This window comes from Chitinophaga dinghuensis (genome assembly GCF_003259435.1).
GTDB classification, from domain to species: domain Bacteria; phylum Bacteroidota; class Bacteroidia; order Chitinophagales; family Chitinophagaceae; genus Chitinophaga; species Chitinophaga dinghuensis.
Genome location: NZ_QLMA01000006.1, coordinates 1 through 115343, shown reverse-complemented (window position 1 = coordinate 115343; position 115343 = coordinate 1). Strand labels below are relative to the sequence as shown.

56 protein-coding genes and 1 tRNA gene (1 of these 57 running past the window's edge) are annotated in these 115343 nt (G+C 44.0%); 23 read left to right on the top strand and 34 right to left on the bottom strand.

Translation table 11 applies throughout. The features are described 5' to 3' along the window. Positions 1–869, top strand: partial view of an NADP-dependent oxidoreductase gene (locus CLV59_RS18060; protein ID WP_111593481.1) — the 3' portion only. The gene continues 94 nt to the left of window position 1, outside the view; only the last 869 of its 963 coding nucleotides appear in the window; the start codon falls outside the window, past its left edge; it ends in the stop codon at positions 867–869. 299 nt (positions 870–1168) lie between these two features. After that, a complete protein-coding gene (locus tag CLV59_RS18055) occupies positions 1169–2755 on the top strand; it encodes a right-handed parallel beta-helix repeat-containing protein (protein ID WP_111593480.1) in 1587 nt (528 codons plus the stop codon). A gap of 75 nt (positions 2756–2830) precedes the next feature. Here CLV59_RS18055 and CLV59_RS18050 read toward each other — a convergent pair whose 3' ends face one another. Continuing rightward, a complete protein-coding gene (locus CLV59_RS18050; RefSeq protein WP_111593479.1) occupies positions 2831–3478 on the bottom strand; it encodes a sigma-70 family RNA polymerase sigma factor in 648 nt (215 codons plus the stop codon). Positions 3479–3566: 88 nt separating this feature from the next. Between CLV59_RS18050 and CLV59_RS18045 the strand changes: the two genes are divergently transcribed. The 4 genes from CLV59_RS18045 (at position 3567) to CLV59_RS18030 (ending at position 6554) form a co-directional block, all read left to right on the top strand. Then, on the top strand, positions 3567–3974 hold the full coding sequence (locus CLV59_RS18045; RefSeq protein WP_111593478.1) for a hypothetical protein: 408 nt from the start codon (positions 3567–3569) through the stop codon (positions 3972–3974). A 329-nt stretch (positions 3975–4303) separates the two neighbouring features. Further along, entirely contained in the window at positions 4304–4858 is a 555-nt protein-coding gene (locus tag CLV59_RS18040) for a dihydrofolate reductase family protein (protein ID WP_111593477.1), read from the top strand. A 61-nt stretch (positions 4859–4919) separates the two neighbouring features. Continuing rightward, positions 4920–5654, top strand: coding sequence for a class I SAM-dependent methyltransferase (locus CLV59_RS18035; RefSeq protein ID WP_111593476.1), 735 nt, complete (start codon positions 4920–4922; stop codon positions 5652–5654). A gap of 93 nt (positions 5655–5747) precedes the next feature. Continuing rightward, the gene (locus CLV59_RS18030) at positions 5748–6554 is read left to right on the top strand and encodes a pseudouridylate synthase (protein WP_211323947.1); all 807 of its coding nucleotides are present in this window, start codon (positions 5748–5750) and stop codon (positions 6552–6554) included. A gap of 125 nt (positions 6555–6679) precedes the next feature. On the opposite strand, the gene CLV59_RS18025 is transcribed toward CLV59_RS18030, so the two are convergent. The 5 genes from CLV59_RS18025 to CLV59_RS18005 all read right to left on the bottom strand — a co-directional run bounded on the left by CLV59_RS18025 (position 6680) and on the right by CLV59_RS18005 (position 13427). Further along, complete coding sequence (locus tag CLV59_RS18025; protein WP_170137800.1) at positions 6680–8293, bottom strand: RagB/SusD family nutrient uptake outer membrane protein; 1614 nt, start codon at positions 8291–8293, stop codon at positions 6680–6682. A gap of 20 nt (positions 8294–8313) precedes the next feature. Then, positions 8314–11322 carry a SusC/RagA family TonB-linked outer membrane protein gene (locus tag CLV59_RS18020; protein ID WP_111593474.1) on the bottom strand — a complete coding sequence of 1003 codons (3009 nt, stop codon included), beginning with the start codon at positions 11320–11322 and terminating at the stop codon, positions 8314–8316. A 283-nt stretch (positions 11323–11605) separates the two neighbouring features. Beyond that, complete coding sequence (locus CLV59_RS18015) at positions 11606–12391, bottom strand: S1/P1 nuclease (protein WP_111593473.1); 786 nt, start codon at positions 12389–12391, stop codon at positions 11606–11608. Positions 12392–12573: 182 nt separating this feature from the next. Next, the gene (locus CLV59_RS29125; protein ID WP_211323945.1) at positions 12574–13176 is read right to left on the bottom strand and encodes a hypothetical protein; all 603 of its coding nucleotides are present in this window, start codon (positions 13174–13176) and stop codon (positions 12574–12576) included. 56 nt (positions 13177–13232) lie between these two features. Continuing rightward, entirely contained in the window at positions 13233–13427 is a 195-nt protein-coding gene (locus CLV59_RS18005; protein WP_111593472.1) for a hypothetical protein, read from the bottom strand. Positions 13428–13661: 234 nt separating this feature from the next. On the opposite strand from CLV59_RS18005, the gene CLV59_RS18000 reads away from it, so the two are divergent. Next, entirely contained in the window at positions 13662–15089 is a 1428-nt protein-coding gene (locus CLV59_RS18000) for a Gfo/Idh/MocA family oxidoreductase (RefSeq protein ID WP_111593471.1), read from the top strand. Positions 15090–15161: 72 nt separating this feature from the next. Here CLV59_RS18000 and CLV59_RS17995 read toward each other — a convergent pair whose 3' ends face one another. The 3 genes from CLV59_RS17995 to CLV59_RS17985 form a co-directional block, all read right to left on the bottom strand. Next, complete coding sequence (locus CLV59_RS17995; RefSeq protein WP_146616233.1) at positions 15162–16244, bottom strand: PQQ-binding-like beta-propeller repeat protein; 1083 nt, start codon at positions 16242–16244, stop codon at positions 15162–15164. A gap of 271 nt (positions 16245–16515) precedes the next feature. Then, positions 16516–17964 (bottom strand): apolipoprotein N-acyltransferase, encoded by a 1449-nt coding sequence (locus CLV59_RS17990; protein ID WP_111593469.1) that lies wholly within the window; start codon positions 17962–17964, stop codon positions 16516–16518. Between the two features lie 60 nt (positions 17965–18024). Continuing rightward, entirely contained in the window at positions 18025–18849 is an 825-nt protein-coding gene (locus tag CLV59_RS17985) for a helix-turn-helix domain-containing protein (RefSeq protein ID WP_111593468.1), read from the bottom strand. A gap of 225 nt (positions 18850–19074) precedes the next feature. Here CLV59_RS17985 and CLV59_RS17980 point away from each other — a divergent pair, with 225 nt between their 5' ends. From CLV59_RS17980 to CLV59_RS17965, 4 genes are all read left to right on the top strand, one after another. After that, the gene (locus tag CLV59_RS17980) at positions 19075–19911 is read left to right on the top strand and encodes an ABC transporter ATP-binding protein (RefSeq protein WP_111593467.1); all 837 of its coding nucleotides are present in this window, start codon (positions 19075–19077) and stop codon (positions 19909–19911) included. Between the two features lie 147 nt (positions 19912–20058). Further along, positions 20059–20718, top strand: a complete 660-nt coding sequence (locus CLV59_RS17975) for a hypothetical protein (protein WP_146616232.1) — start codon at positions 20059–20061, stop codon at positions 20716–20718. A 9-nt stretch (positions 20719–20727) separates the two neighbouring features. Beyond that, positions 20728–21108 (top strand): GntR family transcriptional regulator, encoded by a 381-nt coding sequence (locus tag CLV59_RS17970; protein ID WP_111593465.1) that lies wholly within the window; start codon positions 20728–20730, stop codon positions 21106–21108. Continuing rightward, positions 21108–21893: a GIN domain-containing protein gene (locus tag CLV59_RS17965; RefSeq protein ID WP_146616231.1), complete on the top strand. Its 786-nt coding sequence runs from the start codon at positions 21108–21110 to the stop codon at positions 21891–21893. Before CLV59_RS17970 ends, CLV59_RS17965 begins: the two co-directional genes overlap by 1 nt. Positions 21894–22063: 170 nt before the next feature. Here CLV59_RS17965 and CLV59_RS17960 read toward each other — a convergent pair whose 3' ends face one another. From CLV59_RS17960 to CLV59_RS17945, 4 genes are read right to left on the bottom strand one after another with little or no spacing between them, the layout of a single operon-like run. Next, positions 22064–22840, bottom strand: coding sequence for a metallophosphoesterase family protein (locus CLV59_RS17960; protein ID WP_111593463.1), 777 nt, complete (start codon positions 22838–22840; stop codon positions 22064–22066). Positions 22841–22868: 28 nt separating this feature from the next. Further along, a complete protein-coding gene (gene arsB, locus CLV59_RS17955; protein WP_111593462.1) occupies positions 22869–23960 on the bottom strand; it encodes an ACR3 family arsenite efflux transporter in 1092 nt (363 codons plus the stop codon). A 9-nt stretch (positions 23961–23969) separates the two neighbouring features. Beyond that, on the bottom strand, positions 23970–24809 hold the full coding sequence (locus tag CLV59_RS17950; RefSeq protein WP_111593461.1) for an arsenite methyltransferase: 840 nt from the start codon (positions 24807–24809) through the stop codon (positions 23970–23972). A 51-nt stretch (positions 24810–24860) separates the two neighbouring features. Continuing rightward, complete coding sequence (locus CLV59_RS17945) at positions 24861–25190, bottom strand: ArsR/SmtB family transcription factor (protein WP_111593460.1); 330 nt, start codon at positions 25188–25190, stop codon at positions 24861–24863. 274 nt (positions 25191–25464) lie between these two features. Between CLV59_RS17945 and CLV59_RS17940 the strand changes: the two genes are divergently transcribed. Next, positions 25465–26367, top strand: coding sequence for a helix-turn-helix domain-containing protein (locus CLV59_RS17940; RefSeq protein ID WP_111593459.1), 903 nt, complete (start codon positions 25465–25467; stop codon positions 26365–26367). An 83-nt stretch (positions 26368–26450) separates the two neighbouring features. After that, entirely contained in the window at positions 26451–27299 is an 849-nt protein-coding gene (locus CLV59_RS17935; RefSeq protein WP_111593458.1) for an oxidoreductase, read from the top strand. 150 nt (positions 27300–27449) lie between these two features. Here CLV59_RS17935 and CLV59_RS17930 read toward each other — a convergent pair whose 3' ends face one another. From CLV59_RS17930 to CLV59_RS17915, 4 genes are read right to left on the bottom strand one after another with little or no spacing between them, the layout of a single operon-like run. Then, positions 27450–27941 carry a VOC family protein gene (locus CLV59_RS17930; RefSeq protein WP_111593457.1) on the bottom strand — a complete coding sequence of 164 codons (492 nt, stop codon included), beginning with the start codon at positions 27939–27941 and terminating at the stop codon, positions 27450–27452. Between the two features lie 26 nt (positions 27942–27967). Beyond that, on the bottom strand, positions 27968–28936 hold the full coding sequence (locus CLV59_RS17925) for a cyclase family protein (RefSeq protein ID WP_111593456.1): 969 nt from the start codon (positions 28934–28936) through the stop codon (positions 27968–27970). A gap of 4 nt (positions 28937–28940) precedes the next feature. Beyond that, positions 28941–29924 (bottom strand): aldo/keto reductase, encoded by a 984-nt coding sequence (locus tag CLV59_RS17920; RefSeq protein ID WP_111593455.1) that lies wholly within the window; start codon positions 29922–29924, stop codon positions 28941–28943. Between the two features lie 25 nt (positions 29925–29949). Continuing rightward, the gene (locus CLV59_RS17915; RefSeq protein ID WP_111593454.1) at positions 29950–30561 is read right to left on the bottom strand and encodes an NAD(P)H-dependent oxidoreductase; all 612 of its coding nucleotides are present in this window, start codon (positions 30559–30561) and stop codon (positions 29950–29952) included. Between the two features lie 97 nt (positions 30562–30658). Between CLV59_RS17915 and CLV59_RS17910 the strand changes: the two genes are divergently transcribed. Continuing rightward, a complete protein-coding gene (locus CLV59_RS17910) occupies positions 30659–31573 on the top strand; it encodes a LysR family transcriptional regulator (RefSeq protein ID WP_111593453.1) in 915 nt (304 codons plus the stop codon). A 1052-nt stretch (positions 31574–32625) separates the two neighbouring features. On the opposite strand, the gene CLV59_RS17900 is transcribed toward CLV59_RS17910, so the two are convergent. Next, entirely contained in the window at positions 32626–33249 is a 624-nt protein-coding gene (locus CLV59_RS17900; RefSeq protein ID WP_170137799.1) for an outer membrane beta-barrel protein, read from the bottom strand. 82 nt (positions 33250–33331) lie between these two features. Between CLV59_RS17900 and CLV59_RS29330 the strand changes: the two genes are divergently transcribed. Further along, on the top strand, positions 33332–33460 hold the full coding sequence (locus tag CLV59_RS29330) for a hypothetical protein (RefSeq protein WP_262511903.1): 129 nt from the start codon (positions 33332–33334) through the stop codon (positions 33458–33460). A gap of 266 nt (positions 33461–33726) precedes the next feature. On the opposite strand, the gene CLV59_RS17895 is transcribed toward CLV59_RS29330, so the two are convergent. Beyond that, complete coding sequence (locus CLV59_RS17895; protein WP_111593450.1) at positions 33727–34698, bottom strand: hypothetical protein; 972 nt, start codon at positions 34696–34698, stop codon at positions 33727–33729. Between the two features lie 1291 nt (positions 34699–35989). On the opposite strand from CLV59_RS17895, the gene CLV59_RS17890 reads away from it, so the two are divergent. Together CLV59_RS17890 and CLV59_RS17885 are read left to right on the top strand one after the other, a co-directional pair. Continuing rightward, a complete protein-coding gene (locus CLV59_RS17890) occupies positions 35990–37000 on the top strand; it encodes a PDDEXK nuclease domain-containing protein (RefSeq protein WP_111593449.1) in 1011 nt (336 codons plus the stop codon). A 284-nt stretch (positions 37001–37284) separates the two neighbouring features. Continuing rightward, positions 37285–38640, top strand: a complete 1356-nt coding sequence (locus CLV59_RS17885) for a tyrosine-type recombinase/integrase (protein ID WP_111593448.1) — start codon at positions 37285–37287, stop codon at positions 38638–38640. Between the two features lie 73 nt (positions 38641–38713). On the opposite strand, the gene CLV59_RS17880 is transcribed toward CLV59_RS17885, so the two are convergent. Further along, on the bottom strand, positions 38714–39142 hold the full coding sequence (locus CLV59_RS17880; RefSeq protein ID WP_111593447.1) for a helix-turn-helix transcriptional regulator: 429 nt from the start codon (positions 39140–39142) through the stop codon (positions 38714–38716). 197 nt (positions 39143–39339) lie between these two features. Here CLV59_RS17880 and CLV59_RS17875 point away from each other — a divergent pair, with 197 nt between their 5' ends. Beyond that, on the top strand, positions 39340–39789 hold the full coding sequence (locus CLV59_RS17875) for a hypothetical protein (RefSeq protein ID WP_111593446.1): 450 nt from the start codon (positions 39340–39342) through the stop codon (positions 39787–39789). Positions 39790–40728: 939 nt separating this feature from the next. On the opposite strand, the gene CLV59_RS17865 is transcribed toward CLV59_RS17875, so the two are convergent. The 5 genes from CLV59_RS17865 to CLV59_RS17845 all read right to left on the bottom strand — a co-directional run bounded on the left by CLV59_RS17865 (position 40729) and on the right by CLV59_RS17845 (position 43976). Continuing rightward, positions 40729–41328, bottom strand: a complete 600-nt coding sequence (locus tag CLV59_RS17865; protein ID WP_111593444.1) for a hypothetical protein — start codon at positions 41326–41328, stop codon at positions 40729–40731. Between the two features lie 30 nt (positions 41329–41358). Then, positions 41359–42132 (bottom strand): relaxase/mobilization nuclease domain-containing protein, encoded by a 774-nt coding sequence (locus tag CLV59_RS17860; protein ID WP_111593443.1) that lies wholly within the window; start codon positions 42130–42132, stop codon positions 41359–41361. Continuing rightward, positions 42122–42484 (bottom strand): plasmid mobilization protein, encoded by a 363-nt coding sequence (locus CLV59_RS17855; RefSeq protein WP_111593442.1) that lies wholly within the window; start codon positions 42482–42484, stop codon positions 42122–42124. The genes CLV59_RS17860 and CLV59_RS17855 overlap by 11 nt, the downstream gene beginning before the upstream one ends. Positions 42485–42849: 365 nt before the next feature. Further along, complete coding sequence (locus CLV59_RS17850) at positions 42850–43110, bottom strand: helix-turn-helix domain-containing protein (protein WP_245950908.1); 261 nt, start codon at positions 43108–43110, stop codon at positions 42850–42852. Between the two features lie 149 nt (positions 43111–43259). After that, positions 43260–43976, bottom strand: a complete 717-nt coding sequence (locus CLV59_RS17845; RefSeq protein ID WP_111593440.1) for a hypothetical protein — start codon at positions 43974–43976, stop codon at positions 43260–43262. Between the two features lie 194 nt (positions 43977–44170). Between CLV59_RS17845 and CLV59_RS17840 the strand changes: the two genes are divergently transcribed. From CLV59_RS17840 to CLV59_RS17830, 3 genes are all read left to right on the top strand, one after another. Further along, on the top strand, positions 44171–46459 hold the full coding sequence (locus CLV59_RS17840) for an argonaute/piwi family protein (protein WP_111593439.1): 2289 nt from the start codon (positions 44171–44173) through the stop codon (positions 46457–46459). Beyond that, entirely contained in the window at positions 46447–47703 is a 1257-nt protein-coding gene (locus CLV59_RS17835; protein ID WP_111593438.1) for a PD-(D/E)XK nuclease domain-containing protein, read from the top strand. Before CLV59_RS17840 ends, CLV59_RS17835 begins: the two co-directional genes overlap by 13 nt. Positions 47704–47793: 90 nt before the next feature. Continuing rightward, a complete protein-coding gene (locus tag CLV59_RS17830) occupies positions 47794–49854 on the top strand; it encodes an AIPR family protein (protein WP_111593437.1) in 2061 nt (686 codons plus the stop codon). A gap of 279 nt (positions 49855–50133) precedes the next feature. Here the strand turns inward: CLV59_RS17830 and CLV59_RS17825 are convergent. The 3 genes from CLV59_RS17825 to CLV59_RS17815 all read right to left on the bottom strand — a co-directional run bounded on the left by CLV59_RS17825 (position 50134) and on the right by CLV59_RS17815 (position 53670). Continuing rightward, positions 50134–50206, bottom strand: a tRNA-Lys gene (locus CLV59_RS17825). Between the two features lie 164 nt (positions 50207–50370). Continuing rightward, entirely contained in the window at positions 50371–51723 is a 1353-nt protein-coding gene (locus tag CLV59_RS17820) for a carbohydrate porin (RefSeq protein ID WP_111593436.1), read from the bottom strand. Between the two features lie 261 nt (positions 51724–51984). Next, positions 51985–53670 carry a hypothetical protein gene (locus CLV59_RS17815; RefSeq protein WP_146616230.1) on the bottom strand — a complete coding sequence of 562 codons (1686 nt, stop codon included), beginning with the start codon at positions 53668–53670 and terminating at the stop codon, positions 51985–51987. A gap of 243 nt (positions 53671–53913) precedes the next feature. On the opposite strand from CLV59_RS17815, the gene CLV59_RS17810 reads away from it, so the two are divergent. Beyond that, complete coding sequence (locus tag CLV59_RS17810; RefSeq protein WP_111593819.1) at positions 53914–55926, top strand: serine hydrolase; 2013 nt, start codon at positions 53914–53916, stop codon at positions 55924–55926. A gap of 74 nt (positions 55927–56000) precedes the next feature. Here CLV59_RS17810 and CLV59_RS17805 read toward each other — a convergent pair whose 3' ends face one another. The 6 genes from CLV59_RS17805 to CLV59_RS17775 form a co-directional block, all read right to left on the bottom strand. After that, positions 56001–62042 (bottom strand): FG-GAP-like repeat-containing protein, encoded by a 6042-nt coding sequence (locus CLV59_RS17805; RefSeq protein WP_111593434.1) that lies wholly within the window; start codon positions 62040–62042, stop codon positions 56001–56003. 23 nt (positions 62043–62065) lie between these two features. Continuing rightward, entirely contained in the window at positions 62066–62479 is a 414-nt protein-coding gene (locus CLV59_RS17800) for a hypothetical protein (RefSeq protein ID WP_111593433.1), read from the bottom strand. A gap of 15 nt (positions 62480–62494) precedes the next feature. Beyond that, on the bottom strand, positions 62495–62920 hold the full coding sequence (locus CLV59_RS17795; RefSeq protein WP_111593432.1) for a hypothetical protein: 426 nt from the start codon (positions 62918–62920) through the stop codon (positions 62495–62497). A gap of 312 nt (positions 62921–63232) precedes the next feature. Continuing rightward, positions 63233–111337: a non-ribosomal peptide synthase/polyketide synthase gene (locus CLV59_RS17790; RefSeq protein ID WP_111593431.1), complete on the bottom strand. Its 48105-nt coding sequence runs from the start codon at positions 111335–111337 to the stop codon at positions 63233–63235. 830 nt (positions 111338–112167) lie between these two features. Then, positions 112168–113289, bottom strand: a complete 1122-nt coding sequence (locus CLV59_RS17780) for an agmatine deiminase family protein (RefSeq protein ID WP_211323943.1) — start codon at positions 113287–113289, stop codon at positions 112168–112170. Positions 113290–113380: 91 nt separating this feature from the next. Further along, complete coding sequence (locus tag CLV59_RS17775; RefSeq protein ID WP_111593428.1) at positions 113381–114217, bottom strand: AraC family transcriptional regulator; 837 nt, start codon at positions 114215–114217, stop codon at positions 113381–113383. Between the two features lie 274 nt (positions 114218–114491). Here CLV59_RS17775 and CLV59_RS17770 point away from each other — a divergent pair, with 274 nt between their 5' ends. Then, positions 114492–115121: a hypothetical protein gene (locus CLV59_RS17770; protein WP_111593427.1), complete on the top strand. Its 630-nt coding sequence runs from the start codon at positions 114492–114494 to the stop codon at positions 115119–115121. The last annotated feature ends 222 nt before the right edge of the window (positions 115122–115343 follow it).

The window sequence follows — 115343 nt, the reverse complement described above, 5'->3', positions numbered from 1 at the left end:
TGCAGGTAAGGGCGATCAGTATTAATCCCGTTGATACCAAGGTGCGCAGGCGGCAGGCACTGATCCAGCTCGTTTTGCAATTAGAGGACCACGACTCTCCAAAGATCCTGGGTTGGGATATTGCTGGTATAGTGGTGGCAACAGGGGCGGCAGTTACTGCGTTTAAAAAAGGAGATGCCGTATTTGGAATGGTCAATTTCCCGGGGCACGGTAAAGCCTATACGGAGTATGTTGCCGCACCCGCCAACCATCTGGCACCTAAGCCAACCAATATTTCTTATGAAGAGGCTGCAGCCGCTACCCTGGCAGCATTAACCGCCTGGCAGGCACTGGTCTCCTATGGCGGCACAAAAGCTGGCGATAAAGTACTGATACATGCAGCGGCTGGAGGCGTGGGACATTATGCAGTGCAGATCGCCCGACAACTAGGCGCACATGTAATAGGCACTTCTTCCGCCAAACACAAAGATCTTGTATTGCAACTAGGCGCACATGAGCATATCGATTATCAACAGACACGTTTTGAATCGTTGGTTGCCGATGCCGACCTGGTGGTAGATAGTATAGAAACAACCGGTCATCTGGAACGCTCCCTGCAAGCAGTGAAACCGGGGGGCGCCCTGATAAGCTTAAATCTATTGTTCGACAAAAACTTAGACATTGCAATGAAAGCCAGGACCAAAGGGGTGTTCACACATCGTATGGAGGTACGGTCTGATGGATCAGCCATGCAACAAATAGCCGCATGGCTGGAACAAGGGAAGTTACGCTCTCATATTGCCTATCGCTTTCCCTTTGAAGAAATGGCGGCGGCACATCTGCAATTGGAAAGTGGCCGTACTGCAGGAAAAATAGTGCTTACATTATAAGGAGCACAGGGTCGGTTTTACCAGGTAAAACCGACCCTGCTTTAATAGAAATATTAGTAAAACATATAGCCTTCACCGTTATAATGGAATAGCCAGGGAGACACCATCCATTCTGGCCGCCATCATCTCTTTGTTTAACAAACTGAATATTAGCCCGTTAAAATTTTGATCGCACTTTGTTGCCCCTTTGTATTCACTTTATAGGCATTTCAACTTGGAGCGGCCTTCCTACTCTTCTAGATTTGACCCCATAGACTGAGCCGGCTCACGATAACCATTCCACATTAAAAATTCCACATATGAAAAGAACCAAGAAAATCCCCTTTCTGCTGGGAGTATTATTCCTGCAAGCGATCTTAGGTACCTCTTGTTACAAGGGTATGATGGACCCGCCTTTCCATGCTGCTGGCGCTACTGTTGTCAGTACTACCAAGTACTATATTGACAACAACGGATCGGACACCAGCGATGGGAAATCCCCTGCCACCGCCTGGAAAACGCTGAGCAAAGTGAATGCGGTCACTTTCCAGCCCGGCGACTCTATCCTATTTAAAAGAGGCGGCTCCTGGACGGGTACGCTGATCATCAAAAGCTCCGGTACCAGTGACGCCAGGATCACCTTTGGCGCTTATGGGTCAGGTGATAAACCACAGATCATTGGCAATAATGCCACCTTATCTGCGGTATTGATCCAGGATGCTAAATACCTAACATTCGAAAACTTTGATGTCAGTCACCCAAGAGCGGTGCGGCCACCGGACATTTCTTTGTGCGGGATTTATGTAGCCCTGGCTACCAACGGCGTTTACCCGGGAATAACGGTTAAGAACAACAATATACATGATGTGGAGGGCATGCCTATCACGAACCGCCATTTGCAGGCGGGCATTTTCGTGCGTTCTAATGCTACACAGGCTTATTTCGATAGTTTGCTCATCGAAGGTAATAACCTGGATCGTTGCTCATCCAGAGGCATAATGATGGGCGACGGCAGCAATAAAGACACTGCTTTTTACAACAACCATGTGGTCATCCGTCAGAATGTAGTTAACAATACGGCATTGGAGGGTATTATCATTTACACGGCTAAAAATGTACTGATAGAAAAGAACCGGGTGCTAAATGCAGGCGCCTATACGCTGGGGGTGAACATGAATATTGTACTGGCGGGTTTATGGGGCAGAGGAAAAGACATGACCATTCAGTATAACGAGGTCGCCTATACGCGGCTCACCAATCCTGTACCATATGCCTCTATGGATTCAGAAGCATTCGACATTGATTTGAGTACACCGGGATATACGATTATCCAGTACAATTATTCTCATGATAATGAGGGCGGATTTTTCCTGCATATGGGAGATCCAGGACCAGACTTCACCTATGGGATTGTCCGGTATAATATCAGTCAAAATGATGGGAACGGCTTCCAGAACAGGGTATTTGAATTACATGAGCATCCTAATGGGAAAGTGGTTCCCATCTATATTTATAACAATACCTTTTACAATGATCAGAAGATTGGGGTATTGGATCGGGCGGGAGGAACAGGCGTACATCCTGGGCTGGAGTTCCGGAATAACATCTTCTACTCTGCTGCAATGCAATTTGATGATCAGGCCAATATCGTCTATGATCACAATCTGTATTATCCAGGCCCACAGGCTGCCAGCGACAACAATGGTCTTATTTCCAATCCGTTACTGGCAGCGCCAGGAACCGGAGGAAGCGGTATCAATACTGTTGATGGATATAAGATTGCCGCCACTTCTCCCGCAATCGGAGCCGGGCTGCTCATCAGTAACAACGGAGGGAAAGATTTCTTTGGGCGACTGTTGTCTGCAACACTGAATCCCACAATCGGGGCAGCTGAAAAGGGGAATTAATCTACGCAGTATTGCTACAAATAAAAGACCGGCACACCAAGTGTGGCCGGTCTTCTTATAGAAAGTAGGTTGTCCTTATCGGATGTCCAATTTATCCAATACGCTGAATACAATCCTGTCGCAGCGGATAAGATGGAATGGAAATACCACATCGTTTTTGTAAAAATTGGTGATGTGTTCGCGGAGCATCATCCTGGCTCGAATTTGTCTCACTTTTACATTCACCCTGGAAATATCCAGGGCCTTGCTGGTTTCGGCCACATTCATCTGCTCCATTTCCCGGAGGATAAATACTGCCCGGTATTTTTCGGGAATACTTAGTAATGCCTGCTCCAGTACTTTACCCAGTTCCCTGTTTATTACAGCATCCACCGGAGTTTCTTTGCTTTTATCCTGGTGGTCTTCCAGTGTGGAGATGTCTTCGCTGGCAAGCTTTTTTCCTTTTTTCAGGTGCTGATGGCACTCATTGATCAGGATTCTTTTGAGCCAGGTCCCGAAGGCGGCTTCCTGGCGGAACTGAGCCAGATGCTGATAAGCATTGATATAGGTGAGCTGCATTACATCCTCCACATCCATATCATTGTTCAGATAAGACATCCCAAGTCGGAAAAGACTGGTATTGTGGCGGCGCATCAGTTGTTCGTACAACCGCTTCTCTCCTGCCAGTACTCTGGCGATTAGTTCGTTATCAGTAAGTGTTTCGATAGGTTGAATAATACTCATTCAATCGGGTATTTGAAGGTTAAGGAGAAAATAAGTTACAAAAAATGGTAACAAGTTGTAACCTTTTCCAAAATCTGTACTCTAATTCATGAAAGAGGCCGTCAAGCGCCTGCGTATTAACCTGAATGACCTAAAGCACAGTAGAAAAATGATCAAAGACCCAAACTCCAGACCAACCGGCATTAGCTTGCCCCCTTTAACCCATCAAAGGGTACAGGAGTTAAAGCAAACTCCTAAGGGTCAGCGCATTATGCAAGAAGCATTCCATGCTTTTCCGGAGTTGGTGAAGTCGCTCACCAGTGCCTTACAGGAGAAACTCAACAGTTTTACCAAGGCCCGCACTACGCAAACCGCATCACTGGAAGGACTCTCTCTGGATGCCTTAGTGGAGGACTACCAGTTTCTGGAATTTGTGCAGTTCATTATGTTCATCAAATGGAAAGAGGAGAAGAATAAGCATAACGGCTATCTTCCCGGGAACCTTCAGGCATACTGAATGTTTCCCATTAAAACAGGCATCTTATGCCATAGCGCAAATTGAAGAGGCAGCATTAACTGTAGCAAAAGAATTCTACCAAGAAAGCTGTAGCAAAGAATGGATGAACGTCTGTAACGTTCATCCATTCTTTTTGGGGCGGCAGAACAAATCCACTCTTTTGTTGGACCTCCCCCAAACTTATCTAGTAAACTTTCCATTGGTGACGAATCACCGCAAATACTCCCTGAAATTGTCGCATATAGCCACTGCCGGATTGGGCTTTTCTTTTCATCTTTGGAATGTCAAAAACAATCAGACAACCCCGTGTCTCTCTAAATTATACTCATATGCGTCAGTTAAAATTACAAGTGCAGATCAGTATTGATGGATTTGTGGCTGGTCCTAATGGAGAACTGGACTGGATATTTAATGGTTCCAGTCAAGATCCTATCATCCAAATCGCCGATACCTGCGACACTATTTTAATGGGCAGGAAAATGGCTTCCGGATTTACGGAATACTGGGAAGGCGTAGTAGATAACCTGCCGGAGAGTGCTGAATATGCCCTTGCCCGCCGGATGGTAGATATGCGTAAAATTGTGTTCAGTCATACTCTTACCAGCATTGGCGGCAGGAATGTGGAATTAGCCAATGGAGACCTGGCGGCCACTGTCCAGGCTTTAAAGCAGGAACCAGGTAAAGACATCATCGTTTATGGAGGTGCATCTTTTGTTAGCAGCCTCATTGAGCAGGATTTGATTGATGTGTATCATATGTTTACTATTCCAGTGGCGCTTGGCGACGGGCTAAGGATCTTCAAGGCCAGAAAAAATCTGCAGTTGACCTCTTCCATTTCTGATAACAACCAGGAGATTATCAATACGTTTATCCCTGTACGTTAATCGCCCTGGAGCTGCCTATTCTCAGGAATCATTACATTCGTTATTGATCAATCCTGGAAAGATGAAAGAAAACAAATATGATGACAAAAGATTTTTCGAGCAGTACAGCGGTATGCATCGTTCACAGAAAGGACTGGCGGGCGCTGGCGAGTGGCACGCATTGAAGGCAATGTTGCCTTCTTTCAGTGGCAAGAAAGTCCTGGATCTGGGTTGCGGTTTCGGATGGCATTGTAGATACGCCATGGAGCAGGGCGCGATAGCAGTTACAGGAGTTGATATCTCTGCAAAAATGCTGGCCCGAGCAAAAGAGCTGAATGCAATGCCGGGCATCACTTATATCCAGCAACCTATTGAGGATATTGATTTTCCGGAGAACAGTTTTGACATTGTTCTCAGCTCCCTCACTTTCCATTATATCGCATCTTTTGAAGATATCTGCAAAAAAGTGGCACATTGTCTTGCTGCCAATGGTCATTTTATCTTTTCTGTGGAACATCCCATCTTTACTGCTGCAGGGAAACAGGACTGGTGTTATGATGCCGACGGCAATATTCTGCATTGGCCGGTAGATCAATATTTCCACGAAGGAAAAAGACAAACGCAGTTCCTGGGAGAACAGGTCACCAAATATCATCATACATTGACCACTTACCTGAATGGTTTGTTACATCAAGGTTTCACTATTACGCAAATCGTAGAACCCACCCCTGATCCGGCTATGCTACGGGAATTTGAAGGCATGAAAAATGAATTCAGAAGACCTATGATGCTATTAGTGAGTGCATGCAGGAAATGAATTGAATACGTTATAAAATGGTTCCTGATGGCGGAACAGCTATAATTTTCACGTAACTTTGCGCCTTCTTAAGCCGATGCCACAAACGAGTACATGATTACCGAAGAAGCTGAATGCCAACATATTATAACAAATAAAGCCCAAGCGGATGCTGCCTTCTGCCGGTTTAACGACCAGCAGGTTGCTCATGCGATGGCTACGGGTCTCACTTTAAACTTGCAGGATAATACGCATCCTTTGTGTGAAATTGCGGCAGCGGAGTTGCAGGAACACCTCTCATTACAGCAAGAGTGGCAGCATAATTTCGGCTTGGGAAGTCAGGGCACAGGCGCAGTCATTGGAAAGATGTTTGGCGTACTGGTGGTAAGAAATAACGCAGGCGAAATAGGATATCTCTGTGCTTTTTCCGGTAAACTGGCCAATGGCAATCATCATAGCAAATTTGTAGCTCCCATTTTCGACGGACTACAAGTTGGCGGTTTTGTAAATGTTGGAATGCTTCATTTGTCGGCCATCAATCAGGAAATTGCTATGCTAGCGCAGACAGACGCAATTGGCAATGCATCTGCCATTGAGCATTTAAAGCATTTACGGAAAACGCATTCCAATGCATTGCAGCGTAGGATTTTAGAGCAATATAACTTCAGGAATAAGGCAGGTGTATTTAAGAATATGGTGGAGATATTCACGGAATATGGCTATAAGCAACCGCCTGCAGGCGCCGGAGAATGCGCCGGTCCAAAATTATTACAATATGCCTTTCAGCATCAAATGGAGCCTTTGGCTTTAGCTGAATTCTGGTGGGGATTATCTCCTAAATCGGATACCTGGAAACATGGGGCCTATTACAAACCCTGTCAAGAGAAATGTGCGCCTATTCTGGCGTTTATGTTGAGCTAGCGCGATTATCCTTCCTTCAACCTATTGTAACGTACGAACTTTTATATGGAGATCAAGACTCTATAAAACTTAATAGCGCCTGATGAATTGATACATCGGGCGCTATTAACTTTTATGGTAAAATATCAATAGCCGGTATTCTGGGCGAATCCATTCACAGATCTGTCGATCTGGTCCTGAGGGATAGGGCGCAGCACATGAGTGGGCTTGATATTCGCGCGGGCTTCGTTGTTATGCAATCGTACTCTTTCGAGTAGTTTATGGGTTCGCACCAGATCAAACCAGCGCAACTGCTCTCCTACCAGTTCCCGGCCTCTTTCATCCAGGAGGAAATCGATGCTCATATCAGTAGGACCTACTTTCATGGCCGTGCGGTTTGCTTGTGTTTCTGTATCGGTGGCGCCTATACGCGCTGCCCTTAAACGTACCACGTTTACCAGATCGGCGGCTGTCTGGGCATCGCCTTGCATTAGCATGGCTTCTGCCTCAATGAGATAGGTTTCTGCCAGGCGGAAAGAGATAAAGGGTCTTACACCGGAGGCCTGGTTATCGGGGCGTAAGGCGTCTGCAAATTTATTCAGCGAAGGATATAGCTTTTCTGTATATAACCGTGGTGGCACCATCATATACTTTTTACTGGCGATCACCGCAGCGGATACATCATAACCAGGTAGATACACTGCCGTATCGCCCATGTTCAGTGTGGCAGTAGGCGCATTGGTAAACCATACTGTGGTGAAGAATTTTTCATAACGGGTATCGTGGATGCGGTCTTTGTACAACGTATCCAGGAGGAAGCTGGTAGGTCTGAAACGCTTCCAGGGCGTACCATTGGGAAGATCGCGCTTCATACCTGCGAGTACGTCATATTGCATCAGAAAAAAACGACAGGCGTTATTATCGCTGTAATTGTAGAGTGGATCGGTGGTAAACTGGGCAGCCCAGATGGTTTCGCTGTTATTCTCTTTGCCTTGTGCCCATATCTGGCCTGGATCATCTAGTAGTCTGAAACCATAATTTTTTATGACGATGTCCGCATATTTGGCTGCATTCGCATAGTCGGTAGGCTTTGCCTGTGGCGAAGATGCCCTGGTGAGATAGACTCTTGCCAAGAGGTGTTCCACCGCAGGTTTGGTGGCGCGTCCCCATTCCGTTTGTGCATCAGGCAGATCTTTTTCTGCATCGAGCAGGTCGTTGATAACAGCATCATAAACCGCCGAAACGGAGTCGCGGTGCGCTTCCCGGAGGATGGCGGTATTCTCCTTCAGGCTTAATGGAATAGGGCCAAACATCTCCATTAGTAAGAAATGGTATTGTGCGCGGCAGAATTTAGCTTCTGCAATACCTTTCTTTTTGGAAGCATCATCGAGGTCAGTGATTTTATCCGCCCGGGTGATCACCACATTACAGGTATTGAGTGTCTGGTAAAAACTGTTCCAGACTTCTCTCACATGGTCGTACCTTGAATCCAGCTGGGAGGTATATTGACTGGTAAATTTATAGTTGCCATCAGAACCGTTGGTGATGATATCCGTACCGGTTTCTGTCAGTGTCATTCCTCTCTCCGAACTATAGAAGTTACGCATAGACACGTAGGAACCATTTACAGCAGTGAGGAAGCCAGCTTTGGAATTATAAAAATCATCTGTTGCATTCGTCACTACTTTTTCATCCAGCATTTTATTACAGGAGGCTGTACCTAGCGACAGTAGCAACATAGCGGGGATTATATATCTCATAATAATTTTCTTTTTGTGCATTAAAACTTAGCATTAATACCAAATTGCAGCATCCAGGTAGCGGGTGCATCTATACCGATTACGGTTACATCTTCCGGATCAATACCTTTCCATTTCTGACGATAAGGCGCCAGGATCAACGGTTGTTTTACACTGACAGTAAAACGCAGATCCGACATAGACCAATTGCGGATCACTTTATCCGGCATGGCATAAGCCAGGCTGATGTTACGTATCTTGAAGAACGAACCGTCAAAGTAGCTGAGCGACTGGAAGTTGCTGGGTCTTTCCTGATTGGCATTGGGCCGTGGGAAATCGTTAGAAGGATTCGCAGGCGTGTTATAGTTTACATTCAGGTTGTTATAACGTCCGAATAACGTATTATAGTTAGCGTAGAAATCACTTTTGATCATGCTCCCCCAGCGTGCAAAAGCTACGACCGACAATTCAAACCCTTTATAGGAGAAACGTTGCGTAGTACCTGCCTGCCATTTCGCTTCCGGAGTCCCGAGAATTACGCGGTCATTTTTGGCATCAATGACGGTGTCTTTGTTCACGTCTTCCAATCTTATTTCCCCTGGTTTTACGCCATATCTGGCTGCTAATGCCGCATCCTTATCCTGCCAGATGCCTATCTTTTTAAAATCGTAGTATACGGTAGTCGGTTGTCCTACAAACCAGCCATTACCAATATCAGCGGATCTGCCGTCGCCGAGCGAAAGAATTCTGGATCTGTTGCGGAAATAGTTCACATCCATTTTCCAGGAGAAACCATTCGGATGATCGATAACGGTGGCGGATATACCGATTTCCAGGCCTCTGTTTCTACTTGTACCCAGGTTCATCAACACCTGGTTGAAACCATTGCTGAATGGGAGTGTTTGCGGCATGAGGAGGTCGGTTGTATGTTGATTATACCATTCGATTACACCGCTGATACGGCCATTGAAGAAGCCAAAATCGAGTCCTATATCTGTGGAAGTTGTGGTTTCCCAGGTAAGCGAAGGATTACGCAGATCTAAAGGCACATAGCCCAGCGCGCCTTTATTTCCGAAGGAGTAAGGAATCCTTTGCAGGGAGCCTTGAGTAGCATATGGAATAATACCGGTATTGCCTATACGACCATAGCTGGCACGGAGTTTCAGGTTATCCATGAAATGTTGCCGTCTGAAAGGCGCTTCATTCATGATGTTCCAGCCCACTGCTACAGAGGGGAAGTAACCCCACTTCTGACCGGGTGCAAAGCGGGAAGAGCCATCTGCGCGTAAAGTCAACGTTACCAGGTAACGATCGTCGTAACCGTAGTTGACACGACCCATATAAGACAGGATGGTCCATGTGCTCAGACTGCTGCCCATTCCAGTTACACTCAGGGCTTGTCCGAGGTTAAAATATTGCTGCGACTCCACCGGAATACCTCTTACATTAGTACCTAATGCGTCTGTAGTCTGACGTTGTACACTATACAGGCCAGTTACGCCGATATTATGTTTCTTTATCAGTTTGTTGTAGGTAAGAAGGTTTTCGATGGTATATGCTACCACTAATGCACTGTTCTTAGTCGCTGTAGCATCGCCACCGCCAATTAGCAGATTAGTGTTATTCTTTCCCTGGAAAAGGCCATAGTTATAGGATTGAATATCTGGTCCTACGTTGAGACGATACTTCAGGCCATTCATTATTTCCACTTCGCCGTATAAACTGGTGAATATGCGGAGTCGTTTCATCAGTTCCACCCGGTTATCATTTACATAATCGAGCAATGGATTGGGTTGCTGGCTGTCGCCGGTTGGATAGATGATCAGTTTTCCTTTATCATCATAAGGTGCAGCGATGGGTAGCATTTTCAGTGCATTGTCGATCCCGTTGTAGGTTTCCCCGTTACGGAGACTGTATGCGCCCAGTAAAGAAGCGCCTACTGTAACCCTTTTGCCTATACGTTGATCGAGGGCGATATTGAAATTGTAACGTTCGTAGCGCTGTAGTTTCAGTACGCCCTGGTCTTTGAAATAGCCCAGACCAACATTATACCTGGTATTTTCCGTACCGCCGGCAACGTTGACACTGTGGTTCGTTTGGTTTCCTTGCGACACCATGAGTTTTTGCCAGTCGACATCCACCCCTTTCTTAATATTGGCATATTCCACAGCGTTAAAGATCTTTTGATCAGAAGCGTCGGGGTTGGTGTCATCATATTTTCCGATGGTTCGATTTGCTTCCCTGCGCATGTTGATGAAGTGAGCTGCGTCCATCATGTCTGTTTCGCCCAGCTGATGGACAATGCCATAGGAGCCGCTGTAGGATACCACTGGTTTTGTTTGCTTCCCTCGTTGGGTGGTTACGAGGATTACGCCGTTGGCGCCTCTGGAGCCATATATCGCTGTTGCGGAAGCGTCTTTTAAGATATCCATGGACTGAATAACGCCGGTGCCAATATCATTCAGGCTACCGGAGTAAGGAATTCCATCTACGACATACAGCGGATCATTTCCGGCGTTGAGGGAACGGCTTCCGCGGATGCGTACCTGTGGTTCATCTCCAGGCTTGGAGCTGTTATTGATTACTTCCACTCCTGGCGCGCGGCCCTGGAGGGCTTGTTGTGGGTTGGTGACAGGAACGTCCTGAATGGACTTAGCTGATACCGTGGAAATAGCACCGGTAACATCTTTCTTCTTCTGTTGTCCATAGCCGACTACCACAATTTCTTCGAGTTTTTTCCGGTCTTCTGCCAATATCACGGACACGGCTGTACGATTATTCAACGGTTCTTCCCGGGTAGAATATCCGATAAAAGTAAATACCAGTACAGCATTGGCAGGATCGGCTACCTGTAGCTTGTAATGTCCGTTGGGATCAGACTGGGTACCTGTGTTCTTCCCTTTTACCGCGATGGTCACACCTACCAAAGGCGTTTTCTGGTCGTCGAGCACATTTCCCTCTACAGTGACGGGCCTTTTCTGTGCCAGGGAAAATTGATATAATAGCAGACATGCTATCAGACATAGTAAACGTGGAAATCCTTTTTTCATAACGATAGTTTTGGAATTGTGGAATATTGGGCTGGGTTCAAATCAGATTTTGGCGGTTCACTACAGGTTCTTCGAATAACAAAATAATCAATTTTTCGAATTTTGCAATCGTTTGCAATAATGTTTTATTCTCTTATTTTAAAGTACAATTGCTTCAGGACTGATAAAATAGCGGCAACTATTCAGATGGGGGATTAGATAAGTTGGGGAATAGCTATTCATAAAAATGCCCCCAAAAAGTTAGGATACTTTCTGAGGGCATTAGATTTAGGGATATGAAATATTATTTAAACGTGTCGTTCAACACACCGGCCAGACGAATGCCAGCTTGTTGGATACGTTCATTGATAACCGGGATATGTTGTTCGTAGTATTCTTTGCCAATGCTGCGGCCTTTCATGGCATCTACTTCTGCATATAGCTGACTGCTGATCTGGTAGCTTTCCCAGAGCCATTGCATCATGGGATCGCGTTGCCATTTTTTGATTTTAGCAGGTCGAACACGTTCTAATTTCGAAGCAAATTGTTCATAGTTCAATCCTTGTGTAGCGATCAGTTTAGAATCCCAGAGGCTGTGCAAATTGGTTCCTTTGCCTTCATAATTGAGCTGGATGGTGTTACCGCCTTTGTCTTCTTTTCTGCTGATATGCATTGGTTGATGCAGGTCGCCTACAAAGTGAACGATGAATTTCAGGGCAGCAATTTTTTTCTCTCTTGGTGTTGCGGGATCTGTCAGTTCCTTTTCCAGTTGAGTAAGTGCGCTGAAAACATTTTGTTCAGCTAATGACTGCACTTGCGTGTCAAATGTCTGGCGATCGAGTCCCAGCGGGAGGTTCAAGAAATGCCAGGGGGCGGTTTCTTTGAATTCGTCCTGGTTGCGGACATCATCCGCCCAGGAGGCTACATCTGCGAGCGACTTATCTCCTAAAAGATCTTGCACAGCAGCTTTTGCTTTCTTTGACAAATGTGCTTCGGCGATTTTCCCGACGGTCTGGTGGCCCACATTTCCCCAGGAAGTTAATAATACGGACAATACGGCCAAAAGGCTTACTAAAATTGGCTTTTTCATCCCGCCAAATTACTACTCTATAAGAAGTAGAGGATTAACTTAACGTTGTATTTTCTGCTGCATGTTAGATAATAACATTAATAACAGAAAAGCCGCTTAAATCATTTGATTTAAGCGGCTTTTCTGTATAAGGCATATCAGGTTTAGCCCTTATTACAGTGAGCCCCTGAAACAGCAGATGGTTATTTGTCTTCCACTACATAATAATTTACTTCCAGGAATTTTTCTTTGCTATCATTCAATTCTGTCAGAATGCCGCCTACTTTTACTTTCTGCTCCGGAAGTTTCTTTTTCTCTTTTGAATTAGCAATAATGAAGGTATCCCCGGTATTTGCATCTTTGATTTCATAAACATCATAGGATTCAGCAATAGGTACGGGGATCAATGTATTCACCACCAAGATAATATTGTATCCTTTGAACACGGTTTTTGCATCCACCAGTTGGGGAATGCCTTCGATGATAATACTGGCCCCGAGGGTACCTTTGCTTCCTACTTCTGAAGGCAGCAGTTGCACCGGTTTATATTGCGTATAATTGTGTTGTAGTTCCTGATCAAATTTGGAGAAGATATCTTTTCTTGCACTTTCGCTCAATTCACTTGTAGCCAGTTCCAGGAAGAGAATGCCCTGTTGTTTACCAATAAATACGCCGGCAGCTTTACCTACTTCGGCCTGACTGATGATCTGATCATCAGCATGATTAAAGAGGTTATAAAAACGGCCACCATTATCCAACGTAGCCATGGCATCTTCATAATTCTTAAAGGGGACAACTAGTTCCATTCGGTTGATTGTTTATGATTCAAGGTTGAATATAGCGTAATAAGGTAGCATTCCCTCTAATTGGTTTTCTTGGCATTCTTGTCGTCCCATCTCTTTTTATTAAAAATGATGACTAAGGATAAGCAAAATGTCAGCAAATAAAGGATTCCCAGGCCGGTATGTCTGAAAGCCAGGTTACGAAAATCTATTTCCTTAAAAGCTGCTACTCCTAATATGATGGTTATCATCCACATCGGTATTGACTTACTCATGCTATAGTTTGTTTCCTGTAAAAGTAAAACCAAGCCTATTTTTATCTCCTACACCTGCGTGTAAAATCCGTGGATGGCGCCTCGGTTCCAAAAAGGCGAGCCTCGAAGGTCCTGTTTGTTGCAAATCAATGGATTCCGTTCACCATTCATGTAAAATTCTCCTCTTTTTTAAGTTTATGCTTTCGATTGCAAAGACTATTTTATATTTTGGAGATGCAATCAATAATCCACGCGATGAATCACAATAACTCGAGAAGGAACTTCCTGAAGCAAGCGGCGCTGGCCACGCTGGCCACCGCTACACCAGGCTTGCTGATGGCTGCTGCAAAGCCATATACCCGTAAGATCGGGCCTAACGAAAAAGTAAACATTGCCTTCATTGGTATTGGTAACAGAGGTGGCGAGATCGCCCAAGCGCTCTACAAAACTGGACTGGCAAATGTAGTCGCTCTTTGCGACGTAGACATGGGGGCGCCACATACCCTGGAAGTAATGAAAATGTTTCCGAACGTGCCACGATTCCAGGATTTCCGCCAAATGTTCGATAAAATGGGGAACCAGATTGATGCCGTTTCCATTGGGGTGCCCGACTTCTCCCATTTCCCGATTACGATGATGGCGATAGGTCTGGGCAAGCATGTATATGTAGAAAAGCCTATGGCACGCACTTTCAACGAGGTGGAACTGATGATGAAGGCAGCCAAAAAGCATCCAAAAGTGGTGACACAAATGGGTAACCAGGGGCATTCTGAAGCCAACTACTTCCAGTTTAAGGCCTGGACAGAAGCGGGTATCATTAAAGATGTTACCGCTATCACGGCTCATATGAACTCTCCCAGACGCTGGCATGGCTGGAATCCGAATATCACTTCGTTCCCGCCAGCAGAACAGGCGCCAGCTACGCTCGACTGGGATATATGGCAGATGGCCACACAAGGGCATTCTTACAACAAAGATTTCGTAAATGGTCAGTGGCGTTGTTGGTTCGACTTCGGCATGGGTGCGTTGGGCGACTGGGGCGCACATATCATAGACACGGCCCATCAGTTCCTCGATCTGGGATTACCGTATGAAGTAAATCCAATCAAGCTTACAGGGCATAATAATTTCTTCTACCCTATGTCTTCCACCCTGGCCTTCAAATTCCCTAAAAGAGGAAATATGCCGGCACTGGATATCACCTGGTATGATGGCGTAGATAATTTGCCTCCAATTCCTGCCGGATATGGCGTCTCTGGTCTCGATCCAAATATTCCGCCTCCAAGCAATGGGGCTATTGCACCTTCCAAACTGAATCCTGGTAAGATCATTTACAGCAAGGAGCTTACCTTTAAAGGAGGTTCACACGGCAGTACATTGTCTATTATTCCGGAAGAGAAAGCAAAAGCAATGGCAGACAAACTTCCGGTAGTGCCACAAAGTCCTTCTAACCACTTTAAGAACTTCCTGTTGGCATGTAAAGGAGAAGAACAGACACGCTCTCCATTTGCCATTGCGGGCCCACTCAGTCAGGTGTTCTGTCTTGGCGTACTGGCGCAATGGACAGGTGAGAAATTACAATTTGATCGGGAGAAGAAAATTATTACGAATAATAAACACGCAAATGAATTGCTGATTGGACCGCCGCCAAGGAAAGGCTGGGAACAATATTACAAGGTATAATGAGAAAGGGGACTATGGTCCCCTTTTTTTATGCGCGAGTAGTTCCAGCTTTTAGAAACATATCCAGTTCGATCAATCCCCCGTAAAGAAAGACATTAAACTGTTCTTTTTAGGAGATCCTTCTTTATCAAAAATGTGCAGGGTATCATCTGAAGCGTGGGCAAATATTCTCCCATCATACACATGGAGCTTGCCAATACATTTACCCGCATTGTCAGTGGTTTTTATTTTGCACTCCCAAATAATCTGACCTGTTGCTATATTCAAAATTGCCAGGCGATCCTTAGGTCTTCCCGCCCCATCTACAAAATATAAATATTCATCTTGCACCACACATCTGCGGCCATTAATGTTAAGATTAGCAGCCTTAAGGACCTCATTAAATTCCAATGTCTCTGTTTTTCCGGTGGCTAAATCGAGTATGCTTAGCGTTTTCCAACTTGGAGCATATATCTTGTTTTGATATAATTGTAAATAGCCACCAAACCTATCAAATTTCTCCAGTACATTTCCTGTCTTTGCATCTATACAAAAGGTAGCTTTAAAATCTATTTTATCATGATCATACAAATAAAAATACAGCTTGCCATTCAAAGGAATAATATCCCAAACAATGCTCGGATTATCGGAACCTAGTAATTTGACGGTATCTATACGCCAAATTTCGGAGCCATCCTGTAAGGAAAACAAGCCAAATTCATTTTCACCGGTAGAAATAAAAGTATCGTTGTCTACCATCATAAGAATACCAGTTATACCCATGGGAAGGGGTAGAAATCGGCGAAACTCAAAGTTATTGTTTAGCTCCACATACCCTTTATTACCCTCCTCGTTCGTTAGAAAATACCAATTGTTCTCAGATTTGTCTCCGGGAATTGATAGATTATGTTTCAATGAATGGATAGTATACTTTGAAGAATGAACATCTGTATGAGATTGAATTAAGAAAGTATTATCATTTGCTGCAACAATAATTTTATCATTTGCACCAAATAAAAAATCATATGCATTTTTTACCTGTTCTTTTAAGATGACGGAAAAGCGATGATCGTACAATATCATTTTCCCATTCCTTTTCAGCACTCCTAATTGCTGTTGTTCCGGTAAGTAACCATAGTGTCTTACATCTTTTATTTTTGCAACCAATTCCATCATTTGATAATCCGATTAATGGTAATGTATATTGAAAAATAAGTGATTTATGTATACAAAACAATAAACATTCGATTTAGGGGTCAATATTTACGTATATCCGTAAGGGGTAGTTGATCTGAATAATGGATTGGGCAATCAAAGTATGATTAATTACTATTGAGTAAAGACAGGAATTAAAGTTATCCAGCGATTAACCTTTAATATTAGGAAGGTTCAATTAGTGGGATTATTTAGGGATGATGCTACTTGTATATCTGTATACTTATTCCTTTCAATGGCGCCGGGCTATTGCTAAAAGTACAAGACATACTAGTGCAGCAATAGCATTTAATATACTGAACCAATCGCCCCATTTGTTGTAAACAGTAGGATGGCGCTGTATATCAAGGCTACCTGTTAGTACCATGGGGGTTCCATCATCGCTATTGGCTTCGTACAACACCCTGCCCCTATAGTCGTTGATCGTCAGTCTGCCCATTCTGGCATTCCTTATCATTCCGAAGCCGCCTTCCACGCATCGCATGATTGCCATCCGGCTATGCAGCCAACCATCTCGCTCAAAGTCCCAGGCAGGCACATATAGAACATTCGCACCTGCATTGCCATATTGGTGGATGTATTGCTGAAAATCCATGTCTTTACAAATAGCCACCCCTTCTGTTCTACCTTTCCGAAGAAATACACCGGGTGTAGTTCCTGGTTTCACGCTATCCAGCAATTCGCCGGGGAACAAATGTACTTTCTGGTAATCTGCCAGGAGCGTACCATCCGCTCCTAGTACCCAGGCTCTGTTTTCGTAATAGGCTCCATTTTGCTGCGACATGCAGGCAACTATGCTGACATGATTTGCCAGGGCAGTTTCTTTAAACTGTTGCAGGAAATGCTGACGGCGATTATTGCTTATCGTAAACATTTTTTCTGGAAACACTATTATCTCCGCACCTTGTTTTGCCAACGCTGCAACATGCTGCAGGTAAAGGTTTGCCAGGTATATTTGCTTCTCCTCCCCTGTCATTTTTTGCTGGTGGTAAGCCTCTTTATCAATGGCTACTAGCCCTACTTTTAATGCTTGTGGATTTGTAGTGGTTTGATTTAGACGCACTGTCCCCCAAATAATAGCAGCTGCCAAAACACCGAACGTTAGCACCGAGAGTGTTCGGATGGATTGTTTTTGTTGATAGCGATAGACGATGCAGGCTATAGCTGTAGGGATAAGAGTGACCAGGAAGGTAATACCCTGTATGCCTGTCAGCGCGGCCACCTGCACAATGGGTAAAAAATCGCATTGCGTATAGGCAATGCTGCCTGCCGTACCATCCGGGGTAGTCAGAAAAGAAATATATTCAACTGCAGTCACCAATATAGGGAACGCAAAAACAGTGGACCAATGGGAATAGGTAAGCATCAGTTTTCGCGCAGCAAGGACCTGTAATGCGAAAATCAGGGGCATCAGCAGCGTAAAAATAAACACTAGTGGCAAAGGCATGATACTTAATAAATAAGGTACCCAGCTAAGCCGTCCTATTAAATAAGCCGTAAATGCTATTAAAAATGTCTGTTTGCCAGAAAGCCGTAAAGAGAAATAGAGTATGGGAACAGGCGCCACCCAAAGCAGCCACCAGATATGTGCTGATAAACTAAAAGAAAAGTACCAGCAAATGCCTGCCAGAAGTACTCCTGCGGCCAATAATGCTTTGGAGACCGGTTTATATTCCGACATGATATTGGTTTAGTATTATCATCAAAGCTATAGGGTTTTTACGAGGCATCATTGTATATTTTAGACAGGCTGATGTTTGATGAGGATATCTGCTATTTTGTTATCCTCTTTTTTAAACTGACTCGGGGTGGTGCCGGTAAACAACCGAAAATCACGGATAAAATGTGCCTGGTCAAAGTAGTTGCATGTATGACTGACATCTGTTAAAGTAGTTCTGGTTCTCATACACCTGACCGCCTTATTGAAGCGAAGTATTTTATGGTAATACTTGGGGGTGTATCCGATATTTTTCAGGAAAACCCTTTCCAGCTTTTTATAGTACCAACCTGTTTGCCGGCAGATGGTATCAATGGATAAATCTTCCTGATTATTGCGTAGTATTTCAATCGTTTGGCTAACCACTAACTGATCTGCAGGGAAGTCTCTCCATGCTTTCTTTAACAGTGTGTCCAGCACATGTATTCTCTTATCATCCTCCGGATAATCTGATAATTGCATTTCCCAGCTTTTTGCAGCCTTTCCTAAAATCAGTTCCGCGGGCAAGAGGGAATTTAATAAATCAGATATGGGCACATTGGTAAATGCCGCCAGACCACCAGGTTTAAATCGCAAACCCAGCATCCTGGTTTTACCAGTACTTTTTACATAAAAGATCTGGTTGCGCTGTCCCATGATCACTGGCCCACTCAAACAAACGCCATGAAGGTTATCAGCTGTAATTAACCAATCTGCCGGGTCTCCAAAATTAAAGATCAGCTCTACCCTGCCTCCTGGTATCAGTCGGTCAGGAACATCCATAAATCCATGTGGCGCATGTAATACCCAATAGCATTCTATCAGGTCTGCTAGTTGTGTAGATGGATAATATTGCTGGTAATAGAGCATGTAATGATTAGCATCAGGTGATTCTATATTTCTCTATCAGCTGAGCTTACCCGCTGATCGCTAAGGTAATATACAAAAATCGGTCAATTAACTGCTATGGCACGTTCTGCATTAGTAATCGGCTGAAATACAAGTTCATAATCCATTTCTACTTTAATCAGGAAAGTAAAATTTGTTGGATTGATAAAAATTTCTAATTTTGGTGTACAACATATCTAATACACTATGATACGCTTTGAAAACTTCTGTTTTGGCTATAAGCCGGGTGCATTGCTGTATCGGAACCTGCAACTTTCTTTAGAGTCGGGCAAGATCTATGGTTTACTTGGAAAAAACGGCGCAGGCAAATCCACCCTGCTAAAAAACTTGACAGGACTACTTTATCCATCGTCGGGCCAGGTGTCTGTAAATGGTTTTAATCCATCTGGTCGTAAACCGTCTTTTCTGCAAACTATTTATTTTATACCTGAAGAAGTACATGTGCCGGCATTGACTATCAATAGTTACGTTGCGCTATGGGCGCCGTTTTACCCTGGTTTCAGCCGTGAGATGCTGGATAATTATCTGGACAAACTGGATGTAAAAACGGATCATAAATTGAACAAACTTTCATTTGGGCAGCAAAAGAAATTCATCATTGCGTTTGCACTGGCTTGTAATACCAATGTGCTAATCATGGATGAACCTACGAATGGGCTTGATATTCCTTCTAAGAAAAGATTCCGCAAGTTGATCTCTTCGTCTATGCATGAAGACCGTCTCATTTTTATATCTACTCACCAAACCCGTGATCTTGAGAACCTGATTGACCAGGTGATCATCGTGGATAATGGCGAACTGCTGTTAAATGCACCAGTTGACATCATCGGGCAAAAGCTGTCGTTTAAAATAGTGGAAGAGTCGTATGCAGCGCAGGCAGTTTTGTACGAGGAGGAGAACATGTATGGCCGTGCTGTTGTTACTGCCAATATTGCGGGCGGCGAAAGTCGTATTAACCTGGAGCAACTGTTCAATGCAGCAACAGAAAATCCGGAAATGGTAAAAGCAATTTTTAAAAATTAATGCGCTAATAGTATGAACGACGTATTTAGTGCCCGCCGTTTTGGATGGCTGATGAGGAAGGTTTTCCTGGATAAAACCACGCCTGTCTTAGGGACTATCCTGCTATGTTTTACGGTTACCTTAATATTCTATGGATTAACGCGGCTGTTGCAGGGTATTCCGACTGCCCAAAATGGGGCTTTCACGATCGGGCTTCCATTGGGCGGCACGCTGGTGGCCTCTGTGGTCTTTGGTTACTTTAACAATAATGCAGTAGGCACCTCTTTTTTAACGCTTCCTGTTTCAGTATTTGAAAAATGGTTATCGGGCGTGTTAATAGTTGGTGTGTTATACTTTTTTCTGTTCCTTCTCTTTTTCCGGTTAATAGATACAGCCTTTGTGGCGCAATACCATAGCGGTCTAAATCCACATTCCCCTTATTATAAAGAACAGTATGAATATGTGCAGTTGTTTTCCTTGACCGGCTTTACAGCACGTGTAAATTATATGATGTTCTTCAATTTTGCCGGTATGATGATGCTTGGTTCACTTTTCTTTAATAAAGCGCCTTTTGTAAAAACGGCATTGGCAATATGTGTTTTGATCATTGCTACTTTTTTACTGAACTTGCTGGTCATAAACCTACTGATAAAAAATGTGCAAATAGCCTTTCCTTTCTCCGTAGTATGGATATGGGTAGGTACAGACCGCGCTGCGCTGAATCTTTCTCCCGAAAATGAATCGAGGATAAGATTTATTTTCTGTTTCGTATTGCCCTCCATATTTTGGGGTCTTTCACTACTCAGATTAAAAGAAAAAGAATTTTAAAATATTTCGATGGTTTTTAACGACAGGACGGCTTTATATCTTCAGATCGCACTGTATATGTGTGAGCAAATTCTGCTAAAAAAATGGAAGCCGGAAGAGAAGGTGATGAGTATCCGCGATCTTGGCGAATTGATTGAAATCAGTCCCAATACCGTTCAGCGCGCCTATGATTTTCTGCAGCAACGAAATATCATCATTAATAAACGCGGTATCGGTTTCTTTGTGGCACAGGATGCGGAAGAACACATCCTTTCTTTTCGCCGGGAACAGTTTATGGAAAACGAACTACCGGACATGCTGCGCAATCTGTACCTGCTTAAAATTGATATGAAACAGGTGAATGCGCTGTACGATGAGTTCATAAAAAATAACTTTTCAAACAACGAGTGATGAAACTTACTTCAAAAATACTCATTGGTCTACTGCTATTGCTATGCTGTGGTATAATGCTTTCTGCCTCCATGTTCAAAAATGAATATGAAAGAAATGATAAAGGTGAATTATATTTTTTATATGGGACCATTCAGGATCAACCATTCAGTCATCTTGTGATCATCGGTGGTAACGCTTCAAATATCGTTTATGAACCCAGCGCTAAACCTTCCGTGAGAGTATTCAAACGTTGGAATGGTTATCATGATAAACGCATAACAACGATTGTTCGCAATGATACCTTGTACCTGGATTTTCCAGGTACATATGCTGATCTGAATGAGAAGATGCAGATGAAAAATACGGCTATCGTGCGTATTTTTTCACCCGAGTTAAAATCAGTAACCGCCGCCAATACCAATCTACAGTTATTAAAGCTGAAGCAGAAAACGCTGGCAGTCTCTGTTTCCGGCAATTCAAACTTTGAAGTGGAAAGCCTGATAGCCGATTTTGAAGATGTTTCCATTAAAGCAACTGATACAACAGGTATTGTATTTGAAATGTCGCCGGACCTGAAAAAATCAGGCAGCGCCCTATCGCGGCAGGGTGAAATGGAAATTGCTGCCGATAAAAAAGGTTGGGATGCTTTTCATATAAAAAACTTGCATGCGACAGTATCAGGTCATTCTTTTGTGGATGTAGGCCATGCACAGATCGATTCAGTTGATTTACATGTATCTGACTCATCTGCCGTTGTATTGTCGGGAGGCACGATGCATAAGCGTTTGCTTGTTAACAGGTAGCCTTTATCATTTTATAATGCAATTTTTCAGATGTGTATAGAGACGAAATTTCGGCTGACTGAAGGGATAAAAAAAGGATTCGTCTTGCCTTTGTGACAAGACGAATCCTTAAAGAATTAATATCAGGCAGATGAACATGCATCTTCCTGAAACCTGCTACTGCTTATTTCTTATACTCCTTTTCTCAGACTTTCAGCATAAGCATCCGGCAATGGGCTGTCCTCTACTGCCTTTGCGGCTTTCTCCACATCGTATTCAAAGCGGATAAATTCGACCTGTATACTATCTTTGTCATGTATGTTGCTATTTTCATTGATGTGCAGGATTACATAACCGCCACGAGGATCTCCGTCTTTAGGTTTACCTACTGATCCGATGTTGATGGCATGGCGATAGGATGCGGCGCTGTCTATTGGCGTATCGGCCAGTATTCTATGATATGGTTTATGGGTATGCCCGAAACACATGATATCCGCATCGGCATCGCTCATGATACGTAGCATGCTTTTTTCCTCCCGATCTTCAAACAGGTATTCATTTATTTTACGTGGACTACCATGCACCAATAGTAAATTCAGTTTATCATTATTCAGCTGAAATTCTACTTTTATATGTGCAGGCAGGGTACGCAAATACGCTCGTTCTTCTTCGTTCACGATACTGTTAGTAAATGAAATAGAAACGCTACCATTGGCCTTTTCAGCGTCCGTTTTATAGGCGCAACCGCAATCGTTGCTACTGCGGCCAATACCAAAATCATAGTTTCCCGCGATGGTAGGAATACCACGTTTGCGTACTTCATTGATCACTTCGTTGGGCCAAATATTATAGCCAACCAGGTCACCCAGACAGTATATAGCATCCGGCTTCCGCTGCGCTACATCTTTAAAAAAAGATTCCAAGGCGGGCAAATTGGCGTGAACATCACTGAATAAGGCGATTTTCATAATTAAATTTCAGTTGAGATGAATTATTTTATAGCGTAGTTGTTGTTGCGGTTGTCTTTATCTCGCGCTCCCTGTACCATTTCTTTTTAAACCAGAATGCTACGTTCACCAGGGCAATCAATGCCGGCACTTCTACGAGTGGGCCGATTACTCCCACGAATGCCTGTCCCGAATTGATACCAAAAACGCCGATGGCTACAGCAATAGCTAATTCAAAGTTATTACCAGCAGCGGTAAATGCAACAGAAGCGGTTTTGGAATAGTCTGCCCCCTGGGCTTTACCCAGGATAAAGCTGACCACAAACATAATGGCAAAATAAATGACCAGAGGTATAGCGATTCTGATGACATCTAATGGAATTTGGACGATAAGTCCACCTTTAAGACTGAACATCACTATGATCGTAAACAGCAGCGCTATTAATGTAACAGGTGAAATGAAGCGTACAAATTTCTCCTGAAACCATTGCTCTCCTTTTATTGCTATCAGGTTATATCGACTAATAACACCAGCAGCGAAAGGAATACCCAGGTAAATGCCAACACTTTTGGCAATTTCTCCGATGGAGATTGCCACTGTGATTCCTTTCATGCCAAATACCGTAGGCAGCCAGGTGATGAACACGTAAGCATATACGCTATATAGCAATACCTGGAAAATACTGTTCAGCGCCACTAATCCGGCGGCGTATTCCCGGTTGCCGTCAGCCAGTTCGTTCCAAACAATGACCATCGCGATACATCTAGCCAGTCCTATCAAAATCAGGCCGGTCATATATTCCGGGTACCCATGTAAAAAGAGTACCGCAAGCATGAACATCAGTATTGGTCCGATTATCCAGTTTAACAGTAACGATACGGATAATATTTTCATATTCCTGAATACTTCCCCCATATGCTCGTACTTTACCTTTGCCAGTGGAGGATACATCATTAGAATGAGTCCTGTCGCCAATGGTATGTTGGTGGTTCCCGAAGAAAAGGAATTGATAAAAGTAGAGGAAGACGGAATTAAATATCCAATGCTGACGCCAATCGCCATTGCAAGAAAGATCCATAAGGTAAGGTATCGGTCCAGGAACCCTAATTTCTTGCGTTGTGCAGGATTACAATTTTGCATATATAGTATTTAGCAGCATCCCGGAGGGCAGCAGGCAGTTGTGATCGATTTTTCAGCATACACAGTCACGCTGTAGATGCCAGTATTTCCGGAACGGAATTCCGCTATTTCTTCTGTGTTTAGATAGTTAGCAAGAATATCGTCAGGAATGGTAATGGTTTTTTCTTTCTGTATGGAGATGTTGGTAAAGCCTGCGTCGGCAATCATACCAAGATAGTCTTGTTTTTGGATGGCGCCAGACACGCATCCGGCGTACATTTCAGCCGCTTGTTGGATGCTTGGAGGTAATTCTCCTTTCAGGACGATGTCGGAAATGCTGAAGTGTCCACCTGGTTTCAGTACCCGGAAGATCTCTTTTATCACAGCAGGTTTGTTTGGTACCAGGTTCAGTACGCAGTTGCTTACTACAACGTCTGCAACATTGGAGGTTACAGGCATTTTTTCAATGTCGCCCTGGCGGAACTCAACGTTATTGAAATGTAGTTTTTCAGCGTTGGCACGGGCTTTCTCAATCATTGCCGGTGTGAAATCAATGCCGATAACCTTACCCATATCTCCCGTTTCCTGTCTGGCTACAAAGCAATCATTACCCGCGCCGGAACCCAGGTCGATCACCGTATCTCCTTTCTTGATTTTAGCGAATTGTGTAGGTAAGCCGCAGCCCAGGCCTAAATCAGCGTCCGGGTTATATCCTTCGAGAGCGGCATAATCATCACTCATGATATTATATACCTCCGTAGAGCAGCCCCCAGCCCCACAGCAGGAAGCAGTATTTGTTGCTTTATCCTGCAATGCAATTTCACTGTATTTCTGCTTTACCAGTGCTTTCATTTGTTCTTCCGTAGCCATAATCCTTTTATTGTATTATTGCAATATTGCGATATAATAGAGAAAAAATTTTTAGCAGCAGTTGGTGTTAATGTCCACGTCTTTAAAGAAGGCGTTGAAGAGGTCGCGGTATTGTTTCCAGACTTTAGGATTGATGCAATAGCATACGCTGGCTCCTTCAATGGAGCCCTGGATAATACCTGCAATTTTCAGTTCCTTCAGGTGTTGGGAGGTGGTAGCCTGGGCAAGTCCAAGTTCATCCACCAGGTCACCGCAGACGCAGGCGTTCTTTTTTACCAGGTATTGCAGGATTGCAATACGGGCCGGATGCGCCAGGGCTTTTGCCATAGCGGCGATGTCATTCTGCTGTTTTGTGAATAAATCTGTTTTTGTTGCGCCCATATTCCAATTGTATTATTGCAATATTACGATAAGATTATAAAAAGACAAAACTTTTTTTGTTTTTATAATCCCAATAAGCCACCAGCTCCACTGTATTATTAATATACCACGCCTAGTCGTACATGGTTAATGTTGAACCGTTGATAATAATTAAACCTTGGTTATTTCAGACTGATTTGATCCATCCGAAAAGCCAATTTCCAGGGTAGCTAAGAATATCCGGTAAAATCCTATCATATGTTATCTGACTGCTTGAATTTTGTAACTTTGACAAATGAATAAAACAGAAACCTTAGCAGAATTTTATCAGCATAAGTTAAATGTGGCTCCGGCAAATTTGCAGCAGGACATTGGTCACTTTAATGTATTCCGGATGGAGGACTGTATTGTGAATGGGCAGATGACAATAGCCTACAGCAGACGGGATTTCTATAAAATCAGCCTGGTGAAAGGGCATATATTGTATCATTATGCGGATAAAACCGTGGAGGTAAAGGGGCCGGCGTTAGTGTTTTTCAATCCGCAGGTACCTTATTCCTGGGAAGCGCTGGACGATAACAATACTGGCTATTTCTGCATCTTTAAAGAAGCGTTTTATAATGCCGCCGGCAGGAGTCAGTTACATGAACTGCCCATGCTGATGCCTGGCGGAGTGCCTACGTACCTGTTAAATAAGACACAGGAAAAGGAAGTGGCGCAGTTGTTTAAGAAAATGTTCGAAGAGATCAATTCAGCCTATGTATATAAATATGACCTGCTGCGCAGTTACCTGACAGAATTGATTCATTATGCGTTGAAAATGCAGCCATCGGAAGTTTTATATCGCCATGCAGATGCCAATGCGCGTATTACGGCGGTATTTACAGATCTCTTGGAGCGACAGTTTCCTATTGAGTCTCCGGCCCAACGTTTTATACTGAGGTCTGCCAACGACTATGCACAGCAGCTGTCGGTACATGTGAACCACCTGAACCGCGCTCTTCGGGAAACCACCGGAAAAACCACTACCGCCCATATTACAGAGCGGTTAGCTACGGAAGCGAAAGCGCTCCTGAAACATACGAGCTGGAGTGTGGCGGAAATCAGTTATGCCCTCGGGTTTGAAGAGCCCGCTCATTTCAGTAACTTTTTTAAGAAGCAAACCCAATTTACACCCGGTGCTTTCCGGAATGTTTGAATTTTGCAATAAACTGTTTGATAGCTATAATGATCGTCCTGTACAACTGGTCTACTTTTGTACCAACAAAAACAGATTAGTATATGGACAACAAAAAAATATGGTTAGTAACCGGCGCTTCTAAAGGATTAGGTCGCACTCTTGTACTGCAGCTCCTACAGGAAGGATATAAAGTGGCAGCCACCAGTCGTAGCCTATCAGGGCTCAGCGACATACAATCGCCCGATTTTCTGCCACTGGAAACGGACCTTGAAAATGAAACCAGCGTACACCAGGCTATAGCTAAGACTATTGCCACATTTGGCCGCATTGATATATTGGTAAACAATGCCGGCTATGGCCAGAGCGGCAGTATTGAAGAACTCTCTGACGCAGAAGCAAGAGCCAATTTCAATGTAAACGTTTTTGGTTTACTGAATGTGACCCGGCAGGTATTGCCATTCATGCGTGCACAGCAATCCGGACATATCTTCAATATCTCTTCTATTGCCGGCTTTACAGGCACTTTCCCAGGGTTTGGTATCTATTGTGCTACTAAATTTGCGGTAGATGGTTTGTCTGAATCACTGGCCGCAGAGGTAAAACCCTTCGGTATCCGCGTAACGATTGTATCACCGGGTTATTTCAGAACAGACTTTCTCAATACCGGCTCGCTGACCCTGCCTGCACATCCGCTGGCTGTTTACAAAGAAGTAAGAGAATCTGAAGAACTCCACAAGGAGCAGATCAACGGTAATCAGCCCGGAGATCCTCAAAAAGCGGCAGTGGCAATGATAAAGGTAGCCGATGCGCCTAACGCCCCACTTCATTTATTCCTGGGCTCAGATGCTTTCCAGTTAGCACTGGATAAAATAGCACTGGTAAAAACAGATATGGAACAGTGGAAAGCGGTTAGTGTGAGTACAAATATCGAGGAAGTGGCGACGGCCTAGTATCAGGAGGATAGAGAACGCTTGATTCAGGTGAGTGTTTTTCGGAACAGCATTTTCGGCTGTTACCACTAAAAGAGTAGCCATATTCCATTCTTATAAAAAGGTTGGAAGACATCATCTTCCAACCTTTTTATAAGAATATCTGCAAGATTAACTGTTCTTGCGTTTAAAGGGTCCCTGGGGAGCGATGATCTCCAGGTTGGTACCATCGGGATCTCGGAAATAAGCCACAGCTGTACCAAATCCTGCTTTTAATCCATCTTCCGGCTGGAATACGATTGGTTCCCCTTCAGGCTCCACTCCTATTTCTTTCAGACGTTCCATAGCGGCTGCAATATCGTCTACTTCAAAACAAAGGTGCATAGCGCTGATCTGGTTATTCTGATAGGACGTTTTTTCAGGAGTAGGAAGTACATATTCTAAAATATCGATGTTCAGATTATCCAGGTGAATATTCGCGTATTTGATGCGCGTATCTTCTAATCCCTGCGTCTTAGCCATTCTTGGCCCACCAATTTCATCTTTATTGGATATTTTGGTGCCAGTTAAAGCCTCGTAAAAAGCGATGGATTTTTCCAAATTACTGACCGTAATTCCGACATGATTAGCACGTGAGAATCCGGAGACTTTTGTGTTTGCCATAAGATCTGGTTTTTATATTAAAAGATTTAGTAGATAGCAACAGGATTGACATTCACCTGTGTGGAACCAACGTATAATGGTTGTCCGAGTACAAATAAAAACTCCCATACTTTCTCCTTCACTAAAGGTCTGGTATCTATTAGCTCCAGGTTGTAAATACCTTTCTTTGCCAATAAAAACTGGTTGATGGGAAACTCTTCATTGCTTTTAGGATTAGGATATACTTCCGATGCCCACGTGTCTCCCCCAAACGCAACAATTTGCTGATCGGCCAGCCATTGGGCAGCTTCCATTCCTATACCGGGCTCTGTTTCCAGGAAACGGTTGTTGTCTTTCCCAATTAATTCCAGCCAACCTGTGTTAAACAATACCACATCACCCTTTTTTAAGGTAATGCCTTCCTTTTTCAGGACAGCCTGAATATCAGCGACTGTAAATTCCGTTCCGCCTGGTACTATTGCTTTACCATAATGGGCTGTCATATCCAGCAATACTGCGCGGGTAACGATGGGTGGTACTTTTTCTATACCCAGTTTTTTCACGCCTTCTACTGTCACAAAATCCACCGCTTTGTTGCCGTTATAGTATACGTTATCGATACCGATATGACCGATGCCATTCAGCTGTGTACCCACGCCAGTCCAGCCATTGACCAGTTCATCATTAAAGCTGAATTTATTAGGTCCTAACGTTTTTCCACCTTGTTCTCCGGGCTGGATATTATACAGGTGAAAGCTGCGATGGCGGAAGGCTGGCAGATTTTTATCTATTGGAACTGCCAGTGGCAATGTTTTCCCTTTTTTAACCAGTTTAACAGATTGTAATACCAGTTCTGGGTTGATTAAATTAGCTGCGCCGATTTCATCACCTTTCCCATAGGGCCCGTTGAACCAGGTGGTGTCTTTGGGATCTATATTGATCGTTTTCTGTTGGGCATCTGCGTAAACAGTGCCCAATAAAAGTATACCTGATAAGAGGATCTTATTAAATTTCATTTTCTTAAATTTTTGCAAGTGCATTGTTGATAAAGTTCATTTCTTCAGCGGTGAGCCGGATATCCATTGCCTTCGCATTTGCCATGGCCTGTTCTGCATTTCTTGCACCGGCCAGCACCACTGTGATGGCGGGTTGTAGGCTGGTCCAGCGTAATACCAGCTGAGACAATGTTGCATTTTTAGCTTCCGCTATCGGGGCAATAGTGTCCAGGAATGTTTTCACCTTCGGTAAATCAAACTGCTGGAAATAACCATTTCTATGATCGTTATCTTTCAGCTTACCTTCCTTGAAATATTTACCAGTTAGTAATCCTCTTTCCATTGGGCTATACACGATAATGCCCACATCATTTTTCAGGGCGTAAGGCACCAGCTCTTCTTCAATACCCCTGTTCAGCATACTATAACCTACCTGGTTGCTGGCAATGTTCACGGTATTCCGGGCTTCTGCCAGCTGGTCAACGCTATAGTTACTAACCCCTGCCGCGCGAATTTTTCCTTGTTGTAATAACATTTCCAGTGCTTCCATAGTTTCAGCAATGGGGGTGGTACTGTCTGGCCAATGAATCTGCAACAGATCAATATAATCTGTCTGCAAGCGTTGGAGACTTTCTTCCACTTCCTTTACTACATTGGCTTTGGAGGCGTATTTATAAACTGGCATCTTTTTGCCGGCTTCTTCCGCATCAAAGAAAAATTCGCCTTTTCCCTGGTTGCTGTTGTCCCATACCAGGCCGAATTTTGTTAGAAGCTGAATTTTAGTTCTGTCATATCCTTTGATGGCCTCGCCAATCATTTCTTCACTCAGCCCGAAACCGTAGAACGGCGCGGTATCCAGCGTAGTAACGCCATTATCAATGGAGGCTTTTACGGATGCGATAGAGTCTTTTTTCTCGTTACCCCCCCACATGTTACCGCCGATAGCGAATGCACCGTAAGTGATGGCAGATAATTCCAATGTTGTATTTCCAAGTTTTCTATATTCCATTTTGATTTTTTTATTGATATGCGTGTTAAGACAATTGTTTTTCCTGCTTCAGTACTTGCTCCAGGTGTCGGAGGTAGTCCTGATGATAATTACTGATCCGTTCCGGCGTACCGTTTTTTTCCAGGTCATGAAAATGGAATCCTGCTGTTCTGTCCATGCCTATAAACTGGTTCATTTTATGAAAACCGAACAGTACCCCATCATCTACGGATCTTTGATCCATAAATTCGCCTGGGAGGGTAAAGGCAGTATCCGGGGCATTCCAGGTAGTGGTCACCATATATTTTGTGCCCTGCATCAGTCCGCCAGTTCCATAATTAATGGCCGGATTCTTCCGACTTCTGCCGTCGCTGGCGTACATACCATTTTGATGGCCCGCCGTGAATACCTCGTCTATATACTTTTTTAAACGATTAGGGACCTGGAACCACCAAATGGGGGTGTGATAGATCACCAGGTCAGCCCATTTATAGTTTTCTACTTCGTTCATCGCATCAAAATCATCATTGATATTGACTATTCGATGCTCGATCCCATTTTCAGCCAGGAATGCTGCTGTCCAGCTCGTCAGAAGGTTGTTAAACCGGCCACCGGAGTGAGCGAAGACCTGTCCTGCATTGATAATGAATACCTTCATTTCTATAATTTTAATTATTGATACTGCAAATTTCTATCACTTTTATATATCACACAAATAACTTAAATTGCAGTATAGTATCATAAAAATTATAGTTATGCCATGGAATCTCGAATGGCTTCGAACATTTAAGGCCATATATGAAGCCGGAACACTATCTGCTGCGGCGCAGGAACTTTCTGTTTCCCAACCAGGCGTAAGCCTTCATTTAAACTCGCTGGAGGCATTTACGGGGTATAAACTGTTTGACCGGTCTGCCAGAAAGATGGTACCAACTGAAAAAGGAAAGATCCTGTACAATTACATATTGACCCCTTTAAAAAAACTGGAAATAGGGGAACAACATTTTCACAAGCGTTCGAAAGAAGAGCGTGCAACGATTAGCGTGGGAATGTGTTTTGAAACGTTTCAGTACACATTGGAAGAACATATTGCCACATTGCCATTCAATTTGATCATCAAATTCGGCGAATATCCGCAGATGCACCAGGATCTTGATAATGGTCTGTTAGACCTGATCATTACACCACAGAAGGGGCAACAGCAGAATTTGCAATACCAGCCATTTTCCAAAGAAAGGATTGTGTTGATTGCCGGCAATAAAACAGAAACAGCCCAGTTGGAGGATTTGTTGGAAAAAGGGAAAATGAAAGAAGCGATCCGCTTCTTAAAGCAGCAACTTTGGTATAGCACGGCGGCAGACATGGAACATCTGAAAAATTTCTGGGCCAGGCATTTTGGGGAACATCCGGATTTCAGTCCGAATTTCATAGTTCCCAATATCAGTTCCATCATCCGCTGTCTCAGTGATGGCAAAGGATTTTCAATCGTGCCCGATTTTCTATGCACAGAAGCCATTGCTGATGGGAAAATAAAGGTGGCCTGGGAAGGCACTAATCCGCTGGAGAATACGCTGTATTTCGGCACAAGAAAGAAGACTATGTACCAGAAAGAGATCGGGCAACTGGAACAGTTACTGAAAGAAAAATGGGATGTAAAAGCTGAAGAATAGGCTGGCGGATTTTCTTTCGTTGGGGATACAAATCTATCCAGTCAATATAAGAGATATATTTTAGTGCTTATGAGATGATGAAAGAGGATGGCTATTTCTCGGCTTACTTTATAGTCTATAAAGTTTCAGCTCCAATTTTTTGATTAGTTTCACATTGTCTTATAAGTCCCCAAACTTTTTTACTGATAAGCCTTTACCGGGACAAAGGATACACTAAAAGTAAATCTGTTTTGTGTATCCTTTTGTATCCTTTCAGAATTGTTTTGTATGATTTAGCATTTATCCCCCTAAATACTGTTATGTATGTAGCCTTAACAACCTTTTGATTTTAGGGTTGTGGACCCGCTGGATGTATAGGCCAAATGAGATTAAAGTGAAATGCTCAGCTATCAATTTTTTAAGTCAAAAAAATTAAGCACCATCAAAGGTACCCAAATGAGCAATAAAACTATTATCGGAACCAGGGCTCTCCTCTTTTTGTAGAAATAGGTCCCTTTCAAAAGTATATTCCAAACAGGGAATGCAAGCAAAATAGCTCCTAAGCATAATGGTAAGAAAAATGTCAAAGCCGAAGGACCATAATATCCCATCAATCCCATGTGCCCTATTTCAAAAAGTAAGAGTGCTATAATAAGCCAGACAATGTTTAATAATTTCCTTACCTTAATTAAGTTGATTACCATCAAGATAACCCCACCAATAGGCGTTAAACAAATCGAATAAATTAATACTAAGAATCTGGAATACAGAGCGGGTGTCGTGTCTTCAATATCGTTAAGGTAATCCATGAAGAATATACAAATAAAAATGAAGGGATAAATCGTATTAAAGAATGCTAATTTATAAAAATAAAATGACTATATCTTAAAGAAACAGCCACTCGCTTCTTCATTACATCATTCGTGATAATTTCATCGAGACAACACTCACAAAAAATAGAAACCTGCGCTGGTCGCAGGTTTCTATTTTTTGTGATCCCATTAGTATTATTTCGAACTTAGTTCATGAACAGGAACTATAGTAGGTTGCTCAATATAAGCGTACACCCAATATTAGAATTTATATTGGAAACCAATATTGAGGCTGTTAATCCCAAATCCAGACTGGACACCAGCGGTAGTCTGTCTGACAGTACCGATTGTCGGACTTTTATCTACTGAATGCGCGATAGTAAGCAGGTTCCCTAAATTCAGCAGAAGAGAAGTTCGTTTGGTAAAATTTACCATGATACCAGGGCGGTAAAACAGGATGCCGGCATTGGAGGAATATTCGCCATCTTCACTTTTGAGATCTGAAGACCCTTTTGAGTGCATATAATTCAATCCCAGATCGTTATATACCGTCACCTTATCCCCCCAGATAGGCTGCTCAAACCGAATAAACGGCCCCACATTGAAACCATTAATTTTTTTTGATTCTCCAGTCACTTTATCTTCTCCTGCGCCATGTGTATAACCAGCAGTAATGCCAATTGAAAACTTTTCGCTGATGTAATGTCCGTATGTTGGCATAACGTTGAAGTTGTTGTATTTCACTTTGCTATTAGGGTATTCCTGTGAAATACTATTGAAGCCAATGGAGCCGCTGACATAGTTTTTCTTTTCCTGTGCCTGGGATTTTACAGCAGAAAATGCTACAACCAATAGCGCTACAGGCATAACGTGTTTTAATTTCATGATGATAGGTTTTGAGATGTAATGAATCATGAATTTGACACATATTATGCCAAAAAATCAAGTGATAAATTGAGCAATGGATATGAAAGAAATTATGAAAGGAATCAAAAATGAACACGATAATAAAGCCAATGAATTTATTCCTCTTTTAGGACAAGTAACTGATAAAATATTTGATATCGCAGTGCAAGAGAAATTAGCTTCAGAATAATTAAAATTATAGCACTATAAAGGGCTAACCCGAAAACACTTTCAGGTCAGCCCATGTGTATTTACAACGGCTAATTATACCGAAAATATTAAACCATATAAAGGAAAACAAAAAGGAGTATTATCAATAGCAAAAATAATAACTCCGCTTTAGTCTTCCCGGTATCTTTCATCTTAATTGCCGTATATAAGTTGTATCCCTTATAGGCTAATGCCCATAAGAAAATAAGAATTAATAATAAATTAGTTCCCATATCGAGATTAAAATTAATCGATACTATATAAGCACCATGCAAACTCTCCTACCGCAATTGCAACCCCAATAGGACCAAGAAACTTTCTGGCAGCCGTTCCAAACGCAGTTCTCAAAGTTGCCACTGTCCATGTTGTGGCAGATGAAGTACCCAGTGCCCACAATATATCTGCCCCAATTGCTTTCATTGCGCAATCTCCAACATCAGCTAATGTATAAGCCTTATATGGATCTGTATATTCCTCATCCACCACACCCATAATGTACCATGTAGTATCGCCAGAAAACCTATTCACCATCTTGGTCCAATGACCAACTTTATATCCATGCTCATTATAAAAAGTATATCCTTCAGGATAGGTCATATAGGGCCGTGGTGATTCTTCTATCTGTGCAAGCGTAGTTGTAAATGGTATCAAATCTTCTTCTGCTCCCTCCTTTGCAGTTATCATATCCTGAATATCCTGATCTGTAAAGCCTTTAGACTTTAGATAATCTTTTGATGCCGTTATTAAGGGTTGAAGACTATTCTTTACTCCCTGCATAGAAAAAGTAACCGGATAACCAGCATTAGCCGGACTTTGGGTATAATCAACTGATGCCCGACTTTGGATACGTAAGTCTACTATATCCTGAATGGTACTTGCATTGTTGTACATATTCACTTGAGCAGCTGTTGGGATAGTTGGAAAATGGATGTAGTAAGTGACATCGTCGGCATCTGCTGTTCTGGCATGTGCGCTTCTAGCCTTACTTCCTGTTTGTACCAGTGTGTTCCTTGGCTGCTTTCTGTAGTTTCTCATCACTGCAAGTAGTTTCTGTGCGGCAGTCTCCTGTGTTTTAACTTCCGGCAGCTTCTGGTCTGTTTTTTTGCATGAATTAAAAGTTAATGGCAAAATGATAGCTACCAGTAATAACGTTAAAGGAGCAATTACGCGCATAGAGGCGAATCCCGCTACCCGCGGAAGCTTGTTAGGGTGTTTCATAATTCAGATTTTTAGTTTAAGGTTCCATTTTAAAGTGTCAGATTTGGCTATTGTTATTCGAGTATGTGCATACAGCAATAAATTCAGTAATATTTTTACTGAAAATCATCATGCAAAGTCTGTTTAGACTGCACTTGGTTATGACATTATTCTTTCCAGGGATTCCTTTTACAGACTACAAACACAATAGGGCTCTCTATTAAAACCTCCAGGAACATGAGTTTTCATACTTACTACCGAGAAAACAAACTCTTATAAGACAACTACATAGTACAAACAATTTCATAATACAGGTTCAAAATTGCCATCTGTCGCAAGTATATCACTGAATATACATAATAATTATTACCACCAAAAAATATTTAAACAAATGTTCAATAGTATCAATCACGGAATCCTAAAGAACTTTACATGAAGTATTGACTTCCAATAAATATTTAACTATTTATAATACTCAAATTATTTTTTGCAGCAGGGTTTGAAATTAATCATGTGAAACATAAGGCTGTAGCATAATTGCAGTGAACTGAAATTCTCAATATCAATTCACTTGTTCTATTCTTAATATTTTTTCTACATCAAGATACTAACACAAATGAGGCTATATCAAAAGTAAGCAGAAGGTTCAAACAATTCATAAATGACAATTTACTTCATCAGATACTTTAAAAATTACTTTTGATATAGGCTCATTTTTTTCAAGCTCATCATCATTGAGCAGTTTCACAAGTGCCTCCAATATGTTTTTAACTTTCGTTCAATGCTGTATCATTTCCCGTCATCATCAGTGTATCCTTTTTGACGTCCCACCGAAAAAATGTAGTGTGGCAAGTTGGAAATTTCGGGGCCTCAAATGCCTCGAAATTCTACTTTTGATTGCTACAGATTTGGGAAGGACCTCATTTTTTGTATCCTTTCAGATTCGTTTTGTATGATTTACCTTTTATTGGCAAAACAAAAAAGCCGCTTAAATCCTGCGATTTAAGCGGCTTTAATAAGGTTTTGATATTCTTGTTGCGATCCCGTTGGGAATATATCAAAAGCTCTACCAGAGCCACTTTTCATTGATTTACAAGCCTGTGTATCCGAATTTATATCCTTCTGGAATAGCTTACTTTATACCGAAGTAACTACTCATACTCAATGAGTACATCAATTATCTTTTTACATTAAATGTTATTGATAAGTTAAGCTCCTCTTATTCACATAACTTATACACCTCCTATATAAGTACTCATTAAATTTCACACTCTAAAATAACTTCTAACTATCAAAGTGCAAAACAACTGAAATGACCAACAAGGCTTATAGAGAGTGGCTGGTAGAAATAAAAAACAAGGTTAATCAAGCTCAATTAAAGGCAGTTTCCAATTTCAATATAGTTTTAATAGAACTTTATTGGGAACTAGGAAAGGAAATTATCTCCAAACAAACTGAATACAAATGGGGAGAGAATTTTCTGGAACAACTGTCCATCGATCTCAAAAAAAGTTTTCCCCAGATAAATGGATTTTCTCGAAGAAATTTGTATACAATACGGCAATGGTATATTTTCTTTTCTCAACAATTTGAATTTGTGCCACAGGCTGTGGCACAATTGCCTTGGTCGTACCAACGACTGTTAATTTCTAAGATAAAAGACCTGGAAACAGTAGTTTTATACGCCAAAGCCACCCATAAAAATGGGTGGTCGAGAAATCAGTTAGAAATTAATATTAAACATAATTTTCATTTAAGACAAGGAAAGTCTGATCATAATTTCGATTCAACACTTCCTAAACCACAGTCTGATCTGGCGGCAGAGGCCATCAAAGATCCATATCATTTTGATTTTCTTGGATTAGAAGAGAATGCGCAGGAGCGAGAAATTGAACTTGCCCTAACACAAAAAATTACCCACTTTATGCTAGAACTGGGGAAGGGTTTTGCTTTTGTTGGCCGTCAATATAAATTAGAAATCAGCGATTCCGATTATTTCTTGGATTTGTTATTTTATCATCTGCACCTCCGATGTTTTGTAGTCATAGAATTAAAGGCAGGAAAATTTATTCCTGAATATGCAGGAAAATTGAACTTTTATCTTTCCGCAGTAGATAGTAAATTAAAACACATAACCGATAACCCATCCATCGGGATAATATTATGTCGATTAAAAGATAAAATAGAAGTTGAATATGCTCTTCGCGATTTAAATAAGCCCATAGGTATTAGTTCTTTTGAATTATCAGAAATAATTCCGGAGGCTCTTAAAACCCAACTACCCACAATTGAAGAAATGGAAAGAGAATTATTGGAGGAGTAAGATATTATTCAGATTCGTTTTGTATGATTTACCTTTTATTGATAAAATCGAAAAAGCCGCTTAAATCCTGTGATTTAAGCGGCTTTAATAACCTTTGATATTGTTGTTGTGATCCCGCTGGGATTAGCTTCATGCATAATAGCCTTACTCCTTCTTATTTAGTCTTATTTTAAATAGTTGATTTTCAACATTCTATAACAACAACCAATTTTTTATCTCATTACCTTTATAACGGTTAACAGCATTGAACTCGACTAAAAACTCGACTAAAAAATTTTTAGCTCATGTTGTTACCAATCAAATTAATCTGTCCAAAGAACAAAGTGCGCAGGGATGGAACCTGCCTGATTTTTATCCAGTACTGCGGAAAAGCTGGCAAATCAACGTTATTAAACACAGAAATAGCCATCCCTCCCAAATTTTGGAATCGAAAATTCCTCCGTATCTCGTCCGATCTTCCAGAAACTTACGGGCAACCCCAACACCTAAACGAACAACTGGCAACACTTTTACGGCTGGCAGGCGATATTATCACCCATGCCACAAAAGAAAAGATTGCCGACATAGGCCAGTTTGTAAAGCAGACCTTCTGTCCTGGCTTCGATGTGAAAAAACTAGAATTACAGGCCATTGCCAACGATCCTAACAGAAATATGGATATACTTTTCCAGTTAGACGATTACATAAAATGCAAGGCTGGCAACGTTTCAGACGGAATGTTGAAGGTGTTTAAAAATATGAAAGATCATATTGCAGCCTTTCAGGAATACCGCCAAAAACCCGTCACATTTGATTCTTTCGACTTTAACCTCTATGATAGCTTAATTAAATTCCTTACCTATGAGTATATCCAGCGGCGGAGGTCTGAAGTTGTTGATGGGAAAAAGGTGCAAATAAAAGGGCTTAAAACCGCTACCGTAGGGAAAACCATTAAACAACTACGTATATTCCTACGTGATAGGATTCGCCGCAAAATCATACCTATCATAGATTTAACCGATTTCAAGATACCAGACGAAGAAGCGGACGCAGTATATCTCACATGGCAGGAAATAGGCCGTTTGTATGCTGTAGACCTTTCCGAACACCCACACCTTACTAAATACCGGGATTTATTTGTTCTCGGAAGTCTTACCGGGCTTAGATTCTCTGATTTTTCAACCATTCAGCCGGAAGACATAAGATTGGGCGCACTCTATAAAAAGCAGGAAAAAAGCGACCAATGGGTAGTGGTGCCTTTGAGGGATGCAGCGGCAGATATTCTATATAATCGCTTTAACCGCCAGATTCCAACAGTTACCAACCCCGAATTTAACCGACATATTAAGGAAGTAGCCCAACTAGCGGGGATTTGCGAGCTAATAAAATTCAGCCATAAGAAAGGAAATAAAGATATAGTACAGGTAAAACCAAAGTACGCTTGGATTACATCGCATACTTGCCGCAGGTCTTTTTGTACCAATGAGTTTTTAGCCGGAACACCGGTGGAATTAATCATGAAAATTAGCGGACATAAGAGCCTCCGGGATTTTTATAAGTACATTAGAATTACACCAGAAGAAGCAGGAAAGAAAATACGAGAAATATGGGAAAAACGCGGAGATATTAGTCTTAACCCCACGTTACTTTATGCTATATGATGCATTACTTTTTATAAACAAAAAAGCATCCCATCGGATGCTTTTTTGTTTATAAAATATCTCAAATAAGAACTTATTTCTTTTTAAGCGCGTTTAGCTCTTGTTGCAGTTTTTCTCTGGATTCTTTCAGGTCATTGACTTCATGATTTTTTTCTTCCAACTTACGTGTAAGTTCAATCAATCTTTCGACCAGTTCCATCATTACTCCTTTACCACCTTCAAATGTAACATCATATTGAGAACCAAAAACAACATTATCGTTTGAGGTATTTGTTACACTCCCATAAAATACAGTTGCAAGTCTATCATCTAATGATTCTATATCTTCCACTTCAACCTCTAAAGCCTTTGCAATCTGGTCCATTAGATCAGCCTCAATCTTGCTTTTGTTCAAAATTCGGGAAATCGATTGTTGGGAAAGGTTTAACCTTGCCGCCAAATCTGACTGCTTAACCTCTTTCAACGCCATCATTCTACGAACTTTATCACCTATGTGCTGCATATACAGTTATGTTTTTCAAATTCCTGATAAATGTACGAAAAACGGAATATACAAAAAAACAGGTAAAATACTCGTCCTCCCGGATAATTTACACTGATTTAAAGGTAAAGTACTTACGTTTTGGGTATAGTACTCAAAAAAGTGGACTTCCTTTGTATTGTCAAAACGAGAAATAGAAAATCAAACTATCCAAACAAATGAAGGAAGTGTTAACCCAAGAAGTAGATATACAATTATGTAAACTTCTGTCAGACCAAAACTTTCTGCATCATTTTCATTGGTGCCTTAGAGATTTAATAATAGATTATTTCAGAGTGAATGCAGTGAGAGAAGAATGGTTTTTATACTTAATTGATGACTCACAAAAGTTTGTTGTTTTCTTACAAAGTGTGCAGATACCAGACATAGTAAATATCCAGTATAAAAAACTTAGGTCAATGCACCTTCTGGACTTGGTCAAGGAGGTAGATATGAGAAGATTAAATAAAGGAATACAAAGATTGTTTTCTAGCCATGCAACAGACAAACCTGCATCCTCCGAATGGTGGCCATTACTAGCAGTTTCCATGCCATCTATTATCGAATTTCTGGAAGAAACTGAAATATATCTTTTCTCATTTTATGAACCTTTTAATTACGTTTTATAATGTATATCACACTAAAGGAAATTAGCCAAAACTTTGAAAGAATATTGTTCAATAATTCCACGAATACGCTGGAAAGCTTAACCTATGAGGACATAATACGGGCCATTCCCCGATTCTTGTTCACCAATGTTTCTGATTCTCTAAGATGCAATGAGGATCAATATTTAGGTTATCTACGTGGAGTAAATGGCATGTCTAAAGGTGCTGAAGAATTTATGAAAGATACATTTTGCAAGACTTTGTATTTCGTTGCCCAGAGAATTGAAAGAAAAAGTTTGCAAAACAATTTCGTAGTAAAGAAGAGAAAGAAAAAAAAGGTAAAGAGAATAAAAACTAAGCATAGCAAAAGTTGATAAGAATTAAAGACCAAAACCAACAGGGGCTTTCCCCGGTTGGCTATTTAAAAAGCTTTTGGGGTTACTAGTACATAGTGCGGTTGGGATTCTTCCCAACTGCCTTTATTCAGTTCTTAGTCTATAAAACTTATTCGCAATTACCCGCACATTGGCATACGGTTATCTGACATGGCCGGGATTCTTCCCGGCTATTTAAAACTTATTCAAAATTTTCCGGCAAAAGTCCGTCAAGTTGATCTAAGCAAAAGGCTTAGGGATTGACATATACTAGGCGAGCAGTTTTACTGCCCCTTTCTGGTTCGGTAAGTCGTTAGTTACTGCCGGAAAAACTAATGCAGACTATGTAACACGGTGGGGCTTTTTGGCCCTGCCGTTTCTCAAAGAAATTGTGAAGAAATAAATTCTTCGCTTTGTTAACTCAAAGACGCGTATGGCTAACCACCATACGCTTTTATTGTTTACACAATGGTCTAATAAATCCAGCAAAAAGCAATAAATAAAACCGCCAAGACGCCTGCATGGTTCGGCGAAGCGAACCATGCAGGCGTCTTGGCGGAAGCCCGCGCGGCAGGCGCAAACTATATTACTTCGATCTTCCCGCTTTCTCCCTTAGCTGGTTTGCCTCTTGTTCCTTCTCTTGGGCCTCCAGCAGTAAGGCTGCTACCCGCTGCCTTTCTGCTTCCCATTTGATTACGATATCCTGAAAAGCTGGCATATTGCTGTTGTAAAGGCTATCTGTTGATACAATGAACGCCCGTAAACCTTTATCGGCTTGCATTTTCATAAACCTGTATTTAAAATCTGCCGCCTGATATTCGTTTAGTGTTGAGCGTGAACTGTACAACCATGCAGTACATAGCACCAGTAAAAGGAATAAAACACCAGCAACAACAATAGGGGCTGTAATATGGTGATAGTGCCTTACTTCCTTTGCTGGTGGGTTTTTCAGCAGGCTGTTATTTTGTTCTATATTCTTTATCAGCCTGTCAACCGCCACAACAGGAAACTTTAGCAATTCCGGCATACAAGAAATAGCCGTTTTAACTTCTGATATTTGCGTAGTTAATTTCTTTATATCTCCGCTATGGTCGGGCATTTGAGGCGTGATATTATTTAGCTGTGTGATGGTTTGTTCTATGATATTTAATTTGTCGACTATGGTATTTAATAATAGTTCATTCATGGTAATAATATTTTGATTTTACAATCCTTCTTACCTCCGCAATCCTTGCCTGTTGGCCTGTTTAGGCTCTTGCTGCAACTGCTGCTGTAATGTTTTTTCTATACCAGCAATAGACATTTTCCTGTCAATGCTGCTGCCTTTAAAGGCAAAAGACCCTTTCTTAAAGCTGATTCCCTGCACTTGCTGCGTATCTCCTTTGAATTTGTATTGTATATCTATCCCTTCTTTCAAAAGCTGCTTTTCAAGATCTGACAAGGTTTTGCAACGTGGTAAAGCATCGTTTACAGCCTGATATATTTCATACCGGGCAACCTGCTCATTGCTCAACGCTTCCAAGTTGGTTTGCTTGATATTTTTTTCTTCGGAAGGCGTTAGCTTATGTTGCTGAGTTAAGCGTTGGGCAGCCTTCTTGCCGCGCAATCCTATCCAACTATCACTAATTACTTTCCCTTTGTTGTTTACAAAGTTCCCAATAAGATGAAGGTGTTGATGGTTAGTATCATTGTGCTTTACAATGACGTATTGCGTATCTGTTAAGCCAATGTTTTGAAGGTATTCTTTTGCTATCTGTAACATCTTTTCATCTGTTACTTTATCATCAGGATGAAAGCTAAGAATTCCGTGAAATACAGCTTTATGCTTTCCCGGTGACTGCTGCCTGTTTATTTCAAAATCGTGGCCCATCTTCAAAAAGCTATACTCCCTTACTCCTTCAGATTCCAGTATTACAGCCCTTTGCTGATCCTGACAAACATACCTACAGCAACCATAAAAAGATTTACCTGTTATTACTTTACTTATCACGTTTAAACCAGTTTATTAGTTCATCAAATTGCTGGCGGTAATTTTCAAAAAACAACATGGCATTAAGCAAGCCTTCTTTGTGGGCTTGTTTAGAAAGTTGGTTAATGTTATTTGCTATACCTATGAGCATTTTTAAAGTGGTGCGTTCTTCGTCATTTAAACGGGGTATTACGGCCCCAAATAAAGCCATGTGACGTATGTATCCGGTGTACCTCATTCCGGCCTTTAAAGCCTTTCCTTTTACGATAAAATATTCTGCCTTTGTAAACCGCACGCCTGTACGCATTTCTTTTTTCACCGGCTTGATGGGGCGGCCCCCTTTGCCTTTCTTCTTCTGGTTTACCTGTTCCATTTTCCAAGAGTATTAACCTGGAACACTGGCAGCAAAGCTGCCATGTTCCAACGTGAAAAATGCGGGCAGCGAAGCTGACCGACAAAACCGCTTTGATCTTCGCTTTGATCCCCCTTGCGACCAACGGGAGAAAGGGGGCGAGCGGTTTTTGCGCAGCAAAAACACCGCTCGCTAACGGAGCGAAGCCCGTTCCGAATCCGCGAACGGGATGCCGAAGGCGGCCCGTTCAATCTTCGCGGGTGGGGCCTGCGTAGAGCAGCCCCGCACAATCTCCCCGTACAGATGGCAACGCCGTCTGTACTATCTTCCCGAACGGGTAGCAACGCTGCCCGTTCTTTCACCGCGACCGGTAGCAGGGCTGCCGGTCATTCGTTGCGCTGATCTGTAGGATTGAGTAGCAGTTGAATGTCTTGCCACAGGAAGTAAACCCGTGACTGGATTTTGTACGGCTTTAGCTTTCCGTATCTAATCCACTCGTAAATGGTGGGTTTTGTGATGTGTAACAACTCGCAGACCTCCGTAATTTTAAACAGGGGTTTGTAGGTAAGTCCGGGAGTTTGAAATGTTGGGGATTGCCCCGGTTTTGAAAGACGGTTAACTTCTTCACGTACTAAAATGCGTAGCATCTGCCAGAACTGTTCTGGCTCAATGGGAAACAACATTGGTGCGGCCGTCTGCACATACTTTCATTCTTTTCCATATTCAGACCGATTTAAGGCACGAATATGCACATACGATAAAAAGAAATCTAGCTAAGTATACTTGTTTTTGGATTTTAAGGACGAGGGAATTGCTGTTCTAAAGATTTAAGGCATTTTATACCATCCTCAAACTGCATGGTTTCTAATACTTTATAGGCTTCTTCAAAACTTTTGCTAACTTCAACGATATGCCGGCTTTCCAGCTTGGCTCTTTTGTCTTTTTTATAGATTAAATCAAGTTCGTTTTTGATCCCTTTAGGGCTAACTCCGTAAAGTTTGTGTAACAAATCGGCACATTTATCACTTGGAGCCAAATAGTTTGCTTTGCTAGTTTTATCAAAAACGTAATATAATAGCACTAAAGCCCGGTTGGAAAGCTGATCCTGTTTGCATTTTTCCAATTGTGAACGCTCCCGGTCTTCATAGGTGGCTATAGCTGTTTCTAGTTTAGGCATAAACTCACGACTGAACACACGCCTGTAGACAGTATAGTGTAAAAAGAGATACAGCACAATACTTAAAAGGACGGTTGAAAAAAGAAAAGCTGTGGGATCGCCACTGAAGGGAAAAACGGAAACTACACTAATACCAATCAAAAGCAAATAATGCCATATGGTATTATTCCAATATTCATTAATTAGCTGATGACGTGTAGCCTCTGGAGGCCAATTAGCGTATAGCCTGCGTTGTTGGTTGTGTGTTTGGGAAAATTGTTTGTAGATGTTATAGTAGTTAACAGGAGAATCAAATGTAAAAAAGGATTTCAACTGCTGCATTTTCAAACTTGTCATATCCTGAATGATTTATACTAATAAATTTACATAACAATATGGATTATTTCAAGTCATTATATTAAATTAATATACTCCTCTCGCTAGTCAACATATGGTATAATTTATCAATACAAAAAGAATAACAATGTAAAACTCTGCCAAAAGTAGTATCTTAGTATACATCCCAATGAATACTGATATAAGTAATAAGTATGCCTCAAATTTTAAATGTAGCTCCAATTCTATTTGACAGCGCATTCATTAACATAGAAAAAATTCCATATAGTGATACATCTTTCGAGAGTGTTCAAAATACTTATCGAACATCACATCTAATTAAAAGAAAAGGGGATCACATTTTCCTAGTTCCCTTATTTGAGGACAGCCCTTTGCATGGTGGGGATATAATAAGTGTTGAATTAAAAGAGGATCTATCCTTGGCTTCATCACTTGTAAGGGATGCGATTTATAAACATTTGTTATTACAGAATGTTCACCTTACTAGGATAGTGCCTATTACTTATTTAAGGCCATTAAACAATATACTTGAGAGCTGCATTCCTGATACAATCAAATTTATCAAAGGTCTCGGTGTATATCCTAAATGGGAAATAGATTTTAGAGTTATTAGTCCAAATGGGAAAACGCCATTTGTAAGCATGACTTTAAATGTTTCTGTTGCACCGCGCATAACAATGAGCTGCCAATCTCTGCTTTCAGCAGGTATTAATTTAACTGGTTACTATGTTGGAACGAGTCACACTGGGAAAAGACCAGATTTAAAACCGCATTTTAGAATAATTGGTAGAGTAGTTCGTATTCTGGATACCGGAATGTTAGAACTCGATGATGTACGAGAAGGAATGTCAAATCAGATAGATCCAGTTGAAGTATATATTGAACCTAGACAGGACATATTAGAAACATGTATTAGACATTTTTATAACGATCAGGCATCCATTATACTAGATAACTTAGCAGCAAAGACAGCATCTTTCCATGTAGGAGATTCTAAACTGAAGAAACTTAATATTGCATTAGAACATCTACAAAAAGTAGATCTAAAGCTAGCAAATCAAATACCTTTTAGGATTGGCAATTTCCTTAGTGATGCGATACCAGATTATCCAACTATCAAAGTTGATACAGTAGAAAAACCAGTATTTGTTTTTTCAAACGCAGGTGGAAAAAATAGTGAGTATAACGATTTAGGACTTCAGAGGTATGGCCCGTATACTAAAGAATCGTTTTCACCCACAAAACCAAATATCTGTGTTATATATCAAAACAGTAAAAAAGGTCAAGTTGAAACAATTCTTCACAAATTTTTAAATGGAATTCCACCAGTTGAATATGGAAAGGGAGGAAAGAAATTTGAGTTTACAGGATTGAAAACTAAGTTTTACTTACAGGAATGTATACTTTCTTTTTTTGGTGCTGGAGACGATACAGTTATTGAGTATAATAAAGCTATCACATCAGCATTGCAAGCTGGACAAAATGGCCCCAAATGGGATATGGCTATTATTCAGATTGATAACTGTTTTAGGGATAGATATGGAAATGACAATCCTTACCTAATCGCAAAGTCACGTTTTATTGGTCAGGGTATTCCTGTTCAAGAATTTACTATGGAGTCGCTGGGTCTTCCTGACAGTAGAGTAGTTTGGAGCTTAAACAATATGGCTCTAGCAACATATGCAAAACTTGGCGGCCAACCGTGGCTTCTTGCTGCCGATAAACCAATTGCACACGAATTAGTTATTGGAATTGGTAGTTCGCTTTCGCAAAATAGTAGATTAGGTCAGAAGGAAAGAATGATAGGAATTACGACTGTCTTTACTGGAGATGGAAACTATTTTATAAATAATGTATCAGCGGCGGTTCCCGCTGATGAGTATTTTGATACCTTGTTGGCAAATTTAAGAAATACGATGACTAGTATTCAAAAGTCATTTAACTGGCAACCACGAGATACAGTACGATTAATTTTCCATGCATTTAAAACCTTTAAGGAAAAAGAAGCAGATGTTGTAAAACAAGTTGTTAGTGAGCTAGGAAATTACAACGTAGAATTTTCATTTATTCATGTTGCAGAAACCCATCCTTACTTGTTGTTTGACCCTCAGCAATCTGGTTTTGGCTATTATAAAAAGGGAATTCATGCACCAGAAAGAGGCAAATACCTTCAATTATCAGAGCATGTTTCACTAGTTTCACTGACCGGGCCGCAAGAAGTTAAACAAGCAGATGATGGCTTGCCATCTCCTGTACAACTCATTTTACATCGTGACTCAACCTTTAAAGATCTGACATATTTATCCAAACAGGTATTAAGATTTGGAGCGCATTCATGGCGTAGTTTTCTTCCTGCTTCTATGCCTGTAACCATATATTATTCGCAATTAATGGCTCAAATGCTAAGCCAATTAAATGAGGTAAGCTCCTGGAATCCTGATAATTTATATAATAAAATAAGCAGTACTCGATGGTTTCTATAAATACAACATCGAAGCTATTAATAAATGATGTATATAGCTTATTAACCAGAAAAATTCAAACTATAGAGCCTAATAGCCTAGAAGGCATTTTTGCCGCTTGGATGTTGGAAGACTTAAAACTTCCTGACGAAAATAAACTCATTGCCGACTTTTCAGTAATGAATTATCGAGATGTGGCTAAACTTGCACTTTGGATTGAATTAGCTCCTGAAACTCTTTCTAAATATTCTAATTTGCTTGAAGAAGGACTACAAAGAGTTTCAGGAAGAACTGATACGCTTATGGGTCAGCCAGCTCCCTTTAGTAATGATGCTTTGGCCCTTTTAGCATTGGCCATTGGAGCAAGGCGTTTAGGCGGCGATATACTTATAGAAATATCAAAATGGTTGATAAAATTCGTCAATCCTAGCAATGAAAATTTATCTCAATGGAAACGATTATTCCTTTTTGCAACGCTTCGGTTAATCGCGCAACCTACAGAAAAACACGGTCCTATAATATTGGATAATTTATCAGATTTAGAGTTGGCCTTAAATACTAAATATGAGAATCTTTTTGATGAAATTGATCTAGACACCGTGTATCAAACAATCATAACTCGAAGCCTCGAACCTCAAATAGATCCAGAGATAGCCATCTGCCAAATGGCAGCTCTAACTTATATAGCTAAAAAGCTGCCAGCAATTTCTCTAACAAAACCCACCATTGAACAAGTCGTATCACTTTTGAACAATATCCCTTCAGGATTTAAACGTTGGCCATGGGAGGAAAAGGCTAAAACGACTACCAGTACAGCCCAGAAATGGGATATCCAAAACGAATATCATGTACAAAGTCTAGTTTATTTCCTACTAGCCCCAATATTCCCAGATATAGAACAAGAATTTTCTATGGAACAATTGGGCCAGCTAAACGCTCGAGCCGATATTGGTATTCCATCTTTAAATGTCATTATTGAAATTAAATTCCTTCGTCAGAATACTCCTTTTACCAAAATGCTCGAAGAAGTTGCAGCAGATGCCAGTCTTTATTTCAAAAAGGATGGCGTTTACTTAAATAAGTACAACAAAATGTTGGTGCTGTTGTGGGATAACTCCAGAAGAAATCAAGAACATCGTGAATTCATAAAAGCGGCATGTCAACTTTTAAACATTGAAGCAGCAGTAGTTTTATCTAGGCCGGGCAATATGCCCATCCAAAAAAGAGAACACACTGAAGACTATCAAAGCAAACCAAATTCTTAAATGAGAGTGCTATTGCTACTTCATACTTAATTAGAAATGGTAGTCGATTTATGAAAAAATTATATACATTCATATGTAATTTAATTTTACATGGCAAAAAATGACGCTATAATTATTGATAGTATTATTGATGACAGGGTTGCATTGAACAATCCCTCAGATAAAAGAGATGAAGTGTTTGAATATTTTTCGATTGAACAAATTCTGAAAGACTATGCATTAGCTCCAAGTGATATTCATGAAGGAATGGTAGATGGACAAAATGATGGAGGTATAGATGCTTTCTATATTTTCATTAACGGACACCATTTATCTGATCTTGAAAATTTCTATTGGCCAAAGTCAAATGTTGAAATAGAAGTTTTCATCATTACATGTAAGCATCATGATACTTTTAAGCAAGCTTCATTAGATAGTATGATCGCAACCCTTAGTGAACTAATGGATTTTACAATAGACAAAAAGGATCTAAGAGGCGACTATAACAAGGAATTGTTAATGAAAAGGGAGATTCTGAAAACTGCATACAGAAGAGTTGCTAGTAAGATCTCAAAGTTTTGTTTCAAAATCATGTATGCGAGCAGAGGAGACACATCAATTCTAGGAGAATCCGTCAAATCCAGATCTAACCAAATTGAAGAATTAATTCTTTCCTGCTTTGCTGACTCCAATGCAAATTTCATTTTTTGGGGGAGTGCCGAACTTATTGAGGCTAACAGGAAAAAACCAAATTTCTCATTGGAATTACCTTTTGTAGAATATTTAGGTCGCGGAGAACGCTACGTATTACTATGTAAATTAACAGATTACTACAATTTTATCACAGATGATGACAAAAAACTTCGACGTTATCTTTTCGATTCAAATGTCAGGGATTTCATGGGATTAAATGCTGTAAACGAAGAAATTAAATCCACTTTAGAAAATACAAACTCGCCTGATTTCTGGTGGTTAAATAATGGTATAACAATCTTAGCAACATCAGGGAAAGTTATCGGGGATCTTATCCAAATGGAAGATATTCAAATTGTAAATGGATTGCAAACAACAGAATCAATTTATAATCATTTTTATTCCGGTGGCGAAGACCCAAATATGAGGTCTGTTTTAATTAAAGTACTTGTTTCTAAAGACAATGAGGTTAGAGATTCTATTATTCATGCCACTAACAACCAAACCTCAGTGAGTGTGCCAGCCTTACACGCAACCGACAAGATCCAAAGAGACATTGAAGATGTACTATTAACAAGAGGACTATACTATGAAAGAAGAACTCACTATTATTTCAATCAAAATATTTCCAAGAATTTAATAGTCTCCCCACTATATTTAGGTGCGGCTTACGTTGCTCTGATAAAAAAACAGCCCCATTCCGCCTCTCAATTGAAATCTAAATTCATGAGAAAGCCAGAGCAATACGCAGAAGTATTTTCACAAGATTTAAATATTTCGATATGGCCTATTCTTGCTAAAATCATCAAAAAAAGTGATGAGGTTCTTGAATTAAATCGAAGTTTTGGAAAAACTGGAACTGATGGCTATCTAAAAAGATGGCGCCATCTTTTGGCCATTATTACTGTTGCAAGACGATTCGGCACCTTTGCATTTACAATAAATCAAATACTAACCTTAGACAAAAATGAAATAAATGAACAGGAATTCTCGGATACTTATGATTTCTTAAAAACTCATCCTATAGACACTTCATCTCGTTGGAAAAATAAAGTAATATACGATGGTATATTGATGGCTAGCAAAGATCATTTCAATCTCGAAGGAATTCAAGTATTAAAATTAAATGTTCCCAAATTAAAGGATTATAAAGAAACAGGCTATCTACCTGTTTCCATTCAAGAATCATTAATTCATGAAATAGATGCTGCATTACCACCACAGCCATGGCCTCCTGGAATCCTAAAACAGATATCTATAGAGTTAAAAATTTCTTCAAGGATAGTTAGCAATGTGGTAAATATTCTAATTAGTAGAGGCCTGCGAAATCGACAGCAAAAGGGAATAGTCTATGATAAAGAAGGAAGAATTATTGCGATTGATAAAAATAGAAATATGATGGCTCAAAACTCTTTGGAAAAGCTAAGTTCCCATTCTGAACAAGTGAATTCAAATAAAACCACATCGAATGAAGTGTAAATTGATACTTTGATAAATTGTATGATAGGTCCCATACAATAAGCCCGTAACCAGTGGTTTTCAAATTTAAAAAAAATCCCTACACATTAGCCTATGCACAGATGGCGGCTAAAGTATAGCATGAATTAGCAACGCCTATTGTGATATTTCGTATCTTAGTAAAAGCTGGTTAACCTAAATAAAGTACGGGAAGAAATTGAGGTTATACAAAAGGAACTCGACTAAACACTCGACTAACTTACAAACCCCGCGCCACGCGCGAGGTTTGTAAGTTATCTGTGATCCCGCTGGGACTCGAACCCAGGGCCCATACATTAAAAGTGTATTGCTCTACCAACTGAGCTACGGAATCATATCACTGCTTTTACCGTGATACCCTTATTGCTAAGGGAGTGCAAAGATAGAAAAATATTTATCTCTGCAAAATATTTTTTAAATATTTTTATTTACAGCCATATCAAACTCAATACTATAGCCGGTTTGAGGGCATGTTTTTTCACAAATCCGCGTATCAAACTAGAACATAATATGTCCTCTGAGCCCAAATACATGGACAGGCCCTCTGTCTTTATTGTATCCTGGATGGTTCACAAACTGATAATCGAATGTGAGCTGTAAGAATTTGTTTAGCTGAGCATTATAGTAAGTTTCCAAAATGGCTTCATGTCCGTAATTCAAGCGACCATCGCCAAGAATAAATCCATAACCACCTGCAGCCAGAAAATTCCGATGGTCCGGAGAGATACCATTTACTATGCCGGCGATGCCTACCACATCGTTGCGCCGTTTCCATTTCGTTCCTTTTATAGCCAAACCGCCACTCAGGGTTCTGTCAATTTCAGTGAATGCCCAGGTCGCATACTTTCCATCATTCCATCCTAGTCGGCAGAAGAGACCGATATCATCACTCAGTTCCTGGTCTATATTCATACCCAGTCCATACTTGCGTCCACCGAAGGATGTATTCTCAGAAAGTCCCCGAATCACATTCAACAAAAATGTATCCTTATTCGCTACTGCCTGCAGCCCTTGTTGATAGGAAGGCGCGCGGGAATACGTACCGCTGGCCAGGAAACGAATTTTTCCGGTGCGTTGACCAATGCGCAGTTGATGTTCAAATTCTATTGTCTCCGAATGTGCGTGCACGTTATACTCCATCAGATGATAATTCGCGATCCTCGGCACTGCCACCGTAGATATGCGCACCGCATACTTTGGCTCAATAAGTTCTACCACTACTCCTTCCGTATATCCTCTGGTATTGGCGGGATAGTCCCAGGCTCCATTCGCCCAGATCGCCCAGTTGAAGAATTGGGTTCTGGGATCTTTACCATAGGCATTATTATCATAAAAATCCGCGATGGCAAATTTACCAATGGAAACGGTGATCCTGCGCGATGGAACCACGTCTGCCACCTGATTCACTCCATCACTGATATATTCATTCGCTTTTCCCAGTCGGAAATGTTGCTGAAGATAAGCCCGCGCAATAAACACCTGTGGCTGCACAGCACCCACACGATACGTTTCTCCATTCAAGGCTCCTGCTACCCCAGCAGCGGAACTAAGCCCTTTACCACCAGATATTTCAGGGTTGAAATAAAACGCTGCATTCTTCCACAATTTCCGCCCAATGAACAAGGTAGCGGTAAGACTCACCGCAGTAGGCTCCACCGAATCAGCCAGACTGTTGTCTCCCCTATACAATGACCTGAATCCCGAATGCTTTTGTCCAATAACGGTAGCCTGAAAGTGAAAAGTCCATTTGGACGCGGCAGGAAGACTGTCTGCCCCACTCTGTGCGACAGTCATCTTCATAAAACTGAACCATACGACAATAGCAGCAATGATCTTTTGTTTGATGGCCATAAGACATGGTACTTATAAAATGAGCTAATCCCCAAATGCCTCCGCTCCAACGGTAGATTGAAAAAGCAGCTATACGGAAGCTACGAATTAATCGTGATACAGCATTTTTGTAGTTTGCGATGCAAAGCTAGCCAAGCCACCGTAAAGCGTGGTTAGAACATCAACAGAATACTCTTAGAAAATAATTAGAACTAAAAGGCTCATAAAAAACAATGGGATAGCCAATGCTGGCTATCCCATTACTTTGACATCAATAAAAAATTATTTGCTATTGGTATAATCAATGGCAACCTGAACCAACGATTCTTCTTTCTCAAAGTCGTATACCTTCTCATCCAGCTTTTTAAGTACAGCCGGACTATCCTGCATATACTGTCTTAAAGTTTTTGACCGGTCAGACACGAATCCTTTATCAGGATTCAGTAAGTCAGCTTCGCCGGGTCTGATGAACAGTACCTGGTTGCTAGGATGCTCTTCAAAGTTTTCTTTTACGACTTTAATTTTGTCTGAGCTATACAATACTTCAAAGGCCAGTTCCTTTTTACCCGGACCTGTTGGCTTTTTATATTTATACACTACGTACAGTCTGCCATTTTTCGCGAATGACTTTACCTCCGACAATTTATAGTTTTTCGCTTCGCCATTCGACTCAAAAGTCAATACCGTACTCATGTTAAAAGAAATCACTGAACCCATTCCTTTCATTGGCACATATCTCCCTCTGATGGTATCGCCATTGCTTAATTCAATCCAGCTGCCCTGAACAGCAGGTCTAACCGCAGCCAGAGAAACAGTTGTAGTGGCTTGCGGAGTGGAAGTGGAAGTCGTAGTTGTATTGGTTACTGTCTGCGTAACCTGTGCCTGCTCCCCTTCTCTCTCTCCTACTCTGTACTTTGGTACATTTACAGATGCAAAGTATGCTTCCAGCTCATCTTTAAACAGTTTCGCAGCGTTATAATCCCCACGCATACCTAATGCTTTGCTGGAATAATTATAGAGAGAATCCAGCGCTGTCTGCATTTTATCTTTATCATAACTCAGATAGTAGAGAAACACCAACGAACAATAGGTGGCCGCATTGATGGGTCTTCTCTCATAATTTTCAGGGAAAGACTTCTGTAATAATTGCAGATAAGCTGCCTCGTAAGGTTGGATCAACTGCGCATAGTCCGTAGCATTCTTCAGTTTCAATTCCTTTACCAGTGCATTATTCATGGAATCGATCACAGTGAGTTCAGGATATTTCTTTGAAGCGCGATAGATGTAAGGCAGACTAATCGTCTTCTCTACATAACGATTAACCACCTCTTCCTGATGGTCCGTAATTTTCTCTTTAATAACGTTCATCAATACACGATAATTACTGTAGGCAGTACCCGTGTAAAAAGAGGGACTCCCTATGATGAAAGCGTTAAATGCGCCTGTGACCTTTTCCCCATCAGGAATGGCTCTTTTGCTGGAAAGCGTAATGGATTTATCGTAGTACACCTTGCCGCTCATATTACGCACGGTAGTACGATACGCTCCTTCTACCTCATAATCCTTCTTAAAAGCCGCGCCGGTATTCAACCCTGTTGCAGAATTAATGGACTCTTTCGATGAAAATCCGGTCAGATTACAATCAACAATCAGATCCGGTTGCGCATCTGTGGCTGGATTCAGAGAAGATTTCTTCAGTTCTTCCTGCATCGACTCATTAAACACCTTCAGCACATTATTTCTGCTGGCCTGATCTCCCAGAAACTTCTTATCTACCATGGAAAAGATCGTATTGGAGTCCACCTGCACCCGATAGTAAATATTCTTGTAGTTACTGAATCGTTGATTGGATGCTCTTCTGTAAATCGGCGTCGTAAATTTGTCGTAGATGACTGTTTGGGCAGAACTTTCGACAGATGTTGCCATCAGCGCAGCGGCTGTAGAAAACAGTAGTAAAGATTTCTTCATAGGTTTGGAAAACATTAAGTCTGCAATTTATAAATAATATTAATTACACATTAAGCAAAAACACATACTTAATTAAGTATATAATAATTAAATAATTTACACAAGTGCCATTTGAGAGGAATATGACCAGGCATGGAATTCCCTGTACATGTAGGCAACCTGCTCTGTTCACATGCAACTATACTACGTACGGAGTGTCCTTATTTAAGTACACAAATCCGACTGGACCTCAATCCATCCAACATGTCAAGATCATCCTTTAAACTAGTTTGTACATTAGTGCTATGCCTTTTTTGCGGACAGCTATTTGCGCATAATGGCAGTATTGCTTACGCATACCCACTTGGTAAGATTAAAGTGGATGGCGATCTTTCCGATTGGCCTAAGGAGACCGTCAAATACAAGATTGCTATACATCCATCGGATACTAAGCCCAAAAATGACGCTGATTTCTCCGGCTATTTCCAGCTGGGTTATAACCTTTCCAACCAATCGCTATATGTGGCTTTCACTATAACAGATGACGATTTCATCGAAGACACTTCCCGTAATGTGCAATGGAACACTCAGGACGGACTGGAATTAAGTATTGATGCGCGTCATCTGCTGAGTGGGTCGGGCGTGGCCTCTTTTATGTGCAGTAATACCCTGCATACCATTAACAATGCGCTAAACGATCCTTTTGCCAGCAAAGCCAATTGGGATATGATGGAAGTGGCGGTTTCCCGTCATGGGAATACCCGCATTTATGAATCGCGTATCCAGTTAGGGAAAGAGCTGGCAGTGGGAAAATCGGTTGGCTTTGATTTTCATGTGTATGACAAAGACAGTGATGGGAGTTTCTCCTGGTCTGCCTGGGGTAAAGGAGCTGCAAAGTATAGAAACCCTAACAGTTTGGGGGATGTCATCTTCTTACCGGCCAACGAAAAACTGGCTGCTATTTCCGGCAACATTAACTGGAATCAACCCAAGACGACCAAATTACCCAGTCTTATCCGTTTTATCGCTTTGGACAATCCAAAGGTATGGACGACCGTCGAAGTAGATAGTCTGGGTAACTATAGTGCCCTGATACCAGCAGGGAAATATAAATTATCGCTACCAGATCCGTACTTCAAATCGGAAGGCAATGTATATCCAACGGCTCAAAAGGAACCGGTCATATTTGTAGCCAAGGCGGGCCAAAAGACGGTCGCGCCCATATTTGGCATTGCCGCCACACCTGTAGCAGATCTGGTTCCCGAAAAAGGGGTATTGCTGGATTATAATGCCGCCACACCTGGTCAGATTGATCATTTCATCGAAACCTATCAGGATTATTATGGTATACCAGGCGTTTCACTGGCTATTATTAAAGATGGAAAACTGTTATATCACAAGACCTATGGCGTCACCAATACAATGACCGGAGAAAAAGTAAATGATAGCACCTTGTTCGAGGCGGCGTCTGTCACGAAACCTGTATTTGCCTTTGCAGTAGAGCGACTGGCAGAACGTGGTGTAATTGATCTGGACAAGCCCCTGTATGAATATCTTCCTTATCCGGATATCGCGTATGATGAGCGTTATAAATTAATGACTGCGCGACACGTGCTCACCCACCGGACCGGTTTCCCTAACTGGAGAACGATGAACAAGGATGGCAAACTGGACTTGAAATTCACGCCAGGAACAGCATATAACTATTCAGGGGAAGGCTTCGAATACCTGAAGAAAGTAGTAGAGAAAATTACCGGAAAGAAGGTAGAACAAGTTTTACAAGAGGAAGTGATTGCGCCCATTGGATTGTATCATACCTATTTCTCAAAAAATGACACATTAATACGGGTGGCGGCTACAGGGCATTACGATAAAGTTCCCTGTAATAAATGGATGCCAGAATATCCTGTCATGGCCTCCTCCATGCATACGGAAGCAAAGATCTTCACCCGGTTTATGTGCTACCTGCTGGAACAAAAGGGATTGAAACCCGAGACCTATAATATCATACTCTCCAAACATTCTGATTATCCTGATGATGTCTCGTCTCAAAAACTAAAGGTACCTACTTATATGGGTATGAGTCTGGAAATAAGAGAAACACGCTGGGGCAAAACCTTTGGCCATGGCGGAAACAATGGAGATTTCACTTGCAGGTTCGAAGTGTATAAAGACCTGAAAATTGGATATGCCATTTTTACCAATTCCAATACATCGGGAGTATTACTGGAAAATTTGCATAAGTTTTTAGTGGAAGGGAAAGATGAAGCACAATAAAGTATATCTTGCTATACCTATCAAGGCTTCAAAATCTATATTTTGAAGTCTTGATAGGTATAACTATTACTTGTTTAATAGAAGCTCTCATAAATGATATGATCAAACCAAAAATTGTCATTCCGCAATGAGCGCCAGAGCGGTTCTGCTACCCTCAATGACTCCTTAGTAGGGCTATAATGTCCGCTTTCATTTGTTATGATGAGATTTCCATCTTTGAGCTGGACGGTGCCGGCTGTCATCACCATGTCTCCCTCTCCTTCAATAGCGGCATGTTTCAATATATCATTACCGAGTTTCAACGAATAGTCTTTAAATGAAACAGTAAATTTCACTCCCTCCTCATGATCCTCGATCATATCCATTATTTCTTCATTTGTCTGAGCCCAATAGCGTTGTCCACTTGCCACTGCTGCATCTCGTTCTACAATTTCATTATCAAGATTATATTCCATTCCATTCATAAAAACGCTGTTACCGTAAGCATCCAGGCCACAGAGACTCTGATCCCCACGAAGCAAAGGAACGCGCGGCGCACGCCTGAAGCCCCCCAGCCGCTCATCTTGGGAAATACCCAAGGCTACATCCCGACGGGCTTTGTACATAGCCAACGCCTGTTCTTTACTAATACTTCTCTGGCCAACCGCCTGCAACAAGCCTTGAGAAAAATCATTCCCCACTTCTCCTGCCGTCTCATCCCAGATTTCTCTCATGGCATTATCATAGCTTTTCCCTGATGCCAGCTGCATATCAATCTCCACGGCGTCATCGAAACCTTCTAATATAGGGTCAGGAAGCGCCGTCAGATCTATTATCACATCAAACAGGTCCATTAAGGCATCATCTGCCAAACTATGCCCGCTGGGATCATAATTCCGAACGGGGTTATTCAGCGTGTATGCATAACGGTTATATACATCCGTTTGATATGGCCGGCCTCCCAGCCTGTCATCTGCCGTTATGAATCTTCCTGTAAATGGATTATAATACCTGGCATTGAAATAATACAATCCGCTGCCATCCAGTTCCATACCGGAAAACAGGTAATCAGTCGTATCCAGCCCCGTCATCTGCTGCAACGTACCAAAAGGAGCATATTGCATGGTACTGGTACTGTCCCCTGCACTGTCTGTAGTTAGTAAAGTAGAATTGATAAAGTTACCATGCAGGTACATCACCCCATCCCCCGGTGAAACAGAGGCAATTTTCTGTCCCGGAACAGAGATAAACCTTATCCCATTTACACCTGTACTGTTATTGACAACATTATAATTGGGCGATACATACCGCTCCGTAGTATTAGAACGAAAGTCTTTTTTCAATATGCGCTGTCCTGTATAATCGTACGCATACGCGCTCAGAGTGTCCTTTCCGGAGCATATTGCAATCAGTTGATTGAAGGCATTATAGCGATATTGAAATTGCGCCGATTTATCACTAGTAAATATGGTTTGGGCCGACAAATTACCGTTCGCATCATAAGCGGCACTATAGATCTGCCGCCCGTTTTGGAGCCCACTCACCACCTGATAGTTGTTGTAAGTATAGGAAACGTCATCTTTTGAAATCAGGTTACCAGACGGATTATACTGATAACTCCATGTTCCGCTCCCTGTCTTTGCCTGCTGCAACCTCCCATTATTGGTGAATCCAAACGATTCACTATTTGCTGAATTCAGGTTATCGACAATGGAACTGACATTGAATAAATTACTCCAGTTATAGGTCTTGCTGGCCAGGGTACTGCCAGGAGCCTGGAATGTAAAATTTTGCACCAGTCCAAATGGTACAAAGCTGGCCATCCGCTGAACTTGATTCCCATAGAGTACCTGTGTCTGATCTCCATAAGCATCATACTGCTGAAAAGTTACGTAAGGAACGGATGGTCCTGACGGATTATCGGCCAGAGATACCTGCTGGAGGTAGCCATTGTTATAATAGCTATAAATGGCTACGCTACTATCAGGATAGGTCAGCAGCGCCAGCGAGCCATCCGGGTTATAAAGAGACTGTTCACTGAACGTTCCATCTGCTGCACTGATGAGCGTATGCACTCTATGATGATAAGCGTCAAAACTATAAGTATGCGACAGCCCCCCCTGCTGATCCACCACTTTACAGAGATTGGTCATCCCATTTTTTACCGTAGTGAGATCGTACTGATAATTGATATTATTCAGGGCTGTACTCACAAGGATCTTCCTTTGCAAAGCATCCATCTGGCAAAAAATCGTATCTCCACTGGCCTGCACTACAGAAAAATTATTCCCTGTGAAATTGCGCAGATATTGGGTATTACCTGCGGCAGGATTGGTGGTAGCCGCCAGATCGCCGGTGGAATAATATGCATAGGTGGTGATTAATCCTCCTGGATCAGTCACCTGCTTGACACGGGCCAGTTGATCGTAGGCAAAATTTGTTTGGAGGCCAGCTCCGTCTATTCGCTGTGTGAGCTTCCTGTTTCCATTGTAAAAGTCGAACGTTCTGTTGGTAACAATAGAATCCTGGTCTCCTGCTGCAAATATCAGGGTGATCGTTTTGTTGTTATACCCTATTACATTTTGCACATCAGCATTTTGAGGCCCAGGCACCGTCACTAATACAGGACGTTGATAAGGATCATAATTAATCTTTACCAACTGTGCGGTGTCCGTCTGAAAATAAGGAAGGGAATAACTTGTCAGTTGATTACTGCTATTGTAAGCTTTTGTACGCACTACCGGCTGCCCGTTGATACCCTGCCACAAATTTTGAATGGTACGTGATAAGCCGTCATAAACGATCAAAGAAGTATCCCAGGAAGAGCCGGCCCAGTTGTTACGAATGACCTGCTGTTCCATATAGCCAGCAGGCGTATGTTGTAGATATGTATAGGCAGTAAGCACCACCATTTTCCCGCTACTGTCAGGTCCCGCTAATATACTGTCGCGGCCAAACTGATCATACCATGTAACTATAGTAACTCCATTTGCATCTGTTGCTCTTGTCACTTTTCCATTGGCGGGGTCCTGGGTCATCCGGTTTACCAGCTTAACTCCCCATTGGTTCGGGGGACTGGTTTGACTAACCGGAAATGAATGAAATACCGAATCAATACCAATCAAAGCGGTATCTCCAGCGGCATTGACAGTCAACACCTGGTTCCCATAGGCATCATATCCATACTGATGATACAACCAACTGTTATTCGAATTGAGCCACATCCCGGCAATGGTGGGTTGCCAGGTCTGCTGATCATACTGCCAGTTCTGTTGCTGCATGACCGAGGCATTCGTTGTATCTGTTGAAAATTGCTGCAAAGTTTTAAAACCAATATGCCAGGAATTGATGTCATTCAGATAGGTACTGTATGTCAACAGGCGATTACTTTCCACAGTATCGTTGAGTTGTACCGTGAGTATGTTATTGCCATATTTATCATAGGCATAGTTGGAGCCAATGGTATAATTGAATTTTCCATAGTTGAAATAATCCAATCTGGATGCGGCATTTAATACCTGGTAACAGATAGATGGAGCTGTATTGAGCGTGTCTGCAAGGGCGAAATAATTATCTCGCGTACGTTGCAGTAAATTCCCTTTTAAGTCTTGTAATGTAGTATACCGGGTTTGGCCAGTCAGAGGAAATACCTGCCAATAATAAGAAGTACGGATATTTCCGGCACTGCTGTCTGTCTCCTGTACCTGACTAAATCCCAGCCAGCCATATGCCTGGATATCCGTGAGCGAGCCGCTGTAAGTAAATTGGTAAGGATAAACACTTCCCATTCCATCACTCAACGTATATCCCTGCAACAGATAGGTAGCTGATTGCGTAGGTACGTAAGGGTAGGAAGAAGATTGCAGCGGCGATAAAACAGTTGTATTATATCGGTTTTGCAGGTACAAACCATCAATCAGTTTATTACTATTCCCCCCCGCCTGATAGACCGCTTTACTAGTCATTGGGGCATAGAGTAACTGGTAGATACCATTGATACCGTTATTAATGCTGGTCACTAATTCTGGTACCTGGTTATTAGTATGAACAATATTATTGGCGGCATCTCCTCCGAAATAGATCGTTGATTGGTTGGCCGCAAAAAAGTCTGCCACCCCATCGCCATTAAAATCGCCGGACCAGGTATATGCTAGGAGCAAATTGGGAGGAGTAGTTGGCTGCGCATAAAATTTCCCGCCATAGTTATAATAGAGCGTTGCTGTGTTTCCGGCAAACGCATATATATCCATTGTTCCATCTCCATTAAAATCGCTGATCCAGTTGGTGGCATTCGACAAGTTCATTCCCGACACAGGCGCTGCGGGCGCAAATCCTTTCCCATTCGAAAAGTACAGGCTATAAGACATGCCGGTGTAGGTCAGGATGTCGGTAAGTCCGTCGTTATTAAAATCGGCGATAAGATTATTGGCAGGGTTACTGTTAAGACTCATTCCCGGCAGCGGTATAGGGGCGGCAAAAGTATTGGACTGTGAGAAAGCAGACAGGTAGAGCGTTCCGCCAGACTGATTGGCGGTGAAGAGATCGGCTTGTGCATCGCCGTTTACATCGAACACATAAATCTGGCCTGGTTCCAGTTGGAGGTTACTCACTGTTTGCAGCGAATTGAATCCGTTACCATTGGAAATGTATACATTGGCAGTGGTACCGGCAACAGACAGTAAGTCAGCCATACCGTCGCCATTCATATCAGCAGCAAACACGCAGGAATTGCAGGAACTGTTAAACGCCAGTCCCGTCACAGTTACGGGAGTAGCATTGAGTACATAGGTCTGACTATTACAAAAATAAATATCGGCGATACCTGGTCTCAGTACAAGTAAATCTGGAAGTCCATCGCCATTATAATCCGCTACATATGACTGTGTGGAAATATTAATGGCGGTATCCAGTTGCTGTGTGGTGAAGCCACTGCCATTGGCATAATAAATAGCGGTAATGCTGTTATTAAAAACAGGAAGCAGATCTGTTTTTCCATCGCCGTTGAAATCGCCCTCAAAGCCAGTGTTCTGAACAGGCCCGTTATAGGTGGCGGGTAGGTTGACAAATCCGTTTGGACCAACTGTCCATTGCAGGGTTACCGGAGCCGTCTGAGCGCCATAAGTGCCCAGCTCTGTTATAGCTACTAATTGACTGACAGGCATCGTGGATACGCTATCATATGCCAGCAGGTATGTTTTTACAGGCACTGTATCTTTTCCGGTAGCGAGATAAGTACGGATCGCTTTTAACCGGACGGAAATAACGCCATTGGCGCCGCCTGCGAAGTCCAGGAGCGTATCCGGACGCGGCTCGTAATAGAATTTCACGAGACGGTTGGCGGTATTGGTGCTGGTAATACCATATGCGATTACATCCGGATAGGAAGTACCATCATTTGCGCAACCCGTCATGGGTTGTCCATTTATATTGGATGGCGTAGCTGTATAAAAAAATTCGACCGCGTTATTATTGGGAGTCGTCATTTTCTGGACCAGCCATTTACTGACAGTGCCCTGGAGGCTTGAATTATTAAAGGCTGCGCCCTGTGCTACCACCTGGCTACCGTTACCGGTGCCGTAAGAGGCTACCGCACCGGTTTTCAGGTATACGGTAAAAGATGCTGGTCCTTGTCCGGCCGTCCCATTTGCCACCACTTTCTTCCACTGCTGGAGTTCTGTATAATAACTACTACCCGGACTAAAATAATTTCCGCTTTGGGTCGCATTATTCATCAGCCTAATGCCATCCAATGCAAACCGGTCGTTCGCATCATAGTTTACGCCACCACGGAAGCCATCCTGTGGAACAGTGGCGCCGGTGCGGGAAATTGATGAGAAGCCGGAAAATGTCCAGCCAACACCCAACAGACCATTACCGGACTGGCTGTTATAGGCGATTTGCAGAGAAGGCGTTGCCCCCACATTGCCTGGCGGAAGTTCCAGCGATATACTATAGGTTGCTGCGCCACTTGGATTGACGGTCATCTTGCCCTGCAACACACCGTTGAAGGCGTCAACAGTTGAAGGTTGCTGCTGACGGAAGGGAATCTTATCCTTTTTATGCTGCGCATGGACATGCTGCGTTTCAGCAAACCATACTAATAACAGTAAGCAGCATTGGAACGCCAGGTTTTTCATAAGAGGATAGCATTTTCAGAAAGTTATTCCTGGAGTTCAATATTGATATTGAATGTGTAGTTAGCGCCACTTATAGTAGGATTGGTAGCACCTGCCACATAATACCCCGGTCCTGGAACAATAGTAGGCATGGAACCTCCGTCCATAGCTGTTAAATTCCAACTGATCGTTAGTGACGGGCCAGCCGGAAGGTTAAAAATAGCCGTACCTGAACAAGGACTTGCTACCTTAGCCCCATTCACTATCTGTTCCTGAAAGTAGGATTGCAGAATCGTATCGGTGGCGCCATCTGCGAGCGTAGGCAAAATGATGGGCGGATAGCTGCCAGGTAACAGCGACCCGTTCTGAAAGAAATTAAACGTACTAAAAGTTATATTGCCCTGGCCGGTACTGTTCGTAGCAATGACAGTAATGCTGGCGAATGGTAAAGACGACATATGTACCTTTTTTTATTAAGCATTATAGTAAATGGTGAGATTAGCGGTAACGGTATCCGCATTGGGCGGGTCGGTGGGATTCATTTGACTACTGCCGATTTCCACCGTATAGTCGAGCGTATATAATGTGCCAGTGGAAGGTACATCGATCAGACCTGCATAAAAATAACAATTGGAATAACCAGAGGTTCCATCCTGTGTAAAAGGACAATTAATTGCGATATACAGCATGGAGTTATCCAGCAGACGATACTGAACATGAGCAGTAGAGCCATGCATGGACCCAGGCGTTTTATAAAAACTAAACAGCTCAATATTGGTAGCATTAGGGCCAATATCTTGCGGCGACTTATTTGTCCGTCCATGCATCAGGTCAAAGTCCTGCGGATTATATCCCCAGGGAGTAGTGTTGGTGACATAGCAGATAGCGTTTCTTGTCATGGTGATTATATTACAGGTTAAGAATTGTTTCCATATCCGGGACGAGTACGTCCTAAAACAGTTTATATGAAGATGTAGGAAACGCAGGCATATGCCTGCGGACACTGTAGAGTATGGTTAAATGATGGTTTCCACTAAGAGCATTTACGAAAAAAATTACAACATGGATTGACCCTATAAAAGAGGGTATTTCAGGGCATGGGTAGCTATCCTATCCAGGAGAATAAATAGGGACTACAATTATTTCACATGACGAATTGCATATAACAATATATCAAATAGCCGGCAGCAAAGTTGCTGCCGGCCTAATTCTTACGACAGGCGTCCTGCAATTTCTTTCATAATATCATGATTCTGTACCCAGGAATTATGGTCGCTATCAATGTCAATGATCTCCGCATAATCGCCTTGCAATACCTCGCTGAGGTGGTTATCTACAGATTCAACATAGTGCCGTGCCACATCTACAGGGTCTCCTGTGAACATCTGTTGCAGTTCTTCGCTGATTTTAGTCGCTTTAAAAAGAAGGACATTTCTTGCTATTTGTTCATTCAATTGGGGATCATAATTGATATTCATCCCTTCCAATGGAATTGAATTATACAATCCAGCCACATATCCGCATTTGAAGAAGGCATCTACCATGACCAGTTTCTCTACTTCAAACCCACTGGCTGTCAATTGTCTCGCGATTTCAAACGCCAGGACGCCGCCCATACTCCATCCAAACAAATGGTACTTTCCGGTTGGTTGTATTTTCCTGATCAGGTCTATATAGTAGCGTGCAAGAAACTCATAGCTGATCTGTGGCATTTCTTCCTCCTTCAGCTTTTGTTCAAGATGCATATTATAGTTATTGAAAGCCACTACAGACACGTCTTTCAAATGCGATATAATGTTGCCCATATAACTTTCTGCTCCGCCTCTTGCCGGTGGCAGCAAGAACAGGATAGGCCCTTCTTCCGCATCCATATTCAGTTTAATGAACGGATCGAAATCTTCAGTAAAGTCGCCGGGAGAATAAATCGTGTCTCTATTCAAACAATGTTCAACTATAGCTACCAACATTTCACGGAATACAACTGCCAATCTATCCATCATTTCCTGATGCAGTTGGCCTTTGATATCAAATTTCAATCTGCCGTTAATCACCATTCCATTCGCCACTAACAGATATTGGTCAATACCATCCAGCACGGTCTTCCCCCCTTGCTCTTCTGTGAAATCCCATTGTTGCCCTCTGTCTTGCGCTTCCTGTTGGCCATCAAACTGACCGAGATAATTAAAGGAGACACGTGGCAGTCCATCCTTAACATATCCATTTAAAGCGCCGTAGCCAAGGCCTTTGCCAGGTATGGCCCTCAAATACTCTTTCACGCTTAAAATGGATTTCCCTATATCTCCAGGGATAGTATGCAGACAAACAGGATACATGGTAGTAAACCACCCTACGGTGCGAGATAAATCCCAATTAGCCACCTCTTCTCTGCCATGCCCTTCCAGGACCAGATAATTATCTGTATTTCCGTTGATAGCAGATAGTGTGAGTCCCCATGCTGCCAACAGTAGATCATTAATGTTCGTATTGTAGGCTTTACCTGCTTCCGTTAGCAATAATCTGGTTGTAACGCTATCCAGACTTACACCAGCCGCATGATAGCCTGTTTCCTTCTCTGCCAATTGTGTAATTACATCTTCCGAATGACGGTATCCTTCCATTGTTTGCTGCCAATAGTTGATTTCATCTGCATGTTCCAGATCATAATCTCGCAGGAAGCCCGCCCATTGCCTGTAACTGGTTCCTTTATTACCCAATGAAACACTACCGCCATTAGCCAATGAGGTATAAATGGTTTGCAGATCATCACGGAGAATCCGCCAGCTTACGGTGTCCACAATCAGATGGTGCAGCGCAAAAAATATCCGCGCGCTACCGTCTGCAAATCCATGGAGATAAGCCATACTATATAGCGGGCCATCGCTCAGATTAAAATGATGCTGATAGATTGTTAGTATATCCTGCAGTTTATCAGCAAAGGCTGCACTCCCCTCTTCATGCGGGATCGTACGAATGTCCAGCACTTTGATCTCAGGGGCATCCGCTTCCGCCAGATAATATTGGCGGTATTTCTGCGATTCACCTTCCTGATATCTGATACGCAGGGCATCATGAAATGCCGCCAGTTCATTCAGCGCCAGTTGCAATACATGCGTATCCAGTTCTGCTGTACGGATCATAAAAGATTGATTCCAGTGATGCGGATAGTTTAACTCATGGCTGAAGAACCATTCCTGTATTGGCAACAACGGCAATTCTCCGCTAAGTATTCCTTGTTCTGTTATCAATTTTTCCGTCCCTGTAATCTTCAATATCACTTTTTCATACAGTTGTTCTATACTACGATAGGCAAATATGTCCTTCATATTTACTTTAATTCCCAACTGCTGTCTGATCCGGTTTTGAAGTTGAATACTGAGGATACTGTCCCCTCCCAGGCGGAAGAAATCATCTCGTATACTAATGTTTGTTGCCTGCATGCTGAGTACCTGTGCAAATATCTCCCGAAGCGTCTCTTCCTGAGCGTTTCTAGGCAGATAATCTGGTTCATGGGTATGGCCGAGCACGGGTTCTGGCAATGCTTTACGATCTATTTTACCATTGACAGTAAGCGGTATCTGCTCTAAATGGACAAAAGCAGTCGGTATCATGTAGTCCGGTAGTAAAGCGGACAGATAACCTCTTATTTCCGTATCCGCTACAGCCGTTGCTGCCACATAATATCCGGCCAGGTATTTGTTGCCGCCAGCCCACTCTCTGACGAGTACCACTGCCTGATTAATCCCAGGATAGCCGGCCAGACGGGATTCTATCTCTCCTAATTCTATACGATACCCTCTGATCTTCACTTGGAAATCGGCACGACCCACATACTCCAGATCGCCGGTCGGTAGTTGTCTTACCAAATCGCCGGTTTTATATAATCGTGCATCGCCGCCTGCAAATGGATCAGTAATAAAACGTGTAGCCGTCAGCGATGGCTGATTCAAATAACCTCTTGCTACACCTGCGCCGCCGATGTGCAGTTCCCCGATAGCGCCCATAGGTACTGGTCTGCCGGCATCATCCAACACATACACAGTGGTATTGGCCAGTGGGCGACCGATATTAGCCGTACTATCTCCCTTATGGTAAGGATGTATCGTAGCACATACGGTAGCTTCTGTTGGGCCGTATTCATTGAGGATGATAGGTTCGAAAGACAGATCACTCAGATCTGGCATTTGTTCCCCACCACTAAATATCAATGATAATTCAGTAGGTGCAGATAAGAATGCTCGCAGTAAGACTGGCGGGATAAACGTAACGGATATACGCTCTTGGCTGATATACTCCCTTAGCGCGTCCGGAGCTGTCCTGATGCTATCTGCATACAAATACAGGGTATTACCATTGGCCAATGCAGGGAAGGCTTCATACACAAATGCATCAAATACATAGTTGGAATAGCAGCCTACCCGTTGATGCTCATTCAAGGCATGTACCGGTACTAACGTATTGATCAGATTAATCACGCTACGATGTTGTATCATCACTCCTTTGGCAGCGCCGGTTGTACCACTGGTGTAGATCACATAGGCGAGGTCTGTTGCAGTTGCCAGCGGCGTAGGATTATTGACGCTATAGCCTGCGAGTTTCTCACTCCATACATCGGCTGCATCTATCACTTCAATAGTAGTGGCGAGATCCAGCGTTTGCAGTCTTTCTACATGAACTGCATTTGTCAGCACCACTTTAGTTCGTGTATCTTCCAGGATATAACGTACACGTTCATCCGGATACTCCGGCGATACAGGCACATAGGCCGCTCCTGCTTTTAACACTGCCAAAATAGCTACCAGCATATCGGCCGTACGATCGAGCACAAGTGCGATCAGGTCGTCTGGTTGAATACTATAACGCTCACGCAGACACGTAGCCAGCTGATTTGCTTTTGTATTCAATGCGGCATAAGAGAATTGCGTATCCTCAAATACCAGTGCGATGGTATCAGGCCTTACCGCCACTTGTTCTTCAAACAACTGATGGATGGTTTTATCCGCTGCATAATCACGAGCGGTATTGTTCCAGTCGTAAATCAGTTGCTGGTATTGCGTTTCACGAAGATGCACCAATGAAGAGGCGGATATTTCCGGTTGAGCTATTAATTGATCCAGGATCAGTTCCATGCCAGACAGCAGCTGCCTGATGACAGTTTCATCAAATAATTCCGCTGCATACTTTAGTTGCAGATTAATGGCCTCATTCCCTTCTGCGGTCACTATTACCAGTGGGTAATCCAGTTTTTCTTTACTTGCCCTGAACCGGATAGACAATCCCCCTTCTTCCCCATCTGCGCCTGCCGGCAACGGATAATTTTCAAATACAAACAGACTGCTGAACATACGTTCCCCACCGGATTGTAAACGTGCCAGGTTGATATCACTGCGACTGTTCACCTCTCCTATATGCGCCTGCAAGCGCTGGATGGCCGACAATACGCTACCGCCCTCATGCTCCATGATCACTGGCAAAGTATTGATAAACAACCCAACAGATTGTTCTATATCGTTAACAGGTAGATTACGACCGGAAACGGTCATTCCCACCACTGTTGTGCGGGTATTGCCATAGAGGCTCAACTGCCTGTGCCAGCAATATTGCAGCACCGCGTTAAGCGTTATGCCATGCACACCACACAGCTGTTTCAGCGTTTCATAACGGGTACCACTAATCGTTAATATTTGTTCTTCCGGCTGTAACAGGTGACGATACCCTGATAAGCGGATATGTCGCTGTTCCGGGCGCAACAGGCTGCTGAGATCTTCCTGTTCTTCTAACTGACTAACAGTAGCCTTCCAGTAGGATTCATTTTCGTTCCGGTGTTGTTGCAGGTAAAGCTGCGATGCCGCATAACTCTCGTCTTCCCGTACTATCACAGGCATTCCTTGTAGCAACTGTAGATACGCTTCATGAACATAATTCAGGAGTATAGGCATGCTCCATCCATCCAGTATCGCATGGTGGTTGCTAAAGAGCGTGCTCCATTGTTGCGCTCCACGTTTCACCAGATATATTCTAAACAGGTGACCTACAGCTAAATCGAAAGCTACTGCACGATCGCGTGCCATCAGTTCATTCAGGTAAGCTTCCTGGCTCGCTTCATTCATTTCACTAATATCCAGCTGCTGCCAGTTGGTATTTCCATGTCGGTCTATGATCTGTATCAGTTCATGTTCCCAGGCAAAGCGCAAACGCAAGGTGCTGTAGCGCTGTTGCGCATATTGCCATGCCTGTTCCAGCAATTGCGGGTTGATGGCGTTATGGTAATCCCACAACAACTGCACCCGGTAAGCATCATCCACATCTCCCTGATGTAAGGCATGATAGATAAAGCCTTCCTGTAGGCTGCCCGCCAGATAAACACCGGAGATCTCTTGTTGTGACTGCAATGCGTTTAACCAATCGTTGGAGATAATATTGTTTGCATCGCTGGCTGTCAGCCAGGTGCGCGAGGTACTACCCAGCCAGTCAATCATCTCTTCCAGGACCTGTTGATAGGTGGCTGCCAGACTTGTCAGCAGCTCAGCCGCCAAACCTCCGGAGATATTGAACTGTAGGCGTCCTCCTATCACCAGCCCATTGATACTGATCAGATGATGATCTCCATTAGAAGCAGCTATTTGTCTTCCGCTATCCTCTCCGGTTAGCTGCCATCCGCTACCAGTTGCGATTTCCTGGGTATCAAACTGACCTAAGTAGTTAAAGCTGATACGCGGTAAACCTTCCGGTTGATATCCGGTCAGTATCCCATAGCCGATACCGTTAGTAGGTACTGCTCGTAGCATTTCTTTGGTTGCTACCAGTGATGTACCATAATCATCTCCTTCGCTATGAAGATGTATGGGGTACATGGTCGTAAACCAGCCACTGGTATGGGTAATATCTATGGAGTTTGAAAGGGTTTCGCGACCATGGCTTTCCAGCAAGACATAATGATTATTTTCTCCTGTGATGCGGGCTAAAGCTATACCCAAGGCACTTAATAAAACATCATTGATTTGGGTGTTATAAACATGATGACTTTCACGCAGTAAGCGCCCGGTATAGGCGGTATCCAGTAGCAGCGATGCGTAGCTGGTTGTTGCGGTAGACAAATGTTCCAGCAGGGCATTACCTACTTTTATACCTGGCAGTAAGGCAGACCAGTATTCTCGTTCAGCCACTGGTAATTCATAGCCGGAAATTAGTGTAGTCCACTGACGGTAACTACTTCCCTTAGGCCCTAACCATTCCATTAAAGAGCGTATATCCGTTACAGATACGGTAGACAGATGATTGTAAATACGCTCCATATCAGCCACCAGCATACGCCAACTCACCGTATCTATCAGCAAGTGATGCGCTGCCAGGAAAAGGCGCGCCCGACCATCGGCATAACCTTCCAGGTAACCTGCCTGTAGTAGCCGGTTTCCATAGATATTAAAATCGGCCTGCCAATTGGTAAGAACCTTATGTAAAGCTTCCGGCGTATCCAGTGTACGAATATCCAGGCGATGAATTTCTACGCTGGTTACTTCCCCTCCATAATACTGCGTACCCTCAGGACGATATCGTAAACGCAATCCATCATGGTAGTTCAATAATACCGTCAGCGTGCGTTCCAGCAGCGTCACATCCAATACCGGCACACTGATCAGGAATGACTGGTTCCAATGGTCATACGCTGGCAACAAGCCACTGGCAACATTTGCAAAGAACCAGCGCTGTATTGGTAACAATGGTACTTCACCCAAAAGGATGCCCTGTTCTGTTTGCAGGGCTATCGCTGTAGTACCGGCTGCGATCACATTTACATACAACGCAGCAATGGTACGATAACGGAAGATATCTTTTACGGTGACATGAATCCCTGCTTGCTGGCGCAAACGACTCACTAACTGGATACTCACGATGGAATCCCCTCCTAACCGGAAGAAGTCATCATCCACGCCTATTTTATGGCTATCAATGCCCAGCACCTGCGCATAAATAGTACACATCACAGATTCTGTATCATTCTCCGGAGCACGGTAATGTCCTTTATCCATCAATACAGGTGCTGGTAAGGCGCGGCGGTCCAGCTTTCCATTGATGGTCAATGGTAGCTGCGCCAAATGCACCAATGCCCCTGGCAACATATAATCAGGCAGATAAGATCCCAGGAACTCCAATATGTGCTCATGATTCAAAGCTGTATCGGATACATAATAGCCGACCAGGTATTTGTTGCCCTGGTGCTGCTCTTTCACCAGCACCACTGCTTGCTTAATGCCAGGATAGCTGACCAGGCGGGATTCTATCTCGCCTAACTCTATACGATAACCTCTGATTTTCACCTGGAAGTCGGCACGACCAACATATTCCAGTTCGCCGGTTGACAGTTGTCTTACCAGATCGCCGGTTTTATACAACCGCGCATCGCCACCTGTAAATGGATCGGCAATAAATCGTGTAGCCGTTAGTGTTGGTTGGTTCAGATAACCACGCGCTACGCCGGCTCCACCGATATGCAGCTCCCCTATGGCGCCCATAGGTACTGGTCTGCCCGCTTCATCCAGCACATACACAGTGGTATTAGCCAGCGGACGACCGATATTGGCGGTGCTGTCTCCCTTTTGATAAGGATGTATAGTGGCACAAACGGTGGCTTCGGTAGGGCCGTATTCATTGAGGATAGTAGTCTCGAAAGACAAATCACTCAGGTCTGGCAACTGTTCACCGCCTGTAAATATCAAGGATAAACCGGTAGGCGCAGATAAGAATTCACGCAGTAATACCGGTGGAATAAACGTGACGGATATACGTTCCTGGCTGATATAATCCCGCAACGCATCCGGAGCAGTTCTGATACTATCCGGATACAGATATAAGGTATTTCCATTGGTTAATGCAGGGAAAGCCTCATACACAAATGCATCAAATACATAGTTGGAATAGCAGCCCACTCGTTCATGCCTGTTCAAGGTATGTACGGGTACCAATGCGCCGATCAGATTAATTACACTGCGATGCTGCACCATTACGCCTTTAGCAGCGCCTGTAGTACCACTGGTGTAGATTACATAGGCCAGGTTAGTGGCAGTAGCCAAAGGCACAAGATTTTGGGGTTCATTGTCTTTCAGTGCATCTTGCCAAAAATCAGCATCATCCACTATCTCTATACCCACAGTAATATCTAGCGATTGTAGTCTCTCTAAATAATGTCCGTTTGTCAGCACCACCTTAGTTCGTGTATCCTCCAGTATATAACGCACGCGTTCATCCGGATACTCCGGCGATACTGGTACATAGGCCGCACCTGCTTTCATCACCGCTAAAATGGCCACCAGCATATCCGCAGTACGATCGAGCACGAGTGTGACTAAATCATCTGGTTGAATTTTATAACGCTCACGCAGACACGTAGCCAATTGATTAGCCTTAGTATTCAATGCTGCATAAGACAATTCCGTATCCTCATATATCAGGGCAATAGAATCAGGAGTAGCCGCCACCCGCACTTCAAACAACTGATGGATCGTTTTATCTTCGGCAAAAGATTGTACCTGACCGCTGCTGTGGCGCAATATGTCAGATAGTCCTGCTTCATCCAGATAGCGCAGCGATTTGAGTTGGTCTCTTCTTCCTGTCGCTAACTGAGACAGAATAATTAGATAGGTAGCAATAAATCTATTAATCGTTCCGGCCTCAAATAATGCCGTGGCATAGTTAAAGACGCCGTAAAGGTCTTCTCCGTTATCATACAACATAACGGTGAGATCATACTTGGCAATGTTATACTGCACCGGCTGCTGGTAAGGCTGGAATAGCTGATCTGCCCCTTCCTGGCTGCCCGATGCCTGCATGCTAAACGTTGTCTGAAACACTGGATGACGGGATACATCTGGTTCTACCTGTAACTCCTCCACTAATTTTTCGAACGGAAGATCCTGGTGCAGCTGCGCTGAAACTACGGATGCGCCCACCTGACGTATAAAGTCTGTCACGCCTTGTTCCGGGTCTATCTCTTCCCGTAAAGCCTGCGTATTCACAAAGAAGCCGATCAGGTCCGCTATCTCGCTGTAATGGCGGTTAGCAACCGGACTACCCACTACAATATCCCGCTGGTTACTGTAGGCACTTAGCAACAGGTAGTACCCACTCAATAATACACTGTACATGCTCACTTCCAGATCGCGGGAGATGGAGCGTAATAGGTCGCTTGTAGATTTGTCGATCACAAAAGATATATCAGCACCCTCATAACTGATTTGCGTTGGACGCGGCTTATCTGTAGGCAGATAGAGTGTTTCGTAACCCGATAATTTTTTCTTCCAGTAAGACAATTGCCTGTCAAGTACTGTTCCTTCCAGGTAACGACGTTGCCAAAGTGCAAAATCCTTATACTGCAATGGCAAAGGCGCAGGAAGGTATTGCGCCGCAGCTACAGCATCTCCCTGAGCGAGATATTCGTAATGGTGATAATACTTCAATAAATCACGCAACAGAATTTCGGTAGACCAGCCGTCAAACGCGATATGGTGCAACACGATGCTCAGGTAATATTGTTGTTGCGGGAGCGTATAGAGCGTCACAATGATTGGTAATGCCTCATCCAGTCGGAAGATGTGATTAGACTGTACAGTCAGTTCTTCCTCCAGTAGCCCTTCAGCAGATAACTCCCTTCTCGTTATTTCAATTGGATATATAGTATCATCCTGTACCTCCTGATAACTTATTCCGGTTTTCGTCGTTCTTATCCTGCTTCTCAGTACTTCATGACGATGAATAACAGCTCGTAATGCCTGTAACAGGATGTCTGTTTTTACCAGATCATGTAATTTTAGTACCAGTGGCACGTTGTAGGCATTACTACCTCCTTCATAGTTCTCTATGAACCATAAGCGCTCCTGCGCAAAAGATAACAACTGTTCTTCCGGCCTATTGATAACTGGTGGTATGATTCTCACATGGTCAGCCACTCCGATCACGGCAGCCAGTTTACGTATAGTCCTTTCCGTGAAAATAGCGGCTACCCCTAAATTGGTTCCAAGGACTGTATTCAAGCGGTTGATCAGGCGAATAGCGAGTATACTATTACCTCCCAGACGGAAAAAGTCATCTTCCACACTGATCTTATTTTCTGGAATATCCAGCACCTGGCCATAGATCACACACATGGCCACCTCGGTATCATTTTCAGGAGCACGGTAATGATCACTGTCTGTAAATACTGGCTCTGGTAATGCCCTACGGTCCAGTTTTCCGTTAATGGTCAGCGGTAATTGCGCCAGATGTACTAATGCCGCCGGCAGCATATATTCCGGCAAATAGCCCCGTAGGTAGTCCAACAGATATTCATGATTCAATGCCTCAGGAGCCACATAATAGCCGACAAGGAATTTATTACCTCCGCCTTGCTCTCTCACCAGTACCACTGCTTGTTGTATGCCTGGATAGGTAGCCATGCGGTGTTCGATCTCTCCCAATTCAATACGATAACCTCTGATCTTCACCTGGAAGTCGGCACGGCCGATGTACTCCAGTTCTCCTCCCGGTAATTGCCTTACCAGGTCGCCGGTCTTGTACAACTTCACATCACCACCTGTAAATGGATCTCTGATAAAACGTGTAGCCGTTAGCGATGGTAGATTCAGGTAGCCACGGCATACGCCGGCGCCGCCAACGTATAACTCTCCTACCGCACCCTCTGGCAGTAGTTCCATGTGGTCATTCAATACATAGGTATGTAAGTCCGGGATCACCTGCCCGATCAGAGAGCCTTTGTCGAGGTCCGATGCGCGCAATGCCTTCCAGGTTACATGGACCGTTGTTTCTGTGATACCATACATATTGACCAGCTGCGGAGCATCATCAGCATACAAATCGTACCACGGCTTCAGCTGCGCCAGGTTCAATGCATCCCCACCGAAGATCACATATCTTAACTGCGTCAGCTTTGCAGCTTTCTGCTGCGATGCTGTAATGAATTGATAGAAAGCGCCGGGAGTCTGGTTGAGTACCGTCACTCCTTCCTGTTCACACAAATCATAGAATAACCCTGGGTCTTTGGTCTGTGCTGTGGATGGAATCACCAGCTTACCACCATAGCAGAGAGCGCCCCAAATTTCCCATACGCTGAAGTCAAACACCACAGAATGGAATAAAGTCCATACGTCATTGGCATCAAAATGATACCAGTCTGCCGTAGCATGTAACAAGCGGGAGACATTCCGATGCTCTATCATAGCGCCTTTCGGCTTACCTGTAGTACCGCTGGTATAAATAACATAGGCCAGCTGTTCAGGCACAATTACCACAGGAGGTAATGCCGGCCGCTCTTCTTCAAAATGAGGCTGATCGATCGCCACCGCGCTAATGTTTTCCGACAATCCGGAGAGCCAGCTAACATGGCGTTCATTGGTTAATATCAATTTTGTTCCTGTATCAGAAAGGATATAGGAGATCCTCTCCTCCGGATAACCGGGATCGACAGGCACATAAGCGGCTCCGGCTTTCAGTATTGCCAGGATGGCCGTCAGCAGGTGCTCAGAGCGATCCAGGCAAATCGCCACCAGGTCATCGGCCTTCAGCTGATAACGGTGACGTATATATGCAGACAGCTCATCCGCACGGGTATTTAGTTCCTGGTAGGACAACTGTCTGTCTCCAAACACCACCGCTGTTCGCGCTGGATAAGTTGCGGCCTGTTCTTCAAACAACCGGTGAACAGGTTTATCGACTGGGAATATTGGCAAGGTATTGTTCCATTGTCCCAACATCATGCGTTCGGTTTCCGGGCGATAATGCAGTGATTTAATCTGAAGCTCTTTTCCGGCAAATGCCAGTTGACGTAATATCTCTTGATACGTTTTGATATATCCTGCAATGGTAACCGCATCAAAAAGGCTGAGTGCATAATTAAAGGAGCCCTGGATTTCATCTCCGCTGTCATCCAGCAACGCGCTCAAATCATATTTAGCCACTGTATAATGGCTACCATCAACGTATGGCACAAATAGCCCTGTGGCATCTGGCTCTTCAATGGCTTTATGCTGAATACCAAAAGTAGTCTGAAACACCGGATGACGCGAGGTATCCGGTTCCACTCTTAACTCATCTACCAGCTTTTCAAATGGAAGATCCTGATGTAATTGCGCAGCTATCACGGAGGCGCCTACCTGACGGATAAAGTCGGCCACCCGTTGTTCCGGATTTATTTCCTCCCGTAAAGCCAGCGTATTCACAAAGAAACCGATCAAGTCTGCTATCTCCGCATAATGGCGGTTGGCCACCGGGCTACCCACTACAATGTCCCGTTGATTGCTGTATGCGCTCAACAAGAGGTAGTAGCCACTCAGTAACAGGCTATACATACTCACTTCCAGATCACGGGAAAGCGTTCGCAGGCGATCACTGGTTGCTTTATCCAGCGTGAATGTAAGGTCAGCCCCTGCATAACTAACTTTTGAAGGACGAAGTTTGTCAGTAGGCAGATGCAGCGTTTCATAACCAGACAATACCTGCTTCCAGTATGATAATTGTTTTTCCAGTGTTGCTCCCGTCAGGCGCTGACGTTGCCAGAGTGCAAAATCTTTGTACTGCAACGGTAATGGAGGCAAGGTTTTTACCGGAATATTTGCCTCTATAGACACAAAACGATGATACTGTTGCTGCAATTCGCGCAGCAGGATGTCTGCGGACCAGCCATCGAATGCGATATGATGTATTACCAGGCTCAGATAATATTTGCCTTGCAGATGGTATATCGTAGTCCGTATTGGATACTCTTCCGCCAATCTGAAAATATGATTTGCATCAAGTAGCAGGGCGCTATCCAGCTCTTCTTTTGTCGATAATTGTATCTCCGAAACCTTTAATGTATAAGTACTCTCGTCCATTACGATCTGATAGCCGTGTCCGTCTTTGGCCGTCCTGATCAGACTTCTGAATATTTCATGGCGTTGAACAATGGCGTCCAATGCCTGCACCAGGCACTCTTTCTTCACATCAGGTCCTAACTCCATTACAACCGGAATATTATACGCATTACTACCCCGTTCATAATTCTCAATGAACCATAAGCGTTCCTGGGCAAAGGATAGCAATTGCTCTTCCGGAGAACTGATAACAGGTATAGTTATGTTTACATGTTCAGCAGCGCCCTTGTAGATATAGGCGGCCAACTCACGGACCGTACGATGGGTAAATAGGGTAGCAACACTTGTACGTATATTCATTACCGTATTTAGCCGGTTCATCAGACGGATAGCCATGATGCTGTTACCACCTAAGCGGAAGAAATCATCCGCTGTTCCAATTTGTGCTGGCGTTATTCCTAATACTTCTCCATAGATGGCACATAACGCCGTTTCTATTTCGTTCTCCGGTGCAAGGTAATTTTCACTTTCCGTAAATACAGGCGCTGGTAATGCACGGCGGTCCAGCTTTCCATTGAGGGTCAATGGCAACTGCTCCAGATGCACCAATGCCCCTGGCAGCATATATTCTGGCAGATAAGATCCCAGGTATTCCAGTATGTGCTCATGGTTTAAAGCACTATCGGATACGTAATAGCCAACCAGGTATTTGTTGCCTGGGTGCTGCTCTTTCACCAGCACCACTGCTTGTTTAATACCAGGATATCCGGCCAGACGGGTTTCTATCTCGCCTAACTCTATACGATACCCTCTGACCTTCACCTGGAAGTCGGCGCGACCAACATATTCCAGATCACCGGTAGGTAATTGTCTTACTAGGTCCCCTGTTTTATATAATCGTGCATTGCCGCCTGCAAATGGATCTGCAATAAATCGTGTAGCCGTCAGTGTTGGTTGGTTCAGGTAACCACGCGCTACGCCGGCTCCGCCGATATGCAGTTCCCCGATAGCGCCCATGGGCACTGGTCTGCCTGCCTCATCCAGCACATACACGGTGGTATTGGCTAATGGGCGACCGATATTAGCGGTGCTGTCTCCCTTTTGGTAAGGATGTATAGTGGCACAAACGGTGGCTTCAGTGGGGCCGTATTCATTGAGGATAGTAGTCTCGAAGGATAAATCACTCAGGTCTGGCAACTGTTCACCGCCTGTAAATATCAAGGATAGATTGGTAGGTGCAGCTAAGAATTCACGCAGTAATACCGGTGGGATAAACGTGACGGATATACGCTGTTGACTGATATATTCGCGCAGCGCATCCGGAGCAGTTCTGATTTTATCTGCATACAGATACAAGGTATTCCCATTCGCTAATGCAGGGAAGGCCTCATATACAAATGCATCAAATACATAGTTAGAATAGCAGCCTACTCGTTGATGATTGTCCAAGGTATGTACCGGCACCAGTGCGCTGATCAGGTTGATCACACTGCGATGTTGCACCATTACGCCTTTGGCGGCGCCTGTAGTACCACTCGTGTAGATCACATAGGCAAGATCTGTTGCGCTTGCAAGCGGTGTAAGATGATGGGCGTCATAACTTGCGAGTGTTTCACTCCATAAATGTGCACTGTCAACTGCTTCAATGGCGGCGGTAATATCCAGCCCTTGCAATCTTTCTACATGCACTGTATTTGTCAGTACTACCTTGGTACGCGTATCTTCCAGGATGTAACGTACACGCACATCCGGATACTCCGGCGATACCGGCACATAGGCTGCTCCAGCTTTCAAGACTGCCAAAATAGCCACCAGCATATCAGCCGTACGATCAAGCACGAGTGTGATTAAATCGTCTGGTTGAATATTATAACGCTCACGCAGACACACACCCAGCTGATTGGCTTTTGCATTCAGTGCCGCATAAGACAATTGCGTGCCCTTAAATACCAGTGCAATGTTATCAGGATTCGCCGCTACTTGTTCTTCAAACAACTGATGGATAGTTTTATCCGTAGGATAATCACTTACTGTATTATTCCAGTCGTAGATCAATTGCTGGTACTGCGTTTCAGGCAGATGTACCAATGAGGAAGAAGCAATATCAGGTTTAGCAATTAATTGATCCAGGATCAGTTCCACACCAGACAGCAACTGTTTGATGACAGTTTCATCAAAGAGCTCAGCTGCATACTTGATATTAAAAATAATGGTAGGACCATGCTCTGCTACTACCACAGCCAATGGATAATCGAGTTTTTCCATAGTGCCTCTGAACCGGATAGACAATGCATTTTCTTCTCCGTCTGCACCTGCTGGCAATGGATAGTTTTCAAATACAAACAAACTGCTGAACAGCCGTTCTACACCAGATTGCAAACGTGCCAGGTTAATATCACTGCGACTATTCACTTCACCGATATGCGCCTGTAAGCGCTGGATGGCTGACAATACGCTACCGCCATCATGTTCCATGATCACCGGCAAGGTATTAATATACAATCCAACAGATTGTTCAATATCATTAACAGGTAGGTTACGGCCGGAAACGGTCATTCCCACCACCGTTGTACGGGTATTGCCATAGAGGCTTAACTGTCTGTGCCAGCAATATTGCAGCACTGCATTAAGCGTTAGCCCATGTGCCCCACACAGTTGTTTCAGCGCTTCATAACGGGAACCACTAATCGTTAATAATTGTTCTTCAGGCTGTAACAGGTGACGATACCCTGATAGGCGGATATGACGCTGCTCTGGCCGCAACAAACTACTGAGATCTTCTTGTTCCTCCAACTGACTAACAGCTGCTTTCCAGTAGGATTCATTTTCGCTTCGGTGTTGTTGCAGGTAAAGCTGCGATGCCGCATAGCTCTCGTCTTCCCGTACTACAACGGCGATTCCTTGCAACAACTGTTGATATACCTCATGGACGTAATTCAAGAGTATGGGCATGCTCCATCCATCTAGTATTGCATGGTGATTACTAAAGAGTGTACTCCAAAGTTTTGCTCCGCGTTTCACCAGATATACCCGGAATAAATGACCTACGGATAAGTCAAAAGTCAAGGTACGATCCTGGTTCATTAATTTTTTCAGGTAAGTTTCCTGGTCTGCTTCATCCAGCTCACTGATGTCCAGGTTATGCCATTCAGTATGGCTATGACGGTCTATGATCTGTACCAGTTCTTCTTCCCAGGCAAAGCGCAAACGCAAGGTACTGTATCGTTTTTGCGCATACTGCCAGGCCTGTTCCAGCAATGCCGGATTGATGGCGTTTTTGTATTCCCACAACAACTGCACTCGGTAAGCATCATCTACATCTCCCTGATGTAAGGCATGATAGATAAAGCCTTCCTGTAAGCTACCTGCCAGGTAAACGCCTGCGATTTCATGTTGTGACTGCAATGCGTTTAACCAATCGTTGGAGATAATATTGTTTGTATCGCTGGCTGTCAGCCAGGTGCGGGATGTATTACTCAACCAATCGATCATCTCTTCCAGGACCTGTTGATAGGTGGTAGCCAGATTGGTCAGCAAATCAGGGTCAATATTACCAGCGATATTAAACTGAAGGCGTCCTCCTATCACCAGCCCATTGATGTTCAACAGGTGGTATCCTGCGTTGGAGGCGTCTATCTGTCCGCCGCTATCTTCTCCTGTCAACTGCCATCCGCTACCAGCTGAACTTTCCTGGGTATCGAACTGACCTAGGTAGTTAAAGCTGATACGCGGTAAACCTTCCGATTGGTAACCGGTCAGTATCCCATAGCCGATACCGTTAGTAGGCACTTCGCGTAGCATTTCTTTGGTGGCTACCAATTGCTTACCATAACCCTCTCCTTCACTATGAAGATGTATGGGGTACATAGTGGTAAACCAGCCACTGGTATGGGTAATATCTATGGAGCTTGAAAGGGTTTCACGGCCATGGCTTTCCAGCAAGATATAATGATTATTTTCTCCCGTGATGCGTGATAGAGCTGCACCCAAGGCACTTAATAAAATATCATTGATTTGAGTATTATAAACATGGTGACTTTCACGTAGTAAGCGCCCGGTATAGGTGGCATCCAGTAGCAATGATGCATAGCTGGTTGTTGGGGCAGACAAACGTTCCAGTTGTGCATTACCTTTCTTGATGCCTGGTAGTAAGGCAGACCAGTATTGCTGCTCCGCCACTGGTAACTCATAGCCAGCAATCAGTGTAGTCCACTGACGGTAACTACTTCCCTTAGGACCTAACCATTCTATTAAAGAACGTATATCCGTTACAGATATGGTAGACAGATGATTGTAGATACGCTCCATATCAGCTACCAGCATACGCCAGCTTACGGTATCTATCAACAGGTGATGTGCTGCCAGGAAAAGGCGCGCCCGACCATCAGCATAACCTTCCAGGTAACCTGCCTGTAGTAGCCTGTCTTCATAGATGTTAAAGTTAGCCTGCCAACTGGTAAGTACGTTATGCAAAGCTTCTGGCGTCTCCAGTGTACTAATATCCAGGCGATGAATATCTATGCTGGCGACTTCCCCTCCATAATACTGCGTACCATCAGGACGATATCGTAAACGCAATCCATCATGATAGTTCAACAGCACTGTCAGCGCGCGTTCCAGCAACGGTATATCCAATACCGGTACACTGATCAGGAATGACTGGTTCCAATGGTGATACGCTGGCAACAAGCCGCTGGCAACATTGGTAAAGAACCAGCGCTGTATTGGCAACAATGGTACTTCACCCAAAAGGATACCCTGTTCTGTATCCACGACTGCTGCTGTAGTACCTGCTGCAATCACATTTGTATACAGTGAGGCTATTGTACGATAACGGAAGATATCTTTTACGGTGACATGGATACCTGCTTGCTGGCGCAAACGGCTCACTAACTGAATACTCACAATAGAGTCACCTCCCAGTCGGAAGAAATCATCCTCTATACCTACCTTATTACTGTCTAATCCCAGTACCTGTGCATAGATGTCACACATCATGGATTCTGTATCATTCTCCGGAGCACGGTAATGATCACTATCTGTAAACACTGGCTCCGGTAAGGCACGGCGGTCCAGCTTTCCATTGATGGTCAATGGTAGCTGCTCCAGATGCACCAATGCGCCTGGTAGCATGTATTCTGGCAGATAAGATCCCAGGAACTCCAGTATATGCTCATGATTCAAAGCAGTAGCGGATACATAATAGCCGACCAAGTATTTGTTGCCTTGCTGCTGTTCTTTCACCAGCACCACTGCTTGCTTAATGCCAGGATAGCCGGCCAGACGGGATTCTATCTCACCTAACTCTATACGATACCCTCTGATTTTCACCTGGAAGTCGGCGCGACCAACATACTCCAGATCACCGGTAGGTAATTGTCTTACTAGGTCCCCTGTTTTATATAATCGTGCATTGCCGCCTGCAAATGGATCGGCAATAAATCGTGTAGCCGTCAATGTTGATTGGTTCAGATAACCACGCGCTACACCAGCGCCACCAATATGAAGTTCCCCGATAGCGCCCATTGGTACTGGTCGGCCCGCCTCATCCAGCACATACACAGTGGTATTGGCCAATGGACGACCAATATTAGCGGTGCTGTCTCCCTTTTGGTAAGGATGTATAGTGGCGCAAACAGTGGCTTCGGTGGGACCGTATTCATTGAGGATAGTAGTCTCAAAGGTCAGATCACTCAGATCTGGTAATTGTTCACCGCCCGTAAATATCAAGGATAAACCAGTAGGTGCAGATAAGAATTCACGCAGTAATACCGGCGGAATAAATGTAACGGATATACGCTGTTGACTGATATAGTCGCGCAGTGCGTCTGGAGCCGTTCTGATGCTATCTGCATACAAATACAAGGTATTACCATTCGCTAAAGCAGGGAAGGCCTCATATACAAATGCATCAAATACATAGTTGGAATAGCAGCCTACTCGTTGATGTTTGTCCAAGGTATGTACTGGTACCAGTGCGCCGATCAGGTTGATCACGCTGCGGTGCTGCACCATTACACCTTTGGCCGCTCCTGTGGTGCCACTGGTGTAGATCACATAGGCGAGATCTGTTGCGCTTGCCAGCGGCGTAAGATGATGGGTGTCATAACCGGCGAGTGTTTCATTCCATAAATGTGCAGTATCTATCGCTTCAATAGCAGTGGGAATATCCAGCGCTTGCAATCTTCCTACATGTATTTCATTTGTCAGTACGACCTTGGTACGCGTATCTTCCAGGATGTAACGGACACGCTCATCCGGGTATTCCGGCGATACCGGCACATAGGCCGCGCCAGCTTTCAAGACCGCCAAAATAGCCACCAGCATATCAGCCGTACGATCAAGCACGAGTGTGATTAAATCGTCTGGTTGAATATTATAACGCTCACGCAGATACGCACCTAGCTGATTAGCTTTTGCATTCAATGCAGCATAGGACAATGGCGTTCCTTCAAAGACCAGTGCGATGTTATCAGGATTCGCCGCCACCTGTTCTTCAAACAACTGATGGATAGTTTTATCCGCAGGATAATCACGTACAGTATTATTCCAGTCGTAGATCAACTGCTGGTATTGCGTTTCGTGCAGATGTACCAACGATGAGGCACTGATGTCAGGTTTAGCAATGAGTTGATCCAGGATCAATTCCACACCAGATAGCAACTGCGCAATTTGGGCGTCATCTATTAATTCTGCCGCATATTTTATACTGAATAACACCGCTGCTCCTTGCTCACCCGCCACGATGGCCAACGGGTAATCAAGTTTCTCTATACTTCTTCTAAACCGGATAGACAATGCCTTTTCATCGTTATCTCCACCTGTCGGCAATGGATAGTTTTCATATACAAACAAACTGCTGAACATGCGCTCGCCACCAGATTGTAAACGCGCCAGGTTAATATCACTGCGACTGTTTACCTCTCCGATATGCGCCTGCAAACGTTGAATGGCCGACAATACGCTACAGCCATCATGTTCCATGATCACTGGCAAAGTATTAATATACAATCCAACAGATTGTCCTATATCATTTACAGGCAGATTACGGCCGGAAACGGTCATTCCCACTACGGTTGTACGGGTATTACCATAGAGACTCAGTTGTCTGTGCCAGCAATATTGCAACACCGCGTTTAAGGTAATACCATTGGTAGCGCATAAGCGTTTGAGCGCTTCATAACGGGAACCACTAATCGTTAATATTTGTTCTTCAGGCTGTAAGATGTGACGATATTCGGATAAGCGGATATGCCGTTGCTCTGGACGTAACAAACTGCTGAGATCTTCCTGCTCTTCCAACTGACTAACAGCTGCCTTCCAATAGGATTCATTTTCGTTTCGATGTTGTTGCAGGTAACGCTGCGATGCGGCATAGCTCTCGTCTTCCCGTACTAACACACTCATTCCTTGCAGCAACTGCAGATATACTTCATGCACGTATTGAAGGAGTATAGGCATGCTCCACCCATCCAGTATCGCATGATGGTTGCTAAAGAGCGTACTCCATTGTTGTTCTCCACACTTCACCAGATATACCCGGAATAAATGACCTACGGCGAGGTCAAAAGCCAGGGTACGATCACGTGCCATCAGCTCATTCAGGTAAGTTTCCTGACCAGCTTCATCCAGCTCACTGATGTCCAGGTTGTGCCATTCTGTATGGCCATATCGGTCTATAATCTGTACTAACTTATGTTCCCAGGCAAAGCGAAGACGTAGTGTACTGTAACGCTGTTGCGCATATTGCCAAGCCTGTTCCAGCAATGCCGGGTTGATGGCGTTATGGTATTCCCACAACAATTGCACTCGATAAGCATCATCTACATCTCCCTGATGTAAGGCATGATAGATAAAGCCTTCCTGTAAGCTGCCTGCCAGGTAAATACCAGTGATCTCTTGCTGCGACTGTAATGAATTTAACCAATCATTAGAAATAACATGATCTGCATCGCTGGCTGTCAGCCAGGTGCGTGAGGTACTACCCAGCCAGTCAATCATTTCCTCCAGCACCTGTTGATAGGTGGCTGCCAGGCTTGTCAGCAGATCAGCTGCCAAACCTCCGGAGATATTGAACTGTAGCTGGCCTCCTATCACCAGCCCATTGATATTGATTAGATGATGATCTTCATTTGCAGCAGCTATTTGTCTGCCACTATCTTCTCCTGTCAACTGCCATCCGCTACCAGTTGCGATTTCCTGGGTATCGAACTGCCCTAAGTAGTTAAAACTGATACGCGGTAAACCTTCCGGTTGATATCCGGTCAGTATCCCATAGCCGATACCGTTAGCAGGCACTGCTCGTAGCATTTCTTTGGTAGCTACCAATTGCTTACCATAATCACCGCCTTCACTATGGAGATGGATTGGGTACATAGTGGTAAACCAGCCACTGGTATGCGTAATATCTATGGAGCTTGAAAGAGCTTCCCTACCATGGCTTTCCAGCAAGATATAGTGGCTATTTTCTCCTGTGATGCGTGATAGAGCTGCACCCAAGGCACTTAATAAAATATCGTTGATCTGGGTGTTATAAACATGGTGACTTTCACGCAGTAAGCGCCCCGTAAAGGAGGCATCCAGTAGCAATGATGCATAGCTGGTTGTTGGGGCAGACAAACGTTCCAGTAAAGCATTTCCTGCTTTTATGCCAGGCAATAAAGCAGACCAGTATTGCCGTTCAGCCACTGGTAACTCATAGCCCGCAATCAGTGTAGTCCATTGACGGTAACTGCTTCCCTTCGGTCCTAACCATTCAATTAAAGAACGTATATCCGTTACAGCTATGGTAGACAGATGATTGTAAATACGCTCCATATCAGCTACCAGCATACGCCAGCTTACGGTATCTATCAACAGGTGATGCGCGGCCAGGAAGAGACGTGCCCGACCATCGGCATAACCTTCCAGGTAGCCGGCCTGTAGTAGCCTGTCTTCATAGATGTTAAAGTTGGCCTGCCAACTGGTAAGTACATCATGTAAAGCTTCCGGTGCATCCAGTGTACGAATATCCAGGCGATGAATATTTACGCTGGTAGCTTCCGTTCCATAATACTGCGTACCATCAGGACGATATTGTAAACGCAATCCATCATGGTAGTTCAAAAGTACTGTCAGCGTGCGTTCCAGCAACTGTATATCCAATACCGGCACACTGATCAGGAATGACTGGTTCCAATGGTTATACTTTGGCAACAAGCCACTAGTAATATTTGTAAAGAACCATTGCTGTATTGGCAACAACGGCACTTCACCAGAAAGGATACCCTGTTCTGTATCAAGGACAGCTGCTGTAGTTCCTGCCGCAATCACATTTGTATACAGTGCAGCAATGGTACGATAACGGAAGATATCTTTTACCGTGACATGAATACCCGCTTGCTGGCGCAAACGGCTCACCAGTTGAATACTCACAATAGAGTCCCCTCCCAGTCGGAAGAAATCATCCTCTATACCTACCTTATTACTGTCTAATCCCAGTACCTGCGCATAGATGGCACACATCATGGATTCTGTATCATTCTCCGGAGCACGGTAATGATCACTATCTGTAAACACTGGTTCCGGCAATGCGCGGCGATCCAGTTTTCCGTTTGCAGTCAATGGCAAGGCATCTAACCGCATCAACACGGATGGAATCATGTACTCTGGTAAATAATTCCCCAGGGTATCACGCAAAATTTGCTCATCCAATGGTTCCGCAGCTACATAGTAACCTACCAGGTATTGGCTGCCATCCGCTTGTTTCCGCGCCAACACCACGGCATCAGTGATGCCCGGATAAGCTGTTAGTTGATGTTCTATTTCCCCTGGCTCTATTCGGTATCCACGGACTTTCACCTGAAAATCAGTACGACCAATATATTCCAGGTTGCCATCATGGAGATATCTTACCGCATCGCCGGTTTTATACAGGCGACCAGCACCAGCAGGATGATTGATGAAACGTTCCCGCGTCAGTTCCGGCCGGTTCAGATATCCACGCGTAACCCCTGCTCCCCCAATGTAAAGTTCTCCAATAGCCCCGGTTGGTACCGCACGAAGCTCCGTATCCAATACATAGGTAGTGTAATGAGCATACGCCTTGCCGATAGAAAACGTTGTAACGGTATCGTCTATACGGAAGTAAGTGGCGCCTACCGTCGTCTCTGTTGGTCCATATTCATCAATGATGGTGCTAAAATGGGATAGAATACGGCTGATCTGATGGCGCAACAATTTCTCGCCTCCCACAATAGCCGTATTCACACGTACTTTCGGATTATTCAGCAACGACAGGTAGGCCGGCGTACTCTTCACCAATTCAACTTGGTGCGTGATCAGATGCTGCTCATAAGCTGCCACATCTGTTATGCTGCCTTCAAAAATGTACACCGTTTTTCCGAAGCACAAAGGATATAGGGTAGTCGTTACCGATAGATCAAAAGATAAATTACCAGAAAAATCAACGCGGGTCAGGTCTTTCGGTAATACATCCGCAATATTAAACAGGTAGTTGACTACATTACGATGCCCTACCATCACCCCTTTCGGCTGACCAGTAGTGCCGCTGGTATAAATTACATATGCCAACTGCTCAGGGTCTGTTATCACAGCCGGTAGCTCCACCTGTTCGTACTCAAAACGCTGGTCGCCAATTACCTCAGCGGTTACGGCCGCAGACAATGCTGACAATCGAGGTGCATGCTGTTCATTTGTCAAGACTACCTGCATTCCTGTATCCGACAGCATATAGGAGATCCTTTCATCAGGGTAACCCGGGTCTATAGGAACATAAGCAGCACCCGCTTTGAGCACCGCCAGAACGGCCGTCAGCATATGTTCAGAGCGATCCATGCAAATACCTACCAGGTCGTCTGCCTTCAACTCATAACGGTCACGTATATAGGCAGACAATTCATCTGCACGAGTATTTAGTTCTGCGTAAGACAGTTGTACATCTCCACAAACCACCGCCGTTCTTTCAGGATCTGTAGCCGCTTGTTCTTCGAACAACCGGTGAACTGGCTTGTCTGTTGGGAATATTGGCAAGATATCGTTTACCTGCTCCAATACCGCTGCCGGATAATGCAGGGATTTAATCTTTAAATCATGCCCTGCAGTAGCCAGTTGGCGCAATATTTCCGTATAGGTGCTAATATATCCATTAATCGTAGCCGCATCAAAGAGGTGTACTGCATAGTTAAACGTGCCGATAATCTCTTCGCTACTTTCATCCAGTATGGCGCTCAGATCATATTTAGCGACTGTATAATGACCAGCATTCGCATATGGGGCAAACAGCCCTCCAGCATTCAGTTCCTCATTATTCTTGTGCTGAATATTGAAAGTAGTCTGGAAAACAGGATGACGCGAGGTATCCTGTTCGATTTGTAATTCATCTACCAGCTTTTCAAATGGAAGGTCCTGATGTAACTGTACTGATATCACAGATGCTCCTACCTGACGAATAAAATCTCTTACACCTTGTTTCGGATCTATCTCCTCACGCAACGCCAGCGTATTGACAAAGAACCCGATCAGGTCTGCTATCTCGCCGTAATGACGGTTGGCAACCGGACTACCTACTACAATATCCCGTTGACTACTATATGCACTCAATAACAAATAGTACCCACTCAGTAGCAGACTAAACATGCTCACTTCCAGTTCACGGGCAACCGACCGTAAACGATCACTGGTAACCTTGTCTATAACAAAAGATATATCTGCCCCTTCATAACTGATTTGTGCAGGACGCAGTCTGTCTGTTGGCAGCTGCAATGTTTCAAAACCTGACAATTTATGCTTCCAGTAAGATAGTTGTTTGTCTAGTGTTTTTCCTGTTAGGTACCTACGCTGCCATAAGGCAAAATCCTTATACTGTAACGGCAATGGAGCCGGCAGATATTTTTCAGCCGCGGCTATGTCTCCTTGTGCAAGACATTCGTAATAATGATAATAATTCGATATATCTCGTAGCAGTATCTCCGCAGACCATCCGTCAAATGCGATATGGTGTAATACAATACTCAGGTACTCCTGCTGTTGAGGAAGCGTATAGAGCGTAATGATAACAGGTAATGCTTCATCCAGCTGGAAGATATGATTAGATAATTCAGCCAACGCCTCATCCAGTTCCGTTTGAGCAGACAGCTCACTACGAATGATTTCAATTGGATGTAAAATATCATCTTGTACCTCCTGGTAACTTACTCCTGCCGGGGTTGTTCTTATCCTGCTTCTCAGCACTTCATGCCGATGCACAACGGCGCGCAATGCCATTATCAGTGATTCCGTATTGGTCTGCCCCTGCAATTTCAACACCAGCGGTACGTTGTAAGCATTACTACCTCCTTCGTAGTTATCAATAAACCATAAGCGTTCCTGCGCAAATGATAATAACTGCTCTTCCAAAGTATTGATAACAGGCGGAATAATGCTTACCTGCTCTCCAATGCCAATCACAGCCGCCAGTTTCCGTATAGTCCTTGCCGTGAATATAGCCGCTACACCCAGGTTTGCTTCCAGCACAGCATTCAGCCGGTTAATCAGCCGAATGGCAAGAATACTGTTTCCCCCCAAACGGAAGAAGTCGTCATTCACACCGATCTTATCACTATCTATTTCCAGCACCTGCCCAAAGATGGCGCACATCGCCATTTCGGTATCGTTTTCCGGTGCACTGTAATGAGTGCTATCTGTAAACACCGGCTCCGGTAAAGCACGGCGGTCCAGCTTTCCGTTTGCAGTCAATGGCAAGGCATCTAACCGCATCAACACGGATGGAATCATGTACTCTGGTAAATAATTCCCCAGGGAATCCCGCAAAATTTGCTCATCCAATGGTACTGCAGATACATAATAACCTACCAGATATTGGCTGCCATCCGCTTGTTTCCGCGCCAACACCACGGCATCTGTGATACCGGCATAGGCTGTCAACTGATGTTCTATTTCCCCTGGCTCTATTCGGTATCCACGGACTTTCACCTGAAAATCCGTACGACCAATATATTCCAGGTTGCCATCACGGAGGTATCTTACCGCATCGCCGGTTTTATACAGGCGACCAGCACCAGCAGGATGATTGATGAAGCGTTCACGGGTCAGTTCCAGCCGGTTCAGATATCCACGCGTAACCCCTGCTCCGCCAATGTAAAGCTCTCCAATAGCCCCGATTGGTACTGCACGAAGCTCCGTATCCAACACATAGGTATTGTAATGAGCATACGCCTTGCCGATAGAAAACGTTGTAACGGTATCGTCTATACGGAAGTAAGTGGCGCCTACCGTCGTCTCTGTTGGTCCATATTCATCAATGATGGTGCTAAAATGGGATAGAATACGGCTGATCTGATGGCGCAACAATTTCTCTCCTCCCACAATAGCCGTATTCACACGTACTTTCGGATTATTCAGCAACGACAGGTAGGCCGGCGTACTCTTCACCAGTTCAATTTGGTGCGTGATCAGATGCTGCTCATAAGCCGCCACATCTGTTATGCTGCCTTCAAAAATGTACACCGTTTTTCCGAAGCACAAAGGATATAGGGTAGTCGTTACCGATAGATCAAAAGATAAATTACCAGAAAAATCAACGCGGGCCAGGTCTTTCGGTAATACATCCGCAATATTAAACAGGTAGTTGACTGCATTACGATGCGCCACCATTACCCCTTTCGGCTGACCGGTAGTGCCGCTGGTATAAATTACATAGGCCAACTGCTCAGGGTCTGTTATTACAGCCGGTAGCTCCACCTGCTCGTACTCAAAACGCTGGTCTCCAATTACCTCGGCGGTTACGGCCGCAGATAATGCTGACAATCGAGGTGCATGCTGTTCATTTGTCAAGACTACCTGCATTCCTGTATCCGACAGCATATAGGCGATCCTTTCATCAGGGTAACCCGGGTCTATAGGAACATAAGCAGCACCCGCTTTGAGTACCGCCAGAACGGCCGTCAGCATATGCTCAGAGCGATCCATGCAAATACCTACCAGATCGTCTGCCTGCAACTCATAACGGTCACGTATATAGGCAGCCAATTCATCTGCACGAGTATTTAGTTCTGCGTAAGACAGCTGTACATCTCCACAAACCACCGCCGTTCTTGCAGGATCTGCCGCCGCTTGTTCTTCGAACAACCGGTGAACAGGCTTGTCTGTTGGGAATATTGGCAAGATATCATTTACCGGCTCCAATACCGCTGCCGGATATTGCAGCGATTTAATCTGCATATCATTGCCAGCAGTAGCCAATTGGCCCAATATGGCTGTATAGGTGTTAATATACCCCGTAATCGTAGCGGTGTCAAAGAGGCTTACTGCATAGTTGAAGGCGCCACGGATCTCCTGACCGCTATCATCCAACATAACGCTCAGATCATACTTAGCAACAGTGTAATGGTCGCCATCCATATACGGCGCAAAGAGTCCCGCTGTATCAAACGCCTCCAGACCTTTATGCTGAATACTGAAAATATGTTGAAATACCGGATGTCGCGATGTATCCGGTTCCACCCGCAACTCGTCCACCAGTTTTTCAAACGGAAGATCCTGGTGCAGCTGTGCTGATATCACCGAAGCGCCCACCTGGCGAATAAAATCTTTTATGGTATGCCGCGGATCTATCTCTTCACGTAAAACCAGGGTATTGACAAAGAAACCAATCAGGTCTGCTATCTCCCCATGATGGCGGTTAGCAACCGGACTACCCACTACAATATCCCGCTGATTACTATATGCACTCAATAACAAATAGTAACCACTCAGCAGCAGGCTATACATGCTCACTCCCAATTCGCGGGAGACAGACCGTAAATTATCGCTTGTTACTTTGTCTATAACAAAAGCAATATCTGCCCCTTCATAACTGATCTGTGCAGGACGTAGTTTGTCTGTAGGAAGATGCAACGTTTCAAAGCCTGACAATTTTTGTTTCCAGTAAGATAATTGTTTATCTAATGTCGCTCCCGTCAGGTACCGACGTTGCCACAGTGCAAAATCCTTATACTGTAACCGTAATGCAGGCATAGCAAAGCCGGCAGCTTTTACAGCATCATTGGCTTGCAATGCCAAATAACGATAATAATGTTGCTGCAATTCATGCAGCAGAATATCCGCAGACCAGCCGTCGAATGCAATATGATGCAGCAACAGACTCAGATAATATTTACCTGATACGCTGTATATGTGTGCCCGTATTGGAAATTCTTCTGTCAATCTGAAAATATGATTCGCCTCTAATGCAAGTGCTTCATCCAGCTCTTGCTTCGTTGACAATTGCTTCTTTGTAACTTGTAATGGATAAACGCTATCATCCATTACAACCTGATAACCATGGCCGTCTTTACCTGTTTGGATCAAACTTCTGAATACCTCATGACGTTGAACAATGGTACGTAATGCTTGCACCAGGCATTCCTGCTGCACATCAAGTTCCAACTCCATGACGAGTGGAATGTTATAAGCGTTGCTGCCACCTTCATAATTTTCAATGAACCACAACCGTTCCTGGGCAAAGGATAATATTTGTTCTTCAGGAGAAGTGATGCTGGGTATAGTGATGCTTACCTGTTCAGTTGCGTCGTTGTACAAATGAGCGGCCAACATGTGAACGGTACGGCAGGTAAATATCGTGGCCACACTAGTACGTATGTCCATTACCGTATTTATCCGGTTCATTAAACGTATAGCCATGATACTGTTACCACCTAAGCGGAAGAAATCATCCTCCGTTCCAATCTTATCCGGCGCTATTCCCAGTATTTCTCCATAGATCGCGCAAATGACGGTTTCCATCTCATTCTCCGGCGCACGGTAATGGTTACTATTCGTAAACACCGGCTCAGGCAAGGCGCGGCGATCCAGCTTGCCATTAATGGTCAGCGGTAACTGTTCCAGATGCACCAATGCGCTTGGTAACATATATTCAGGCAGGTATGCTCCCAGGTATTCCAGGATAGAAGTATGATGAATCGCTTCATCAGACACATAATAGCCAACCAGGTATTTGTTACCTTCTGCCAATTCTTTTACCAGCACCACCGCTTGTTCTACGCCCGGATAGCCGGCCAGACGGAATTCTATCTCTCCTAATTCTATACGATGACCTCTAATCTTTACCTGGAAGTCGGCACGACCAACATACTCCAGATCGCCGGTTGGTAATAGTCTTACCAGATCTCCGGTTTTGTACAATCGTGCATTACCGCCAGTGAATGGATCTGGAATAAAGCGTGTAGCCGTCAGCGATGGCTGGTTCAGATAGCCCCGGGCAACACCATCCCCACCAATATAGAGCTCGCCGATGGCGCCCAGTGGCACTGGTCTGCCGACAGCGTCCAGCACATAAACAGTTGTATTCGCCAGTGGACGGCCAATGTTAGCGGTACTGTCTCCCTGTTGGTAAGGGTGCACAGTAGCGCAAACCGTTGCTTCTGTTGGGCCGTATTCGTTGAGAATAGTGGCATTAAAAGACAGATCACTCAGATCTGGTAATTGTTCACCGCCCGTAAATATCAAGGATAAACCGGTAGGTGCCGCTAAGAATTCACGCAGCAACACCGGCGGAATAAATGTAACGGATATACGCTGTTGGTTAATATACGCGCGTAATGCATCCGGGGCTGTTCTGATACCATCCGGATACAGGTACAAGGTATTACCATTGGCTAATGCAGGGAAGGCTTCATAGACAAACGCATCAAATACATAGTTGGAATAACAGCCTACCCGTTCATGTTCATTCAAAGTATGCAGCGGCACCAGTGCGCCAATCAGGTTAATCATGCTACGATGCTGTACCATTACACCTTTGGCGGCGCCGGTGGTACCACTGGTATAGATTACATAAGCCAGGTCTGTAGCGGCTGCCAGCGGAATAAGATTCCGGGTTTCATAGCCTGCTAGTATTCCGTTCCATAAGTCAACACTATCAATTGGCACTATGCTCGCAGCGGTATCCACTGCATGCAATCTTTCTACATGACGTTCATTCGTCAGCAACACCTTGGTACCAGTATCTTCCAGGATGTAACGGATACGTTCATCGGGGTACTCCGGCGATATAGGAACATACGCAGCCCCGGCTTTTAACACGGCCAGGATGGCGATGAGCATATCTGCGGTACGGTCAAGTACCAGTGCGATCAAATCGTCTGGTTGAATATTATAACGCTCACGCAGACACGTAGCCAGTTGATTGGCTTTGGCATTCAATGCGGCATATGACAACTGTGTATCTCCATATATCAGTGCAATGTTTTCAGGATTCGCTGCTACCTGCTCTTCAAACAACTGATGGATGGTTTTATCTGCAGGATATTCACCTACAGTATTATTCCAGTCATAGATCAGTTGGTGGTATTCCCTTTCGTTCAGATGCGCCAACGATGAGGATACGATGTCCGGTTGTGCGATCAGTTGATCCAGAATCAATTCCACTCCAGCCAGCAACTGCCTGATGACAGCTTCATCAAATAGTTCTGCAGCGTACCTCAGCTCCATATTGATTACCTGATCACGTTCCGCTGTTACTAAAACCAGTGGATAATCCAGTTTCTCTTTACTTCCCCTGAACCGAAGCGACAATGTCCCTTGCTCTCCTGCTGGCAATGGATAGTTTTCAAATACAAACAGACTGCTGAACAGCCGTTCTCCTCCAGACTGTAAACGGGCCAGGTTGATATCGCTGCGACTGTTCACCTCCGTTATATGTGCCTGCAAGCGTTTTATAGCTGACAATACACTGTCTGCATCATGTTCCATGATTACCGGCAAAGTATTTATATACAGCCCTACAGAATGTTCTATATCGTTAACAGGTAGGTTACGGCCGGAGACAGTCATACCCACTGCGGTTGTTCGGGTATTACCATATAGGCTGAGCTGCCTGTGCCAGCAGTATTGTAACACCGCATTCAGCGTAATGCCATGAATGCCACACAACTGTTTCAATGCTTCATAACGGGCACCACTAATCGTTAAAACTTGCTCATCTGGCTGCAATACATGACGGTATCCCGATAGTTGGATATGCCGCTGGTCTGGACGCAACAAACTGCTGAGATCTTCCTGTTCCGTTAACTGACTAACAGCTGCCTTCCAGAAAGCTTCATTTTCGTTCCGGTGTTGTTGCAGGTAACGTTGTGTTGCGGCATAACCCTCGTCTTCCCTTACCACAACTGCGATTCCTTGCAGCAACTGTAGATACACTTCATGGACGTAATTGAGGAGTATGGGCATACTCCATCCATCCAGTATGGCATGGTGGTTACTGAAAAGGGTACTCCAATGTTGCGTTCCCCGTTTCACCAGATATATACGGAACAGGTTCCCTGTCAACAAATTGAAAGGTACCTCACGATCCTTTGCAATCAATTCATTCAGGTATGCTTCCTGGCCGGCTTCGTTCAGCTCACTGATGTCTTCATAGTGCCATTCTGTATGTCCATGACGGTCTACAATCTGCACCAGTTCTTGCTCCCAGGCAAAACGGAGACGTAGTGTACTGTAGCGCTGTTGCGCATATTGCCAGGCTTGTTCCAGCAACGACGGGTTGATGGCGTTATGGTAATCCCACAGCAATTGCACCCGGTAGGCATCATCTACATCTCCTTGTCGCAAAGCATGATAGATAAAGCCTTCCTGTAAGCTGCCTGCCAGGTAAACGCCAGTAATTTCTTGCCGCGACTGTAATCTATTTAACCAATCGTTGGAGATAATATTGTCTGTATCGCTGGCTGTCAGCCAAGTGCGGGATGTATTACTCAGCCAGTCAATCATCTCTTCCAGGACCTGTTGATAGGTGGCTGCCAGGCTTGTGAGCAGATCAGCCGCCAAACCTCCGGAGATATTGAATTGTAACCGTCCTCCTATCACCAGTCCATTGATATTGATTAAATGATGATCTCCATTCGTAGCGTCTATTTGTCTTCCGCTGTCCTCTCCTGTCAACTGCCATCCGCTACCAGCTGAGCTTTCCTGGGTATCGAACTGACCTAAGTAGTTAAAGCTGATACGCGGTAACCCATCTGGTTGGTAGCCAGTAAATATCCCATAGCCGATACCGTTAGTAGGTACTGCACGTAGCATTTCTTTGGTGGCTACCAATTGCTTACTGTAATCCTCTCCTTCACTATGGAGATGTATGGGGTACATGGTCGTAAACCAGCCACTGGTATGGGTAATATCTATGGAGCTTGAAAGGGTTTCACGGCCATGGCTTTCCAGCAAGATATAATGATTATTTTCTCCCGTGATGCGTGATAGAGCTGCCCCCAAGGCACTTAATAAAATATCATTGATTTGAGTATTATAAACATGGTGACTTTCACGTAGTAAGCGCCCGGTATAGGTGGCATCCAGTAGCAATGATGCATAGCTGGTAGTTGGGGCAGACAAATGTTCCAGTTGTGCATTACCTTTCTTGATGCCTGGTAGTAAGGCAGACCAGTATTGCTGCTCCGCCACTGGTAACTCATAGCCGGAAATCAGTGTAGTCCACTGACGGTAACTACTTCCCTTAGGCCCTAACCATTCTATTAAAGAGCGTATATCCGTTACTGATACGGTAGACAGATGATTGTAAATACGCTCCATATCAGCCACCAGCATACGCCAACTTACGGTATCTATCAGCAAGTGATGCGCTGCCAGGAAGAGGCGTGCCCGACCATCAGCATAACCTTCCAGGTAACCTGCCTGTAGTAGCCTGTCTTCATAGATGTTAAAGTTAGCCTGCCAACTGGTAAGTACGTTATGCAAAGCTTCTGGCGTCTCCAGTGTACTAATATCCAGGCGATGAATATCTATGCTGGCGACTTCCCCTCCATAATACTGCGTACCATCAGGACGATATTTTAATCGCAATCCATCATGATAGTTCAACAGCACTATCAGCGTGCGTTCCAGCAGCTGTATATCCAATACCGGTACACTGATCAGGAATGATTGGTTCCAATGATGATAAGCTGGCAACAAGCCGCTGGTAACATTGGTAAAGAACCAGCGCTGTATTGGCAACAATGGTACTTCACCAGAAAGGATGCCCTGTTCCGTATCCAGAACGGCTGCTGTAATACCTGCTGCAATCACATTTGTATACAGTGCAGCGATGGTACGATAACGGAAGATATCTTTTACGGCGACATGGATACCTGCTTGTTGGCGCAAACGACTCACTAACTGGATGCTCACAATAGAGTCCCCTCCCAGTCGGAAGAAGTCGTCATCAATACCTACCTTATTGCTATCAATACCCAGGACCTGTGCATAGATGGTACACATCATGGATTCTGTATCATTCTCCGGTGCACGGTAATGATCACTTTCCGTAAATACTGGCTCCGGTAAGGCGCGGCGGTCCAGCTTTCCATTGATAGTCAATGGTAGCTGCACTAGATGCACCAATGCGCCTGGTAGCATGTATTCTGGCAGATAAGATCCCAGGAACTCCAATATATGCTCATGATTCAATGCAGAATTGGATACATAATAGCCGACCAAGTATTTGTTGCGTTGCTGCTGTTCTTTCACCAGCACCACTGCTTGCTTAATGCCAGGATAGCTGGCCAGACGGGATTCTATCTCGCCTAACTCTATACGATACCCTCTGATTTTCACCTGGAAGTCGGCACGACCAACATATTCCAGATCACCGGTAGGTAATTGTCTTACCAGATCCCCGGTTTTATATAACCGCGCATCGCCAACTGTAAATGGATCGGCAATAAATCGTGTAGCCGTCAATGTTGGTTGGTTCAGATAACCACGCGCTACGCCGGCTCCGCCAATATGCAGCTCCCCGATGGCGCCCATAGGCACTGGTCGGCCCGCCTCATCCAGTACATACACGGTGGTATTGGCCAATGGGCGACCAATATTAGCGGTGCTGTCTCCCTTTTGGTAAGGATGTATAGTGGCACAAACAGTAGCTTCGGTAGGGCCGTATTCATTGAGGATAGTAGTCTCGAAGGTCAGATCACTCAGATCTGGTAATTGTTCACCGCCCGTAAATATCAAGGATAGATTGGTAGGCGCAGATAAGAATTCACGCAGTAATACCGGCGGAATAAATGTAACGGATATACGCTGTTGACTGATATATTCGCGCAGCGCATCAGGAGCGGTTCTGATATTATCTGCATAAAGGTACAAGGTATTCCCATTCGCTAAAGCAGGGAAAGCCTCATATACAAATGCATCAAATACATAGTTGGAATAGCAGCCTACTCGTTGATGTTTGTCCAAGGTATGTACTGGTACCAGTGCGCTGATCAGGTTGATCACACTGCGATGCTGCACCATTACACCTTTGGCCGCGCCTGTAGTACCACTGGTGTAAATCACATAGGCCAGATCTGTTGCGCTTGCCAGCGGTGTAAGAGGATTGGCGTCATAACCGGCGAGGGTCTCACTCCATAAATGTGCGCTATCAACTGCTTCAATAGCAGCAGTAATATCCAGCGCTTGCAATCTTCCTACATGTATTTCATTTGTCAGTACGACCTTGGTACGCGTATCTTCCAGGATGTAACGTACACGTTCATCCGGATACTCCGGCGATACCGGCACATAGGCTGCTCCTGCTTTTAATACCGCCAAAATAGCCACCAGCATATCAGCCGTACGATCAAGCACAAGTGTGATTAAATCGTCTGGTTGAATACTATAACGCTCACGCAGATACGTACCCAGCTGATTAGCTTTCGCATTCAATGCTGCATAGGACAATGGCGTGCCTTCAAAGACCAGTGCGATGTTATCAGGATTCACCGCCACCTGTTCTTCAAACAACTGGTGGATGGTTTTATCCGTAGCATATGCCTGCTCCACTCCTTTACTAAAGCCCAATGTGGTAGCTATTCCTGATTCATCCAGGAAATGCAGTGATTGGAGTTGTCCTTTTTTACTCACCACCAATTGCGACAGAATAGTGGTATAGGTAGTAATAAATCCAGTGATGGTATCCGCATCAAACAATGCGGTGGCATAGTTAAAGACGCCACTAATTTCTTCGTTGCTATCATCCAATAACACCGTCAGATCGTATTTAGCGACATTATACTGCCCGGATGGCCGATATAGCTGGAATAGTTCGCCTGTTCCCTTCTGGTCTCCAAAAGACTGCATACTGAATACGGTCTGGAATACCGGATGACGAGATACATCCGGCTCTACCTGCAATTCATCCACCAGCTTCTCAAACGGAAGATCCTGGTGCATTTGCGCCTCCATCACCGCATTGCCCACCTGGCGGATGAAGTCTGCCACCTTTTGTTCCGGATCTACCTCCTCCCGTAAGGCCAGCGTATTCACAAAGAAACCAATCAGGTCTGCTATCTCTCCATAATGACGGTTAGCAACCGGACTCCCCACCACAATATCCCGCTGATTACTGTAAGCGTTCAGCAACAAGTAGTAACCGCTCAAGAGCACACTATACACGCTGACTTCCAGTTCACTGGAAAGTGCCCTCAGATCATTACTGGCAGCTTTATCCAGGAAAAATGATACATCCGCGCCCGCATAATCGAATTGTGCGGGACGTGGCTTATCCGTTGGTAGATACAAGGTTTCGTAATCCGATAACTTATTCCTCCAATAAGACAATTGTCTGTCCAATACTGCTCCTTCCAGGTAATGACGTTGCCATAAAGCAAAATCCTTATACTGTAAAGGCAATGGCGCAGGAAGATATTTTTCTGCCGATAGTATATCTCCCTCGGCAATATATTCGTAATAGTGATAATAATTCGATAAGTCGCGCAGCAAAATATCAGCAGACCATCCGTCAAATGCAATATGGTGCAACACGATGCTCAGGTAATGCTGTTGCTGAGGAAGCGTATAAAGTAGGATATGAATCGGCAATTCCTCATCCAGTCGGAAAATGTAGTTCGACTGAGCTATCAATTCTTTATCCAGCTGCGCTTCTGTGGCCAACGCTCTATGAAGGATGTGGATTGGATACAAGGTATCGTCCTCTACCTGCTGGAAACTCCGTCCGGCTTGGGTAGTACTGATCTTACTTCTTAGCACCTCATGACGATGAATAACAGCTCGCAATGCCTGTAGCAGGATTTCCGTATTCACCGGCTCCTCCAATTTCAGCACCAGCGGTACATTATAAGCATTACTACCACCCTCATAATTTTCTATAAACCATAAGCGCTCCTGTGCAAAAGATAACAACTGCTCCTCTGGCGCATGGATAACAGGAACCGTGATGGCGACATGATCTGCCGCACTTTTTTGCAACGCTGCTGCCAGGCTGCGAACGGTACGGCTATTGAATATAGTGGACACGCTTGTTCGTATATCCAATACCGTATTCAACCGGTTCATCAGTCGGATAGCCATAATACTATTGCCACCCAAGCGGAAGAAATCATCCTCTGTTCCAATTTTCTCCGGCGCTATTCCTAGTACTTCCCCATAAATGGCACATATAGCTGTCTCCGTCTCATTCTCAGGTGCACGATAATGGTCGCCGTCAGTAAATACAGGCTCAGGCAAAGCACGACGGTCCAGCTTACCATTGATGGTCAATGGTAACTGTTCCAGATAAATTAACACTGCAGGTAACATGTACTCTGGCAGATAAGATCCCAGGTATTCCAGGACAGCATTATGATCCAGCGCTTCATCAGACACATAATAGGCCGCCAGATACTTGTTGCTTCCGTTCTGCTCTTTCACTAGTACGACTGCCTGCTTGACGCCCGGATAGGTAGCCAGGCGGTATTCTATCTCGCCTAATTCTATACGGTAACCTCTGATTTTTACCTGGAAGTCGGCGCGACCAATGTATTCCAGTTCTCCATCTGGTAATTGTCTTACCAGATCTCCTGTTTTGTATAATCGTGCATCGCCGCCTACAAACGGATCTGCAATAAATCGTTTAGCCGTTAGTGATGGTTGATTTAAATAGCCGCGGCACACGCCGGCGCCGCCTACATATAATTCCCCTACTGCTCCCGGAGGCAGCGGGTGCATATATTCATCCAGCACATATGCCTGCAGATCAGGGATCACGCGGCCTATCAGGGAACCTTTGTCTAATTCTGATATATGCAGCGCTTTAAAAGTCACATGCACCGTTGTTTCCGTGATACCATACATATTGACGAGCAATGGCGCATCGTCAGCATATAGCTCGTACCAGGGTTTCAACTGGGCCAGGTTCAGTGCATCGCCACCAAAGATCACATAGCGTAGTTGAGTCAGCCGACCAATTTTTTGTTGCGCCGTTGCGATGAACTGATAGAATGCCCCTGGCGTCTGGTTTAGTACCGTCACGCCTTCCCGCTCACACAGGTCGTAGAAAAGACCGGTGTCCTTTGTTTGTGCTGTAGAGGGAATTACCAGCTTACCGCCATAAAATAAGGCGCCCCAGATTTCCCATACGCTAAAGTCAAATACAATGGAATGGAATAAGGTCCAGACATCTGTGTCATCGAAATTATACCAGGCTGCGGTAGCATGGAACAAGCGGGATACATTGCGATGTTCGATCATAGCGCCTTTTGGCTGGCCGGTAGTTCCACTAGTATAAATTACATAAGCCAGCTGATGTGCATCGATATTTAGTGCACCATTCTCCACGGGATAACCATACAATTCCTGCTGCTTTTCTGCTGCATCAATGCATACTATATCCACAGGTAAACCGGCTTTCAGTGGTGTAAGTCGCTCCTCGTAAACCAAATTTGTCAATACGGCCCTGGTAGCGGTATCCTTTAGCAAATAAGCTAATCGTTCATCCGGATAATCCGGCGACATAGGCACATAAGCAGCTCCTGCTTTCAGTATCGCAAGAATAGCAATGATCATATGTTCAGAGCGATCCAGGCAAACAGCCACCAGATCGCCTGGCTGTATGCTATAACGCTCACGCAGACACGCAGCCAGCTGATTAGATGTTGTATTCAATGCGGCATAAGACAACTGTATATCTCCATATATCACTGCGATATTATCAGGAGTGGCCGCTGCTTGTTCCTCAAATAATTGATGGATAGTTTTATCCGCCACATATTCAACAGCTGTATGATTCCATTCCCGGATCATTTGCTGGTATTGCGCTTCGCGCAGATGTACCAACGATGAAGCGGCGATATCCGGATGCGCAGTTAACTGATCCAGGATCAGTTCCACACCAGATAACAACTGTGTAATGATGGCGTCATCGAATAACTCCGCTGCATATTTGATCGTAAAACTAATCTCCGGGCCACGCTCTACTACCACTACTGCCAGTGGATAATCCAGTTTCTCTACGCTTCCTCTGAACCGGATGGACAATGTCCCTTCCTCTCCTGCCGGCAACGGATAGTTTTCAAATACAAACAAACTGCTGAAGAGGCGCTCTCCACCAGATTGTAAACGCGACAGGTTGATGTCACTGCGACTATTCACTTCTGCTATCTGCCCCTGTAAACGTTTGATGGCGGATAATACACTGCCTGCATCATGTTCCATGATTACAGGCAAGGTGTTGATATATAAACCGACGGATTGTTCTATATCGTTAATCGGTAGATTACGGCCGGAAACCGTCATACCTACAACAGTGGTATGGGTATTGCCATATAGACTTAGTTGTCTGTGCCAGCAGTATTGCAGCATGGCATTGAGCGTAATACCATGCGCCCCTAATAACCGTTTCAGCGCTTCATAGCGCGTACCACTGATTTCCAGCGACTGAGCGGCTGGCTGTAATACATGTCGATATGCCGATAATTGGATATGCCGCTGATCTGCGCGCAGTAAACTGCTGAGATCTTCCTGTTCTTCCAACTGACTAACTGCAGCCCTCCAGTAAGCATCATTTTCGTTCCGGTGTTGTTGCAGGTAATGCTGTGCTGCTGCGTAGCTCGCGTCTTCCTTTACAATCACAGCATCCCCTTTCACCAGCTGCAAATACACTTCATGGACATAATTGAGTAACAATGGCATACTCCATCCATCCAGAATGGCGTGGTGGTTGCTGAAAAGGGTGCTCCACTGTTGTTCTCCGCGTTTCACCAGGTAGATGCGAAACAGGTTACCCATTTGCAAATCGAATGGCAATCTGCGATCCTTTGCCATCAGTTCCTTCAGATGAGCATCCTGGTCAGCTTCATTTTGATGGCTGATATCCAGGTAGTGCCATTCTGTATGTCCCTGGCGGTCGATGATCTGTACCAGCTCATGGTCCCAGGCAAAGCGCAACCGCAGCGTACTATAGCGCTGCTGCGCATATTGCCAGGCCTGTTCCAGCAATGCCGGATGGATGATATGCTGGTAATCCCATAGCAACTGCACCCGATATGCATCATCTACTTCTCCCTGGCGTAAGGCATGATAGATAAATCCTTCCTGTAAGCTACCTGCCAGGTAAACGCCGGTAATCTCTCGCTGTAACTGTAACTTCGACAACCAGGTATTCGGGATAATATGATCCACATCGCTGGCTGTCAGCCAGGTACGGGATGTATTTCCCAACCAGTCAATCATCTCCTCCAATACCTGCTGATAGGCTGTTCCAAGTCTCGTCAGCAGATCGGCAGCTATACTTCCATAGAAATTAAACTGGAGGCGTCCTCCTATTACCAGCCCATAGATGTTGATCAGGTAATACCCGGCATTGGCAAGATCTATCTGTCCGCCACTATCTTCGCCTGTCAGTTGCCATCCGCTACCAGCCGCTATTTCCTGGGTATCAAACTGCCCCAGATAGTTAAAGCAGATGCGCGGTAATCCTTCTGGCTGATAACTTGTCTGTATCCCATAGCCGATACCGTTATTCGGTATAGCTTGCAGCATTTCCTTGACGGTTACCAATTGCGTTCCGTAATCATCTCCTTGGTTTTGGAGATGTATTGGATACATGGTCGTAAACCAGCCACTGGTATGGGTGATATCAATAGCGCGGGCAAGTGCCTCACGGCCGTGGCTTTCCAGCAAAACATAATGGCTGTTCTCTCCGGTGATACGCGACAAGGCAACACCAAGCGCACTTAATAAGATATCATTGATTTGTGTGTTATAAACATGGTGACTTTCCCGCAATAGGCGCTCCGTATATTTGGCATCCAATAGCAGCGAGGAATAGCTGACGTTGGGGGCAGACAAACTTTCTAAAAGTGTATTACCTGCTTTTATACCTGGTAATAATTCAGACCAGTATTCCTGTTCCGCCACTGGCAACTCATAGCCGGAAATCAGCGTAGTCCATTGACGATAACTGCTGCCTTTAGGGCCTAACCATCCTATCAGAGAACGTATATCCATTGCCGGTACCTCCAGCAAATGATTGTAAATACGTTCCATATCTGCCACCAGCAAACGCCAGCTTACGGTATCTATCAACAAGTGATGCGCAGCCAGGAAAAGGCGTGCACGCCCATCGGCGTAACCTTCCAGGTAACCTGCCTGTAATAACCGGTCTCCGTAGATGTTAAAGTCGGCCTGCCAGCTGGTAAGTACATCATGTAAAGCTTCCGGCGTTTCCAGCGTACGAATATCCAGGCGGCGAATCTCCACGCTGGTAGCTTCTTCCCCATAATATTGCATACCATCTTTACGATAGCGTAACCGTAATCCGTCATGATAGTTCAGCAGGGTTGTCAGGGTACGTTGCAGCAGGGTGATATCTAATACCGGCACACTGATCAGGAATGCCTGGTTCCAATGATGATACTTCGGTAATAAGCCACTGGCTGCATTTGTAAAGAACCAACGCTGTATGGGCAACAGTGGCACTTCTCCTGAAAGGATGCCTTGTTCTGTTTCCAATGCGATGGAGGCGGTACCTGCTGCAATTACATTCGTGTACAGGGCTGCAATGGTGCGATAGCGGAAGATATCTTTCACTGTAACATGAATACCTGCTTGCTGGCGCAAACGGCTCACCAGTTGGATACTAACGATAGAATCTCCTCCTAGCCGGAAGAAATCGTCATCCACACCAATTTTGCTGCTGTCTATACCAAGTACCTGCGCATAGATGGCGCACATAATGGATTCTGTATCATTTTCCGGAGCGCGGTAATGATCACTATCAGTAAATACAGGATCTGGTAAAGCGCGGCGGTCCAGCTTTCCGTTGATGGTCAACGGTAACTGTTGCAGATGTACCAAAACTGCTGGCAGCATATATTCCGGCAGATAAGCCCCCAGGTATTCCAGGATGCCAGCATGATCTAATGGTTGGTCAGATACATAATAGCCGGCCAGATATTTATTGCCGCCTTGTTCTTTCGCGAGCACCACTGCTTGCTTTATGCCGTGATAGCCGGCCAGTCGGTGTTCTATCTCGCCCAGCTCTATACGATACCCTCTGATCTTCACCTGGAAGTCGGCACGACCAATATATTCCAGTTCTCCATCTGGTAATTGTCGCACCAGGTCACCTGTTTTATACAGTCGCCCATCCCCTTTTACAAATGGGTCCGCAATAAATCGTTTAGCCGTTAGCGATGGTTGATTTAAATAGCCACGGCAAACGCCGGCCCCACCTACATATAACTCTCCTATCGCTCCCGGAGGTAGCGGGTTTAGAAATTCATCCAGTACATATGTCTGTAGATCAGGGATCACACGGCCTATCAGGGAACCTTTGTCTAGTTCTGATATATGCAACGCTTTAAAGGTCACATGCACGGTTGTTTCCGTGATGCCATACATATTGATGAGCTGTGGCGCATCATCAGCATATAGCTCGTACCATGGTTTCAACTGGGCCAGATTCAGTGCATCGCCCCCAAAGATCACGTACCGTAGTTGTGTCAGCCTGCTTACTTTTTGTTGCGCTGTAGCGATGAACTGGTAGAAAGCGCCTGGGGTTTGATTCAGGACAGTAACCCCTTCCCGTTCACACAAGTCGTAGAATAGCCCTGGATCTTTGGTTTGTTCTGTTGATGGAATTACCAGCTTACCGCCATAGCATAAAGCGCCCCAAATCTCCCATACGCTGAAATCAAACACGACCGCGTGGAACATCGTCCATACATCTGTGGCATCGAAATGATACCAATCTGCCGTCGCATGGAATAAGCGGGATACGTTGCGGTGTTCCAGCATAGCGCCTTTCGGCTGGCCTGTAGTACCACTGGTATAAATCACATAGGCCAGGTTGTCGGGGGTGGTGATTACTGGAGGTAATACGGGTGAGTTATCCCATAAATGGTCGTGATCAATCGCCTCAGCAGTGACTTCCGGTGAGAGTACTGCTAGTCTCTCCGTATATTTTTCATTTGTTAAAACAAGTTGGGTTCCTGTATCTGCCAGGATGTAGGCGATCCTGTCGTCAGGATAAATGGGGTCCATTGGAACATAGGCTGCTCCGGCTTTCAGTATAGCCAGAATAGCGGTTAGCAGATCAGCGGAACGATCCATACAAATCCCTACCAGATCATCCGCCTTTAGGTTATAACGGTAACGTATATATGTAGATAATTTCTCAGCACGCGCATTCAGCTCCCTGTAAGAGAGTTGTACATCTTCATACACAATGGCTATTTTATCCGGATGTGCGGCTACTTGTTCTTCAAACAACTGATGCACCGTTTTATCGGAAGGATAATCATATTCGCTTTTGTTCCAGTCGTAGATCATTTGCTGGTATTGCGCTTCGCGCAGATGCACCAACGATGGAGCTGCGATTTCCGGGTTGGCAGTTAGTCGGTCCAGGATTAGGTCTATACCGGATAACAGTTGCGCCATCATCGCTTCGTCAAATAACTCCGCTGCATATTTCAATTGCAACTGGATGACCTGACCACGCTCTGCTACCACCACTGCCAGCGGATAGTCCAACTTCTCGATACTACCCCTGATCTTAATAGACAGTAGTCCTTCTTCCTCCTCCGGTAATGGGTAATTCTCAAACACAAACAGACTGCTGAAGCGTCTTTCCCCTTCTGATTGCAAACGTGCCAGGTTGATATCGCTGTGGCTACTCACCTCTCCGATATGTGCCTGTAGCTGTTTAATAGCTGATAACACGCTGCCAGCATCATGTTCCATGATTACAGGCAGGGTATTGATATATAATCCGACGGATTGTTCTATATCATTAATGGGCAGATTACGGCCGGAAACCGTCATACCTACAACAGTGGTATGGGTATTACCGTATATGCTCAACTGTTTGTGCCAGCAGTATTGCAGCACCGCGTTGAGGGTAATTCCATTAGAGGAGCATAGTTGTTTCAGTGCTTCATAACGTGTGCCACTGATGGACAAAATTTGTTCTTCCGGTTGCAGCACCTGTCGATATGCAGCCAGGCGGATATGACGCTGGTCTGTACGCAGTAGGCTGCTCAGGTCTTCCTGGTCTTGCAACTGACCAACAGCTGCGTTCCAGTAGGGAACATTTTCGTTCCGGTGTTGCTGAAGGTAACGCTGCGTTTCCGAATAAAGTCCGTCTTCCTGTACTTTAACAGCAGTACCTTTTAACAGCTGCAGGTACACCTCATGGACGTAATTGAGCAACAAGGGCATACTCCATCCGTCCAGTATTGCGTGGTGGTTGCTGAAAACTGTGGTCCACGCATGTTCTCCGCCTTTCAGGAGATATATACGGAACAGGTTACCCGTTAATAAGTCGAAAGGTAACGTACGATCTTTCGCTATCAATTCCTGGAGGTAAGCATCCTGTTGAACTTTATCCAGATGGCTGATGTCCAGTGAATGCCATTCGACCTGCCCATGCCGGTCTACGATCTGCACCAGTTCATCCTCCCATGCAAAACGGAGGCGCAGGGTGCTATAGCGTTGCTGTGCATATTGCCAGGCCTGTTCCAGCAGTTCTGGCTGGAGTGGGTTATGGTACTCCCATAATAGCTGCACCCGGTAAGCATCATCCACGTCGCCCTGATGTAAGGCATGATAAATAAAGCCTTCCTGCAGGCTGCCTGCCAGGTAAATGTTGGTTATTTCACGGTCTGCCTGTAATTTATCGAGATACTGTTTTGAAATGATATGGTCGATATCACTCACCGTCAGATAGCTACGTGGAGAGGATTTCAGGTAATGTACGGTGGCTTCCAAAGCTTTCCGGTAATTATCTGACAGGGTAGACAAAGCTACAGCAGGTATATGTCCGGCAATATCAAACTGAAGGCATCCGTCAACGACCCTGCCCAGCACATCGATCAGGGTATGTGAATGATTGGCCGGAGATAGATACTGTCCACTACTTTCTCCGGAGATATACCATCCCTGTGCGTGTTCTGACCGTTGCCCACCAAACTGTCCCAGATAGTTGAAACTGATCAGGGGTAAGGCTTGGGAAGCATACCCATGTAAGGCTCCATAGCCTATACCTCCGGAAGGAATACTTCGCAGCATTTCCTTAACCGTTACGAGGTTTGCACCGATATCCGTAGCAGGAGTAGTAATTTCCACCGGATACATAGTGGTGAACCATCCGGTAGTATGGGTTACATCTGCTGCTGGTGAGATAAATTCTCTCCCGTGGCCTTCCAGCAGCACATGATGATGATCCAGGCCTGTCAACGATGACAATGCAGTACCTAGTGCACTCAATAAAATATCATTTACCTGTGTTTGGTACACATGCCCTATTTCCCGCAGCAACCATTCCGTATGCTGTTTGTCTAGCGAGAATGTATTCCTGGCGGGTACAATATTTTTCATGGCCAGCAACACGGCATTGCTGGCAGGAATACCTTCACTGACCGTCCACCACCATGCCCGTTCCTCCTCCGCCGTTTTTCCATCGGCAGGCACATAATCAGCAACAGCGTTTACCCATTGACGATAGCTGCTTCCTTTATGACCGAGTATATCAGCAACCGGTACAGCGCGCAGAGAATCGCTGTCCACCTGATTTTGATGGGCTGAAGATAAATAGTGATATATTTTTTCTGTATCCTCACTGATAATGCGCCAGCTGACTGTATCCAGGAGCAAGTGATGCGCAGCAAAAAATATTCTGGCACTACCGTCTGGGTACCCATATATATAGCCCACTTGTAACAGCGGGCCTTCGCTGATGTTGAAGCCTGCCTGCCATTCGGTGAGTACTTCCTCCAGGCTTATGTTGGTAGCGGATATATCCAGGTATTTGACAGAGAAAGATGTTACTTCTTCTCCGTAATACTGTTCATACACACCATTTTCCTTTGGATAGTAAAAACGTAGCCCGTCATGATAATTGATCAGTTTCAGTATACTTAGCTCCAGTAATTCTTTGTTTAATGGAGGGACATGTATCAGGAAAGACTGGTTCCAGTGGTGAAAAGCAGGGAATGTACCTTGTGCAACCTGATCAAAGAACCAGTGTTGTATGGGTAGCAGTCCCGCCTTTCCTGTCAGTGTTCCCTGTTCAGCGGTAATAACCGGGGCTGCAACAACGAGCTTAGATATTTTATTGGTATATAATTGCCGGACAGTCCTGTTCCGGAAGATATCTTTTACACTTACGCTAATGCCTAAACGTTGTCTCAAACGGCTCACCAATAATATGCTCACGATACTGTCTCCTCCCAATCGGAAGAAATCATCCTGAACACCTATTTGTGCTATACCTAATCCTAAGACGTCGGCATAGATTTCACATAATATACGCTCCGTCTCATTCTCCGCTGCTTGTCCTGATGTGCTGTCTGGCAACTGGGGTTCGGGGAGCGCCCTAAAATTCAATTTTCCGTTTACAGTTAGCGGCAATGCTTCCAGCCGCATTAATGCAGCAGGTACCATGTAATCAGGCAGATGCTCCGCCAGATAGTCTAATAGTAATTGCTGCTCAATTTCACTATTGGATATATAATATGCCGCGAGATAATTGCCACTCCCGGATGTTCTTTCTCTAACTACAACGACCGCCTGCCTGATTTCCGGGAAAGCGCATAAGCGGTTTTCTATTTCTCCCGGCTCGATTCTGTGGCCGCGGATTTTCACCTGGAAATCGTTTCGGCCTATATATTCCAGGTTTCCGTCCGGCAAGTATCTGACAAGGTCGCCGGTTTTATAGATACGGCCATTGATTCCTTTGGCTTTCTCTGCAGCCGTCTGGAAAGGATTTGTAATAAAGCGTTCCGTTGTTAGGTCTGGTCGATTCAGGTAACCTCGTGTTACACCTACCCCACCGATGTATAATTCGCCGGTAGCCCCAACCGGAACTGGTATCAGACGGGCGTCCAGTACGTATAGAGAGGTATTGGCAACAGGCCGCCCAATTATTCTGGTATTATCATCTGTGCAATGATGAAAGGTAGCGCATACCGTGGCTTCCGTAGGGCCGTACTCGTTAATGAGCAATGCCTGCAGCGGCGCTTTCAGATCAGGCAGTTTTTCTCCTCCGGAAAATATCAATTGGAAACTGGTATCCTGGCCGGCAAATGCAGGCAACAATACTGGCGGAATAAAAGAAACGGTGATGTTATGCTGGTGGGCATATGCCATGAGTTCATCGGGGGCATTCCTGATTTCATCGCTGTACAGATACAGGCTGTTGCCATTGCACAGAATGGGAAATGCTTCATACACGAAGGCATCAAATACATAATTTGAATAGCAGCCCACATGCGGATGCGTATGCAACTGATGTATTTCTGTCATCGCTGTAATGAGGTTGCAGACGCTATGATGTTCCACCATGACGCCCTTGGGCTGCCCCGTAGTACCGCTGGTATAAATAACATAGGCCAGGTCATGCGCCTGGCTGATGATTGCAGGAGTGATACCGTTGAACTTTTGTTCCAGCATCGACTGAAATGCAATACTGTCGATACTTTCAATTGCTAATCCAACATGCCCCGGGTTATTGCTGAGCGCAGTGGCGAAGGATTCATTGGTTAATACCACCCTGGCCGCAGTATCTGAAAGTATCCATTCTATGCGGCCTGGAGGGAATCCAGGATCTATGGGTACATAAGCAGCACCAGCTTTCAGCACTGCCAGCACCGCAATGATGAGGTGTTCCGATCTGTTGAGGCAAAGGGCTATCAGATCATCCTGTTTGATGGCGTAGGTAGTCTGAAGATAGGTAGCCAATCGGTTGGCACGTTCATTCAGTTCCTGGTAGGTCAGTCGGTTATTTTCAAATACCAGCGCGGTGGCAGCAGGAGTTTTCGCCACTTGTTCTTCAAATAGCTGATGAATGGTTTTGCCGGATGGATATGGCTTGGCCGTGGCATTCCAGTCATATAATATGGTTGAATAGTCGCTGCCACCAAGGAGGCTATAATCTTTCAACGGGAGGGCTTCTACCGTAACTGTTTGGCGCAGCAGTTCCAGAAACGACCGGACAACGCCTTCTGCCACGAATTGACTAATGATGTTTTTCCGGTATATTAATCTGAATTTAAAATTCTCTTTGTCTCTTCTGTCATACATCAGCGACATCCAGTAAATGGAATCATCGCTCAATGGGAGATCAATTTCTTTTACGTGTAGCCCTTCTAGTGAGATAGGCACACTGCTCATGTAAGATTCTGTAAATCCTATATTGAAATAATCCGAGCTATCTTCCTCCCGTATCTTTCGCTGGTCATTGATAATGTCGGATAATGGATAATGCTGGTGACGTTTCACCTCTTTTCTCTGGGCAACAATTGCTTTGATCAGTGCGGTCACCGTATCATATCTTTCCGTTTCTATTTTCAGCGGGAGGTTATTGATAAATGATCCGGTAATATCCGGAAAGCCGGGAGGCCGCATATTCACTGCATAACTCAGCAGGATTCCGGGCTGGTTGCAGTAACGTGCTACTACAACGCCATATACCGCTGCCAGTACAGTAAAGATGGAAACTCTATGCTGATTTATATATTGATGAAGCCCTGTCAAGGTTTCCCCGGACAATTCAAAGAAAAGGGTTTCGCCAGACATATCTTCCTGGGCAGCATGTCTTATTACTGGCAAATCGGCCACCAGTGGAAGTTCACCGATATAATCACGCCAGAAATCCCTCGCCGCAGCGCTCTTTTCAGGCGTCAGTAATTTCTTTTCCTTTTCAATGCAGTCAATGCGGGAGGGCAATACGACAGGCTCGGTTGGTAGTTGCAAAGCTTGGATACTCCAGGCATGGCTTACCTTACTGATAATACTTTCAAAGCCAATACCATCGGCAATGATATGATGCAGACAAAAAACAATGTACCATTTTCCGTTTCGAGGGGTATTGTCTATCAAATGTATTCGCAGCAGTGGCCCGACAATCAGGTCAAACGGACGGTTGATAATATCCAGCAGTTGATCGCGCAGATCTATTGCCAGATCCGGGGTTTCCTCGAAGATAAAATCTTCCGTTGGAAAATTATTATAATAACAGGTAGTTCCATCATTACTGAATGTTGCATGCAGTATGTCATCTTCTTTTATCAGTTTACTGCAGGCAGCGATAAACAAATTCTTGTCTAACCTTCCATCCACTTCATAAACTTTTGACACATTATATATACTGCTTTCCGGCGCCAATGCCCACTCTATAAAAAATGATCTCTGATATTGAGATATTGGCAAATACTGCTTTTCCATCGGGTATTATTTTAAGATTAACATAGAGGCTATCCTTCATCCTGGAATACTATAATTCATATCAGTCAGCAGCAGCCATAGCTGCTGTTGGTCAAGTCGGATTAACGGAATGTAAATGTCCAGGTGAAAATGGCGCTCTTGATTTAACAGTTCGGGTTTCAAAAGGTGACTATAACAGTTTTTGCACCATCCATGTAGAGCAAGCAATAGTTGCTTTACCTCCATGGCGGCGGCAATTGAGGGTCTTCCATTACTGTAGTCCGGTAACTACAACGTTATATCAAATGTCCTTACGGACAACATGCATCATACACGACCATATGAAATGGATCGCGTTCTGGCAAAGATGGGGAATATAGAACCGACATAAAATCGCAATGGTTATTCCGACAAAATAAATCTGTGCAACTGAAAATCTGTTGCATGTAAAATGGGTGCATAGGAAAACATTATTAATTTAACAGAACACAATCCACTGCTAACACACTATCAGCAGACAATCGCGAACAACATCCTTACTGATGTTAAAACTAGGCCATTCAACTGCAAAACTCTTTCAGTAGATAAATTCGGAATACTAACCTTAATAAAATAACATTAAATACATATACGAATAAGCAAATATTATCGAGAACACTACAGACTATATACTGGAACCATCCAGCATCAGGAGTATAATATCATCGCAACGAAGCAATAGTTAAAGGCATTTGAACCAGCATGCAGTATCACTGCATATTGATTTAACCGTTACAACACCATTTAAAATATAAATAAAAATCCGCCTCTACTGCGTAGAGACGGATAAATTAGCTTTTGAACTTCAACAATTATTTTGTGGTACTTATTTGCAGTGGTTGCTGCTGGGTAACGCAATGGATCATTCCTCCGTTGGCAAACAGATTACGACAATCTATACCGACAACTTTCTTATTTGGATAAAGTTGCTGAATGATATTCATGGCCACTGCGTCATTGGGATCATTATAATTCGGTACCAAAACAGTTGTATTGGCGATGTAATAATTAATATAGGACGCTTTTCCAAGATTCTTCCCGTATGTAGTGATCACATCATTTTGGGTGAGCGGTACCTGCACAATTTTGTAAGGAACAGACGCTTTATTGGTAGCAGCGTATAACCTGGTGACATCATCCTGCGGCACCTGCCAGTAATCCAGATCATTTGTATTCATGGTAATGATCGTGGAAGCATTGGCAAATCTTGCAAATCCATCGATATGCATATCCGTTATATCCAGTCCAGCCTTACCTTCCAGCCAGATAAATTTGGTGACGCCCAGATATTTGGAAAATATTTCTTCTGCCTGCTGCTGTGTCATGTCGGGGTTCCTATTTGAATTCAAAATGGAGCTTTTACAGGCCATCAGCACTCCGTTCCCGTCAATCTCCACACTGCCTCCTTCATTAATCATGGTTCCATTGAGGTCGATCCCTTTCATATGAAGGTCCGCCGCAATCTTTCCTGGAATGGCATTACAATTATTATAAGCGGCTTTCTTTCCCCATCCATTAAATCCCCAATCTTCTATCAGGATCTGACCATTCTTATCTTTTACAAAGATGGGCCCGTTATCTCTTACCCATACATCATCTGTTGGATAGATCTTGAAATCTATTTGCTGTAATGGCACTGCTGCCTGCTGCAGCAAAGCGGTTATTCGCTCTTGCTCCGCTTGATCATAAGCAATAATATGTACCCTTTCGCTTGGTACCAGTGCTTTAGTCATAGCAACCCAAGTCTGATCCAGGCGGTTCCGGTAGGTTTTACCATATTGGTATTGGTGCGGCCATTGCAGCCAGGTTCCTTCATGCGGACTGGATTCGTCCGGCATGGTATATACAATACTCGTATCTGTAGGTGGCTGAGTAGTCACTTCTTTAGTGCATGACAATAACAGTGAAGGCAGCAGAAGCAGTAAGCTTTCCATTTTACGCATAATTGAATTTGTAAGATGTTTTTTTAGAATACAGCAAAGCTATACCACTGTGCTACCGAAAAGTTGTCCGAAATTGACAATCTTACTTAAGAGGCAACAGTATGCCAGTGAGCTGATCCTCTATCACATCTGAATTGTCTGGATGCCTGATATAGTGTTCGACGATGGGTGTATGTGCAAATTCCAGGTCCGAATCCAATATCCAGCCTGCATATATATTCTTATACGTTTCTTCTATTGTCTCATAAGTGCCGGTATGAATAAACTGCGCATAACGGCCGCCCAGGATCACTTTTGAAGGTAGTATCCTGTTGCGCGACTGTTCAGAGGAACAAGCGTCATATCTACACTTCAGTTCTGCTGTGATCAACGGATCATCCGCAATGATTCCATAATAGGTGGTGGAGGAAGCCGGAAATTCATTTTGCAGGAATTGCTCCCATAATTGTTCAATCCTGGTATTCTCATATGGAATAAAAGCGCTTTCATAATATACCTTTACGGCGGGGAAATAAATGATCTCAGGTTGCAGGTATATCTCGGATTCAACGGGCGCGATGCCAGCATCGCTGAATAAAAGCGTTTTACTCAATTTTGCTTCTTTAGGAGCGCAGTGGAAATGCTCTTTAAACGCTTTGGAGAAGGAAGCCAGGCTTTCAAAGCCAACTTTAAGGGCAATATTAGTAATGCTATCATTTGTATATAGCATTAACTTATAGGCATTTTCCAATCTGAGCCGCTTCTGATAAGCGCCTATCGTTTCTCCGCAGGTGTATTTGAAAATACGCTGAATATTTCGGTAAGAATAGTGAGAAGCCCCCTCCAGCTGCTTGATTGATATATCCTGGTCATAGTGCTGCTCAATGAGGTGAAGAACATTGTAAACGCAATCCAGATTCACAGACCTATTTCCATTCATAGCAGATACTATTTGGTACAAATTTCCTTAAAAAAATTAATAAATGAGCGCTTGTTTGATAGCCCAAAGGGAACAGAAGGGTTCCCACCCAGAGCAGTATTCTTTGAATAGTATTTTAGGGAGACACGTGCCAGCTGCTCAATATCCGTACCTGATGCCAAGGCAAAGGAAACAGCTATCACATCGAGCTTCTATCGCCGGAGGTGTGCCGGTTCTTATCAATTCTTTGTATACTTGGAAATAAAAGATAATTTCATCACAAAATATTTCGAGCATGCAATTCAACAAGCGACAGGCGCCAGATCTATATTCACCTTATGCCACTGAAGCCAATCCGGCTTATTTCGAAAAAATGCATGATGTGGAATGGCGTGGCCAGCTACAATCTGCCACAGGTGGGAGAAAATTCAGGATAAAATACTACGGCGACCTTTATACCTGGGAGGTAAAGCAGCAAGAAGCACATCAGGAGATGCACCGTCGCAATTATGGCAACAACTTCAATGGCCTTATAGTAGAAACCAATGAAGCCCCCGAACTAATATATGCTGTAGATGTGGCCACCGGGGAAGAAATACTGCTGTTCGACTATTGTGCGCATGGCTATGATAACCTGTTCAACAATGAATGGGATCTCCATAAAATGCCGCATCGAAACGCAGAGAATATATACAAGGATGCGGCAGGGAATGAGATATTCGAAGTAGTGGTACGCACCTACAATAATATCGATTATGAGGATAAAGACGAAGGCTTTGTTCAGGAAAATGGCCTGATTAAGCTAATGGATGGCCGAGAGGTGGATATTCCTTACATGCAACGTAACGGCTTCGATGCTATTGCAATTGTGTTGTACGCTGAAAACGGGGATATGGTGGTGGTGCATCAAAGAGAACTGGCTTAGGCAATAATTAGGAGGACAACATATTGTTCCAGTCACCGAACTTCGATGCTCCAATTTTTGAAAAATGGCCATAAGTTCACTTTCACCCACACCTGTCAATGAGGAAAATAAAAAAGGCTTACATTAATGGACTGCTCCCCAAAAGTTGGATAAAAAAATTAAGTATTTTGGAACTGAGCTCGGTATTTTACCGGGCTCATTCCATTTAGATTTAGTCTGATT

Excerpts from the sequence above, each read along its gene's own strand:
- CLV59_RS17770 (WP_111593427.1), top strand. The coding sequence starts at position 114,492 with ATGCAATTCAACAAGCGACAGGCGCCAGATCTATATTCACCTTATGCC.
- CLV59_RS29125 (WP_211323945.1), bottom strand. The coding sequence starts at position 13,176 with ATGGAACTAGTTGTCCCCTTTAAGAATTATGAAGATGCCATGGCTACG.
- CLV59_RS18015 (WP_111593473.1), bottom strand. The coding sequence starts at position 12,391 with ATGAAAAAGCCAATTTTAGTAAGCCTTTTGGCCGTATTGTCCGTATTA.
- CLV59_RS17815 (WP_146616230.1), bottom strand. The coding sequence starts at position 53,670 with ATGAAGAAATCTTTACTACTGTTTTCTACAGCCGCTGCGCTGATGGCA.
- CLV59_RS17990 (WP_111593469.1), bottom strand. The coding sequence starts at position 17,964 with ATGTCGGAATATAAACCGGTCTCCAAAGCATTATTGGCCGCAGGAGTA.
- CLV59_RS17940 (WP_111593459.1), top strand. The coding sequence starts at position 25,465 with ATGAATAAAACAGAAACCTTAGCAGAATTTTATCAGCATAAGTTAAAT.
- CLV59_RS18045 (WP_111593478.1), top strand. The coding sequence starts at position 3,567 with ATGAAAGAGGCCGTCAAGCGCCTGCGTATTAACCTGAATGACCTAAAG.
- CLV59_RS17820 (WP_111593436.1), bottom strand. The coding sequence starts at position 51,723 with ATGGCCATCAAACAAAAGATCATTGCTGCTATTGTCGTATGGTTCAGT.
- CLV59_RS17910 (WP_111593453.1), top strand. The coding sequence starts at position 30,659 with ATGCCATGGAATCTCGAATGGCTTCGAACATTTAAGGCCATATATGAA.
- CLV59_RS17950 (WP_111593461.1), bottom strand. The coding sequence starts at position 24,809 with ATGGCTACGGAAGAACAAATGAAAGCACTGGTAAAGCAGAAATACAGT.
- CLV59_RS17865 (WP_111593444.1), bottom strand. The coding sequence starts at position 41,328 with ATGAATGAACTATTATTAAATACCATAGTCGACAAATTAAATATCATA.
- CLV59_RS18040 (WP_111593477.1), top strand. The coding sequence starts at position 4,304 with ATGCGTCAGTTAAAATTACAAGTGCAGATCAGTATTGATGGATTTGTG.
- CLV59_RS17945 (WP_111593460.1), bottom strand. The coding sequence starts at position 25,190 with ATGGGCGCAACAAAAACAGATTTATTCACAAAACAGCAGAATGACATC.
- CLV59_RS17980 (WP_111593467.1), top strand. The coding sequence starts at position 19,075 with ATGATACGCTTTGAAAACTTCTGTTTTGGCTATAAGCCGGGTGCATTG.
- CLV59_RS17790 (WP_111593431.1), bottom strand. The coding sequence starts at position 111,337 with ATGGAAAAGCAGTATTTGCCAATATCTCAATATCAGAGATCATTTTTT.
- CLV59_RS17795 (WP_111593432.1), bottom strand. The coding sequence starts at position 62,920 with ATGACAAGAAACGCTATCTGCTATGTCACCAACACTACTCCCTGGGGA.
- CLV59_RS17855 (WP_111593442.1), bottom strand. The coding sequence starts at position 42,484 with ATGGAACAGGTAAACCAGAAGAAGAAAGGCAAAGGGGGCCGCCCCATC.
- CLV59_RS18020 (WP_111593474.1), bottom strand. The coding sequence starts at position 11,322 with ATGAAAAAAGGATTTCCACGTTTACTATGTCTGATAGCATGTCTGCTA.
- CLV59_RS17915 (WP_111593454.1), bottom strand. The coding sequence starts at position 30,561 with ATGAAGGTATTCATTATCAATGCAGGACAGGTCTTCGCTCACTCCGGT.
- CLV59_RS17890 (WP_111593449.1), top strand. The coding sequence starts at position 35,990 with ATGACCAACAAGGCTTATAGAGAGTGGCTGGTAGAAATAAAAAACAAG.
- CLV59_RS17920 (WP_111593455.1), bottom strand. The coding sequence starts at position 29,924 with ATGGAATATAGAAAACTTGGAAATACAACATTGGAATTATCTGCCATC.
- CLV59_RS17840 (WP_111593439.1), top strand. The coding sequence starts at position 44,171 with ATGCCTCAAATTTTAAATGTAGCTCCAATTCTATTTGACAGCGCATTC.
- CLV59_RS17935 (WP_111593458.1), top strand. The coding sequence starts at position 26,451 with ATGGACAACAAAAAAATATGGTTAGTAACCGGCGCTTCTAAAGGATTA.
- CLV59_RS18050 (WP_111593479.1), bottom strand. The coding sequence starts at position 3,478 with ATGAGTATTATTCAACCTATCGAAACACTTACTGATAACGAACTAATC.
- CLV59_RS17810 (WP_111593819.1), top strand. The coding sequence starts at position 53,914 with ATGTCAAGATCATCCTTTAAACTAGTTTGTACATTAGTGCTATGCCTT.
- CLV59_RS17805 (WP_111593434.1), bottom strand. The coding sequence starts at position 62,042 with ATGAAAAACCTGGCGTTCCAATGCTGCTTACTGTTATTAGTATGGTTT.
- CLV59_RS17880 (WP_111593447.1), bottom strand. The coding sequence starts at position 39,142 with ATGCAGCACATAGGTGATAAAGTTCGTAGAATGATGGCGTTGAAAGAG.
- CLV59_RS17800 (WP_111593433.1), bottom strand. The coding sequence starts at position 62,479 with ATGTCGTCTTTACCATTCGCCAGCATTACTGTCATTGCTACGAACAGT.
- CLV59_RS17875 (WP_111593446.1), top strand. The coding sequence starts at position 39,340 with ATGAAGGAAGTGTTAACCCAAGAAGTAGATATACAATTATGTAAACTT.
- CLV59_RS17850 (WP_245950908.1), bottom strand. The coding sequence starts at position 43,110 with ATGCTACGCATTTTAGTACGTGAAGAAGTTAACCGTCTTTCAAAACCG.
- CLV59_RS18055 (WP_111593480.1), top strand. The coding sequence starts at position 1,169 with ATGAAAAGAACCAAGAAAATCCCCTTTCTGCTGGGAGTATTATTCCTG.
- CLV59_RS17780 (WP_211323943.1), bottom strand. The coding sequence starts at position 113,289 with ATGGAAAGCTTACTGCTTCTGCTGCCTTCACTGTTATTGTCATGCACT.
- CLV59_RS17895 (WP_111593450.1), bottom strand. The coding sequence starts at position 34,698 with ATGAAACACCCTAACAAGCTTCCGCGGGTAGCGGGATTCGCCTCTATG.
- CLV59_RS18000 (WP_111593471.1), top strand. The coding sequence starts at position 13,662 with ATGAATCACAATAACTCGAGAAGGAACTTCCTGAAGCAAGCGGCGCTG.
- CLV59_RS18035 (WP_111593476.1), top strand. The coding sequence starts at position 4,920 with ATGAAAGAAAACAAATATGATGACAAAAGATTTTTCGAGCAGTACAGC.
- CLV59_RS17775 (WP_111593428.1), bottom strand. The coding sequence starts at position 114,217 with ATGAATGGAAATAGGTCTGTGAATCTGGATTGCGTTTACAATGTTCTT.
- CLV59_RS18025 (WP_170137800.1), bottom strand. The coding sequence starts at position 8,293 with ATGAGATATATAATCCCCGCTATGTTGCTACTGTCGCTAGGTACAGCC.
- CLV59_RS17830 (WP_111593437.1), top strand. The coding sequence starts at position 47,794 with ATGGCAAAAAATGACGCTATAATTATTGATAGTATTATTGATGACAGG.
- CLV59_RS17985 (WP_111593468.1), bottom strand. The coding sequence starts at position 18,849 with ATGCTCTATTACCAGCAATATTATCCATCTACACAACTAGCAGACCTG.
- CLV59_RS17930 (WP_111593457.1), bottom strand. The coding sequence starts at position 27,941 with ATGGCAAACACAAAAGTCTCCGGATTCTCACGTGCTAATCATGTCGGA.
- CLV59_RS17835 (WP_111593438.1), top strand. The coding sequence starts at position 46,447 with ATGGTTTCTATAAATACAACATCGAAGCTATTAATAAATGATGTATAT.
- CLV59_RS17970 (WP_111593465.1), top strand. The coding sequence starts at position 20,728 with ATGGTTTTTAACGACAGGACGGCTTTATATCTTCAGATCGCACTGTAT.
- CLV59_RS29330 (WP_262511903.1), top strand. The coding sequence starts at position 33,332 with ATGAAAGAAATTATGAAAGGAATCAAAAATGAACACGATAATAAAGCC.
- CLV59_RS17995 (WP_146616233.1), bottom strand. The coding sequence starts at position 16,244 with ATGATGGAATTGGTTGCAAAAATAAAAGATGTAAGACACTATGGTTAC.
- CLV59_RS17845 (WP_111593440.1), bottom strand. The coding sequence starts at position 43,976 with ATGACAAGTTTGAAAATGCAGCAGTTGAAATCCTTTTTTACATTTGAT.
- CLV59_RS17960 (WP_111593463.1), bottom strand. The coding sequence starts at position 22,840 with ATGAAAATCGCCTTATTCAGTGATGTTCACGCCAATTTGCCCGCCTTG.
- CLV59_RS17885 (WP_111593448.1), top strand. The coding sequence starts at position 37,285 with ATGTTGTTACCAATCAAATTAATCTGTCCAAAGAACAAAGTGCGCAGG.
- CLV59_RS17900 (WP_170137799.1), bottom strand. The coding sequence starts at position 33,249 with ATGAAATTAAAACACGTTATGCCTGTAGCGCTATTGGTTGTAGCATTT.
- CLV59_RS18030 (WP_211323947.1), top strand. The coding sequence starts at position 5,748 with ATGATTACCGAAGAAGCTGAATGCCAACATATTATAACAAATAAAGCC.
- CLV59_RS18005 (WP_111593472.1), bottom strand. The coding sequence starts at position 13,427 with ATGAGTAAGTCAATACCGATGTGGATGATAACCATCATATTAGGAGTA.
- CLV59_RS17925 (WP_111593456.1), bottom strand. The coding sequence starts at position 28,936 with ATGAAATTTAATAAGATCCTCTTATCAGGTATACTTTTATTGGGCACT.
- arsB (WP_111593462.1), bottom strand. The coding sequence starts at position 23,960 with ATGCAAAATTGTAATCCTGCACAACGCAAGAAATTAGGGTTCCTGGAC.
- CLV59_RS17965 (WP_146616231.1), top strand. The coding sequence starts at position 21,108 with ATGAAACTTACTTCAAAAATACTCATTGGTCTACTGCTATTGCTATGC.